General features: G+C 68.5%; 90 protein-coding genes, 1 tRNA gene and 2 pseudogenes (1 of these 93 running past the window's edge). 55 read left to right on the top strand and 38 right to left on the bottom strand.

Annotated elements, in window-relative coordinates:
* On the top strand, window positions 1–973 hold the 3' portion of the coding sequence (locus F6W97_RS13835; RefSeq protein ID WP_155370712.1) for an extracellular catalytic domain type 1 short-chain-length polyhydroxyalkanoate depolymerase. 377 nt of this gene lie to the left of the window's left edge; the window shows 973 of its 1,350 coding nt (coding positions 378–1,350); the start codon falls outside the window, past its left edge; the stop codon is at window positions 971–973.
* A gap of 75 nt (window positions 974–1,048) precedes the next feature.
* Here the strand turns inward: F6W97_RS13835 and F6W97_RS13830 are convergent, their stop codons facing one another.
* On the bottom strand, window positions 1,049–2,590 hold the full coding sequence (locus tag F6W97_RS13830) for a sigma-70 family RNA polymerase sigma factor (RefSeq protein ID WP_155370711.1): 1,542 nt from the start codon (window positions 2,588–2,590) through the stop codon (window positions 1,049–1,051).
* 155 nt (window positions 2,591–2,745) lie between these two features.
* On the opposite strand from F6W97_RS13830, the gene F6W97_RS13825 reads away from it, so the two are divergent.
* The 6 genes from F6W97_RS13825 to F6W97_RS13800 all read left to right on the top strand — a co-directional run bounded on the left by F6W97_RS13825 (window position 2,746) and on the right by F6W97_RS13800 (window position 9,472).
* The gene (locus tag F6W97_RS13825; protein ID WP_155370710.1) at window positions 2,746–4,011 is read left to right on the top strand and encodes an ABC transporter substrate-binding protein; all 1,266 of its coding nucleotides are present in this window, start codon (window positions 2,746–2,748) and stop codon (window positions 4,009–4,011) included.
* A gap of 105 nt (window positions 4,012–4,116) precedes the next feature.
* Complete coding sequence (locus F6W97_RS13820) at window positions 4,117–4,977, top strand: carbohydrate ABC transporter permease (protein ID WP_155370709.1); 861 nt, start codon at window positions 4,117–4,119, stop codon at window positions 4,975–4,977.
* Complete coding sequence (locus tag F6W97_RS13815) at window positions 4,977–5,804, top strand: carbohydrate ABC transporter permease (protein WP_155370708.1); 828 nt, start codon at window positions 4,977–4,979, stop codon at window positions 5,802–5,804. The genes F6W97_RS13820 and F6W97_RS13815 overlap by 1 nt, the downstream gene beginning before the upstream one ends.
* A 1-nt stretch (window position 5,805) precedes the next feature.
* Complete coding sequence (locus F6W97_RS13810) at window positions 5,806–6,954, top strand: mandelate racemase/muconate lactonizing enzyme family protein (RefSeq protein WP_155370707.1); 1,149 nt, start codon at window positions 5,806–5,808, stop codon at window positions 6,952–6,954.
* A gap of 229 nt (window positions 6,955–7,183) precedes the next feature.
* On the top strand, window positions 7,184–8,035 hold the full coding sequence (locus F6W97_RS13805; RefSeq protein WP_155370706.1) for a FadR/GntR family transcriptional regulator: 852 nt from the start codon (window positions 7,184–7,186) through the stop codon (window positions 8,033–8,035).
* 522 nt (window positions 8,036–8,557) lie between these two features.
* Window positions 8,558–9,472, top strand: coding sequence for an amidohydrolase family protein (locus F6W97_RS13800; RefSeq protein ID WP_155370705.1), 915 nt, complete (start codon window positions 8,558–8,560; stop codon window positions 9,470–9,472).
* Window positions 9,473–9,494: 22 nt separating this feature from the next.
* Here F6W97_RS13800 and F6W97_RS13795 read toward each other — a convergent pair whose 3' ends face one another.
* Window positions 9,495–10,385, bottom strand: coding sequence for an amidohydrolase family protein (locus tag F6W97_RS13795; RefSeq protein WP_155370704.1), 891 nt, complete (start codon window positions 10,383–10,385; stop codon window positions 9,495–9,497).
* A gap of 266 nt (window positions 10,386–10,651) precedes the next feature.
* Here F6W97_RS13795 and F6W97_RS13790 point away from each other — a divergent pair, with 266 nt between their 5' ends.
* The 4 genes from F6W97_RS13790 (at window position 10,652) to F6W97_RS13775 (ending at window position 13,856) form a co-directional block, all read left to right on the top strand.
* Entirely contained in the window at window positions 10,652–11,677 is a 1,026-nt protein-coding gene (locus tag F6W97_RS13790) for a zinc-dependent alcohol dehydrogenase (protein ID WP_155370703.1), read from the top strand.
* Complete coding sequence (locus tag F6W97_RS13785; RefSeq protein WP_155370702.1) at window positions 11,674–12,441, top strand: SDR family oxidoreductase; 768 nt, start codon at window positions 11,674–11,676, stop codon at window positions 12,439–12,441. Before F6W97_RS13790 ends, F6W97_RS13785 begins: the two co-directional genes overlap by 4 nt.
* Window positions 12,442–12,517: 76 nt before the next feature.
* On the top strand, window positions 12,518–12,820 hold the full coding sequence (locus tag F6W97_RS13780) for an L-rhamnose mutarotase (RefSeq protein ID WP_155370701.1): 303 nt from the start codon (window positions 12,518–12,520) through the stop codon (window positions 12,818–12,820).
* Between the two features lie 61 nt (window positions 12,821–12,881).
* Entirely contained in the window at window positions 12,882–13,856 is a 975-nt protein-coding gene (locus tag F6W97_RS13775) for an aldo/keto reductase (protein WP_230686662.1), read from the top strand.
* A 67-nt stretch (window positions 13,857–13,923) separates the two neighbouring features.
* Here F6W97_RS13775 and F6W97_RS13770 read toward each other — a convergent pair whose 3' ends face one another.
* The gene (locus tag F6W97_RS13770) at window positions 13,924–16,323 is read right to left on the bottom strand and encodes an RICIN domain-containing protein (RefSeq protein WP_230686661.1); all 2,400 of its coding nucleotides are present in this window, start codon (window positions 16,321–16,323) and stop codon (window positions 13,924–13,926) included.
* A gap of 729 nt (window positions 16,324–17,052) precedes the next feature.
* Between F6W97_RS13770 and F6W97_RS13765 the strand changes: the two genes are divergently transcribed.
* The 5 genes from F6W97_RS13765 to F6W97_RS13745 all read left to right on the top strand — a co-directional run bounded on the left by F6W97_RS13765 (window position 17,053) and on the right by F6W97_RS13745 (window position 25,472).
* The gene (locus F6W97_RS13765) at window positions 17,053–19,911 is read left to right on the top strand and encodes a PQQ-dependent sugar dehydrogenase (protein ID WP_155370699.1); all 2,859 of its coding nucleotides are present in this window, start codon (window positions 17,053–17,055) and stop codon (window positions 19,909–19,911) included.
* 73 nt (window positions 19,912–19,984) lie between these two features.
* Window positions 19,985–22,096, top strand: coding sequence for a ThuA domain-containing protein (locus F6W97_RS13760; protein WP_155370698.1), 2,112 nt, complete (start codon window positions 19,985–19,987; stop codon window positions 22,094–22,096).
* A 20-nt stretch (window positions 22,097–22,116) separates the two neighbouring features.
* A complete protein-coding gene (locus F6W97_RS13755; RefSeq protein WP_230686660.1) occupies window positions 22,117–23,637 on the top strand; it encodes an arabinofuranosidase catalytic domain-containing protein in 1,521 nt (506 codons plus the stop codon).
* 639 nt (window positions 23,638–24,276) lie between these two features.
* Window positions 24,277–24,678, top strand: a complete 402-nt coding sequence (locus F6W97_RS13750; RefSeq protein WP_155370697.1) for a hypothetical protein — start codon at window positions 24,277–24,279, stop codon at window positions 24,676–24,678.
* Between the two features lie 512 nt (window positions 24,679–25,190).
* Window positions 25,191–25,472, top strand: coding sequence for a DUF4235 domain-containing protein (locus tag F6W97_RS13745; protein WP_196279130.1), 282 nt, complete (start codon window positions 25,191–25,193; stop codon window positions 25,470–25,472).
* Between the two features lie 316 nt (window positions 25,473–25,788).
* On the opposite strand, the gene F6W97_RS13740 is transcribed toward F6W97_RS13745, so the two are convergent.
* Both F6W97_RS13740 and F6W97_RS13735 read right to left on the bottom strand, forming a co-directional pair.
* Entirely contained in the window at window positions 25,789–26,739 is a 951-nt protein-coding gene (locus F6W97_RS13740) for a sensor histidine kinase (RefSeq protein WP_155370696.1), read from the bottom strand.
* Window positions 26,736–27,572, bottom strand: coding sequence for an MEDS domain-containing protein (locus tag F6W97_RS13735; protein WP_196279129.1), 837 nt, complete (start codon window positions 27,570–27,572; stop codon window positions 26,736–26,738). The genes F6W97_RS13740 and F6W97_RS13735 overlap by 4 nt, the downstream gene beginning before the upstream one ends.
* Before the next feature lie 474 nt (window positions 27,573–28,046).
* Here F6W97_RS13735 and F6W97_RS13730 point away from each other — a divergent pair, with 474 nt between their 5' ends.
* A complete protein-coding gene (locus F6W97_RS13730) occupies window positions 28,047–28,448 on the top strand; it encodes an ATP-binding protein (RefSeq protein ID WP_196279128.1) in 402 nt (133 codons plus the stop codon).
* 208 nt (window positions 28,449–28,656) lie between these two features.
* Window positions 28,657–29,145, top strand: coding sequence for a hypothetical protein (locus F6W97_RS13725; RefSeq protein WP_155370693.1), 489 nt, complete (start codon window positions 28,657–28,659; stop codon window positions 29,143–29,145).
* 51 nt (window positions 29,146–29,196) lie between these two features.
* Here the strand turns inward: F6W97_RS13725 and F6W97_RS13720 are convergent, their stop codons facing one another.
* Window positions 29,197–30,069, bottom strand: coding sequence for an alpha/beta fold hydrolase (locus tag F6W97_RS13720; RefSeq protein WP_155370692.1), 873 nt, complete (start codon window positions 30,067–30,069; stop codon window positions 29,197–29,199).
* Between the two features lie 583 nt (window positions 30,070–30,652).
* Between F6W97_RS13720 and F6W97_RS40635 the strand changes: the two genes are divergently transcribed.
* Both F6W97_RS40635 and F6W97_RS13710 read left to right on the top strand, forming a co-directional pair.
* Complete coding sequence (locus F6W97_RS40635) at window positions 30,653–31,072, top strand: alpha/beta hydrolase (RefSeq protein ID WP_230686659.1); 420 nt, start codon at window positions 30,653–30,655, stop codon at window positions 31,070–31,072.
* Window positions 31,073–31,456: 384 nt separating this feature from the next.
* Window positions 31,457–33,874, top strand: coding sequence for a non-reducing end alpha-L-arabinofuranosidase family hydrolase (locus tag F6W97_RS13710; protein WP_155370691.1), 2,418 nt, complete (start codon window positions 31,457–31,459; stop codon window positions 33,872–33,874).
* 343 nt (window positions 33,875–34,217) lie between these two features.
* Here the strand turns inward: F6W97_RS13710 and F6W97_RS13705 are convergent, their stop codons facing one another.
* Window positions 34,218–37,340, bottom strand: coding sequence for a glycosyl hydrolase family 95 catalytic domain-containing protein (locus F6W97_RS13705; RefSeq protein ID WP_155370690.1), 3,123 nt, complete (start codon window positions 37,338–37,340; stop codon window positions 34,218–34,220).
* Between the two features lie 510 nt (window positions 37,341–37,850).
* Entirely contained in the window at window positions 37,851–38,684 is an 834-nt protein-coding gene (locus tag F6W97_RS13700) for a methyltransferase domain-containing protein (protein WP_155370689.1), read from the bottom strand.
* Window positions 38,685–38,760: 76 nt separating this feature from the next.
* On the opposite strand from F6W97_RS13700, the gene F6W97_RS41230 reads away from it, so the two are divergent.
* Together F6W97_RS41230 and F6W97_RS40625 are read left to right on the top strand one after the other, a co-directional pair.
* Complete coding sequence (locus F6W97_RS41230) at window positions 38,761–39,900, top strand: hypothetical protein (protein WP_155370688.1); 1,140 nt, start codon at window positions 38,761–38,763, stop codon at window positions 39,898–39,900.
* A gap of 159 nt (window positions 39,901–40,059) precedes the next feature.
* A complete protein-coding gene (locus tag F6W97_RS40625; RefSeq protein WP_230686658.1) occupies window positions 40,060–41,493 on the top strand; it encodes a serine/threonine-protein kinase in 1,434 nt (477 codons plus the stop codon).
* 113 nt (window positions 41,494–41,606) lie between these two features.
* Here the strand turns inward: F6W97_RS40625 and F6W97_RS13685 are convergent, their stop codons facing one another.
* Entirely contained in the window at window positions 41,607–41,858 is a 252-nt protein-coding gene (locus F6W97_RS13685) for a hypothetical protein (protein ID WP_155370687.1), read from the bottom strand.
* A gap of 134 nt (window positions 41,859–41,992) precedes the next feature.
* Here F6W97_RS13685 and F6W97_RS13680 point away from each other — a divergent pair, with 134 nt between their 5' ends.
* Window positions 41,993–43,339: a thrombospondin type 3 repeat-containing protein gene (locus tag F6W97_RS13680; RefSeq protein WP_155370686.1), complete on the top strand. Its 1,347-nt coding sequence runs from the start codon at window positions 41,993–41,995 to the stop codon at window positions 43,337–43,339.
* Between the two features lie 350 nt (window positions 43,340–43,689).
* Window positions 43,690–45,078 (top strand): dihydrolipoyl dehydrogenase family protein, encoded by a 1,389-nt coding sequence (locus F6W97_RS13675; RefSeq protein WP_155370685.1) that lies wholly within the window; start codon window positions 43,690–43,692, stop codon window positions 45,076–45,078.
* A 264-nt stretch (window positions 45,079–45,342) separates the two neighbouring features.
* On the opposite strand, the gene F6W97_RS13670 is transcribed toward F6W97_RS13675, so the two are convergent.
* Window positions 45,343–45,789, bottom strand: coding sequence for a hypothetical protein (locus F6W97_RS13670; RefSeq protein WP_155370684.1), 447 nt, complete (start codon window positions 45,787–45,789; stop codon window positions 45,343–45,345).
* A gap of 129 nt (window positions 45,790–45,918) precedes the next feature.
* Complete coding sequence (locus F6W97_RS13665; protein WP_155370683.1) at window positions 45,919–46,743, bottom strand: inositol monophosphatase family protein; 825 nt, start codon at window positions 46,741–46,743, stop codon at window positions 45,919–45,921.
* A gap of 69 nt (window positions 46,744–46,812) precedes the next feature.
* Here F6W97_RS13665 and F6W97_RS13660 point away from each other — a divergent pair, with 69 nt between their 5' ends.
* The 3 genes from F6W97_RS13660 to F6W97_RS13650 all read left to right on the top strand — a co-directional run bounded on the left by F6W97_RS13660 (window position 46,813) and on the right by F6W97_RS13650 (window position 50,594).
* Complete coding sequence (locus F6W97_RS13660; protein WP_155370682.1) at window positions 46,813–47,805, top strand: helix-turn-helix domain-containing protein; 993 nt, start codon at window positions 46,813–46,815, stop codon at window positions 47,803–47,805.
* A 409-nt stretch (window positions 47,806–48,214) separates the two neighbouring features.
* Entirely contained in the window at window positions 48,215–49,027 is an 813-nt protein-coding gene (locus F6W97_RS13655) for a hypothetical protein (protein ID WP_155370681.1), read from the top strand.
* Between the two features lie 124 nt (window positions 49,028–49,151).
* Window positions 49,152–50,594: a S1 family peptidase gene (locus tag F6W97_RS13650; protein ID WP_155370680.1), complete on the top strand. Its 1,443-nt coding sequence runs from the start codon at window positions 49,152–49,154 to the stop codon at window positions 50,592–50,594.
* Between the two features lie 116 nt (window positions 50,595–50,710).
* Here F6W97_RS13650 and F6W97_RS13645 read toward each other — a convergent pair whose 3' ends face one another.
* Window positions 50,711–51,310, bottom strand: coding sequence for a TetR/AcrR family transcriptional regulator (locus F6W97_RS13645; RefSeq protein ID WP_155370679.1), 600 nt, complete (start codon window positions 51,308–51,310; stop codon window positions 50,711–50,713).
* 69 nt (window positions 51,311–51,379) lie between these two features.
* On the opposite strand from F6W97_RS13645, the gene F6W97_RS13640 reads away from it, so the two are divergent.
* The gene (locus F6W97_RS13640; RefSeq protein ID WP_155370678.1) at window positions 51,380–51,739 is read left to right on the top strand and encodes a cupin domain-containing protein; all 360 of its coding nucleotides are present in this window, start codon (window positions 51,380–51,382) and stop codon (window positions 51,737–51,739) included.
* A gap of 152 nt (window positions 51,740–51,891) precedes the next feature.
* Window positions 51,892–52,116, top strand: a complete 225-nt coding sequence (locus F6W97_RS13635; RefSeq protein ID WP_155370677.1) for a hypothetical protein — start codon at window positions 51,892–51,894, stop codon at window positions 52,114–52,116.
* Window positions 52,117–52,172: 56 nt separating this feature from the next.
* On the opposite strand, the gene F6W97_RS13630 is transcribed toward F6W97_RS13635, so the two are convergent.
* Window positions 52,173–53,000, bottom strand: coding sequence for a spermidine synthase (locus tag F6W97_RS13630; RefSeq protein WP_155370676.1), 828 nt, complete (start codon window positions 52,998–53,000; stop codon window positions 52,173–52,175).
* Window positions 53,001–53,194: 194 nt separating this feature from the next.
* Between F6W97_RS13630 and F6W97_RS13625 the strand changes: the two genes are divergently transcribed.
* From F6W97_RS13625 to F6W97_RS13610, 3 genes are all read left to right on the top strand, one after another.
* Window positions 53,195–53,575: a hypothetical protein gene (locus F6W97_RS13625; protein WP_155370675.1), complete on the top strand. Its 381-nt coding sequence runs from the start codon at window positions 53,195–53,197 to the stop codon at window positions 53,573–53,575.
* A complete protein-coding gene (locus F6W97_RS13620; protein ID WP_155370674.1) occupies window positions 53,572–54,006 on the top strand; it encodes a MarR family winged helix-turn-helix transcriptional regulator in 435 nt (144 codons plus the stop codon). The genes F6W97_RS13625 and F6W97_RS13620 overlap by 4 nt, the downstream gene beginning before the upstream one ends.
* A 454-nt stretch (window positions 54,007–54,460) precedes the next feature.
* Window positions 54,461–55,177, top strand: coding sequence for a hypothetical protein (locus tag F6W97_RS13610; RefSeq protein WP_155370673.1), 717 nt, complete (start codon window positions 54,461–54,463; stop codon window positions 55,175–55,177).
* A gap of 54 nt (window positions 55,178–55,231) precedes the next feature.
* Here F6W97_RS13610 and F6W97_RS40090 read toward each other — a convergent pair whose 3' ends face one another.
* The 4 genes from F6W97_RS40090 to F6W97_RS40085 all read right to left on the bottom strand — a co-directional run bounded on the left by F6W97_RS40090 (window position 55,232) and on the right by F6W97_RS40085 (window position 63,339).
* Window positions 55,232–55,999 (bottom strand): GGDEF domain-containing protein, encoded by a 768-nt coding sequence (locus tag F6W97_RS40090; protein WP_196279126.1) that lies wholly within the window; start codon window positions 55,997–55,999, stop codon window positions 55,232–55,234.
* 434 nt (window positions 56,000–56,433) lie between these two features.
* The gene (locus F6W97_RS13600; protein ID WP_155370671.1) at window positions 56,434–58,278 is read right to left on the bottom strand and encodes a GTPase; all 1,845 of its coding nucleotides are present in this window, start codon (window positions 58,276–58,278) and stop codon (window positions 56,434–56,436) included.
* On the bottom strand, window positions 58,275–61,898 hold the full coding sequence (locus tag F6W97_RS13595; RefSeq protein WP_196279125.1) for a GTPase: 3,624 nt from the start codon (window positions 61,896–61,898) through the stop codon (window positions 58,275–58,277). The genes F6W97_RS13600 and F6W97_RS13595 overlap by 4 nt, the downstream gene beginning before the upstream one ends.
* Window positions 61,899–62,535: 637 nt before the next feature.
* Window positions 62,536–63,339, bottom strand: a complete 804-nt coding sequence (locus F6W97_RS40085; RefSeq protein ID WP_230686657.1) for a CHAP domain-containing protein — start codon at window positions 63,337–63,339, stop codon at window positions 62,536–62,538.
* 377 nt (window positions 63,340–63,716) lie between these two features.
* Between F6W97_RS40085 and F6W97_RS13585 the strand changes: the two genes are divergently transcribed.
* Together F6W97_RS13585 and F6W97_RS13580 are read left to right on the top strand one after the other, a co-directional pair.
* Window positions 63,717–64,394 carry a hypothetical protein gene (locus tag F6W97_RS13585; RefSeq protein ID WP_155370669.1) on the top strand — a complete coding sequence of 226 codons (678 nt, stop codon included), beginning with the start codon at window positions 63,717–63,719 and terminating at the stop codon, window positions 64,392–64,394.
* Window positions 64,395–64,438: 44 nt separating this feature from the next.
* Window positions 64,439–64,606 (top strand): hypothetical protein, encoded by a 168-nt coding sequence (locus F6W97_RS13580; RefSeq protein ID WP_155370668.1) that lies wholly within the window; start codon window positions 64,439–64,441, stop codon window positions 64,604–64,606.
* Window positions 64,607–64,618: 12 nt separating this feature from the next.
* Here the strand turns inward: F6W97_RS13580 and F6W97_RS13575 are convergent, their stop codons facing one another.
* From F6W97_RS13575 to F6W97_RS13560, 4 genes are read right to left on the bottom strand one after another with little or no spacing between them, the layout of a single operon-like run.
* The gene (locus F6W97_RS13575) at window positions 64,619–65,944 is read right to left on the bottom strand and encodes an ABC transporter substrate-binding protein (RefSeq protein ID WP_155370667.1); all 1,326 of its coding nucleotides are present in this window, start codon (window positions 65,942–65,944) and stop codon (window positions 64,619–64,621) included.
* A 43-nt stretch (window positions 65,945–65,987) separates the two neighbouring features.
* On the bottom strand, window positions 65,988–66,869 hold the full coding sequence (locus F6W97_RS13570) for a carbohydrate ABC transporter permease (RefSeq protein WP_330164971.1): 882 nt from the start codon (window positions 66,867–66,869) through the stop codon (window positions 65,988–65,990).
* Window positions 66,866–67,807 (bottom strand): carbohydrate ABC transporter permease, encoded by a 942-nt coding sequence (locus tag F6W97_RS13565; protein ID WP_155370666.1) that lies wholly within the window; start codon window positions 67,805–67,807, stop codon window positions 66,866–66,868. The genes F6W97_RS13570 and F6W97_RS13565 overlap by 4 nt, the downstream gene beginning before the upstream one ends.
* Window positions 67,804–69,828, bottom strand: a complete 2,025-nt coding sequence (locus F6W97_RS13560; protein ID WP_230686656.1) for a beta-galactosidase — start codon at window positions 69,826–69,828, stop codon at window positions 67,804–67,806. The genes F6W97_RS13565 and F6W97_RS13560 overlap by 4 nt, the downstream gene beginning before the upstream one ends.
* A 156-nt stretch (window positions 69,829–69,984) precedes the next feature.
* Between F6W97_RS13560 and F6W97_RS13555 the strand changes: the two genes are divergently transcribed.
* Window positions 69,985–71,004, top strand: coding sequence for a LacI family DNA-binding transcriptional regulator (locus F6W97_RS13555; RefSeq protein ID WP_230686655.1), 1,020 nt, complete (start codon window positions 69,985–69,987; stop codon window positions 71,002–71,004).
* 86 nt (window positions 71,005–71,090) lie between these two features.
* On the opposite strand, the gene F6W97_RS13550 is transcribed toward F6W97_RS13555, so the two are convergent.
* The 3 genes from F6W97_RS13550 to F6W97_RS13540 all read right to left on the bottom strand — a co-directional run bounded on the left by F6W97_RS13550 (window position 71,091) and on the right by F6W97_RS13540 (window position 72,900).
* On the bottom strand, window positions 71,091–71,456 hold the full coding sequence (locus F6W97_RS13550; protein WP_155370664.1) for an ATP-binding protein: 366 nt from the start codon (window positions 71,454–71,456) through the stop codon (window positions 71,091–71,093).
* Window positions 71,457–71,558: 102 nt separating this feature from the next.
* Entirely contained in the window at window positions 71,559–72,344 is a 786-nt protein-coding gene (locus F6W97_RS13545; RefSeq protein WP_155370663.1) for an anti-sigma factor, read from the bottom strand.
* The gene (locus F6W97_RS13540; RefSeq protein ID WP_155370662.1) at window positions 72,331–72,900 is read right to left on the bottom strand and encodes an RNA polymerase sigma factor; all 570 of its coding nucleotides are present in this window, start codon (window positions 72,898–72,900) and stop codon (window positions 72,331–72,333) included. Before F6W97_RS13540 ends, F6W97_RS13545 begins: the two co-directional genes overlap by 14 nt.
* A 226-nt stretch (window positions 72,901–73,126) precedes the next feature.
* Here F6W97_RS13540 and F6W97_RS13535 point away from each other — a divergent pair, with 226 nt between their 5' ends.
* Together F6W97_RS13535 and F6W97_RS13530 are read left to right on the top strand one after the other, a co-directional pair.
* Window positions 73,127–73,957: a DUF4397 domain-containing protein gene (locus tag F6W97_RS13535; RefSeq protein ID WP_155370661.1), complete on the top strand. Its 831-nt coding sequence runs from the start codon at window positions 73,127–73,129 to the stop codon at window positions 73,955–73,957.
* 53 nt (window positions 73,958–74,010) lie between these two features.
* Window positions 74,011–74,646: a class F sortase gene (locus F6W97_RS13530; RefSeq protein ID WP_155370660.1), complete on the top strand. Its 636-nt coding sequence runs from the start codon at window positions 74,011–74,013 to the stop codon at window positions 74,644–74,646.
* 144 nt (window positions 74,647–74,790) lie between these two features.
* Here F6W97_RS13530 and F6W97_RS13525 read toward each other — a convergent pair whose 3' ends face one another.
* On the bottom strand, window positions 74,791–75,993 hold the full coding sequence (locus F6W97_RS13525) for a cyanophycinase (RefSeq protein ID WP_155370659.1): 1,203 nt from the start codon (window positions 75,991–75,993) through the stop codon (window positions 74,791–74,793).
* Window positions 75,994–76,249: 256 nt separating this feature from the next.
* On the opposite strand from F6W97_RS13525, the gene F6W97_RS13520 reads away from it, so the two are divergent.
* The 6 genes from F6W97_RS13520 (at window position 76,250) to F6W97_RS13495 (ending at window position 82,489) form a co-directional block, all read left to right on the top strand.
* Window positions 76,250–77,674, top strand: a complete 1,425-nt coding sequence (locus F6W97_RS13520) for a hypothetical protein (RefSeq protein ID WP_230686654.1) — start codon at window positions 76,250–76,252, stop codon at window positions 77,672–77,674.
* A 76-nt stretch (window positions 77,675–77,750) separates the two neighbouring features.
* Window positions 77,751–78,611 carry a MurR/RpiR family transcriptional regulator gene (locus tag F6W97_RS13515; RefSeq protein ID WP_196279123.1) on the top strand — a complete coding sequence of 287 codons (861 nt, stop codon included), beginning with the start codon at window positions 77,751–77,753 and terminating at the stop codon, window positions 78,609–78,611.
* Between the two features lie 86 nt (window positions 78,612–78,697).
* A complete protein-coding gene (locus tag F6W97_RS13510) occupies window positions 78,698–79,645 on the top strand; it encodes an ABC transporter substrate-binding protein (RefSeq protein WP_155370658.1) in 948 nt (315 codons plus the stop codon).
* Between the two features lie 71 nt (window positions 79,646–79,716).
* Window positions 79,717–80,586 (top strand): amino acid ABC transporter permease, encoded by an 870-nt coding sequence (locus F6W97_RS13505; RefSeq protein WP_155370657.1) that lies wholly within the window; start codon window positions 79,717–79,719, stop codon window positions 80,584–80,586.
* Window positions 80,583–81,344, top strand: coding sequence for an amino acid ABC transporter ATP-binding protein (locus tag F6W97_RS13500; RefSeq protein WP_155370656.1), 762 nt, complete (start codon window positions 80,583–80,585; stop codon window positions 81,342–81,344). Before F6W97_RS13505 ends, F6W97_RS13500 begins: the two co-directional genes overlap by 4 nt.
* Window positions 81,341–82,489 carry a M20 family metallopeptidase gene (locus tag F6W97_RS13495; protein WP_230686653.1) on the top strand — a complete coding sequence of 383 codons (1,149 nt, stop codon included), beginning with the start codon at window positions 81,341–81,343 and terminating at the stop codon, window positions 82,487–82,489. Before F6W97_RS13500 ends, F6W97_RS13495 begins: the two co-directional genes overlap by 4 nt.
* Before the next feature lie 186 nt (window positions 82,490–82,675).
* Here the strand turns inward: F6W97_RS13495 and F6W97_RS13490 are convergent, their stop codons facing one another.
* The gene (locus F6W97_RS13490; protein WP_155370655.1) at window positions 82,676–83,815 is read right to left on the bottom strand and encodes a TolB family protein; all 1,140 of its coding nucleotides are present in this window, start codon (window positions 83,813–83,815) and stop codon (window positions 82,676–82,678) included.
* 309 nt (window positions 83,816–84,124) lie between these two features.
* On the opposite strand from F6W97_RS13490, the gene F6W97_RS41525 reads away from it, so the two are divergent.
* Complete coding sequence (locus F6W97_RS41525) at window positions 84,125–84,499, top strand: hypothetical protein (RefSeq protein WP_155370653.1); 375 nt, start codon at window positions 84,125–84,127, stop codon at window positions 84,497–84,499.
* Window positions 84,496–84,684, top strand: a complete 189-nt coding sequence (locus F6W97_RS41385) for a hypothetical protein (protein WP_330164970.1) — start codon at window positions 84,496–84,498, stop codon at window positions 84,682–84,684. Before F6W97_RS41525 ends, F6W97_RS41385 begins: the two co-directional genes overlap by 4 nt.
* A gap of 393 nt (window positions 84,685–85,077) precedes the next feature.
* Here the strand turns inward: F6W97_RS41385 and F6W97_RS13475 are convergent, their stop codons facing one another.
* Window positions 85,078–86,046, bottom strand: coding sequence for a hypothetical protein (locus F6W97_RS13475; protein ID WP_155370652.1), 969 nt, complete (start codon window positions 86,044–86,046; stop codon window positions 85,078–85,080).
* 664 nt (window positions 86,047–86,710) lie between these two features.
* Here F6W97_RS13475 and F6W97_RS13470 point away from each other — a divergent pair.
* On the top strand, window positions 86,711–87,064 hold the full coding sequence (locus F6W97_RS13470; protein WP_196279122.1) for an HAD family hydrolase: 354 nt from the start codon (window positions 86,711–86,713) through the stop codon (window positions 87,062–87,064).
* Here the strand turns inward: F6W97_RS13470 and F6W97_RS13465 are convergent.
* On the bottom strand, window positions 87,061–88,023 hold the full coding sequence (locus F6W97_RS13465) for a shikimate kinase (RefSeq protein ID WP_155370649.1): 963 nt from the start codon (window positions 88,021–88,023) through the stop codon (window positions 87,061–87,063). The genes F6W97_RS13470 and F6W97_RS13465 overlap by 4 nt on opposite strands.
* Before the next feature lie 522 nt (window positions 88,024–88,545).
* On the opposite strand from F6W97_RS13465, the gene F6W97_RS13460 reads away from it, so the two are divergent.
* The 3 genes and pseudogenes from F6W97_RS13460 (at window position 88,546) to F6W97_RS13450 (ending at window position 94,498) form a co-directional block, all read left to right on the top strand.
* A tRNA-Pro gene (locus tag F6W97_RS13460) sits at window positions 88,546–88,619 on the top strand.
* Between the two features lie 1,344 nt (window positions 88,620–89,963).
* Window positions 89,964–90,224 (top strand): annotated as a pseudogene (locus F6W97_RS13455) (transposase); the annotation flags it as partial.
* Window positions 90,225–90,919: 695 nt separating this feature from the next.
* The gene (locus F6W97_RS13450; RefSeq protein WP_155370645.1) at window positions 90,920–94,498 is read left to right on the top strand and encodes a hypothetical protein; all 3,579 of its coding nucleotides are present in this window, start codon (window positions 90,920–90,922) and stop codon (window positions 94,496–94,498) included.
* A gap of 213 nt (window positions 94,499–94,711) precedes the next feature.
* Here F6W97_RS13450 and F6W97_RS13445 read toward each other — a convergent pair.
* The 3 genes and pseudogenes from F6W97_RS13445 to F6W97_RS13435 all read right to left on the bottom strand — a co-directional run bounded on the left by F6W97_RS13445 (window position 94,712) and on the right by F6W97_RS13435 (window position 101,552).
* Window positions 94,712–96,113: pseudogene (locus tag F6W97_RS13445) on the bottom strand (IS1380 family transposase).
* A 210-nt stretch (window positions 96,114–96,323) separates the two neighbouring features.
* Window positions 96,324–99,980 (bottom strand): AAA family ATPase, encoded by a 3,657-nt coding sequence (locus tag F6W97_RS13440; protein WP_230686652.1) that lies wholly within the window; start codon window positions 99,978–99,980, stop codon window positions 96,324–96,326.
* A gap of 597 nt (window positions 99,981–100,577) precedes the next feature.
* Complete coding sequence (locus F6W97_RS13435) at window positions 100,578–101,552, bottom strand: hypothetical protein (protein ID WP_155370641.1); 975 nt, start codon at window positions 101,550–101,552, stop codon at window positions 100,578–100,580.
* Between the two features lie 323 nt (window positions 101,553–101,875).
* On the opposite strand from F6W97_RS13435, the gene F6W97_RS13430 reads away from it, so the two are divergent.
* Together F6W97_RS13430 and F6W97_RS13425 are read left to right on the top strand one after the other, a co-directional pair.
* Window positions 101,876–102,211 (top strand): arsenate reductase/protein-tyrosine-phosphatase family protein, encoded by a 336-nt coding sequence (locus F6W97_RS13430; RefSeq protein ID WP_155370638.1) that lies wholly within the window; start codon window positions 101,876–101,878, stop codon window positions 102,209–102,211.
* A gap of 138 nt (window positions 102,212–102,349) precedes the next feature.
* Window positions 102,350–102,805 carry a DUF488 domain-containing protein gene (locus tag F6W97_RS13425; RefSeq protein ID WP_155370637.1) on the top strand — a complete coding sequence of 152 codons (456 nt, stop codon included), beginning with the start codon at window positions 102,350–102,352 and terminating at the stop codon, window positions 102,803–102,805.
* On the opposite strand, the gene F6W97_RS13420 is transcribed toward F6W97_RS13425, so the two are convergent.
* The 7 genes from F6W97_RS13420 to F6W97_RS13390 all read right to left on the bottom strand — a co-directional run bounded on the left by F6W97_RS13420 (window position 102,790) and on the right by F6W97_RS13390 (window position 109,948).
* A complete protein-coding gene (locus F6W97_RS13420) occupies window positions 102,790–103,629 on the bottom strand; it encodes a hypothetical protein (RefSeq protein ID WP_155370635.1) in 840 nt (279 codons plus the stop codon). The genes F6W97_RS13425 and F6W97_RS13420 overlap by 16 nt on opposite strands.
* A 49-nt stretch (window positions 103,630–103,678) precedes the next feature.
* Complete coding sequence (locus tag F6W97_RS13415; RefSeq protein WP_155370632.1) at window positions 103,679–104,743, bottom strand: hypothetical protein; 1,065 nt, start codon at window positions 104,741–104,743, stop codon at window positions 103,679–103,681.
* Window positions 104,744–104,863: 120 nt separating this feature from the next.
* Window positions 104,864–105,667, bottom strand: coding sequence for an abortive infection family protein (locus F6W97_RS13410; protein ID WP_155370630.1), 804 nt, complete (start codon window positions 105,665–105,667; stop codon window positions 104,864–104,866).
* 135 nt (window positions 105,668–105,802) lie between these two features.
* Window positions 105,803–106,774 (bottom strand): DUF4238 domain-containing protein, encoded by a 972-nt coding sequence (locus F6W97_RS13405; RefSeq protein ID WP_196279120.1) that lies wholly within the window; start codon window positions 106,772–106,774, stop codon window positions 105,803–105,805.
* A gap of 147 nt (window positions 106,775–106,921) precedes the next feature.
* Window positions 106,922–107,422, bottom strand: a complete 501-nt coding sequence (locus F6W97_RS13400; RefSeq protein ID WP_155370626.1) for a HEPN domain-containing protein — start codon at window positions 107,420–107,422, stop codon at window positions 106,922–106,924.
* Window positions 107,403–108,092: an ApeA N-terminal domain 1-containing protein gene (locus F6W97_RS13395; RefSeq protein ID WP_155370624.1), complete on the bottom strand. Its 690-nt coding sequence runs from the start codon at window positions 108,090–108,092 to the stop codon at window positions 107,403–107,405. Before F6W97_RS13395 ends, F6W97_RS13400 begins: the two co-directional genes overlap by 20 nt.
* The gene (locus F6W97_RS13390; protein ID WP_155370622.1) at window positions 108,092–109,948 is read right to left on the bottom strand and encodes a hypothetical protein; all 1,857 of its coding nucleotides are present in this window, start codon (window positions 109,946–109,948) and stop codon (window positions 108,092–108,094) included. The genes F6W97_RS13395 and F6W97_RS13390 overlap by 1 nt, the downstream gene beginning before the upstream one ends.
* A gap of 452 nt (window positions 109,949–110,400) precedes the next feature.
* Here F6W97_RS13390 and F6W97_RS13385 point away from each other — a divergent pair, with 452 nt between their 5' ends.
* The 4 genes from F6W97_RS13385 to F6W97_RS13370 all read left to right on the top strand — a co-directional run bounded on the left by F6W97_RS13385 (window position 110,401) and on the right by F6W97_RS13370 (window position 115,210).
* Complete coding sequence (locus F6W97_RS13385) at window positions 110,401–111,588, top strand: tyrosine-type recombinase/integrase (protein ID WP_155370620.1); 1,188 nt, start codon at window positions 110,401–110,403, stop codon at window positions 111,586–111,588.
* Between the two features lie 364 nt (window positions 111,589–111,952).
* Window positions 111,953–112,390, top strand: a complete 438-nt coding sequence (locus tag F6W97_RS13380; RefSeq protein WP_230686651.1) for a tetratricopeptide repeat protein — start codon at window positions 111,953–111,955, stop codon at window positions 112,388–112,390.
* Window positions 112,391–112,913: 523 nt separating this feature from the next.
* Window positions 112,914–113,831, top strand: a complete 918-nt coding sequence (locus F6W97_RS13375; RefSeq protein ID WP_155370619.1) for a hypothetical protein — start codon at window positions 112,914–112,916, stop codon at window positions 113,829–113,831.
* A gap of 86 nt (window positions 113,832–113,917) precedes the next feature.
* The gene (locus F6W97_RS13370; protein ID WP_155370618.1) at window positions 113,918–115,210 is read left to right on the top strand and encodes an ApeA N-terminal domain 1-containing protein; all 1,293 of its coding nucleotides are present in this window, start codon (window positions 113,918–113,920) and stop codon (window positions 115,208–115,210) included.
* Window positions 115,211–115,343 lie beyond the last annotated feature (133 nt).

The raw sequence follows: 115,343 nt of genomic DNA, 5'->3' as shown, positions 1-115,343 counted from the left end.
GATCATGTCCATGGTCGCCTACGCCGGCCTCCAGTACGGCGGTGACCAGAACCGGGTCTATGCCACGGGAAGCTCCTCCGGAGGCATGATGACCCAGCACATGCTCGCCCTCTACCCCGACCGGTTCAAGGCCGGCGCGGCTTTCATGGGCGTGCCGTTCAACTGCTTCGCCAACGCGGCCGACTACCCGCCTGGAGCCAGCCAGTGCACCGGCGGAAACATGAACCGGACCCCGCAGCAGTGGGGTGACGCGGTGCGGCAGGTCATTCCCGGCTTCACCGGCACCCGGCCGCGGGTGCAGCTGTGGCACGGCACCAGCGACACCCTCGTGCCGTACTCGCTGCTGCAGGAGTCGGTGGAGCAGTGGACGAACGTACACGGCCTGAGCCAGACGCCCACCTCCTCCGACACCCCGCAGGCCAACTGGAACCGCCGCCGCTTCGCCGACGCGTCGGGCACCACGCAGGTCGAGGCCCTCAGCATCCAGGGGGCCGGGCACAGCCTGCCGTCGGGCGGCATGGCCGCCTCTGCCGTGGCGTTCTTCGGCCTGACCACCTCCGGTCCGTCGACGCCGCCCAGCCCGTCGACCTCGCCCAGCCCGTCGACGCCGCCCAGCCCGTCCACGTCGCCCAGCCCGTCGACGCCGCCTGGCACCGCTTCCTGCCGCGTCACCAGCGCCATCAACGCGTGGAACAACGGCCTGGTCGAGAACCTCACCGTCACGAACACCGGCAGCGCCGCGATCAACGGCTGGTCCCTGGTCTTCAGCCTGCCCAGCGGCCAGGCCATCACCTCGGGCTGGAACGCGGCCTACTCGCCCACCTCGGGCCAGGTGACGGCCCGAAACCTGCCCTACAACGCCGCCATCCCCGCCAATGGATCGATCGACCTCGGCTTCCAGGCCACCCACACCGGCAACACCGGCAAGCCGGCCTCATTCACCCTCAACGGCGCGGACTGCCTCACCTCCTGATCGACACGCGCCGGGGGTGGGTCCAGCCAGGACACACCCCCGGGGCAGCTCCCGACGGGCGGACGCCGTGCTGCACTAGGGCGCCAACGGGGGTCGGACGCGAAACGAACTCTCCGCGCCGAAGTCGGCGGTGCCGTCAGCGGCAAGGTCGACCCACAGCTCGGTTCCCCGGCGATGCACGAACCAGCCGGGGTAGTTCCTGGACTCGAGCAGGATCGCCCCGTCGGCCTCGGCGGGGCGGACGCAGAAGGTCGCGTCGCCCCGGAACAGCTCGGTGTCGTCGGCAGCGCTCAGCAGCAGCCGCCACGACAGGTGACGCAGGTAGCGACCGTCGCCGGCCCGCAGGGACACGCACTTGGCGTCGGCGAGTCCTGCCACGACCGTGAAGCTGGCCTGCTGTCGTGCCGCCGTGCCGGCGGTCTGCGACACCGACGAGAGGACGCCGCGACCGGCGGCGGTCGTGACGAACAGTCCAGGGTCGTTCAGCGCTTCCAACGAGGTCGGGCCGATCGCCAGCACCCCGGCGGGGTTGCGCGAGGGGGCAGGCTGCTGCCGCGGGCCGGGGGTACGGCTGGGGCTGGGCGGGCGAGCGGCAGGGCTGCGCGGGGGCGTGGCGACGGCAGCGGGGGGCGACTGGACGGCCGGCAGCGGAGGCGGCGTTGCCGCGGGCCAGGTGATCACGGCAACCGTCGCGCCCACCACCACGGTGCCCGTCACCACCGCTGCGGCTACCTTGGGTACGGCGAGGGCCTTGGCCAGCTGGCCGAGTACTCCCGCTTTGGCGGCTCCGGCCAGTGCCACCGAGGAGGTCACGGTGGCGGCCTTGCCGAGCACGGCGGCGGCGAGTGCGACCGGCACGGGCAGCAGGGCGAGGCCGATGAGCAGCTTGTCGGCGGACATCAGGTCACTGGCTGCCGGGTCGCAAGTCGGGCAGGCGCGGACATGCCGTACCAGGCGTTTGCGCAGTGCCGAGGACGGGACGCCGTCCCAGTCGGTCACGAGCAGGTCCAGATCGCCGCAGCGCGGCCGGGTGTCGAGCGCTGCCAGCAGCGCCCGGCACTGCTCCAACTGTTGCCGCATGCGCTGTACGCGTACCCCGGCGTGGGCGATGCTGACTCCGGCGGCGGCCGCCAGTTCGGTTCGGGTGAGCCGGCCGGCGAGCTCGAGCCACCACAGTGACAGCAGGACGCGGTCGTCGTCGTCGAGCCACCGTGCCGCCTGTGCTGCCTGGCGCCGTTGCTCGGCGATGCCCAGGCGTAGCAGGGTCAGCCCTTCGACCTCACCGTGGGCGTCGGGGAACTCGGACAGCCCGGCCAGGTCGCCGGCCCGTGGTTCGGAAGTGCGCCGCCGCTGCAGGTGGTTGCTGATCTGGCGGACCGTGATGGTGCCGACCCAGGCGCGGAAGGTGGCCGGGTCGCGCAGGTCGGGTAGGTCGCGGATGACCCGGACCATCGTGTCCTGCACGACGTCGTCGACGTCGGCGTCGGCGTCGAGGGCCCTGCGCACGATGGTGTAGACGAACGGCAGGTATGCCTCGATCAGGACGTCGAGCGCCCGCCGGTCGCCGGTCTGCGCCGCGACGATGAGTGCGGCTTCGTCTGTGCTGTGGGCTGCCATGTCCAGATCGCTGTCGTCGGTGTTTCGCGGTGGTTGACTTTGACCGACCGCTGGCCTTGCGTCAAGCGTTCGTTGACATCACACATCATATGACTTAGCTTTGCTGCATTCCATCGGACGGCCGGCTCTTCCGGCCATTCTCGAGATGAGAATCAATGAAGCAGCGAGTACTCTGGCCTGCCGCCGTCGTGGTGGCGCTGGCCTTGGCGGGCTGTGGAAGCGCCACCGGAAACGAACCCCCGTCCAACTCCGCGAGCGGCAAACTCGTGGTGTGGGACTGGAAGTCCAGTGACAAGACCGCAACGGCCTATGTGGAGAAGGCGAAGGCCGACTTCGCCGCGAAACACCCCGGCGTGACCTTGGAGTTCGTCGCCCAGCCGTTCGACCAGTACTACACGCTGCTCGGGGCGGCGATCCAGGCGGGCAAGGGCCCCGACGTCATGATGTTCAACGGCGGTGGCCAGATCCGCGACCGGGTCGACGCCCTGGTGCCGCTGGACCAGTACGTCGCTCCGGACAAGGAGCGCCTGGCCGGCTGGGACGCGTTCACCAAGGACGGCAAGGCCTACGCCTCACCGGTGACCCTGCAGGGCCACCCGATCTACTTCAACAAGGACCTCTACAAGAAGGCGGGCCTCGACCCGCAGAAGCCGGCGACGACCTGGGACGGCTTCACCGCCGACTGCGCCGCCATCACCAAGGCGACGAAAGCCAGCTGCTTCGCGCTGGGCAACAAGGAGGGCATCGGCATCCAGTTCTTCCTGTCGGCCTTCGGCTCGGGCATCCTGACCCCGCAGGAGTACGACGACTGGATCGCCGGCCGGCGCGACTGGAACTCTCCGAACGTCAAGAAGGTCTTCCAGCTGTGGAAGGACGTCAACGACCAGGGTCTGAACAGCAAGGGTGGCAACTCGACCACCATGTTCACCGACGCCTTCGGCATCTTCCAGTCCGCCAAGGCGACCAACATCATCGGGCTGATGTCCGACATCGGGCACTGGAAGGACTTCAACGAGTTCATCGGTCCCGACAACCTGGGCGTGATGAAGTCGCCGGTCATCACCGCCGGTACGACGCCGAGCCTGCCGTTCGACGGCGGCATCGGCTACGGGGTCGCCAAGTGGACCAAGGACCCGGCCCTCGCCGCCGACCTGGTGCGCTCGCTGACCTCCACCGACGCGCTGACCACCTTCTACACCAACGCCGGTGCGGTCGTCTCCGACACCACGGTGAAGACCACCGACGGCGGCGTGGCCGTCACCGCCATCGTCGCCGACCTCAAGACCGGCAAGCCCGCGCTGCACGTGGCGCTGTCGTCGAAGACCATCGAACTGATGGGGCGGCTGTCCCAGCAGATCCTCGAAGGGTCCGTCAGCGTCGACGCCGCGCTCAAGCAGCTCGGCGAGTCGGACCGGAGCTGACCTGTGCCACTCGGTGAATCTCCACCGCTGTTGGCCCGCCCCGCTCGGGCGGGGCGGGCCTATGGAACAGACCCCGCGCCGCGCAGGCGCTCCCGGACGGGATCGATGTCGGCCGAACGCCTGGCCCCGTTCGTGCTGATCGCTCCGGCCGTACTCGTCATCGTGCTGTTCCGGCTCTGGCCGCTGCTGCTCGGCGTCAACTTCTCCTTCACCGGAGACGGCGACCGCAACGGGGCGGCCGTGGGTTTGGACAACTACACGGAACTGTTCGCCGACCCGCTGTTCCTGGGCGCGCTGCGCAACGTCGGGTGGCTCGTGCTGCTGCTTCCCGTCGCGGTCGCGATCCCCGGCATGCTCGCCACGTTCATCTACCTGCGCGTGCCGGGCCACCGGCTCTACCGCAGCGTCTACTTCTTCCCCGCGGTGCTGTCCCCGGTGATCGTCGGTTCCATCTTCAACCTCCTGCTGTCCTTCGACGGCCCGCTCAACAGCGTGCTCGACGTGGTGGGGATCGAACCGGTCGACTGGCTGGGCGACTCGAAGGTCGCGCTGTTCACCGTGGTCGGCGTGCACGTCTGGGCGACGTTCGGGATGGCGCTGGTGGTCTTCCTGTCCGGGTTCGCGACCCTGGACCCCGCGCTGCTGGACGCCGCCCGCTCCGACGGGGCGGCCCTGCCGCAGGTGATCCGGCACGTGATCATCCCGGGCCTGTCCCGCACCATCCAGTTCGTGTTCGTGACGACCATGATCGGAATGCTGACCTCCATGTTCGGCCTGATCTACGTGATGACCAGCGGAGGTCCGGGCGGGTCGACCTACCTGCCGGAGTACTACATCTGGATCCAGCAGGGCCAGATGAACCGCCCGGCGTTCGCGTCGGCGGCCTCCACGGTGCTGTTCCTGGTCATGCTCGTCGTAGGGCTCGCGCAGGTCAGCTTCCTGCGACGCACCGGCAAGGAGGACTGATGCCCGGCGCTCGGACGAGCCGGTGGCTGATCGCCGTACCCATGGCGCTGCTGGCCCTGGCGACCGTCTACCCGCTGGTCTTCACCGCCAACGCGGCGATGAAGACCCGTCGCGACTACATCCTGGACAGGTTCGCCCTGGCGGACACCCTGCGCTGGGACAACATCAGCACCGCGTGGACCACTGCGGGCACCGCGCGGTACTTCTTCAACTCGGTGCTCGTGGTCGCCGGGGCGGTGGCACTGCTGCTGCTGTTCGGGTCGATGGCCGGCTTCGCGCTGAGCCACCTGCGGTTCCGCGGTTCGCGGGCGCTGCTGCTGGGATGCCTCGCCGCACTGTTCGTGCCCTTCCAGGTGATCATGGTGCCGCTCGTGCGGACCATGGCCGACACCGGGCTGGTCGACACCTACCCCGGGTTGATCCTCGCCTACACGGCGCAGTTCCTGCCCTTCACGATCTATCTGATGACCAGCTACTACAGCGCGATACCGGCCGAGATCGTCGACGCGGCTCGCATCGACGGCAACACCCCCTACGGCGTATACCGCAGGATCATGCTCCCGATCGGGCGGCCGGCCCTGCTGTCGGTGGGTGTGCTGAACGCGCTGTTCTGCTGGAACGACGTGCTCATCGCGCTGCTCATGATGCCGTCCGCGGAGCATCGCACCCTCATGGTCGGGGTGACGTCGCTGCGCGGTCAATACACGGCCGACATCCCCACGTTCGCCTCAGGGGTGCTGATCGCAGCCGTGCCCGTACTGGCGGTCTACCTGTTCTTCCAGCGCCGGATCGCCGACGCTGTCACCGCCGGTTCGACGAAAGGCTGACATGCGGATCACTGGGTATCGCGCCCTGAACACCGTGCAGGAGTGGGGCCGTGCCGTCGGCGACGCCAACGGCGTCTACGCCGACGGACTCACCGAGGTGCCGATGGTCCTGGTGACCACCGACGAAGGCATCACCGGCGTCGGGATGGGTCCGCACGTGGAACTGGACGCGGTCTTCGCCGCGATCGACGGCGAGGACCCGCGCGGTGTCACGGCCCTCTACGACCGCATGCTGCGGCAGATGTTCAAGGCCGGACACGCCGGAACCGTCTTCGGGACCATCGGCGCGTTCGACACCGCGCTGTGGGACATCAAGGCCAAGGCCGCGGGGGAGCCGCTGTGGCGCCTGCTGGGCGGACGCGACCGTGTCGTGCCCGCCTACGCCTCCGGGCTGGACATCGACCTCGACGACGAGGACCTGATCCGCACGTACCAGCAGTACGCCGAGCACGGTCTGCGTACGGCAAAGCTCAAAGGCGGCCTGGACGTCGAACGCGACCGGCACCGGCTGAGCCTGGTGCGCGACGTGCTGACCGAGGCCGGCGGCGGCGCCCGGCCCGGTCTCATGCTCGACGCGAACGAGTGCTGGAGCCGCAAGCAGGCTGTCCGCCACGTCGCGGAGCTGGAGCGCACACTGGATCTGATCTGGGTGGAGGAGCCGGTGCGGCGGTGGGACGCCGAGGGCCTGGCCGCGGTGGGACGTGGGGTCCGGGCGGCGGTCGCCAGCGGCGAGAACCTCAGCGGGCTGGAGCAGTTCCGGCCGCTGCTGGCGGCCGGAGCCCTGGACATCGTGCAGACCGCATCGGTGTGGGGGATCACCCACTTCCTGCGCGTCGCCGCGCTGGCACACGGCCACGACCTGCCGGTCAGCCCGATCGGCACCAACCCGGTCGGGCTCCTGCATGCGGCGGCGTCGGTGCCCAACCATCTGGCCAGTGAGCTGCAGGTCCTGCAGCCGCCCGTCGGTGTCGCGCTCGATCTGCGCATCGAGGACGGGGCCTTCGTCCTCGGCGACTCGCCCGGCCTCGGGGTGGTCCTGGACGAGGAGCTGATCGGCGCCTGCGAACTCCAACCCGCCACCTCGTCCTTCGACGGGCCCGGCGTCCGGCCGGAGCGGGCAGGTCACCGGCTGCTGGCGGCCGCCGGCTGACCATCGGCAGGAGGGCACGCGCCCTTCCACAGGCGGGTGCGGCGGCCGGGCGGGCTGCCGCACCCGCCCTGCCGTGCGCTTGCCGGCCGCCACGTCAGGCAGCCGACGACGTCGAATCTGGGATGCGGCAATGCCTGATGGTCACGCATAACACTTTCGTGCGAGAATTTTGGCGGAGAGACCGACAGGGTAGTGACATATGACATCGTACCTGTGAGATCGTGAGCGCTTGTCCTACACTCACGGCGACTATTTGCTCCTGGAGGGCACGTTGACGCGGCAGTTCTTGGCGGACCCATTCGGCGTACCCGTGGCACCGGTCGCAGAGGTCGCCCCGCCGCGTGTCCGCGGAACCAAGTTGGGCATCAACGTGGTGCAGCAGATCGTCAACGACATCGTCCGGGGAGTGCTGAACCCGGGCTCGACGCTGCCGCCCGAGGCCGACCTGTGCGACCAGTTCGGGGTCAGCCGCACCGTGATCCGTGAGTCGGTCAAGGTCGTGCAGGAGAAAGGCCTCGTCCGCATCGAGCACGGCCGGGGCACCCAGGTCACCGATCCGCGCCAGTGGAACCTTCTCGACGACGTCGTGCTCACCGCCATCATCGCCCACGATGCCAACCTCTCCTTCCTGGACGAGCTGGTCGCCACCCGTACCGCGCTCGAAGCCGACATGGCGGCCACCGCGGCCGTCTCGCGGGCGGGTGAAGAGAAGCTGCGCATCAGCGCTGCGCTCGAACTCATGCGCTCGAAGATCAATAACGTGGCGGAGTTCGCCGCGGCGGACGCGCACTTCCACGACATGGTCATGGCCGCTTCCGGCAACCGGCTCGGACGCGCCATCGTGAACAGCATCCACGACAAGGCGCGCGGGAGCATGCGCTACCACGGTGAGTACAACGAGGCGGTGATGCGCCGCACGCTGGACGAGCACCAGGCCGTGCACGACGCCATCATGGCCAAGAACGCCGAAGCCGCGGCCGTGGCCATGCGCGCCCACATCACCGGCTCGTGGAGCCGTCGCCGGCCGGTGCCCGACGCCGATGCCCCGGCGCCGGCCGCGCGCCGGCGAGCGACCCGCTGACACGACAGGTCTGCCTCCCAGCCGTCGTGCATCTCCCTGGGCTTCCGCGAGCCGGCCTTCCTGCGGCCGGCGCACTGAACCGGCTGCTGCGCAGCAGCCTCGGCCTACCTGCCTGACGGAAATTCTTGAGTGCCAGGTCAGAGCGATTTTTGCACGGGGGTCTTGCTAAGACGTCACACGTATGATGTTCTTTCGAGGCATTGAACGCGCGTCTGGCGCAGTTGATGCCAAGAGATCACGTGTCGGTCGCCGCTGTGTCCGGAACTGCAGGTATCCAGCAGGTCCGGGCGCCCCGACACCACAAGACGACGCCGGCCCGCACCCGCCGCGTGCGGGCCGGCGTCCCATCCACTGGCATGAGGACCGGCCAGCGCCGATCTTCACTTTGATTCGGAGCGCCAACACAGTGCGTGAGCTGGTTTCCGGTTGGTCGGCGACAGTCCTGCCGACCGTGCACTCGGCAGTTTCCATGAGCGTCACAGCGCAGCCTGTCGGCATCGGACAGCCGCTCGGTGCCGCCGGATGGGCGTGGTGGCCATCGCTTCGGACGGTTTCCGGCGACGACAGGCGGCCCAAATGATCATAGATGCGCACATGCAGCTGTGGGCGGCGGACAGCCCCCGGCTCGCCGCGGCGGAATACGCCCCCGTCCGGCGGGACCACGGCATCGATGAACTGCGAGCGACCATGTCCGAGTCGGACGTGGACGCGTGCGTGCTGGTCGAGGCCGACGGTACCAGCCCGGCGGACACGACGCGGTGCCTGGAGGTGGCAGCCTGGACCCCGCAGGTACTGGGCGTGGTGGGATGGGCGCCGTTGACCGATCCCGACCTCGGCGACGTCGTCGGCAAACATCGTGCCGGGCCCGGCGGTCAGCGGCTCGTGGGGCTGCACGAGCGCGTGTACGAGAAGGCCGATGACTTCCTGGAGGATCCGGCGGTGCGGGCCGGGCTGGCGGTGGTCGACGAACTCGGCCTGGTCATCGAGTTCGCGGCGCGCACCGAACAGCTGCCGTCCGTGGCGCGCCTGGCCGAGGCGATGCCGCAGGCGCGTTTCGTGCTGCAACAAGCCGGCTCGCCGTGGATAACCGGAGGCGCGGAAGGTCTGGCCGAATGGCAGCGCCTGATCCAGCCGGTGGCCGAGTGCGCGAACGTGCGGGCCAAGCTCGGCGGCCTGGTCACCCTCGCGCACTGGGAGCGGTGGTCCGTCGACGATCTGCGGCCCTTCGTGGACCACGCGATCGAGGTGTTCGGCCCGGGCCGGCTCATTTTCGGCTCGGACTGGCCCACCTGTCGCCTGGCGGCCACCCACGCCGAGTCGCTGCAGGCGATCAGCTGCCTGCTGGGCGGCATACACCCGGCTGTCTTCTCGCTCACCGCCATCAGTGCCTACCAGCTCGACGTCACCGAGCTGCCGCACGGCCCCCGTCAGGGCTGACCGGCGCGGCAGCCCGGGGCGATCAGACGGCCGCGGCTGCCAGCCGCGCCGGATCGATGCGGTAGACGCGAGCGGCGGTGGCGGCGAGGATGTCGTCCCAGCCGGCGGCGTCGAGGTCGGCCAGGGTTTGCCGGGCGAGGTCGAACGTGCGGCCGTAGGGCTCGTGGAGCAGGCAGATCGGCCAGTCGCCGCCGTACATCAGCCGCTGGGTGCCGAAGAGGCCGAGCGCGGTGCGGATGTGCGCGCCGGCCCGTGACGGCGCGCCGCCGTCCGCGACGCGCCCCGGGTACAGCCCCGAGAGTTTGGCGTAGACCCTGGGGTGTCCGGCGAGGACTTCCAGCGACTGCCGCCACCGCTCGGCCTGCTCGGGGTCGTCGGACAGGGGTGGTGCGCCGAGATGGTCGAGTACCAGGTGCAGCCCGGGGTGGCGCCGTGCCACCTCGGCTGCGACGGTCAGCGCCTGTGGCCCGGCTGCGACGAAGTCGAACGGCACGCCCTGCTGCTCCAGCAGGTCGAGGCCGGCGTCGGCGGGACGGCCGAGGATCCAATGCGGATCAGGCCGCTCGTGGATGAGGGAGCGCACGCCGGCGAAGAGCGGATCCGCACGTAGGTGCGCCAGCCTGCGCGCGGCGAGGGTGGGCTGGTCCAGGGGCACCCAGCCGACGATGCCCACGACCTGGCGGTGGGCGGCCGCGGCCTCGAACATCAGGTCGGTGTCGAAGTCGCTGTCGGCCGACTGGACCAGCACGACCGCGTTGATCCCCCGGTCGGCGAGCTCGGGTAGCACCTCGGGTAGCGCCATGGGCCGGTTCACGGGCGCAAGGCTGGGGCCCAGCCATGGATATTCGCCACGCGACGGATCCCATACGTGCAGGTGCGCGTCGACGATGGTGCCCAGGGTGGGACTGGTCATGGAGCGGCTCCGTCGGTGAGGGTGAAAGGGGTCGTGATGCCGGGTCGATGTGGAGTGGGACCGGCCTGGGTGGCTCGGGCGGTCGCTGGCGACCCGTTGTCATCCCGTTAAACATATGATGTCATATCTGAGCTGTCGAGGCCGCCAGCTTCGGCGCTGTGCGAGGGCCGCTGTCGACGGCGCGATGTCGGCCCTCGCCACACGTCCCACGGTCGAACCAACGCGGCACACGCACGGCAGCAGAGCCGCACCAGGGAAGGAAGAACATGCGCCAAGCCGTCTACCACGGCGACGGACGCCTGAGCGTCGTCGACGTGCCGGAGACGCCGCCTGCCGCGGGGCAGGTGCGGATCGACGTCGCCTTCACCGGGATCTGCGGCACCGACCTGCACATCCTGCACGGCGACATGGACCATCGGGTCGCCGTCCCGGCCGTGATCGGACACGAGATGTCGGGCACGGTGGCCGACCTCGGCGACGGGGTGGACGGCTGGACTCCCGGCGACCCCGTCACCGTCCTTCCTGTACTGCCCTGCGGCGAATGCACGACCTGCCGCGCCGGACACGGACACGTGTGCCCCCGGCTGACCTTCATCGGCATCGACAGCGCGGGCTCCATGCAGCAGCGCTGGAACGTGCCCGCGCGGGCACTGGTGCGCCTGCCGGCAGAACTCGACCTCGCGCACGGCGCGCTCGTCGAGCCGACCGCGGTGGCCGTGCACGACGTGCGACGCAGCGCCCTGACCAGCGGCGAGCACGCCGTCGTGGTCGGCGGCGGCCCGGTCGGACTGCTGATCGCCGTGGTCGCCCGGCACGCCGGAGCCCAGGTCCTGATCGTGGAACCGAACCCGCAGCGGCGGGCGGTGGCCGAGCGGCTCGGTTTCGCCACCGCGGATCCGGTCGGCGTCGACGTGACCGCGGTGGTGCACGACCGGACCGGTGGCGACGGCGCCGCGGTGGCCTTCGAGGTGTCCGGAGCGGCAGCGGCGGTCACCACGGCCGTGGACTGCCTGGCGCCGCGCGGGCGCCTCGTCATGGTGGCGATCCACGCCGCGCCGCGTGAGGTCGACCTGCACCGCTTCTTCTGGCGCGAACTCACGATGCTCGGCGCACGGCTCTACAGCGCCGACGACATGGTGACGGCGGTGGCGATGGTCGCCTCCGGCCAGATCCCCGCCGCCGATCTGATCACCACGGTGGAACCGCTGCACCGGGTCGGTGCCGCATTCGCCGCGCTGGAGTCGGGAGCTGGTGTGATGAAGGTTCTGCTCGACTGCGCGGGCCCGCGATGACCGCCGCGATGTTCGACCTGACCGGCAAGCTCGCCGTGGTCACCGGGGCGCGCCGCGGCATCGGCCTGGCCATCGCCGACGCGCTCGCCGCCGCCGGGGCCGACATCATCGCCGTGAGCGCCCACCTGGAGCCGGAAGGCAGCGAGGTCGCCCGGCGGGTGACGGCCCACGGCCGGCACTGCGAGGTCCGCGCCGTCGACCTCGCCGGCCGCGAGGCCGTCGCGGCGCTGGCCGCGGAGTTGACCTCCGGGCCCCGTCCGGTCGACGTACTGGTCAACAATGCCGGCACCATCGCGCGGGCGCCGGCTGCCGAGCACAGCGACGAGGACTGGGACCACGTCCTGGCAGTCGACCTCACCGCACCGTTCATCCTCGCCCGCGAAGTCGGCCGGGAGATGCTGGCCCGGCACTCCGGAAAGATCATTTTCACGGCGTCGCTGCTCAGCTTCCAGGGCGGGATCACCGTGCCGGGATACGCCGCGGCGAAGTCCGGCATCGCCGGGCTGACCAGGGCACTGGCCAACGAGTGGGCGGCCCGGGGGGTCAACGTGAACGCCATCGTGCCCGGCTACATCGCCACCGACAACAACCAGGCCCTGCGTGACGATCCCCAGCGCAACGCCGCCATCGTCGACCGTATCCCGGCAGGACGGTGGGGCGCCCCTGCCGATCTCGGCGGCGTGGCCGTCTTCCTCGCCTCGGCCGCCTCCGACTACGTGCACGGCACACTCGTGCCTGTCGACGGCGGCTGGCTGGGCCGTTGACCCGTCCTGCGGGAACGCCGGCTTCGGCCGGGCCGATGCCGCCCACCTCGAACCCTCACCCCCGAAGGAGCACCCGATGCAGGTGATCGGATTGCACACGAGGCTCAAGCCCGGCCGGGAGGCAGACTACGACCGTATCCATGCGGTGCTGTCGCCCGAGCACGAGCAGGCGCTGCGCGACAGTGGGGTCCACTCGTGGCACATCTGGCGCGACGGGCTCGACCTGTTCCACACCGTGGTGTGCGACGACTGGGCGGACATGGAGACGTCGATGGCGCGGCTGGAGCTCACCGCCCGCTGGCACGAGGTCATCCACCCGCTGCTGGACATGTCCGTCTCCCAGCGCGGTCCGCTGCCGCTGGTCTGGCAGCTGCCGTAGACGGCGCAGCGCCGCGTTTCGCCGGGATTCTGATCGCACCGACCGACCATGAGGAGCCGCCGTGACGCCGCCAGCCCACCGCATGACCACCCGGCCGCTGGGCCGCACCGGACTCGACGTGACCGTGCTGGGGTTCGGCGCCGGCGGCATCGGCAACCTCGGCTACGCCCGGCCCGACCGCGACGCCGCACAAGCCGTCGACGCGGCCTGGGCGGCGGGGATCCGGCTGTTCGACACCGCTCCCCACTACGGGCTTGGCCTGTCGGAGCGGCGGCTCGGCGAGGCCCTGCGCGGCCGCCCCCGGGACGAGTACGTGCTGTCCACCAAGGTGGGTCGCCTGCTGCGCCCCCATCCCGCACCGACCGGCTCCGACCTCGCGGCCGGTGGCTTCGACGTGCCCGACGATTTGGTGCGGGTCTGGGACTTCACCGCCGACGGGGTACGCCGCAGCCTGGAGGAGAGCCTGGTCCGGCTCGGCGTCGACCGGGTCGACATCGTCTACGTCCACGACCCCGACCACGCCGTCGACGACGCCATCCGCAGCGCCGTCCCGGCGCTGATCACCCTGCGCGAGCAGGGGGTGATCGGCGCGGTCGGGGTGGGCATGAACCAGTGGCAGGCGCCCCTGCGCATGGTCCGGGAGACCGACCTCGACGTGGTGATGCTGGCCGGCCGCTACACGCTGCTAGACCGGTCCGGCGAGCAGCTGCTGGACGAGTGCGCCGGGCGCGGTGTGGCCGTCGTCAGCGCGGCGCCGTTCAATTCGGGCATCCTGGCGCGGCCGTGGCCGCCGGACGGCGCGAACTACGACTACGGCGCCGCCCCCGACGAGGTGCTCCAGCACGCCCGCCACCTGGCGCGGACCTGCCAGGCGCACGGCGTGCCACTGCCCGCCGCCGCGCTGCAGTTCCCGCTGCGCCATCCGGCCGTGGCCACCGTGGTGGCCGGCATGCGGTCGGCGGAGCAGGTGGCAGCGGCCGTCGACGGCATCCGGGCGTACGCGCCCGACAGCCTTTGGCAGGCCGCCGGCATCTGAGACGGTCCGGGGGATGGCGGCCGGCGGGTTCGCCGGTCGCCATCCCCCCGAGGACAGCGGTCTACGCTCAGCTGCGCAGGGTCCACTGCTGGTTCGTGCCGCCGTGGCACGCCCACAGGTGCAGCAGGGTGCCGTTGGCGGTGCCGTAGCCGCTGGCGTCCACGCACAGGCCCGACTGCACCCCCGTGATGGTGCCGTTGGCGTTGACGTTGAACTGCTGGTTGGCCTGGCCGTTGCAGTCCCAGATGACCAGGCGGGTGCCGTTGGCGGTGCCCTGCCCGGTGGCGTCCAGGCACTTGTTGCCGTACACCGTCAGCTGCTTGCTCGCGGTGTAGGTCCAGCGCTGCTGGGCGGCGCCGGAGCAGTCCCACAGGTTCACCTGGGTGCCGTTGGCGGTGGTGCCGTTGGGCACATCGATACAGCGGCCCGACGGCGTGCCGACGATGCTGACCGTCTGCGACGTGCCGGACTGGACGCCCGCGGCGGCCATGACCGTCCTGGCCGCCGCGGGCCAGTTGCCGCCGCTGACCACGACCGTGCCCGTGTTGACGTTGCCGCGGGAACCGCTCGTGACGTTGGTGTTGCTGCTGGTCGTCCAGTTGTTGGTCAGCGTCAGGTTGCCGGTGTTGTTGTTGGCCCAGTGCTGCCCGTACGCCCACTGGCCGATGTTGTCGAAGACGTTGTTCGAGGCGGACAGGTACCGCGACCCCTCGTCGAAGTACAGGCCGAGCCAGCCGTTGGTGTTGCGGAACCAGTTCTGGTTCACGGTCGTGCCGGGCAGCGCGGACAGGCTGTAGAACGCCGCGCCGTCGGTCATCTGGCGCATCACGTCGTGCACGTGGTTGGCCTGCACGCGGTAGTTCTTCGCGATGGTCGCGGTGGTGTACTTCGGCTGGTAGTTGTACAGGCCGCGGTCGACGTAGTCCTGCGCGCCGCCCGCGTCGTTGGCGCCCCAGCCGTAGCCGATCGCGATGCCGGTGTAGGGCAGGTTGTACACCTCGTTGTTGGCGATCGCCGAGTCGGCCGTGTACGTCATCAGCAGCCCGACGTGGCTGCGGTAGTCGATGGCGACGTCGTGCACGACGTTGTTGCTGTACACGATGTCGCTGTTGATCATCCGGGTGTCGCTGGGGTGGTGGGCGTCGGCCTGCACCCCGCCGGCGATGACCGCACCGGCCGCGAGCTGCTCGAAGGTGTTGCCGATGACGTCGACGTCACGCGCGCCGAGCCCGACGCCGGTGGCGTGGGCGTTGGCGTCCATGCCGATGCCGAGGGCGACCTGGCCGAGATTGGTGAAGCGGTTGCCGGTGAACCTGACGGCGTTGGCGGCCGACACCTGCACGGCGGCGGGCATCTGCCGCCAGTGCGGCCGGGCGGCCTCGAAGGCCGGGCAGCCCGACTGGCACGAGTTGAGCCAGTCCGACGAGCGCGACCAGTCGCCGTAGATGTACGCGCCGGTCTGCTGATCGGCGTAGCCCTGGCTGCTGTTGGGCTGCAGCCAGCTGGTGTGGGAGAACTGCAGCCCGGAGAAGGCGAGGTGGTGGGCGGGGGTGGCGTAGCTGCCGCCGACCCGCAGCAGCGACTCCAGGCGCGGCAGCTGCACGTCGGCCGTGGCCATGTTCTCGCCGCTCAGCGGCTTGTAGTACAGCTGGCCGGCGGCGGTGTCCAGGAACCACTCACCGGCGGCGTCGAGGAACTCCCGCGCGTTGGCCAGGTACACCGGCCCCGAGTGGAAGGGGCGGCTGAGCGTGTCGTAGCCCCAGGTGTTGTTGTTCCAGGCGGGCTGTTCCATGGTGATGGCGTTGTTGTTGATCGACTGCACCGGCACGTAGCGGTCGGTGAAGGAGTTGACCGACTCCAGCTCGATGCGGCCCTCGCCGGAAACGTTGTTCAGGTAGGACAGCGCGCTGCTGGTGAACGTCATGCCGCTGGTCGTGAACGTGAAGTCGCTGCGGTTGAGCTGGGTGCGCGCCCTGGTGGCGAGGCGGCCGTTGACGTAGAGCTGGCGGGTGTCGAAGCCGGAGCTCGCGGCGGCGCGCCAGATGTTGGCCGTGGCGTCCACCTGCGTCCAGCCGGTGATCCGCTGCCCGCCGGAGATGACCGGCAGCGCCCCGGACGCGGCCTGCCAGTACACGGTGTAGCCGTTGGTCCCTGAGTCTGCAGCGGTGAACGTGAGCGGTGCGGTCAGGGCGTAGGTGCCGCCCGCGAGCTGCACGACGATGTCGCCGGTCATCGTGGGTGCGAGCGCGCGCACCGTCGTCTGGGCCTGGGTCAGTGCGCACGGCTGGGCCGACGAGCATGCCGTGCCGCTGCCGGTGGGGGAGACGTAGACGGTCGTCATGACCGCGGCCTGGGCGGGCGTCGCGAAGAGGGCGGACCCGGCCAGGAGCACTGCGACGGCGTAGCGGGACAGCAGTGCGCGGCGGCGGGTGGTTGGTGGATGTGCGCGGCTGTGGGGAGAAGCCACGATGGATTCCTTCCGGGAGGAGAGCTGCCGGCGGTGGCACAGCAGGTGTCGGTGCGACGTCATCAGGTGGAAACGTCGACGAAACCGATGGCCCGCATCACATCACATGTATGACGTCATAGCAATATCGCACCGTCCAGGTCAGACCTGGTCCTCGCTCGGGCGGTTGACAGACCTGCGGCGGGCCTGTTCGTCGCGGCGCTGGAAGCGACAATTGTCGATGTGTAATGTCGAGATTAGGAGATGTGACGTCAGACGTCAAGATTTTGTCCCGAGCCCGGCTCGCCGGTCGAGTGCGCGCGGATGTTACCGATAACAGGCTGCCCGTCAATACGTGACGAAAATGTTTCGTGCGTGCGCTGGTCAGCTGGACTCTTGCCGCCCAGCGCCGCGAACTGCGAGAAGTCGGCGAATGTGCGCGGGTTGACAACCGATGTGTTACCGATAACATCGACCGAGCCGACTCCCTGACACCGCGTCGAAACCGACGGCGGGCCGCCATCTTCGGCGTGCGACACAGGGAACCGGCGAGATCGGCAAAAGTTTCGTCGAGGTGAACCGGCGGCGCGGGACCACATCGACTGGCGATCTCTGATGGTCGTTTCGCGCCGTCAGAGGCCGCCGCCTGCCGGGCGCGGCAACCGGCAGGCAGCACCCCCGCTCCGGTGACGGGCGCGTCGGCGCGCGCCCAGGCCCGGTCCTCACCTGCCACGAAGGGACCACACGTCCATGACGGACAGACCGCACCCCCATCGCTTCAGACGCCTGGCATCCACCGGATCGGCACTGACGCTGGCCGTCGCGGCCGCGTTCGCCGCAGGCCCCGCTCCGCTCGGAGGTCCTACGCCCGTCGCGGCGCATCCCATCGTCAGTTCCGACTTCCAGCAGGTCACGCTGGCCAAGGGTGTCTCCGAGACGGGCGAGCCGATGACGCTGGCCGTGCTGCCGGACCGGTCGGTCCTGCACACCGCGCGCAACGGCACACTGCGCCGCACCGACGCAGCCGGCAACACGGCGGTGGTCGGCACCATCCCGGTCTACACGCACGACGAGGAAGGCCTGCACGGCGTCGGAGTCGACCCGAACTTCGCCACCAACCGGCACATCTTCCTCTACTACGCTCCGCCGCTGTCCACCCCCGGCGGTGACGCCCCGACCACCGGCACCAACTGGTCGGCGTGGCAGGGGGTCAACCGGCTCTCCCGGTTCACCTTGAACTCAGACTTCACCGTCAACCAGTCGAGCAAGGTCGACATCCTCGACGTCGCCGCCGACCGGGGCATCTGCTGCCACACCGGTGGCGACATCGACTTCGACGCCGCGGGCAACCTCTACCTGTCGACCGGCGACGACAGCAACCCGTTCGAGTCGGCGGGCTTCTCGCCCCTGGACGAGCGGACCAACCGCAACCCCGCCTTCGACGCCCAGCGTTCCGCGGCCAACACCAACGACCTGCGCGGCAAGATCCTGCGGATCAAGGTGAACGCCAACGGTTCGTACTCGATCCCCGACGGCAACATGTTCGTCGACTCCGACAACCGGACCCGCCCCGAGATCTACGCGATGGGTTTCCGCAACCCGTTCCGGATCGGTGTGGACAAGGCCACCGGCGTGGTGTACGTCGGCGAGTACGGCCCCGACTCCGGCTCCACCACCAGCCGGGGACCCAGCGGGCAGGTCGAGTTCGACCGGGTGACCGGGCCGGGCAACTACGGCTGGCCCTACTGCACCGGCACCAACACCTCCAGCGAGACCTACGCCGAGTGGGACTTCGCGAGCAACACGGCCGGCTCGAAGTACAACTGCTCGGGTGGACCGACCAACAACTCGTTCCGCAACACCGGCCTGCCCACCCTGCCGGCCGCGAAGACGGCCTGGATCCGCTACGCCGGCGACGCCGGCAGCCCGTCGGAGTTCGGCAGCGGCTCGGAGTCGCCGATGGGCGGACCCGTCTACCGCTACGACGCCGCGCTGAACTCCACCACGAAGTTCCCGCAGGGCTTCGACGGGCAGTTCTTCGCCGGCGAGTTCGGCCGCAGCTGGGTCAAGCCGATCCACGTCAACTCCGACGGCACCCGGGGCGCCATCGAGTCGTTCCCGTGGAACGGCAAGCAGGTCATGGACATGGCGTTCGGACCCGACGGCGCGCTGTACGTGCTGGACTACGGCACCGGCTACTACAACGGCGACGCCAACTCGGCCCTGTACCGCTATGACTACGTCGGCAGCGGCAACCGTGCGCCGACCGCCGTGGCCAGGGCCGACCGGACCTCCGGGGTGGCCCCGCTGACGGTGACGTTCTCCTCCGCCGGATCCTCCGATCCCGAGGGGGGCTCGATCACCTACTCGTGGACATTCGGCGACGGCACGACGTCGACGGCGGCCAACCCGGTCAAGACCTACACCGCCAACGGCGCGTACACCGCCACGCTGACGGTCCGCGACTCCCAGGGAGCCACCGGATCGGCCGGCGTGCAGATCGGCGTCGGCAACACCGCGCCGACGGTGACCATCAGCACCCCGGCCAACGGGCAGCTGTTCAGCTTCGGTGACACCGTGCCGTTCAGCATCACCGCGACCGACCCGGAGGACGGCACGATCGACTGCACCAAGGTCAAGATGACCTACGTGCTCGGCCACGACAGCCACGGCCACCAGATCACCTCGCAGAGCGGGTGCAGCGGCTCGATCGCGGTCCCCGTCGACGGCGAGCACGACGACGCGGCCAACATCTTCGGGGTCTTCGACGCCGAGTACACCGACGCCGGCGGCCTGACCACCCACACCCAGCACATCCTGCAGCCGCGCCGGCGGCAGGCCGAACACTTCAAGACCTCGTCGGGGATCGCCACCTTCGTCAAGACCGCCGCCGAGGGCGGCAAGACCGTCGGCGACATCCACAACGGTGACTGGATCGCGTTCGACCCGTACCGGATCGGCAACGTGACCTCGTTCACCGCCCGGGTCTCCTCGGCGGGCGCCGGCGGCACCCTGCAGATCCGTGCCGGCTCGGCCACCGGCACCGTGCTCGGCTCGGCGAGCGTTCCGGTCACCGGATCATGGGACACCTTCGCCACGGTCACCGGCTCCATCGCCAGTCCGCCGGCCGGCACCACCACCCTGTACCTCACCTTCGCAGGCTCCGGGACCGGCTTCCTGTACGACCTCGACTCGTTCACCCTGAGCACCACCACCGGCGGCACCGAACGGACCGGCCCGATCAAGGGGCTGGCCGGCAAGTGCCTGGACGTGCGCGGCGGCGCGAGCACCGACGGCACGCAGATCCAGCTCTACACCTGCAACGGCGGCAGCTCGCAGGCGTGGACGACGGGCTCCGGCCAGACGATCAAGGCGTTGGGCAAGTGCCTGGACGTCAACGGCAACGGCACGGCCGACGGCACGAAGATCCAGCTGTGGACCTGCAACGGCGGTGCGGCGCAGAACTGGGCGGCGCAGTCCGACGGGTCCCTGCGCAACCCGCAGTCCGGCAAGTGCCTGGACGTGTCCAACAACAGCTCGACCGACGGCCAGGCCGTGCACCTGTGGACCTGCCACGGCGGCGCCAACCAGAAGTGGACCCTGCCCTGACGTGACAGGGCCCCTCGCCGACGTACTCGGCGAGGGGCCCCGCGTCCATCCCGCAATCCCTTAGGAGCCCCACATGCGCAGACTCATACGGCCCGCCCTCGGCGCGGCCACGGCCGTGCTCGCCGCGCTGGCCGCCACCGTGCCGGCCAGCCCGGCCGGCGCCGCCGACTCCCCGTACGACGTGCTGGTCTTCTCCAAGACGGCCGCGTTCCGGCACGACTCCATCGCCGCCGGCATTCAGGCGATCCAGTCCCTGGGCGCGGCCAACAGCTTCACCGTCACCGCGACCGAGGACGCCGCCGCGTTCACCACCGGCAATCTCGCCCAGTACGAGGCGGTCGTATTCCTCAACACCACCGGTGACGTGCTCAACGCCAGCCAGCAGACCGCCTTCGAGTCCTACATCGGAGCCGGCGGCGGCTACGTCGGCGTGCACGCCGCCGCCGACACCGAGTACAGCTGGCCCTTCTACGGCAACCTGGTCGGGGCCTACTTCGCCTCCCACCCCGCCATCCAGCAGGCCAACATCAAGGTCGAGAACCGGGCCCACCCGGCCACCGCCCACCTGCCGCAGACCTGGACGCGCACCGAGGAGTGGTACAACTACCAGACCAACGCCCGCTCCACCGCGCGCGTGCTGGCCACCGTCGACGAGTCCTCGTACTCCGGCGGCGGGATGGGCGCCGACCACCCGCACGCCTGGTGCAAGACCTACAGCGGCGGCCGGGCCTTCTACACCGGCGGCGGGCACTCGCAGTCGGCGTACTCCGAAACGGCGTTCCGCAGCCACCTGCTCGGCGGCATCCGGTACGCCGCGGGCCGAGCCAAGGCCGACTGCCGCCCGGAGACCGGCTACACCGCCCTCTACAACGGCTCGACCTCGGGCTGGTCGCAGACCGGGCCGGGCAGCTTCAGCAACAGCGACGCCACGCTCACCTCGTCCGGCGGCATGGGCATGCTCGGCTACAGCGCCCGGGAGTACGTCAACTACTCGCTGAAGCTCGACTGGCGGATGGTCGACGACGACAACTCCGGCGTGGTCATCGGCTGGCCGGCGGGCAGCACCGCGCAGGGTGCGCTGGACAACGGCTACGAGGTCCAGATCGACGCCACCGACTCCGCCGACCGGACCACCGGGGCGGTCTACGCGCTCAAATCCGCCGACATCACCGCCCGCGACGCCGCGCTGAACCCGCCGGGGGAGTGGAACACCTTCGAACTGCTCGTCGAAGGTGAGCGGCTCCAGGTGTTCCTGAACGGCTCGAAGATCAACGACTACACCAACACGAACACGGCGCGGTCGATGGCCGGCTACATCGGCATCCAGAACCACGGCGCCGGCGACGACGTCTCCTTCCGCAACATCAGGATCAAGGACCTGGGCGGCACCCCGCCCACGGGCGACATCACCCGCCAGGCCGAGGCGTTCTCCTCAGCCGGCGGAGTCTCGGCGCTGGCCAAGTCGGGTGCGAACGGCGGCCAGGTGCTGGGCAACATCGAATCGGGCGACTGGGCGGCCTACAACGGCCTCGACCTGACCGGGACCACGTCGTTGCGGGCCAGGGTGGCGTCGGCCGGTGCCGGCGGTGCGATCCAGGTCCGGACCGGCTCGGTCACCGGGCCGGTGCTCGGCACCGTCACGGTGCCCAACACCGGCAGCTGGACGAACTTCCAGAACGTCACCACGAGCCTGTCGGGCGTGCCGTCGAGCACCCAGAACGTGTACCTGACGTTCACCGGCAACAGCGGCTTCCTCTTCGACGTCGACGAGTTCGTCCTGGTGAAGGGCAGCACCCCCACCACCCGCACCGGCCCGATCAAGGGGCTGGCCGGCAAGTGCCTGGACGTGCGCGGCGGCGCGAGCACCGACGGCACGCAGATCCAGCTCTACACCTGCAACGGCGGCGCCTCGCAGGCGTGGACGACGGGCTCCGGCCAGACGATCAAGGCGTTGGGCAAGTGCCTGGACGTCAGCGGCGGTGGTTCGGCGGACGGCACGAAGATCCAGCTGTGGACGTGTACCGGTGGTGCGGCGCAGAACTGGGCGGCGCAGTCCGACGGGTCGCTGCGCAACCCGCAGTCCGGCAAGTGCCTGGACGTGTCCGCCAACAGCTCGGCCGACGGCCAGGCCGTGCACCTGTGGACCTGCCACGGCGGCGCCAACCAGAAGTGGATCCTGCCGTGACCCGCGAAGGGAGCAATCCGATGGAACTCGCGAAACGTCGCCGCACCCGGCTGGCGGCCGTCGCCATGTCCGTGGTGACCCTGGCCTTCGCCGGGGTGGCCGTGGCAGTGCAGTCCGGGGTGGCGCTCGCCGCGACGGTCGGCACGCCTACCCGGATCGTGGGCGGGCAGTCCGGCCGCTGCCTGGAGGTGCCGAACTTCAGCACCGCCAACGGCGCGCAGACCCAGCTGTGGGACTGCACCGGCACCCCCAGCCAGACCTGGACCTACACCGCGGCCGGCCAGCTGATGGTCTACGGCAACAAGTGCCTCGACGCCTCAGGCCGGGGCACGGCCAACGGCACGGCGGCCATCATCTGGGACTGCAACGGGCAGAGCAACCAGCAGTGGAACGTCAACACCAACGGCACCATCACCGGGGTGCAGTCAGGGCTGTGCCTCGACGCCGTCGGGGCGGCGACCGCCAACGGCACCAAGGTGAACCTCTGGGCCTGCCACGGCGGCTCGAACCAGCAGTGGACGCAGGCCGGCGGACCTTCACCCACGCCGACGGCCAGCACCTCCCCACCTCCACCCGGCTCGGGCCCCTGCGACATCTACGGCGCGGGCGGCACGCCCTGCATCGCGGCGCACAGCACCACGCGCGCCCTCTACCGGGCCTACAACGGCAACCTGTACCAGGTCAGGCGCGCGTCGGACAACACCACGCGCAACATAGGCGTGCTGGCTGCCGGCGGTGTCGCCAACGCGTCGGCCCAGGACTCGTTCTGCGTGAACACCACCTGTGTGATCACGGTCCTGTTCGACCAGTCCGGGCGCGGCAACGACCTGTGGTACCAGGGTTCCAGCGTGGTCCCGGGCTCACCGCAGAGCAAGCCGGCCGTGGCGACCACCGAATCGCTGACGGTCGGTGGCAGCAAGGCCTACTCGCTCTACATCAACCCCGGCAACAGCTACTGGCGCGACGGCCACCTCACCGGTGTGCCGACGGGCAGCGCACCGGAGGGCATGTACATGGTCACCAGCGGCACGCACGTCAACAGCGGGTGCTGCTTCGACTACGGCAACAGCGAGACGACCCGCAAGGCCGACGCGGCCGGCGCCATGGACGCCATCTACTTCGGCAAGAGCTGCTGGTTCGGCGGCTGCTCCGGTTCCGGGCCCTGGGTTCAGGCCGACCTCGAATGGGGCCTGTTCCCCGGCGGCAGCAGCACGTGGAACCCGAACCAGCAGGCGTTCACCAGCAAGTTCGTCACGGCGACGCTGAAGAACAACGGGACGTCGCGATTCGCGATCAAGGGCAGCAACGCCCAGTCCGGCAACCTGTACACGCTGTGGGACGGTGCGCTTCCCAACGGATACAGCCCCATGCGAAAGCAGGGCGCCATCGTCTTGGGCAGTGGCGGGGACTGCTGCAAGCCCGACGGCGGCGCCAACGACAGCGCGGGCACCTTCTACGAGGGTGCCATCGTTGCGGGCTACCCGTCCGATGCGACCGAGAACCTGGTTCAGGCGAGCATCGTGGCTGCCGGCTACCGATGAACCAGATCGACCCGCCGGCCCTGACAGGCACCAGCGACGTGCCGCGTCAGTTCGAGGACGGCCACGACAGCAGCCATGCTCTTCGCTCCGACAGGCTGCCCTGCTGAGAGTGGCCTTCCCGGTGCACCCGGGCCGCCCGTCGTGTAGTGACGGGCGGCCCGGCCCGATCCGTGGTCGCAGCGGTCGGCCCCGGTGCGCACGCTCAAGGTGGCACGCGCTCCGGCCAGGGCCACAGGGTCAACGACACCGGCGGCTTGGCCGAGAGCCTCGTTGAGCAGGGCGTACGCGTCGGCGATGGCCGCTTGGACGTCGGTGGACTGAAGGACAGCTCAGCCGCGCCTTGCAGAACCGGCAAGATACTTCGACCATCGCCAGTTGTCGAGGTCCGCCAGGGGCCAGGGGCGTCGCGCTGCTGTCGGGCATCCGCGGCCGCAGCGCCGTCTGACACAGGCTTGGCGCGGGGCCCGGACTGCTGTTCGGGCCCCGCGCCATGTCTGCAGCCTGCTCTGCGGCGCATATGCCATGCCGGCAGCTCGACAACGGGGCGCCGGACGGGCCAGTCACCGCACCAGCCGGCGTGGTTACGACCGGCGACTGTGGGCATATGCCCGGCATACACGCTTTGGAAGGAAATGACTGATGGCAGAGAAGAACACCATCCAGGTCGTCGCGGATCAGGCCGTCGATGCCGCGGCCGCGGCCGGTCAGACACTCGTCGACCGGACCGACGACGTCAAGCAGCAACTCGCCACCACCGCGCAGAATATGGCCGACAGGACCTCAGCCTCCCGTGCGGAGGCCGGCGCGGTCGCCACGGCGAGCATGGACAAGGCGAGCGAGGTCACGGCGCTGATGGCGCAGCGAGCACGTGAGGTCACGCAGACGGTCGCCGACCGGATGCCCAACTCGGCCGAGCAATGGCAGGAAGCCGGCCGCGACCTCGCTGGGCGTGTACGGGCCAACCCCGGCCCGTGGGCACTGGGCGCGGCCGCGGTGGTGGTGGTCTGGTGGCTGGGACGCCGCTCAGCTCAGACCAGCTAGCCCTCCCGCGCGCCTGCCAGGCGCGCTCACCGGCACGGCGACGGCAGGCAGCCCGCAGGCTGCCTGCCGTCGCTGCGTCCGAGCCGATCCGGCGCGTCGTACCAGACGTCGATGGTGCGACGGCGTCTGAGAACATACCGCCCCATCGACATAGCCAATGAAGAAACACCGTACGGCCGTCGTCAGCACGCGTGCCCACACGGGCTACGGCAAGTGCCGCAGTGCCTGACGGCAGGGCCGCGATCTTTGCAGGCCCCCGCACGCGACCGCTGGGCGCTGGGCGGCCCGACATCTCCTCGGCGTCCGCCGACCCAACCGCCAGACCGCGCGATGCGAGCCGGCGACAGACCGGCACAGCCGCTACCCCGTGCGGGCGGCTGGCCGCAAACCGGCGTGCAAGCAGGGATTGACCGGACCCGGCTCGGGTATCCGCATGACGCTGAGCATGTCGGCTCTCGCCGAACCGCAGCAAGCTCGGCGCCCCGTGGCCACCGCCTGGGGCGGGTCCTGTCATGGAGGAAATCGTCGTGATCCGTCAGAAGCTGCTGTACAAGCCGATCGGCATGGTCGGGGGAGTTGCCGCCGGCGCTGTCGCGGCAGTGGTGTTCAAACGGGTGTGGCGGCTGATCGACGACCGCGACGAGGCTCCCCGCGCCACCGACAAGGACTTCGGCTGGCCGGAGATCCTGATCGCGGCGGCGCTGCAGGGCGCGATCTTCGGTGTGGTGAAGGCGGCTATCGACCGTGGTGGCGCCACCGCGGTTCAGCAGGTGACCGGTCGCTGGCCTGACTGACCCGCGCCTGGCAGGGTTCCTGGCCGCCTCGCGCACCGCCGGTGCCACCGCGGGCGCCGCGAGCGGAGCGCAACTGGTGGCGGTAGGAGCGACGCCGGTGGCCGAGGCGGTCATCGGCAGGCCGGCTGCCGCACGACACGAGCGGATCATCCGGCAGTTCGGGCCGGTGGCGCTCGATCCGGCGCGGTGCGGAATGCACGTTCCCGTCGGCGTGCCCGATCGCGAAGTCGCCGTCCAGGTCCGCACCACCTGCGGCCCCGGGTGCCCTCGATGTGGGGACGGTGCTGGTCGCGGCCGCCGAACACGTCCGCTGAATTCAGTCAGGCGAGCCGGCTACCAGACGAATGCTGAAGCCTTCTGCGCTGCGGCGCAGCGAAACGTACGCGCACATCTGGTGGGCCAGCCACAGCCCGAGCCCGCCGGGACCGGCTGCGGGCATCAGTCCGGCCGCGACGTCGGCCGGGCCGGGCCCGTGGTCGGAGACCGTGACCACGATCCGGCCGGGCGCGGCCCACGCCCGCAGCAGCACCGGAGCCCGACCGTGCACCAACGCGTTGGTGACCGCTTCGCTGGTGCTCAGCAGCAGACCGTTCAAGTCGTCGCTGGACAGCCGGGCCAGTGATTGCAGGGTGGTGACCGCCTGACGGGCCTGGTGAGGTGCTGGGTCGGCAACCTCGACCAAGGGCGGCTCGGCTTCCAGCGGCTCGACCCAGGCCGTCACCGCATCGGCCAGGAAATCTGCGGGGCGCTGGTAGGTGTCGCAACGCTCGCGGACGCCCTCGGCCGTGACGAAGTGGGTATGCGTGCGTCGGGCGTGGTCGATGACCTGCTCGGGGGTGATACGCAGGTCATAAGGGCACAGCCCATACATCGGATACTCGTTGTAGACGTCGTTTGCGGCGGCCTCGTAGCGTGCCCACCACTCCCACGGGACCCCGGTGCCCGGATGCGGCACCTCTCCGGCGATGCGGATCTGCGTGGCGCCGTCTGCCACATAGCCTGCCAGGATCTGTCGGTGCCGCTGGATCGCCACCGCCGGACTCAGGTGGTGCCCGCCGCCGTCGACGAACTCCACGCCGCTTTCCGGGCCCATCGCATCGCGTAGCAGCCGCTGGTTGTGCTCGGCGAACAGCGAGACCGTCGGTTCGCCTGCCGCGACACCTTGCCGCAGGAACGGCAGCACGACTGACAGGAACTGTTCGTCGGAGTCGTAGAACGTGGTCTCGTGGAAGATGCCCACATGCCCGTCGGGCACACCTGATCTCACGCCGTCACCACCCGCACGTCGGGCAGGCGCAGCAGATTCAGCAGCAGCCGGGTGGCGCTGTCGGCGGCAAGGTGCAGCACCGTCGCCGCGCCCCTGCCGCGGATGTGCTCGACGCACTCGAGCAGCCCTTGATGGTCGATGAAGCTGAGTTCCCGCGCATCGATGATCACTTCCCCGCCGACGGGTGGCAGGTCGATCCGGGCCAGCGCCGAGCGCAGCAGGTCGCGGCCGGCGAGGTCGACCTCACCGGCCAGCACCGCGGAGATGTCGGCCTGGTCGGATGAGAACAGCCGCAGGGGAGTCGATCCGCTACTGGCCAGCGGATGCAGGCAGGCCAGTTCGGCGATGGTCGTTGCGCTCAATCGGGCCCGGTGAAAGCCGCACATGCCGGTCAGCGGGTGCCGAGCCATGTGCGTGTCGACCAGATGCTCGTAGCGCGCGAAGGTCGCAGCCATCGTGGGGTCGCGCACCAGAGAGGTGACATCAGCGGCCACTCGCAGACCCGTGTAGCCGTCAGCGACTGCCTGTTCACACGCTCGTACGAAGGCCCGTGCCGGCGCGGCAGGATCAGCCATCAGCTCGGCTTCGTAAATTCCCAGGTCCTGCACGGCGGCAGCGCCGCGACGACGTGCGGACCCGAATCCGTCGACATGGTCGAGTTCAGTTTCCCGAGCCCTGTCCTCCAGATAGAGGACCTGCTGGCCGGCGGCCAGCCCTTCGCTCAGGAACCGCCCGGCCAGCTGTCGGAATTCCTCAGGTGTGTCGAACACCCAGCAGATGTGATCGTGGCAGCCCGAGCCGTCAATCCTGTCGACGAACCCTGATCGGCGCACGGCCCAAATTATCACGCCACGGCAGGGCGGTGCCTTCACCGCCGGGGTCGGACATCGACCACGGCTACGGCACCTGGCACCACGACCTGGGAGACGATCGACTCCAGGTTCGACGGGCGAACGGCGCACTGCGGAGCCGATGTCACGCCTGCTTATGTCGGCCTGGGGCCCCGAAGGTGGTGTTGCCGGCGGTGAGGGTCGCGTGTCGCAGGGTCACGTCCGCCGGCCGGAGGCCGCTGCCGGTGTAGGTGGTGTCCATGGCGATGGTGTCGGAGCCATGTCTGCTCGACAGGAGGCGACCGGCCGGCAGCGTATGGATCGGTGATAGTACGCGTGACACCGGCATCGGCTGGGTAGGCGATTGACAGAACATTCGAACGCGATCTCGCCGCTATGCAATTTCAGCGGCCGCCGATGCCGGCCCTGTTGCCGGCGCGGACGGCCGGCGGCTGGTATGGACGGCCGGAGGAGCCCATGCAGCAGGTAGCTGAGCCCTTCAAACCACCACCGGCACACACGGCGACCACCCGCTTCGACACCGCGGACGACCTCGCCGGCATCCGGCGCATCGCCTGCGAAACCGCGACGGCTGGAGGGCTGACACCACAGCGGGCAGCAGCTCTCGAGGTGGCCGTCAGCGAGATCGCGACCAATACCCTGCGGTACACCCCCGACGGGGGGACCCTTCGCGTGTGGGCTGACGACGGGTTCGTGACGTGCGAGATCACCGACCGTGGCACCTACCGTCCCCATCAGTCGGAACCCACGCCGGAGGTCGGCGGATGGGGCCTGAACCTCGCCGCGGAGATTTCCGACGGCCTTTACGTCCACAGCCGACCGGGCTGCTCGGTGTGGCGGCTGATGTTCCGGCTCTGAGCCGCCGTCCTTGGCGGTTCCGCTCCGCGCGCTGGCACGCGACGCAGTGCGTGGCCCAGGAAATGGCCTCCTCCGGACGCCGGCGATCTGTGGCTCACATAGCAGATGGTTTACGGCGATTAACTGTGGGTGATCGCGGGCCATGCGGTGGACACGACACTTCGTACAACGGCGGTCCTGCTGGCTCACGACCCTGCACGGCATCTATGTGGAAGAGAAGCTGCTGGACAACTGCGATCTCGATGGCCTATGCGAGGCGATCTCGGTCGCGGCGCGCAGCCTCGGGTTGAGCGGTGAAGGACTGTCACGGCTGTGCACCGCGTTCGGCGAGGTTGCCGCCAGCGCCATCCATCAGGCCGCCGGGATTCGTCAGGTCCTGCTCTGGCAGGACAAGGACGCGGTCTACTGCCAGGTGACCGGTTGCGGCGCGGCGGACCAGAGCGGGTGGCGGTCGGTAGCCGGCGGCTGGCGAACCGCCCCGGCTCTGGTGGACGTGTTCGAGCTGTCGGCGACGACGCCCGCGGTGGCGACCATCGGCGTGCTGCACACCCGCCACGCCGTGCCCGCGTTGGGGGAGCGAGGCGACCCGTGGGGGGAGCCGACGCCCGAAGCGCTCGCCAAGGCAGGAGCCGACGTGCAGACCAGGAACCGCATCGCCGACGCCGCGATCGACAGCATCGCGCTGCCGGTTTCTTGACCCCTGGGCCGGCTTCGGGATCATCGACGTTCGCGACGCGGCACCAGGTTCTCAGTTCTTGGCCGGTACGGTGCCGAGGAAGCCGCGGATGTAGCCGGTGATGGCGTCGAGGTGGGTCTCGAGCGCGAAGTGTCCCGCGTCGAGCAGGTGGATGTCGGCGTCGGGCAGGTCGCGCTGAAATGCGCGTGCGCCGTCAGGTCCGAAGATCGCGTCGTTGGCGCCCCAGACCGCCAACAGGGGCACCTGGCTGCTGCGGAAGTACTCCTGCAGCTTCGGGTACCCGTCGATGTTGGTCGGGTAGTCATGGAAGAGCTTCAACTGGATCAGGTCGTTGCCAGGCCGGTCGAGCAGCGTCTGGTCGTGGAGCCAGTTGTCGGGGCTGACGAGGCTGGGGTCGGCTGCGCCGTTGAGGTACTGCCAGCGGGTGGCGTCCAGGGTCAGCACCTTGCGCGCAGCCGGCTCCGTCTCGGCGCTGGGTGCTTGGGCGTAGGCGAACAGGCCTTTCCAGAAGGGCTCGACGAAGCCTTCCAGGTAGGCGTTGCCGCTCTGGGTGATGATCGCGGTCACCTTGTCGGGCGTGCGCATCGCCAGGCGCCAGCCGATGGGCGCGCCGTAGTCGTGGACGTATATCGCGAACGTGTCGACGCCGATGTGGTCGAGCAGCCCGGCGGTGAGGCTGCCCAGGGCGTCGAAGGTGTAGTCGAACTCCGTCACCGGCGGTTGTGCGGACTGGCCGTAGCCCAGGTGGTCGGGTGCGATGACGTGGTAGCGGTCCGCCAGCGCGGGGATCAGGTTGCGGAACATGTGCGAACTGGTCGGGAATCCGTGCAGGAGCACCAGCGTCGGTGCGTCGGCCGGACCGGCCTCACGGTAGAACAGCTGCTGTCCGTCGATGGTCGCGGTCAGATGCCGTACGGGAACCATACGTTCCTCCAAGGTGCATCGGTGCGGTGACGAACCCATGACCGCCGACGGCGCCCGGCCGCTGGCCAGCTCTGCGATACCAGTATCTATGTCCGATAAGTGTGGATTCGCCGAATCAATGGTATAACGGTGGCCAGAGGTTGCCGGACAGATGCCCGTGACCGGCGTCCCGCGACAGCGGCGCCCGCCGAGCCCCGGATAACCGACTCGCCGTGTCAGCGGGGATGCCGATGTAATCCTGCTGTGCGCATCACCTCAGAAACCGTCGCTGACGGGATCCGCGAGCAGCGGTTCAGTATCGGGGAAATCCCCGGGGTGCTCTGGACGCCCGCCGAGGGCTCCGGTCCGCGTCCGCTGGTCTTGGTCGGGCACTGCGGCGGCCAGCACAAGAAGGGGTGGGAGGTCGTCTCCCGGGCCTTTCCCTACGTCGCCTCGTGCGGTTTCGCGGTCGCCGCGATCGATGCGCCGGGCACCCGTGACAGGCCGGACCACTCCGAGATCCGGCGGCTCCGTCGAGCTCATCCAGGAACGAGAGACTGCGGGCGAGCCCCTCGGCCCGGCGTGGCCCGCCCTCAACGAAACCGTGGCGTCGCAGCTCATACCCGACTGGCAGACCACCCTGGACGCGCTCCAGAGACTGGACCCCGTCGGTGACAGCCGACCCGTCGGGTACTACGGCCTGTCCCAGGCCGGCGAGATGGGCATACGCCTCATCGCGGCCGAACCCCGGATCACGGCCGCGGTCCTCGGCCTCATCGGCAGCGACTGGCTCACCGACACCGCGGCGCGGATCACGATCCCGGTCGAGTTCGTGCTGCAGTGGGACGATGAAGGCAATCCACGGGACTCCGTCATGAAGCTGTTCGCCGCACTCGGCTCCGCTGAGAAGACCCTGCACGCCAACCCCGGCAGCCACTTCCGAGTCCCGTCCTTCGAGATCGACAGCTCGATCCGGTTCTTCGTCCGGCACCTCGGTGGCCCTGGCGCCGACAGCCTCGTCTGACACCAGCGGCGCCACGCCGACCCGCGTTCCGCCGCCGGTGCTGCATTGCCGGTTGTCCTGGCCGTTGCAGTCCCAGAAGCTGCCGGCGCCAGTCCGCAATGGAGCTACCGAAAACTGTTATGAAGCTCGGTGTCACACGGTCGCGGAATTTTCGCCAGCCGCATCCCGAGTAGCGGTGCCACGTTCAGTGCTTCCCTCGTGTCTAATCCCTATCCACCTGCACTTATCTGCCTTCCTGTGCAAGATCTGTTTCCGGAAGTTTTCCGAAAGTCATTGCCTGAAACATGAGTGTGGTGGCAGCATCGACGCTGCTAAATCTCGACACGAACGTCCGGGCAGTCCCGCCAAGACGGCCCGGGCGCTCGCCAGAAAAAGGAGGCCAAGGTGGCTACAAGCCCCTCCGTCCACGGTGGCGGAACCCGGCGGAAGAGACTGCTCATCGCCAGAGCGCTGGTCGCCGGCGCGGCCGCTGTCGCGGCCGTGGCCACGGCCACCGTGATGATGCCGTCGGCGGAAGCGGCGGAGAGCACGCTGGGTGCGGCGGCCGCGCAGTCGGGCCGGTACTTCGGCACGGCGATCGCGGCCGGCCGACTCGGCAACTCGGCGTACACCACGATCGCCGCCCGTGAGTTCAACATGGTGACGGCCGAGAACGAGATGAAGCCCGACGCCACCCAGCCGCAGCGCGGCCAGTTCAATTTCAACTCCGGTGACCAGATCTACAACTGGGCGACCCAGCGCGGCATGAAGGTGCGAGGCCACACGCTGGCCTGGCATGCGCAGCAGCCGGGGTGGATGCAGAGCCTCAATGGCAGCGCGCTGCGTCAGGCGATGATCGATCACATCAACGGTGTGATGGCCCACTACCGGGGCAAGCTCGCGGCGTGGGACGTCGTCAACGAGGCGTTCAACGAGGACGGCAGCCGCCGGTCGTCGAACCTGCAGGGCACGGGCAACGACTGGATCGAGGTGGCCTTCCGCACGGCTCGTGCGGCGGACCCGGGTGTCAAGCTCTGCTACAACGACTACAACATCGAGAACTGGAGCTACGGCAAGACCCAGGGCGTTTACCGCATGATCCAGGACTTCAAGTCCCGGGGCGTGCCGATCGACTGTGTCGGGCTGCAGACCCACTTCACCGGTGGCAGCTCGCTGCCGAGCAACTTCCAGACCACGTTGAGCAGCTTCGCCGCCCTCGGGGTCGACGTCGCGCTCACCGAGGTCGACGTCACCAACGCCTCCACCAGCCAGTACGCGGGGCTCACCCAGGCGTGCATGAACGTGGCGCGCTGCATCGGCATCACGGTGTGGGGCGTACGCGACAGCGACTCCTGGCGCTCCAGCGAGAGCCCGCTGCTGTTCGACGGCAGCGGGAACAAGAAAGCCGCCTACACGTCCGTGCTCAACGCCCTCAACGCCGTCAACCCGAGCCCTTCGCCGACCGGGAGTTCCACGCCGGGCGGCACTGGCAGGATCGTCGGGGTGCAGTCCGGCCGGTGCGTCGACGTGCCCAACGCGACGCAGACCAACGGCACCCGGGTGCAGCTCTACGACTGCAACACGGCGTCGAACCAGCAGTGGACGTACACCGCGGGCAAGCAGCTGAGGGTGTACGCCGGCAAGTGCCTCGACGCCAACGGCGCCGCAACCGCGAACGGCACCGCGGTCATCATCTGGGACTGCAACGGCCAGACGAACCAGCAGTGGAACGTCAACTCCAACGGCACCATCAGCGGCGTTCAGTCCGGCCGGTGCCTGGACGTGTGGGGCACCGGCAACGGACAGCAGATCCAGCTGTACGACTGCCACGCGCAGACCAACCAGCAGTGGCGGACGACGTTCAGCGCCTCGCCCTCCCCGTCCGCGCCGCCGCCGTCCTCGCCGCCCCCGGGTGGCTGCGCGCTGCCGTCGACGTACCGCTGGACGTCCACCGGCGCGCTGACGAACCCGCAGAACGGGTGGGTCTCGCTCAAGGACTTCACCAACGTCGTCTACAACGGCAAGCACCTGGTCTACGGATCCAACGTCAACAGTGGCGGCTCCTACGGCTCGATGAACTTCAGCCTGTTCACGAACTGGTCCGACATGGCCTCGGCCGGCCAGACCGGCATGAGCCAGGGCACGGTGGCGCCGACGCTGCTGTACTTCGCCCCCAAGAACATCTGGGTGCTGGCGTACCAGTGGGGGCCGACGTCGTTCAGCTACAAGACGTCGAACGACCCGAGCAATGCCAACGGCTGGTCCGGGCCACAGACGCTGTCCACCGCCAGCCTTCCCGACGCCCCGTACGGCGTGATCGACCAGACCCTCACCGGCGACGACCAGAACATGTACCTGTTCTTCGCCGGTGACAACGGCAAGATCTACCGGTCGAGCATGCCGATCGGGAACTTCCCGGGCAGCTTCGGCTCGACCTACACGACGATCATGACCGACTCGACCAACAACCTGTTCGAGGGGGTCGAGGTCTACAAGGTGCAGGGCCAGAACCAGTACCTGATGATCGTCGAGGCGATCGGGAGCCAGGGGCGCTACTTCCGCTCGTTCACGTCCACCAGCCTCGGCGGTTCGTGGACCCCGCAGGCCGCCACCGAGAGCAATCCCTTCGCCGGCAAGGCCAACAGCGGTGCCACCTGGACCAACGACATCAGCCACGGTGACCTGGTCCGCAGTAACCCCGACCAGACCAAGACCATCGATCCGTGCAACCTGCAGCTCCTCTACCAGGGCAAAGACCCCAACGCGGGAGGCGACTACAACCTGCTGCCGTGGCGGCCGGGCGTGCTGACGCTGCAGCGCTAGGGGATGGGCTACTGAGCCACCACCCCGTTCGCTGATCGCTCGGGCGTGTCCGGTGTCGGCAGGCACCGGACACGCCCTTCGGGGCCGTCCGCCAGGAGGATCAGGTCGAGGGAGGCGGCGGCGAGCACTGAACGACGTTCGTAGACGTCAGACGTCATACAAACTGTGCTGGCGGGGGTGGGTGGCGTCGAGTTCCAGACGGATCTCGTGCGGCCCGGTGCGCTGGCGAGGCTTGTGGGCACGACTGCTCGCGCAGCATCCGTGGCGTGCTGAGCGGCTGCCTGACGCGGTGCGCACCCACGCCAGGCAGCCATCCGGCCCGAGCATTACCGGTTCGTCGGGGTCAGACTGCCACGATGGTCCATTGGTTGTTGGTGTTGGAGTTGGGCGCCCACATTGCGCAGACGGACCCGGCCGTCGTGTTGCCCGCACCGTCCAGCGCGGTGTTCGTGCCGCGGTTGATGATCTGGTAGCGGCCGTTGCCCGTCGAGTTGAGCCGCCACTGCTGGTTGACTCCGCCGTTCCAGGCGTTCTGCCGGCACGGCGCCCCGTTGGCGGCGTTGCCCCAGCTGTCGGCGACCATCCCGTTGGTGCGGTTGACGATCCGGTACCAGCCACTGCCCAGATCGACGAACTGCCACTGCAGGTTCGTCGATCCGTCCCAGTTCCACTGCTTCACGTTCGCACCCGACGCGACATTGCCCCCACTGTCGAGCACCAGTCCGGTCGTGCCGTTGGCGATCCGCACGTATCCCGTCGGGATCGGGCTGGTCGCCGTCACGACTTTCAATGAGGCGATGGCGTCGTTGTTGCCGGTGTTGCGCAGGTCGGCGTTGTCGGCCGGAATGGTCCAGCTGGTGCCCGTGAAGCCGTCGCCGGCGTAGCCGATGACCTGGTATCCCGAGGAGACGCGCACCGAGGAGATGGCCCGCAGGCCGATGCCCCGCGACTGCAGCGCAGCGGCTGAATAGTCGCCCGGCGCGAGCGCCGCGCCGGCCCCGGCATAGTTAACCTCGGCGTACACGGTCGCCCCGTCGACGGCCTTCTGGGTCACGGTCACCTTGTAGGTGTGTCCGGCCTGGGTGGTGAAGGCGAGGACGTCGGTTTCCGGTCTGGTCGGCGTGACGGCGCTTCCGGTGGTGGTGTCGACGACTTGAACGGTTCCGGTCAGGGCGCGGCTGCGCAGCTTGACGGTGCCGGCGCGGTCGGCCTTGATGACGATCTCGTCGGCCTGGCTCACGCTCCACGTCGCATCCACGGTGTACCCGCCGCGGCCGCGCAGGCCCGTCACCTTGCCGCTGGGCCAGGCCGACGGAAGTGCGGGCAGCACGTGCAGCTCGTTGTTGTGGCTCTGCAGCAGCATTTCGGCGATGCCGGAGGTGGCGCCGAAGTTGCCGTCGATCTGGAACGGCGGGTGCAGGTCGAACATGTTCGGCGCCAGCCGGTCGGTCCGTACGAGCAGGCGGATGAGGTTGTAGGCGCGGGCGCCTTCTTCCAGCCGTGCCCAGTAGTTGATTTTCCAGGCGAGCGACCATCCGGTGCCGTCGTCGCCGCGAAGCTCGAGGGTCCGCCGTGCCGCGTTGTGGAGAGCCGGCGTGCCTCGCTTGGTGATCTGGTTGCTGGGGTGCAGGCCGTAGAGGTGGGAGACGTGCCGGTGGTACTGCTCGGTTTCCACCCAGTCCTGCAGCCACTCCATGATGTTGCCGCGGGAGCCGACGCGCGTGGTGGGCAGCCGGTCCCTGGTGGCCAGGACCCTGGTCCGGAAGTCGCTGTCCACGCCGAGCACCTGGCCGGCCTGGGCCACCCCGTTGAACAGGTCACGCAGAATCTGGTTGTCCATGGTGGGACCGGCGCACACGCTGACGCCGGAGTGATGGTTCAGCTCGGGGGAGTTCGACGGGTTGGTGACCAGGAATCCCAGGGTCGGCTCCTGAACCAGGGTGTCCAGGAAGAATTGTGCGGCGCCCTTCATCGCCGGGTAGTTCTGCTGCAGGAAGGTGGTGTCGCCGGTGAACAGGTAGTGATCCCAGATCATGGTGGCCAGCCAGGCGCCACCGGTCTGCCACATGCCGGCCGCCGCGAAGTCCACCACCGAGGCGCCCCGCCAGGCGTCGGTGTTGTGGTGGGTCACCCAGCCGCCGGCTCCGTACTCCACCTGTGCCACCCGGGCGCCGGTGACCGTGAGGTCGTTGATCATCCGGAATACGGGCTCGAAGCACTCCGCCAGGTTGGTGGTGTCGGCATGCCAGTAGTTCATCGGCAGGTTCGCGTTGAGCGTGTACTTCGACTCCCACGCCGGGGTCAGTGAGTCGTTCCAGATGCCCTGCAGGTTGGCCGGCTGGGTGCCTGGCCGCGAGGACGAGATCAGCAGATATCTGCCGTACTGGAAGAGCAGCGTGGAGAACTGCGGGTCGCTGACCGAGTTGTGCTGGGCGATCCGGACATCGGTGGTCTGGTCTGCCGCTGAAGTGCGGCCCAGGTCGAGGGTGACCCGCCCGAACAGCGCCTGGTAGTCGGCCACGTGCCGGCTGCGCAGCGTGTCATAGGCCGTTGCCTGTGCCGCGTTCAGCCGGGCGCGGGCGATACCCAGGTAGTCGCCGCTGACGTTGGCGTAGTTGACGTAACTGGACCCGATGGAGATCAGCAGTGTCACGCTGTCGGCGTTGGTCACCCGCAGGGTGCCGCCCGAACTGCTGGTGCTGCCTCCGGTGGCGATCGCCTTGGCCAGCGCGACGAAACGCACCGAACCGGCGACACCTCGTTGGTCTCCGGACCGGCCGTCCACCGCGATCGTCGTGCTGTCCGGGCTGGACATGGTGACGCGCTGCGGGCTGGAGTATGAGGCCGTGAACGAGATGGACCCCGGCCTGTCAGCCGTCAGGCGCACGGCGACGACCTGGTCCGGCGCGCTGGCGAAGGCCTCACGCTGATACCGGACACCGTTCTGCGTGTAGGAGACCGTGGTGGTGGCGGTGGTCAGGTCCAGGTGGCGGCTGTACTGCGACGACGTTCCTGCCGGAAAGACCAGGTTCAGGTTGCCGATCGTCTGGTAAGCCAGCTGACCGGCGGGCCGGCCGAGCATGTTCTGGTCGATCATGCTCTGGGCCTGGCTCCACTGGTTGGCGAAGACCAAGCGCCGGATCTCCGCCAGAGCGCCGGCGCCTTGCGGGTTGCTGTAGTCGTGCGGGCCGCCGGCCCACACCGTGTCCTCGTTGAGCTGCAGCCGTTCGGTGTCGGTGTTGCCGTGCACCATGGCGCCGAGGCGTCCGTTGCCGATGGGCAGCGCGCGCAGCCAGTCGGTCCCGGCGCTTTCGTCATACCAGAGGGCAAGGTCATTGGCCGCGAGTACCTGGGGTGGCGCTGCCGCGCCGGCCGAGGCGGTCGCGCTCCATGCCGCTGGCGCCAACACCGCCCCAGCTCCGGCAACCGCAGCCCCGAGTACCCGCCTTCGTGATAGCTCTGTCATGTGTCCTCCAAAGCAGGAGCGGTATGTCGTGCCATCCGGGCGGCGGCCTCGACACGTCTGATCAGTTACGGATGGTCCATTGCCGGTTGGCGCCGCCGCGGCGGCTCCATGGATGGACCCGGGTGTCATCGGCGGTGCATGCCGCGCCGAGGCGGAGCCTGGACCGGACTCCGGTGATAGCGGCGTCGTCGGTGGCAGGCCGACGTCGGCCCGCCCGACCGGCGGGCCCCGACAGCCGAGCTGACAGGGAACCCATCGTTGCTGCGGCGGGGAGTTCGGGTGTGCGGGCGACCGCGGGTGGCCCGGTTTTGCTTTCACCAGCGGGTTCGGCTGTGAAGAGCGGCCCTCTGCCCGGGGCCGCATGTCGCATTGCGACTGTGAAACGTTAGCGACATAAGACGTCACATGTCAACGACTGATGTCGATGCCGTGTCGGGCGCAGGCCGCCGCAGCGCCGATAGACCTCACCCTGGCTGCCGCCACCTACCTGCGGAACTTCGGGCAGGCTGCTCAGCCTGGGCGGCGTCCCCAGGTCGAGATCAGCGGCGCGAGGGTGAGGTCGAGCTCGCCGGCGTCGACAGCGGCCAGGTGCGCGTCGATCTCGGCGTCGTCGGCCAGCCCGGCCGCGAGCAGCTCGGCGCGGACCATGCGCACCGTCGCGGCCTCCAACCGGGCGCAGGCTGTCCCGCCGACCGGGAAGCAGCCGGCTGCCGCCACATCGACCAGGCCCGCCGCACGCAACGCCCGCGGCAGGGTACGGCCGTAGCGCAGCTCGGCGCCGCGGCGGGTCATCAACTCACGCACGGCGCGCCGCAGCCGGTTGGCGCGCCGCTGCGCCGGGCCGACCTCATCGAGGCAGGCCAGTGGCTGCAGCTCGGTGTCGGCATCCTCCACCAGCAGCCAGCCGCCGGGCCGCAGCGCGGCCACCATGTTCGCCAGCGCCCGGGCACGGTCGGGCACGTGAACGAGCACGAGCCGCGCGTGTACCAGGTCGAAGGTGCCCGGCTGCGGCGGCGGGTCCCCGACGACGTCGTGCTGCAGCACCTCGTACCCGCCGCGCGGGTCCAACCAGGCCGGATTGATGTCCGTGGCCAGCACGTGACCGGTCGGCCCGACCGCCGTGGCGAGTGCCTCGGGAATGCTGGGGCCTCCGGCGCCGACTTCCCAGCAGCGCCGGCCCGCCTGCACGCCGAGCCGGTCGAAGTGCCCGCACGTGACACCGTCGAACAGCTCGGCCAGCCAGGTGAACCGTTCGCCCGCCTCCACCCGGGCGTTGTCGAGCAGGTATCGGTGATCAGGGGACGACTCGGGTCCGGGGCCGACGACGGGATGCGTTGAACTCATGCCCACATCCTCACGCTCCACCGGGTGATGTGTCAGCGCGACGCCTGATCGACGACGCCGCCCGCCGAACGGTGTCTTGTCCGGCAGCCGCAAGCCCGAAAGACTGACTGTCTCAATAGTGCACACCCTGTGTCTGGAGGCGGGCGTGGTCAGTCGGGTATGGGTCGGGCTGGGGGTGGTCCTGCTCGCGGTGTTCGGCCTGTTGACCGGCTGGCGGATCGACCAGAGCGGCGGCGACGGCGGGGTGGTCGCGGCGCTCGCGTTGCTGGCGCTGGCCGCCGGTAGCCTGCTGGTGGCCTCCGCCGGCGGGGAGGTTGCGGTCCGGGTGACCGGCGGCGCCCTGTTCCTCGCCGGGCTTGCCGTGGTCGTCACGCACCATGAGGTGTGGTGGTGGCTACCGAGTTCCTGGGTGACCCCGGTGTCGCTGGTCGCGCTGGCCATCTCGGTGGCGGGGGTCGGCGTCCTGCTGCTGGCGTACGGCTTCCGCCTGGCGGGCCTCAGCGGCGCCCTCGGACTACTCGCCCTGGCCAGCTTCGGCGTCGCGCTTCTGCCGTATCTCGGCAGTGACGAGGAGTTGGTGCTCCGGGTGTTCGCGACGGCCTTCGGCGCGGTGGCTCTGGCTGCCGGCGCCGCCGCCACCAGCGCGGGGACGAGCGGCGTACGGCGCGCGATCACCGCCGTCGCGGGCGTCCTGGGCGCGGTTGTCACCGTGTACGCCGGCTTCGACTCGTACCCCGTGTACGCCACCAGCATTCATCACGTCGCGGTGATCGGCGCGATGCTCCTCGGAGCAGTGGCGGCGCTCGCCTTCGGGGTGGCCGGCTGGTGGCCGAGCATGGTGGGCGGCCTGCCGCGGAAGGAGTCGAGCACCGGCCGGACGGTCGGATCCGAGACCGTCGTCCCGCCGACGGCACCCGTGCCCAAGCAGGCTGACGAACCACCGTCGCACCTCGCGCCGCCGGAGCCATCACCGCAGCCACCCGCAGCACCGGCGCAGCCTCACCCGCCCGCGGACGCGGTGACCACGCCGGCGGTGCCGGCCGCCGTTGCGGTCATGCCCTCACTGACGACGACAGCGTCGCCTGCGCCTGCGGCCGCACCAGCCTCGCGGGCACCTGACCGGCTACAGACCGCCTCGGTGGCGGTCGGCCTCGTGATCGGGCTCATGACGATCGCCAAGGAACTGATCGCGGCTTTCCTGGCACTCCTGCACTAGCGCGACTGCTCGTGGTCGCAGCACCGGCGCTGGTGGCGACGGCACGCATGCGCGCCCAGGCGCCTGTCCGTTCTCACGATGCGGTGGTGGCGGCGGGGTGTCGGGGCGCGACGCTATCGTCGGCGGGCGACCCGATCACCGCGAGGAGCGAGGCAGGCCATGCACCGACCAGGAGCGCTGCTCGGCGGCCGTTACCGGCTGGACGAGCGGATCGGCGCCGGCGGCATGGGAGAGGTGTGGCGGGCGAGCGACACGGTGCTCGGCCGGGTCGTCGCGGTGAAGACGGTGCTGCCCGGCCTGCTCGACGATCCCGGCTTCGTCCGCCGGTTCCTCGCCGAGGCGCGTGCGATGGCCGGTGTCCGCCACCGCGGCGTGGTGACCATCCACGACTACCAGGGCGACGCCGGTGGCGCGTACCTGGTGATGGAGCACATCGAGGGCGAGCCGCTGTCGCGCACCCTCGCCCGGCACGGCCGGTTGACCGTCGAGTCCACCCTGGCCGTGGTCGCACAGACCGCCGAGGCGCTGCAGGCCGTGCATGACCGCGGCATGGTGCACCGCGACGTCAAACCCGGCAATCTGCTGGTACGCCTCGACGGAGCCATCGTGCTGACGGACTTCGGCATCGCCCGGACGCCGGACCGCACCTCGCTGACCACGCCGGGCGGCATCCTGGGCACACCGTCGTACCTGGCCCCGGAGCAGGTGCTCGGTCGGCCCGCCGAGCCGCGCAGCGACGTCTACGCGCTGGGCGTCGTGGCCTACGAGTGCCTGACGGGGCACCGCCCCTTCACCGGCGACAATCCGTTCGCGGTCGCCATACAGCGGGTGGGTCAGCCGCCGCCGCCGCTGGACGCCGACGTGCCGGCGCCCGTCGCCGCGCTGGTCGAACGGGCACTCGCGGTCGATCCCGAGCAGCGCTGGCCGTCGGCCGCGGCGCTGGCCGAGGCTGCCCTCGACGCGCTGGGCGACGCAGCCCCCGAAGCGGCGGCCCCTGCCCGGGGTTCACGCCCGTGTGCCGACACCGGCAGGAGCCACGAATCCAGCAGGATCTCCGCGCGTCGCCGGATCCCCGTGCTCGCCGCGGCGGCAGTGGCGCTCATCGTGCTCGCGAGCGGAGGATTGGCCGCCTGGGCGGTGTGGGGTTCGGACACGCTCGCCCAGTGGACGGCACCGGACGGGGCCACGACGACCGGGCCGCAGGTTCCCGCGGGATACGTCGCATGCGGCGCGGCCGCGTGCCCGCCTGCGCCGGAGTGCTGGGGCGGGCTGACTGCCACCGGTGGCACGGCGCACAAGCCGAAGCGGATCGCCTGCGACCAGCCGCACGACTGGGAGACCGTCGTCGTGGGCACCCTGCCGGCCGAGGCGCAGTTCTTGCGCCAGGACGAGCTGATGGGCCGCACGGACGTCGCCGCCCTCTGCTCGGCGCAGGCCGTGGCGCAGCGCAGCCGGGACGCCTCCGCGACCGGGAACTGGCGGCGTGAGGCCTGGCCGATCCAGGTCGGCCAGGACACGTGGCTGCTGTACTGCCTGGCCAGTGCGCCCGAGGGCGGGGAGACCGCCGGCTCGTCGTTCCAGGTGGCCGGCTGACCGGCTCGGACCCGGTCCTGTCCGCGTGCGACCGTCTCAGCGCCACCGGCTGGCACCCGCGTCGGGACAGCAGATCCATCGACGGCGGGGTTACCTCGCATCCTGCCGCGCGTTCAGCTGTCCCGGCGCGTGGCCTGGTCCGTGCGGCGGCGCCAGTTCTCGTGCTCCTCCAGCACCGTGGCCACCGCCTGCACTCCGGCGTGCAGCAGACCCAGGGCCAACAGGTAGCAGCCGAGGATGTACCCGGCCAGGGTGAGGTCGCCGTCCTGCGTGTAATACGTGATCGCGGCGACCAGCAGGAAGCCGACGGTGCTGTAGACCACGGTCCGGGTGGTGTGATGATCGGAAAGGGCGGAGTACTGCACGGCTCTCCTTAAGCTGGGCCCCGCAGCGTATGCGAGCCATGCCCACGCCCGCAGCACTAGGGATTCCACCAGCATGTCTGGCACCTTGCGGACAGAGAGCCGAGGTCCGCGGGGTCCGGTGGGATCCTGCGCGCATGATGCGAAAACTGTTCGGCGCCGGTCTCGCGACCGGTGTGTTCGTCACGCTGACAGCTAGCGTGGTCGCTCCGGCAGGCGCGGTGGAGGAGCCGACCAGGAAATACAGCACGCTCCGGCTGTGCGACCCGACAGCCTGCTACATCGCCTGGTCAGTGGTGGACTCCGACCACGACGGGGTCTGCGACGCCGACGAGCTGCAGGCCGGCACCGACCCGTACGACCCGGCCAGCCGACCGGGCCTGGAGCTGATCGCCGAGCTGCTCATCGACCGGAAGTTGCCGTCGTTCGAGTACGGCCTGGCCTCCCTGGTGGCGTTCCCCGCAGAGATCATCAAGGCGCGCGACGCGCTGGGCGTCGACCCGCTGGGGGCGTTCCCGCTCCACGAGCGCGCTGATGCGCTGACCCGGATGGGCATCTCCGGTGACCAGCTGAGCAAGTTCGGCATCTCGGCCGAGCGCAGCGGTTTCTCCATCGGCCTCGACGGGATCAAGCCGGACGGCACTCCGCCGGGCACCCGGGTCAACGGCATGGACGCCAGCCTGATCAGCGCAGGTGCCAAGGATCCCCGGAACCATGTGTTCGGGGGCGGGATCGTCAACAGCGAGAAGGACTGGTGGGGCAACACCGTCGACACCTACGGCGACGGTTCCACGCGGACCACCACGCCCATCGACAGGGGCGTCAGGATCAAGATCACCGACAAGGAGGGTGACAAGGCGGGCACCATCGTCAAGCACGGCGGGACCGTCCACGAGGGCAATACCGAGGTCACCTACAGCAACGAGGACGTCCTCGACAGCGACGGCAATCTGCTGCAGTCCAAGGACGTGGAGCACCGCAAGGAGAAGGACGGGTCGTCGACGACCACGACCACCACCACGGACTACGTCCGCGACGGGGACGGCAAGGTCATGGGCACGGTCACCGTCACCGTCACCGAGTCGACCTCCTCCAGCGGCGCGACCTCCAAGACCACGAACACCGCCGTCTGCGACGCAAGCGGCAAGCAGTGCACCAACTACCCCGACACCACCGAGTACGTCGATCCCGAGCAGGCGTACAACTCGATGGTGACGCAGGAGATGGTCGACGGCGTGCTGCGCCTGCGCGGTGCGGCGATCAACGTGGTCGAGGGCTGGAACGCCCCCGGCATGGAGGAAGATCCGGAAAACCCGCAGAATCCGCCCACGATCATGCTGATCGACGGGACGGTCGGCGAACTCTTCCTGCTGGCCGAGCCCAAGCGGATCACCCAGGCCCAGCCTGAGGGCCACCCCGGCCTGCCCAGCCCGAAGGACGCCGGTCCGCCTCCCGCCGGCAGCGGATGTGACGGCCTCTGCTGACGTCCCGACAGGAGGTGTCGACGCGACACCCAGCCGCACGCTGACGCGCCCGGTCGATGACCGGGCGCGTCAGCCGTGATCAGTGCAGGTGCCTGGCCTGCCAGGTGAGCGCGATACCGCTCGTGACGTCCCGAAACCCCCGGCCATGGCGTCTGCCTTTCCGCCACCAGGTCCTGCACCGCCGATGCGGCGGCGGTGCAGGACCCGCGTTCACGATGCGGGCACGGGTGCGACAGCGGCAGCGGCAGCGATGCCGTGCTGGAACACTTCGGACGGCCACGAAGCGGATACGGCTTACGGACCTTCGGTCGCGGCGGTTTGCCGTAGGCCGCTCGGGGCACATTCCGGGCATGGATGAGCAGGTGGACGCTGTGGTCGTCGGATCGGGCGTGGCCGGTATGGCGGTCGCCCATCGGCTGCGCGATGCGGGGCTGTCGGTGCTGGCCGTGGAGCAGGGCCTGATCGGTGGGGAGTGCGCCAACTGGGCGTGCGTGCCGACGAAGATGATGGTGCGCGCGGGTGACGCGCTGGCGGAGGCGCGTCGGGTGCCGGAGCTGGCTGGAAGCAGCGCGGTCGAGGCCGACTGGGCGGTGGTCGCGCGGCGGATCCGTGACCAGGCGACACATTGTTGGGACGACAGCAGGAAGGCCGCGGAGCTCACCGGTAAGGGGATCCGTCTGGTCCGGGGGACAGGCAGGCTTCAGGAAGGTGGCCGGGTCCTGGTCACCGGCGACCGCGGCCAGACCCGGTCGTTCGCGGCGCGTGCGACGGTCCTGGCGACCGGGACCAGCCCTGCCGTGCCCGACATCGACGGCCTCGCGGGCACGCCGTACTGGACCAACCGGGACGCGGCCGAGCTCACTGAGGTTCCGCGATCGGTCACGGTGCTCGGCGGCGGACCGGTCGGGCTGGAATTCGCCCAGATCCTTCGCCGGTTCGGCGCGGACGTGACGATCATCGAGGCGGCCGACAGGCTGGTGGACCGCGAGGATCCGGAGGTGTCGGCGTTCGCGGAGCGGACCCTGGTGGCTGAGTGCGTCCGCGTGTTGACCGGGGCACGCGTCGACCGGGTGGAGCATCGTGACGCGGGCTTCACGGTGACGCTGAACGACGGCGGCACCGTGGCGTCGCAGCGTCTGCTGATCGCTACGGGCCGGGCTGCCAATCTGACCGACCTCGGGCTGGATGCGATCGGCCTCGATCCACGAGCCGAGACCGTCGACGTGGACGGCCGTCTGCGTGCAGCGCCGGGAGTATGGGCGGTCGGCGACATCACCGGCCACGGGCAGTTCACGCATGTCGGGACCTACCAGGCACGTATCGCCGCCGCCGACATCCTGGGCCTTGCCGTGGAACCTGCCGACTACCGGGCCGTGCCGCGTTGCGTGTTCGTCGATCCGGAGATCGGGGCGGTGGGCTTGACCCAGGCTCAGGCAGCCGAGCAGGGCGTACGAGTGCGGATCGGTCGCGCAGACATCGCCGAATCCGCGCGCGGCTTCATCCACCACGTCGGCAACGAGGGCTTCATCACCCTGATCGCCGACGCCGACCGAGACGTCCTGGTCGGAGCCGTCTCTGCCGGTCCTGCAGGCGGTGAGGTACTCGGACTGCTGACGCTGGCCATCCACGCGGGCACGCCACTGTCGGTGCTGAACAGCATGATCTACGCCTATCCCACCTTCTGCCGGGCAGTCGAGGACGCCTTGCGCGACCTGGTCGCTGCCGACCCCGTGCGCTGACTGGCGATGGCCGGCACGGTGACATCGGGCGGTGCGGCGCTCCTTAAGTGGGCGTGGCTGCCCTTCACGGCCCGGAATTCCCGGCCGACAGCAGGTTGGCGGCCTGTCGCAGGCTGCCCGCACCGCTTCGGCCTCCACGAGCACGTCTGCGTGCCGCTGGAGTGATGAGTGGCCCAGCGTGCACGGCGGTGGTGCCGACCGGCGACTTGCCGGTCGGCACCGTGATTCAGGAGCGGGAGTGTGGCATCGGACCACCCCGGGTGGTCAGTGCCAGACCTTGAACGTGAGGTGCTGGATCAGGTAGTCGATCTGGTACAGCACGCGGTATTGCGACCCGTCGGGTACTGCGGTGGCCAGGACCACCGGGCGGGAGCGGGGTCCGTGGAAGCAGGCGTTCACCGGCTCGGTGGCGATGGGCTCACTGCCGTCCGTGGGGTAGAAGATGACCAGGAATACCTGACACCGGTCCGACGGGTCGGTCGGGTCCTTGAGGTGCGAGACACTGATGGTCTTGCAGGACGGGTTGTTCGGCACGGTCAGTAGCACGGTGGCGACTCGGCCGGCGGCGTAGAAGTCGGTGGCGGGCCGCACCGATCCGCAATGGTGCGCGGCGGTGGAGGAGTGCGGCGTGGCGGCTGTCGCCGCCGTGGGTAGCAGGACAGATGCGAGCACTGCCCCTGCGGTGAGCAGTGCGTTGACGGTACGCTTCATGATCTGGCCTTTCCGGGGGAAAGTGCCTGGACGGGTCAGAATGATGCAACCCGTGCGCATCACTATCCTCTTAATATCTCCGGACCCATTGACAGAAGTCATACAGAACGCACGAAGCGGCACCCGGTACTACGGATTCCGGTAATAAGGTGCGCCTCCATTCCTGATGGCTGTGGTGGTTTCGAGCAGGTGCCGGTGGAGGGTGGGGGAAGCGGCCAGGGCTGAGCCGTCGCCGGTCAGGACCGGGTCGCCGGACAGGTCGGTGACGGTCGCACCCGCCTCGGCGAGGATCACCGGCAGCGGAGCGAGGTCGTCGTACCCCTGGTGGGTCATGACGAACCCGTCGACCCGCCCGGTGACCAGGTGCACCGCGGCGTGGTGCACCGCGCCGACCACGGTGGCCCGCCGGTGCAGCGCCACCAGCAACTCCTCCGACCAGGTGTGCTGGTTGGCGGCGAGCAGCAGCGGTTTGCCGACGTCGGCGGGGTCCACCTCGACGCGGCGGCCCGCGCCGAATCGGCGTTGCCCGCCGGTGAGCACCCGGCAGCCGCGCCCCGCGGCGGCGACCACCATCTCCTGCTGCATCGGCAGGTTGATGACGCCCACGGCGGGGCCGTGCTCGTCCTCGTACGCGATGAGGTTGGCGAACAGCGGCATCCGCCGGGTGAAGTAGGCGGTGCCTGAGATCGGGTCGCAGACCCACCGCCGCCCGGAACGGCCCGCGCTTTCCCCGGTCTCCTCGCCGAGCAGGCCGTCGTCGGGCGCGTACCGTGCCACCGCCGCCCGCACCAGCTCCTCGACCCGCACGTCGGCGTCGGTCACCTCGCTGCCGTCCTCCTTGAACCGTCGTGGTGAGCCGGCGAGGAAGAGTCCGGCGGACAGCTCGCCCGCGTTCGCGGCCAGCTCGACGGCGAATTCGATCAGGTCGTCGTCGGTGACACGTGGTCGTCGCATACGACGATCCCAGCAGTACGGTGGGGGACTGACCCATCAATTCGGCGTACGACGAAAGGTCGGGCCACGGTGAGCCGCATCCGGTTCGGCGTCAGCGACGCCGCCGACATCCGCTTCTGCATCTCCCCGCTGTGGGAGACGGTGCGCAGCCACTTCGCGCTGGCGTCCGGCGGCCGGCACGCCATCCACCTCGGCTGGATCCGCGCCGCCCGGCAGCTGCGCCCGGATCCGGCGCTCGCCGACGCCATGGCCCTGCTGGCCGAGCTCACCCGACCCCGCGCCTGGCTTCCCGACTTCCTGACCCCGCCTCCGCCGGGGCCGTCCGCCGAACTCGAGGACGAGCTGGCGGTGGTCGCGGCGACCTCGCCGCAGGTGGTCGCCGCCGACCTGGCGGCGACCACGAGGCGGCTGCCGCTGGGCCCGCGCACCGCGGCCGCGCTGGCCCACGACCCGACCCGGCTGCTGGCCGACCTCGTCGCGGCGGCGCGCGAATGGCACCGGCTCGCCGTCGCACCACACTGGACCCGGATGCGCGGGGTGCTGGAGGCCGACATCGCCTACCGGTCCCGCCAGCTGGCCGAGGGTGGGGTACGGCGGCTGTTCGACACGCTGCACCCGACGGTCCGCTGGGACACCGACGGCATCGAGTCCGACGACCCGTGGGACGTCGACCTGGACCTGCGCGGACGCGGGCTGCCGCTGATGCCGAGCGTCTTCGTCGACCGCAAGGTGCTGTGGACGCTGCACGCCGACTCCCCGCCGTTCGCCGTCTACCCGGCGCGCGCCGCGGCCACGCTGTGGGAGCGCGGTGCTTCCGCGGACGGGCCGCTCGCGGCCCTGTTCGGGGCGTCCCGGGCCCGCCTGCTGGACATGCTGCGCGAGCCCGCCACCACCACTGAGCTGTCCCGGCGGCTGGACATGTCCAACGCCACCGTGTCGGAACACCTGCGGATCATGCACGCCGCGGGCCTGCTGGCCCGCAGCCGCCACGGCCGTACGGTCCTCTACGTGGTGACGGCCGCCGGCCTCACCCTGCTCGAGGCAGGTGAACAGGCCGGCTGAGGGCGGCCCGGCCGAAGCCACGGACATGCGGCGTCCTCCCCCGTCGTCCTTCGAGGACGCCGCCGCCCGTCGCGCCCGTGCACTGTCGTCGCCGTGTCCGGTCGCGACTGCGCACAGGACGATCTCAGCAGTGCCGTGACGGGCGGACACAGCGATTCGGCGTACGCCGAAAGATCGAGCCCCGGTGAACCGGATGCTGTTCGACGCGCGCGACCTCGCGAACGTCCGTCTCTGCGTCTCACCGCTGTGGGAGAGGCGGTGCGCAGCCGGTATGTACGGCCGCGGCTCGCGTGCGCGCGGGCCGAACGATCGCGAGCCGAGGTCGGGTGCCCGACGCTGCCGGTGTCCCGGCGGCGCAGCCGACCCACACTGGGTCGGCCAACACCCGACGCGGCATCCAGGAGCCACCATGGACAGACCCGCCCGCTTCCGACGGTTCGCGCTGACCGCCGCACTGTGCGGCGCGATGGCGGTCACGCTGCTGCCATCGCCGGCGTACGCGGCGCCGCTGCCCGACGGCGCCATCCAGCGGCCGAAGGCCAGCACCGTGTACGACCTCGCCACCGGCCGGCCCGCCTGGTCGGCGGTGGCCGTCTACTCGCCGGACAACTGGAACGTCAGCCTGTCGGAAGCCACCGGCCCGTGGCTGGCGTCGAGCACCTACCCGACGGGCCGGACCGAGTTCATCGCGGTCAACTCCCACCTGCGGGGCCTTGGCGCTTACCGGGCCGAGGCGACCCGGATCACCGGGTACAGCCCGTACGTGCAGTGGCGGCAGGCCACCGGGAAGATCGTGCTGCCCGCGGCCGCCAACGACGGGGTGAGCGGTCCCGGGGACCCGGATCTGGCCTTCGCCTGGCTCGACAGCCGGGACGTGGTCAACGTCTTCGACATGTACCTGACCCACGGGGAGATGTTCTGGGCCAATACGACCCCCGACACGGGCTTCTACTTCCTGCAGAGCAACCCCTACGACCCGAGCACGTTCCTGCGCACCCGCGCCCAGTCCGTGGCCGTGCCGGGGATGCGGATCGTCGGCAACTGCACGCTCTACCGCGCCGGATACACCGGCTGGCACGGCGTAGTGATGATCTCGGACACCGCTCCGGTGACCAGCGTGCCCGCCGGTGGCATCGCGGTCGCCCTGCACCGCTACGACCCGGCCCGGCCCGACACCTGCCCTCAGCGCAACTTCCCCGACCCCACCCCAGCCGGCCGGTAGCGGTGCGATCCGGCGGGTCCGCAAAGCGTTTACATCGATGAAACGAAGTACATCGATGTAGGTTGTTAGGATCCGGGCAGTCCCGCGCTCCGGTCCGGGCGCGTGCCCACTCCCAGGAGATCCGATGCCCCGACCGAGGCGACGCCTCGCCCTGACCCTGGCCGCTCTGCTCCCGCTCGTGCCCGCGGCGCCCGCGGCAGCCGCCCCGCCGCGCGACCCGGCGCCCCCGGCCGCCGCCACGATGATCGAGGCGGTGCAGCGCGACTTCGGCCTCACCCCTGCGCAGGCCCGTGCGCGGCTCGCCGCCGACTCACGTGCCAGGGAAATCGACCAGCTGCTGCGCGCGCGGCTCGGCGCAGCGTACGCGGGAAGCTGGCTGACCGGTGAGACGCTCACCGTGGCCGTCAGCGACGACCGGCTCGCCGGGACCGTGAACGCAGCAGGTGCGACCCCGGTGGTGGTGCCGCACAGCGCCGCGACCCTCGGCACGGCCAAGTCGCGGCTCGACCAGGCCCGCGTCCGCGTGTCCGGGGCGGTCACCAGCTGGTACGTCGATGTGGTGCGCAACCGCGTGGTGGTGACCGCCACCGAGCCCGCGGCCGCGGCCGCCTTCATCGCCGCGAGCGGCACCGACCCGGCGCTGGTCGAGGTACGGCACGCGGCGCAGCGCCCGAGCCCGGCCATCGACATCCGCGGCGGCGAACGTTACATCGCCGGCGGCGGCTGCTCCATCGGGTTCTCGGTGGCCGGCGGATACGTCACCGCGGGCCACTGCGGTTCCGCCGGCACGTGGACCATCCACGACAACGGCGTCGTGATGGGCGCCGTGCAGGCCTCGACGTTCGGCGCCGAGGGCGACTTCGGCTGGGTGGCGACCACCGCGGACTGGACACCGACGCCGACGGTCACCCGGTGGAACGGCACCGACGTCACCGTGGTCGGCGCCCAGCCTGCCCCGGTCAACGCGCTGGTGTGCCGCTCCGGCGCCACCACGGGCTGGCACTGCGGGGCCGTCGACGCCCTCAACGTCACCGTGAACTACACCTCCGGCGAGGTCGTCGGCGGCCTCACCCGCACCACGGCCTGCGCCGACTTCGGTGACTCCGGCGGGCCCTTCCTCGCCGTGGACCACGCCCAGGGCGTGCTGTCGGGAAAGGCCGGCGACTGCACCACCAGCGAGTCCGACACCTACTTCCAGCCGCTCGCCGAGATCCTCACGACGTACGGGCTCACTCTGACCACCAGCCCGCGGCAGGCCTGCAACACCTACCCGGCGGTGCAGACCGGGTTCATTCCCCGCATGAACGCCTCGGAGTTCGAACCCGACAGCGCGGGCGCCGGATTCCAGGCGTCGGCAGGCCTGCACCGGGCGTGCCTGACCGCCGGCAGTGCGCTGCGGCTGGAGCTGCAGTTGTTCAGCCTGCGCCAGTGGCGCACCGTGGCGACGTCCGACACCGCGTTCGGTGACGAGTACCTCGTGCACAACGGCGCCGCGGGCAAGTACCGCTACCGGGTGATCGGCGACCGCGGCGGCGCGTCGTACACCTTCGGCTACCAGCGGCCGTGACCGTCGTGCCGGGCGGCCGTACGCGGCCGCCCGGCACCGCCGCCACCGGTATCGCTTCTGGCTGACCCGGCAGCGACACCGCAGCACCGTGCCGGCCCGGCTGCCGCGCAGGGCCGTCAGCGCCGCGCGGTGTCGGCCAGGGCGGCAGCGAGCAGGGCCTGGGCGGTACGTCGCACGGTCTCGGCCGCGTCCTGCCGGGTCTGCCCGGCGACGTCGACCAGCCAGATCAGGGCTTCGATTCCGGTGGCCGAGCGGATCGCCACCGCGAGCGCGCGCACGTCGACGTCGGGCCGGGTCCGGCGCACCGGTTCGAGGGCGTGCTCCAGCCAGCCGACGGCACGGCCCTGGCGCAGCACCGGCCGGTCGCCCGGCTCGTCCAGGGCGAGTCGCAGCGCGGTGCGCAGCTGCGGTTCCCATTCGAGGTTGTAGCCGGTGAAGGCGGCCATGAACGCATCTAGCCGGGCGTGCGGCTCCTCGGGCGCGTCGGCGTCGAGCAGGGTCTCCGGCGAGATCTGCGGGTGGGCCGCCATGAGCAGTGCGCGCTGGTTGGGGAAGTAGCGGTAGGCGGTCGTGCGCGAGATCCCGGCGCGTTCCGCGGCGTGCTCGACCTGCGGGGTTGCACCCTGGGCAAGGAGTTCCCGGGCCGCATCGACCAGTGCCTGTCGGGTCCGCGACTTCTGCCGCGTCCGACCGCTCGCTTCATATGGTATCGCCATTACCATGATGGTACTTCAGTGCCATATCCCGGCGTCGCGCGACGCCGGCCGGACGGAATCAGGTGCGCCATGACCGGTCAGGATCCCCAGGACCCCGTCGTCACCGACCCGGACCTCTACCGTGTCCTGTTCGAGAACGAGCGGGTGCGGGTGTTGCAGTACCGCGACCGACCGGGCGACCGGACGCATCCGCACCGACACCCGGACAGCGTGATGGTCACTCTCAGCGGCTTCCAGCGCCGGGTCTCCAGCGGCGACCGGCACGCCGACATCGAGCTGCCGGCGGCGCACGCCCGGTGGATCGGCGCCCAGGAGCACAGCGGGGAGAACATCGGCGCCACCGAGACGCACGCGGTCTTCGTCGAGCTGAAGGAGCCGTCGCCTGCCCCGGCCCCGGGCGCGGCTCCGCTCGGGCCGAGCGCCCGCTGAGCTGCCGCGGCGGCCGGTGCGCCAGCGGGCGGCCGGCTTCGGGGCTTCGCCGAGGCTCAGGCAGATGTCGGTGAGGCGATACACCATGGCTCATGGCGCGAGCGGCCGTTATCTTGATCTCGATCTGGCGGTCCGGCGGCGCGGAGGGCGCGGTGGAACTCTTTCTCATCGGGCTCGCGTTCATCTGCCTGGGCGCCGCGATCAGGTACTTCGCTGACGCGCTGCTGGACTACCTCCTGCCCGTCGTGGCGCTGCTCGGGGTGAGCGTGCTCGGCGCGTTCGGCCTGTCGGAGCTGTCCGGATGGCCGCTGCCGCTGACGTTCGTGGTGGTGGGCCTGCCGGTGGTCCTGTTCGCGCTGATGCGTCCGTTCGAATGAGCCGGCTGACGCCGCACCGCGCCCGGTCGAGGCCGCGGACGTCCGCCCGGCCGCGGTCAGTGGCGTGTCGTGCGGGGAGCGCCTGTTCGCGGGCGGGCTGCGCTGATGGGGTGCGCGAGGTCGGCTCCGTGCAGGATGCGGCCCCGGGGTGGCCCGTTCAGGCGGCCCGCCAGACCTGCCATGGGCAGCGGCCCGGGGGCGGTGACGGCGGCCAGCACGACGTTGTGCTGTCCGGCACGCCGCTCGAAGCCGTCGTCGGCGATCAGGCAGACGTCGGCGAACTCGGCTCGCGCCGTTGCCGTCTGCGTGTCGGTGAAGGTGTAGGCGGGCGTGTCGAGCAGGTTCGCCGCGTAGAGACCGCCGGGCCGCAATGCTCGCGCCACGTCCCCGGCGAAGCCGGCGGTCGTCGCGCCGTGCGGCATCTGGTCGCCCTGGTACAGATCGGTGATGACCAGGTCGAAGGTGTCGGGCCTGACCGCGGCCACGGCGTGGCAGGCGTCGGCGATGCGCACCCGCAGGTCGCCCGGCGGCAGCGGGAGGACCCGCCGGACCAGCGTGTAGAGCTTGCGGTCGTACTCGATCACCCGCTGGGTCGAGCCGGGGCGGGTGGCCTCGACGTAACGCGGCAGCGTCAGCGCGCCGCCACCCAGGTGCAGGACACGTAGCGGCGCCCCGGCCGGTGCGGCCGCGTCGATGACCGTCGCGATCCGGCGTACGTACCCGAACTCCAGATGGGTCGGGTCGGTGAGGTGGACGTAGGACTGGGCGGTGTCGTCGACGAACAGGGTCCACCCGCCTCGGCGACCCACGTCGGGTACCAGCGCGGCGGTGCCCGCATCGACCTGTTCCACGATCGGTTCGGTCAGCCGGGCGGATCGCGCCATGATCCTTACGGTAGCGGTGGTCCGGCCCGCCGGCCTGGTCGTTGGCCGGACCCGGGACGGTGAGGTGCGCGTCCGAACACTGCGCCGCCACTTCGGTGACCGGCCCGGGTAGGCCCCAGCCCTCGTGATGGGTGGTGCGAGGACCTCAAGGCCGCTCCCGTAAACTATATGCGGATCGCATATAGTTTACGGGCATGGAGTCGAACCTGGAAGACGCGATCAACGAGTGGCACGCGAGTGTGAATGGCGGCGACCTGGCGCGATCCGCGCAAGCGGTCGGCGATCCGATGATCGTCCTCGGCCCGAAAGGAGCGGGACCGATCACCCCTGAACAGTTCGCCGACTGGGTGGAGCGCTCGCAGATCCGGCTGGTGCCGCGATCCTGGCACCCGGTCAGCGAGCGACTCATGGTGGTCGAGCAGGACGCCACCTGGCCCGGCAACCAGACGCCCGCTCGGGTGGCGACGGTGTTCCGCGTCGCGGGAGCCAAAGTGACGGCCGCGCTGCGCCTGCCCGATCTGAAATCCGCGCTCGAACTGGCCTACCTCTGCCGCGAGATGGCCGCGTCCGAATGAGCGTCCAGGGGCCGGGGCAGCTGCTGTTCGGGTTCGTCCGGCACTGGTCGCGCCGCGCCGCCGAGGACGCGACCGCGGAGCAGGGGCGGATCGTGCTGGTGACCGAGGCGGTGAACTCGCTGGTCGAACGCGACGAGCCGGCAACCGTGAACGCGGTCGCGCACGAGCTCGGCATCGACCAGAGCGGAGCGTCGCGGCTGATCAGAAGTGCTGCCGACGCGGGTTGTCTGACGATGGCGAAGGGCGCGTCGGACGGGCGTCGGCGCGAGGTCTCCATCACCGCCGCCGGTCACGAGGCACTGGCACACGCGCACGCGTGGCAGGAAAAGGTCTTCGGCGAGCTGACTGCGGGGTGGAGTCGACGTCAGCGCGACGACTTCCAGCGGGCGATGGCTGATCTCATCACCCGCTCGTACGGGATCGGCCCCTGACTCCGACGAGGCCGGGCCCTGAACGCGCCGGGCTGTTCATGGTTCCAGGCCGTCTCGCCGGTCCCGCCCGGTCGGGGGCGGGACCGGCGAGGACGGTTACGGCAGGGCGTACTTGGACCTGAGGTAGTTCTGGGTGGCCACGCGGTCGGCGTCGCGGCCAATCCCGGCTACTGCGCCACTGACCTCAACGGCAACAGCGGTCCGCGTACGCCGGAGCAGGGCGCGCTGGTCAGTGTGCACCTGGCGACGCTGCCGCCGGACGGGCCGACCGGGGTGCTGTGGGGCGATCTGAGCATGTCGCACGGCGACGCCGCCGACGGCGTGCTGCCCTGGTGAGCACCCGCATGCCGCGCCGGGAGAGCGCGGTGGGCGTGGCGGCGACCACGCGGCGGCGGGGCGGCGGCCGGTGGTTTCGCCGATGCGCGGTGCGTCCACCAGGTCGAATACTCGGCTGATGACGGTGCGGATCTACGACATCATGGCCTGCGACGTGTACTGGGACTTCGAGGACAGCGTGGGGCTGCCCAAGGAGCAGCACAAGTTCCTCGTCTCCTTCTTCCCGTCCGACACACCGGTGCCCGACCAGATCGCCGGCATCGTGGCTCGCGGCCCCGGCGGCTACGAGGCCGCGTTCACGAACCAGATGTTCACCAACGCCAACCGCGACGGGTGGATCTACGACCCGTCGCTGGACTACCACTGGTACATGCTCAACGTCCCGGCCGGGTTCCTGGCCGAGGGCACGTACACGATCGAGGTGACGACCAAGGACGGTGAGGTGCTGACCCGCACGCGCGAGCAGCGTTGCGCGCCGTCGCGCGCGATCGTCGACAGCTACCTCGCCAACCGCGACCGGCTCGCGTACACCCTGACCAGCTGGTCGACTCTGGCCGAGTTCGGCGGCCCGGACGCCTACTACGTGTACCGGCTGGCCAAGGCCGCGTCGCTGCGCGAGTTCGACACGCAGAAGCTGCTGTGGTGGGACAACATCTACATCCGGCGTGCCCGCGGCATCGAGCCCCTGGCCGGGCTGAACAAGGCGTCCGTCGACCTGCCCGTCGAGCTGACCCCGGGGGAGACCTACGGGGTGTTCGTCGAGATCACCGACGGCAACGCCCAGGGCGAGGCCAACATCTGCGTCTTCCAACCACACCGGTTCCTGGCCGCCTGACCGCGCCTCACCCGGCGGTGTGCCATGCACCGTGCCGAGGGCTGGACGCGATTCCTATCCACGCTGGTCCGTGGCTCCGGCCGCCGAACCGGCCCGCCCGGCCCGTCGAGAGTCCGTTTCGGTGTCGTCGGCAGGCGTCACGGGCGGGCCGGCGGGCGCCGGGGGTGCGGTGTGGCGGCGTTCGCGTACGCGTAGTGCCGGCCGGGGCGCCACCGCGGTGGCGTGATGGTGCGGGTTGTAGGGGGCGCAGCCGCTGTCGCTGGTCTTCGCGTCGTGCATGGCCAGGTCGGCGTGGTGCATCAGCAGCCGCAGGTCGCCGGTCAGGCTGCGCTCGGCGACGCCGACGGACATGCGCAGCTCGATCAGGTCGCCACCGGGCAGCCGCAGCGGGTGCGCGCTGACCAGGTGCCGTACGTGCCAGGCGTGGGCCAGGGCGTCGGTCAGCAGCGCATGCCAGGCGAACACGAACTCGTCGCCGTGGATGCGGGCGGCGAACATGTCCGGCAGGTGCGTGCGCAGCACGAGCGCGATGTGCTGCAGCGCCCGGTCGCCGACCTCGTGGCCGTGGGTGTCGTTGAGGGCCTTGAACTGGTCGAGGTCGGCGAAGCCGAGGCTCAGCGGCCGGTGGTCGGCATACCGGCGGCCCAGCTCGTCCAAAGCGCCCGCGCGGTTGGGCAGGCCGGTGAGCGCGTCGACGTGCACCGCGTGCCACAGCCGGGCGAGCAGCCGCCGCCGCAGGCGTGAGCCGGTCAGCCGGCAGATGATCAGCGCGGTTCCCGCGGCCAGCGTCGCGAGCGTCAGCGTCGTCAGGATGTTCGACATCGAGGAGTGCGCCTCCTTCTCGGCGGCGTCGGCAGCGGCAGGTCGGCGCGCCACGGCGTTCGGGCCGGTCGGTGGTGGCGGCGAGGGGCCGCCGGAGTGCCACGTACGTACAACGGTCGATGCCTGCGGTGCGTGGCGGCTGCGGGCGGCCGGATCTGGGCGCGCCGCGCATGCCGGCCGGCGGGACCGGCCTGCACCACGTCCGCGCCGCCCCGTCTTCGCCGTGCCTGGCGACTTCGTGCCTGCCACGACGCGGCCACGCGCCGGTCGGAAGGCTGAGACACCCAGACATACCCAGAAGATCAGAGACGTGGGAACCGGGTGCCGATCCGAACGCCGAGCAATGTGGACCGAGGCCCGGCTGTCCATTCCGGGCCCAGACCACCGACGTCGACGGGCTCGCCTGCAGGCCGGCGTTCGGCCGAGCGGTGACGTCATCCCTCGATCGTGGAGGTGGCCAGATCGCGGAGCACCGCATCCAGGCGGTCACGCGTGGCGGTCAGGTCCCGGCCCCGCTGGGCGGCCAGCGACACGGCGTCGTCGTCCGGAGCGCTGGAGCGCAGCGCGGCCCGCAGCTCGGCGACCTGACCCCGCCAGCCCGCACCGTCTGGACCACCGGCGAGGATCTGCTCAGCCTGCCGGTTCGCGGCGCCGTCGGCCTGCACCTGCAGGTGTGCCCGCCTGTCCCGCTGGAGCTGCGATGCCTTCTCCTGCTGCTGCGTCCGCAGCAACTCCAGCAGCACCGGCGCGACGTCGGCGGCGATCCGCAGCGTGTTGGTGGTGTTCTTCAGTTTCTCCGCGTGGCCAGGGCTGGTGATGCCGCCGGGCTTGCGCAGGTAGCTGATCAGGTCGCTGACGCCCTCATGCCGCTGCAGGTTCGCCAGCTCCTGTGCGTAGGCGGGGTCGGTCAGCACGCCTTCGACGTTGAGCAGGGTCAGCGTTCTGGCGTAGGCGTCCGGGTGGAGGCGGTCGATCAGCGCCTGATACTGGCTCAGGTGTGCCGGCACGTCGGCCGCCTTGACGCCAAGACGCAGCTCCTGCATCTTGTCGGCGAGCAGCAGACCCTTCGCCACGAAGTCGCCGAGCATGGCATCGGGGGAGCCGGAGTCCGCGGTCACGGCGTGCTTGACGAACTGCTCGACCTGCCCGGCCGTGTCACCGGGGCCGAGGGCCGGCGGGTTCAGCTCGATCTGGGCGCGTCTGGCCAGTGCCACCAGCTTGCCGGTGGACTCCGCGTGCCAGGTCGCGACGGAGGCGTTGAGCCGTTCGCTGATCTGCTCGGCCAGCTGCTCCGTCGATTCCACCTTGCCCTGCATGATCACGTTGTGCATCTCGTCGCGGATGTCATCGCGCAGCCGGCTGGCGGCTGAGGCGTCGATCGCGGCGAGCTCCTCCTCCAGCACCAGCACCCGCGACCGGTCCGCGTGAACCTGGCGCAGTTGCGCGTCGGCCTCCGACAACGCCGCGCTCACCTGCTCCAGCGCGGACGCGCCGGTCCTCGCCCAGTGCCGCACCTGCGCCAGGGCGCGCAACCGCAGCACTTGGCCGGCGGCGCTGTCGAGCAGGTCACGCAGCTGTGCCACGCCGTCCCAGTCGCGGCCCTCGGCGTAGGCAGCCGGGTTCGGCCGGGGGTTGCGCGAGTGCTGCCCGCCCGGATCGGCCACGACCGCGATGATCGGCGGGAGTTCGCCGTGGACGTGGCGTGCCAGCGCCGTCGCCACCGAGGCACGTTTGCGCTCGACGATGGCTCGGAAGCCGTCGAGGTCGTCGACCGGGTCGACGCCTGCCAGGTCGGCCTTGCTGATGACCACGACGAGCGCGCCCGGTGGGAAGAACCGGCCGCCGTGGGGGGAGACCGCCGTCCCGTCCACCAGTGCCGCCAGCCGGTCCACGTCGGTGCCGAGCAGCTGCGGGGTCACCGCCACCACCAGCAGGTCCGCCGCGGCTACGGAGGACAGCGCCACGAGGTCGTGCTTGCGCTCGTCACTGCCGAGGCCGGGCGTGTCCACGTAGGTGACACGTGTGGCGCGTGCCTCGCGGATCTGGTAGGTCTCCCGGGAGGCGCTGATGGTCAACCAGTCGGGGACCGCCGTGCCGTCCTCCACCAGCAACCGCTTGATCAGGCTCGACTTGCCGGCGCTCCACGGACCCACGACGACGACCCGCAGCGTGTCGGCATCGGCGACCTGACGCCAAGCGGTGTCGGCGGCGACGGCGGTCTGCGGCCCGGCGGCGGCTTCGATCGCCTCGCGCAGGCGGTGCACCCAGTGCGTACTCATGCGTGATCTCCCTCAAGTAGCCCGATCGCCGACTGCCGCGCTCTGTCGTAGCGGCCCAACCTTGCCTTGATCTGCTCGATCTGTTCGGTGTCCTGCCGCAGCTCCGCCGAGACCTCGTTGATCGCCTGGTCCAGCAGGCCACCCTGTGCCCACAGCCACGACAGGCCCGCGTGGGCCTCGACAAGTTGGGCTACCCACCGCCGGGCGTCTTCGAACAGCCTGGCCTCACCCTGCTCGCGTTCACCCTCGCGGCGCTTGCGGGAACGCGCGCTGAACAGGTCTTCCGCGGTGGTGGCAAGCAGCGGCACGAACGGTGCGATCCGCACGAACCGCGAAGCGACCTTGCTGCCCTGCGCTGCGAACCGCCCGACCGACTTGAGTCTGGCCAGCGCCGAGACCGCGCTGCCCGCCTTGGCCACCAGGGCCGTGTCGGTGGCGCGCTGAAGGAACCTGGCCTGCAGGCGCAGGCGTGGGTCCCGCTGGTGTGGCACGGTGCTGCCGGGATCGTAGGTCTGCATGTCCTGCGCCCAATGCTCGACCTGCCGCTGGGCGGTCGCGGCCCACTCGTTGATGTGGGCCTGCAGGTCCGGCTGATCCCCGATGGTGAGGATCTGCCGCGCGATGGCAGCCTGCACCTCCTTGTCCAGCGCCATGTCCCACTGGTCCAGGTGAGCGCGGATCGCCCCGGTGATGATCCAGTCGAGCCGGTCGACGGCCACGGCACGCAGCGCGATGGCATTCTCCAACCGCAGTTTCAGGTCGGCCTGCAGCATCGCCAGGCCCGCCATCTCCTCCTCCAGGCCGGCCTGCGCCGCCGCGGCCTGTGTGCGGAGCCTGGTCATCCGTGCGACGGCGCCTCGCAGCACACCCACGTCGACACCGGAGGGGATCAGCCACGCCCGGGCCGAGCGCCAACCGTCGGCGAAGTCGGCGGTGCCGTCCCAATCGGCCGGGGTGCCGGATCCGGTCACCGGGTCCGGCGCCAGGCACACCACCTGAACGGAGCTGACCGGACGGTCCTGCCGACCCTGCAGCCGATGCAGCTCGCCGAGCAGTTCGGCCTCCTTGCGCCGGCAGCGGAGCACGAACTCCTCCGGTGAGTCGACCGGGTCCGCGCCCATGACGTCGGCGTGTCCGAGCACGAACACCACCCGGTCCGCGAGGGGGAGGATGCCGTGCTGCGGGTCGCCGACCAGGACGGTGCTCAGATACGGGGTGGCGGTCAGGTTGGGGCTCAGCACATACCAGATGAAGGCGGCGTCGAGTGTGGCGTCCATGGCCTGCCCGTCGGCGCCCAGCGGGGGTGTGTCGACGAGCGTCACGCCCTCCCACGGGTATGTGTGCACCTGCCCGGTCGGGCCCGGCTCGATGTGCACCCGGGCCCCGGTGAGCTGCGTCATCCGCCTGATCAGCGAGGTCTTGCCGGTGCCGCGATCGCCGATGACCACCACCCGGGGGGCCTGTTCGGCATGGAGCAGCCGAAGCTGCGCGACCACCGCCTCCGCGGCCGGGTCGTCGGGGTCGCTCGACCACGCGCGAAGCCACCGCTCGGCGGACCCCGCAGCCGGCGGGCGGGAGCGTCGAAGGGTCTGCGCGACCCGGGCGGCGACGACCCGGTGCTCGGCCGGGAACGGCCGCACGCCGTCGTGACCGGTGGGCGTGCCCTGGGCGTCCACGGCCTCGTCAACCCAGTCGTCGCCGAGCCAGACCCGCCGCCCGGGACGCCCGGTCGCGGCGTACTCGGCTTCGATCGAGGCGACCGCGGTGGCGACCGCGTGCTGACCGAGGCCGCTCGGGCCGACCGCGGCGCAGAAGTCGGTCAGCAGCCTGGCCTGGCACACCGCCCGATGCTGCTGCTCGCGCAGCGCCAGCCCGGCCCTCACCAGCTCGCTGATCGAGACCACGACCTGGTCGAAGGCGAGCCTGAGCAGCCTGCCGCGCACCTGCTGCGACAGCTGCTGGAAGTTCGCGTGCACGGTCGTCCTTGCCTGGGCCAGCGCGACCGCCCTCGATTCACGCTGGCGGATCAGTCCCTTCTTGCGGAACCTGCGGCCGATGATGTCTCCGACGATGCCGACCAGAGCCATCGGTGGGAAGACGATGGTGCCGGCCGCGGCCATGGCCGAGCCATACCGGACGGCGTTGCCGCTGACCCGCAGTCCCTTGCCCGCGCTGCCGTCGAAGGACGCGCCGGTGGGCGCCAGGTTGACCTGGAGGTTCGCCTCGGCGGCGTCCAGGCGGTGCCGCAGGTGGGCGGTGAAGGCCGCGGCGACCGCCTCCACCGCGTGCTCCATCTCCGCCTGCCGGAACACCGTGCCGGCGAACTCCGCTGCGTCGATCATGCGATTGCGCGCGTAGGCGTCGTCCACCAGCACCTCCGCCCGGCGCAGGGCGTCGCGTTCCAACCGGCCGAACTGGGAGATCTGCAGGTTCGTCACGAATTCCACCACCACACCCGGGCGGCTGGAGAAGATCGTCTGGTCACTGCGCCGCTGGAGCTCATCGAGCTCGTTCAGCACCGTCACGGCCTGCGGTGACAGGGCCTCGGGCCCGGCTGCCCGGTACAGCTGCCGGGAATCGCCGAACAGCCACAGCACCTCCGCCACGGCCTGCTCGACGACGACCGCCCGGGACCTCAGGTCTTCGGCCAGCTCGGTCAGCGTGCGGGCGCCGGCCGACGCTTCGGACACCAGCTGCCGGCTCAGCGAACCCAGCCGCAGCCCCACCGCGTCGGTCGTGATCGCCCGGGTCATCAGCCGTTCCAGGGTGGACACGTGCGACCAGGCCATCAGGTTCTCGACGCCGTAGTCGCGCCGATGTTTGCGGAACGTCGCCGCGTCGTAGCCGTCGTAGGTCTCCGGCAGCCGGGCGAAGGCGGCACGCCTGCTGTTGACCGCGACGATCGGCACCTCCGGCAGGCCGATCTCGCTGAGCTGGCCCTGCAACCAGAGTGCCGACTGCGCCACGGCGTCGGACAGCTGGCGGCGAAACGCCGGATCGGGCACCCGGGGCGGCTGCCGCCAGAGCGCGTTCTTGATGTTGAGGACCGCGATGGCCTGCTTGCCGTACTCGGCAACCCATCGGGAGATCTCCGCGAACTCGGTGATCTGGGTGACCGTGTCGTCGAAGCACAGCAGCACGAGATCGGCCGTGCGGACCGCCGCGCGGGCACGCTCGTGCAGCTGTGCGGCGTCGACAGTGCGACCCCAGCCGCCGGTGCCCGGTGTGTCCACCAACCTGCTGCCCTGCCAGAGCAACGCGCCCACCTCGGTGGTGAAGTCGTTGTCCCCAGGCGAGATCAGGGTCCCGTCGCCCCGGCCCAGCGCGGTGATGAGAGTGCTCTTGCCGGCGCCGGTGCGCCCGAAGAAGACCACGTTGAACGTGTCGATCTCGGCGAGCTGATCGGTGACCATGCTGCGGAGCGTCGCGCTGGTCCGCCCGGTGAGCAGGTCGACTTCGTCGGTGACCGGCTCGCCGGATGCGTTGGCGCCCTGGCTCTCGTGCAGCGCGACCCACAGCCGCTCCACCATCTCCCGAAGACCGGCGGCGACCGGCCGGCTCTGGGCCACCGCCGCAGCGCAGGCTCGCTGGAACTCGGCGCCACTGTCCTGTCCGGTCATCCCGGGCACCGCCACACTCCCATGAGCAAGAACCGACCGAGCGATGACGCCCAGTCTGCTGGATCGGTGCGACATACCCGCTCGCGGAGCGGGGTAACCGAGATCATCACAGTGGTCGGCCTGACGCGTTCGGTGCCCTTGAGCTGTGGCGTGGTCAGTCGGTCGGTGGTGGGACGAGCTGGACGGCAAGGCACAGTCGCTGGCCGGGGTGCTCGGTCAGGCCCAACCTTGCAAGGCCGAACGCGACCCGATCAGCCGCGGAACCCTGCAGCGCCCGCCAGCGCGCCGACAAGCCGTACGCCGGCGGTGGGGCGAACGGTGGGGGACCCGCTTCGCGTCTTGTCAGCCGCGCTGACGACAAGGACGGCCCCGATCCGTGGCACGTGCGTGCCATGCTCACTGGGCCGCCCGAGCGTTGGCCAGCGGAATGGCACAGTGTCAAGGCCGCCAGGATCCGCCGGTGTACGCCGGCGGATCCTGGCGGCCCGTAGATCAGTCCTGAGGCGCTGGGCTTGTCAGGCTGTCGCGGTGGCACATGTCGCCGGCTGGCGAGCTGCCGCACGAATTCGACCGCGCCGGTCAGCGTGCGTGACAGGTGCCGGGAAGCCGGTGAGTGGCGACCGGCGAGCCGCGCGAATCACTTGAAGCGTACGAACTGGGAGAACTGGCTGTTGGCGGTGCCCACGGACACGGTGCGGTGACTGTAGGCCGATCCGCCGTTGTAGTTGTACTCGTCGACCTCGAACGTGCCGTTGGAGTTCACCCTGGTCACGAATGCGACGTGGCCCCAGGTGCCGCCGAGGCGGACGGCCACGTCACCGGCCTTCGGGCTGCCGTACACCGGGATGCCGGCGCTGCGGGCGGCGTTGGCCCAGTTGTTGGCATTGCCCCAGTGGACGCCGTCGTAGTAGTTGTGGAAGTCGACGCCCAGGCGGCTTCGCACCGCCCATGCCGCGAAGCTCGTGCACTGGCCCTTGTAGAAGTTCCACGGGTCGACCCCGGTCGTCTGCCCACGGTAGGGATAGTCGTCCTTGGCGGGGTAGCTGCCGCCGCCACCTGCGGAGACCGGCTGGTGCGAGGCGTTGTTGTTCTTCAGCGAGGCGTTCAGGTTGACCTTCGCGCCGGACGCGACGTCCTGTGACGTGCCACCGAAGTCGCTGTTGTAGTAGACGCGGATCGTGCTGCCGGTGCGGTTCCATACCGACGCCGCGTTGTTCTTGACGCACTGTCCCTGGCCGCTGCCGGCACTCTTGAACTCGTAGCACGTCGGCTGGGTGGCCCCGTAGTCGGCCTGCGACGAGACGTGGTCGGAGATCGACCCGGCGAAGTCGCTGTTGTAGTAGTAGCAGAACTCGCCGCTGTCGCAGACGCCGTCGCGTGACGCCGCCTGGGCCGGTGTCGCGGCGATGCCGACTCCGGACACCACGATGGCGATGGACACGCCAAAGGCGCGTAGCGCGCGTCCGACTCTCCCTGACATGGTTTGCCTCCCGGGGTGGAGCTGTTGTGCACGGTGAGGCGAATCTACGAAGACGACTTACAGGCCGTGTACATTCCGGCTACAGCTGCGGACGGCGCCGGTGCGACAGGGCGATCTTGGCGGCATCTGCCCGGGGCGGATCGGCGCCCCACGATTGACGAAGCATCTCGGCCACGTCGGCGCCGAGGTGGCCGGATCGGCTCACAGGGCTCTGACCAGCACAAATGCGGCGTGTCAGACGACCGACATCGCTACCACCCCGCCTACGATTCGCACTGGGCCAGGCGACTGGCGCTACAACGTGCGAGGACAGACGTACGAGCTACGGGGGTCTAACTATGACGACTGCTGTCTTGCGAGCCGCGAAAGCGGGGGCAATTCTGACGGCGCTGGGGATAGGCGTGGGCCTCATGGCCGGCGCCGCGGAGGCACGGCCGCCGCGCACCCACCAATGCATCAGCCCCATCTTCTTCGGAGGGAGCGAGCAGTGGAGGGATCTCAACCAGCGCTACGACGTCCGCGAACGGATCATCGGCCCGCCGGCGCCGGCGACCGACGACATTCCCGAGCCCCCGGACGTGCCCAACCCCGGCTGCCGCACGGCGCTGACCGGGGAGCGCTGGGTCCGCGCCGTCCCTCCCTGGCTCACGGCGACCGCGACTGAACAGGCGGCCTTCATCGACAACTTCGAGAGCGCCCGTTATGTGATCGACGCCGGGACCACCCGGGAGTGGTCCGTCACGGTGGGTCCCGAAATCCTGCGGTCCGGGACGGTGCCCGGCGACGTGCAGCCGCCGGAAACCCGAGGGCTGCCCTATGTCGCACCCGTGTCTCCCGTCTTTCATCCGCTTCGCCCGGGCACGCACACCAGCACCCTGTTCGTGACCATGAAGGAAAGGGTCTGCACCGGCCGCGCGCCCTCCCCGGGTCTGGCCGCGGCCTGTCTGGAAGCAGGCGAATCCGAGTACCCCATCCTTGACAACGGGCCTTTCACGGTTCTGAAGGGCCGCCTGTAACGGCCCACCTCCTGAAGCTGCAAGGTGAGGGCAACGAGCTCGACGTGACGATCGAGGACCCTGACGTCGTGGTGTGCACGAGCTCGATCACGGTGGGCCGGGTGGTGCAGGATCCACTGGGCCGGCGGCTCGGCCATGGCGGCGGGACACCAGGCATCGGCAGTCATGTGCTCGCGGGCCGGACTCCTTCCGGAGCCCGGCCCGCAGCATGACGTACGACGTGCTCAGGCGACCGGGATCGCCTGGTTCTTGAGGGTCTGCACGGTGTAGGCCTGAGCTCCGGTGAGGGCGTCGACGAGGGTGCCCTTGCCCGAGACCGCCGCCTTGAACCCGTCGGAGGCGTTGGCGTAGGTAGCCGTCATGCTGGGCCCCCACGTGAACCCGGCCGGGACCTGCGCCGACGCGGCGGCGAACACCTCGTAGATCTTCTGGTCGCCGTAGAACGCCACGCCGCCGGTCAGGGCGGGCAGGTTCGCCCCGGCCTTGGTCGCCGGGTACAGGTTGGCCTTCTGGTTGAGCAGGGTCAGCGCCTCATCGCTGGTGTTCAGCCACAGGGCGAACTTGGCGGCCTCGTACGGGTGCTTGGAAGACTTGAACACGGCCGTGGACGATCCGCCCCAGTTGCCCGCGCTGGCCTCGCCGCTGCTCCACTGCGGCATCGGCGCTACCCGCCACTTGCCCGCGGTCTTGGGCGCCCCGGTCGCGATCGAGTTGGCGCCCCACACCGCCGAGACCCAGGTCCATGCCTGGTCGGTGTTGTAGGCGTTGTCCCACTCGGTGGTCCACGGCGGCACCGAGGACACGAGCTTGCGGTCGATCAGGTCCTGCCAGTACTTCGCGACCTTCGTGGTCTTGTCATCGGTCAGGTTGACGGTCCACTTCTGCCCGTCGTTGCCGAACCAGTTGCCTCCGGCCTGCCAGGCCAGCCCTGCGAACTGGTTGATGTCGCTCTGGGAGAAGTTGGTGATGTAGCCGCCCGCAGCCTTGACCTTCTCCGCTGCCGCCGCGTACTCCTGCCAGGTGGCCGGCACGGCGATACCGGCCTTGTCGAACAGGTCGGCGCGGTAGAACAGCGCCATCGGGCCGGTGTCCTGGGGGACCCCGAAGGCGGCGGCCGGGTCGCCGAGGCTGACCTGGTTCCAGGTCCACGGCACGAACTGGTCCTTGGCCTTGGCGACGATGTCGCAGGCGCCCAGGTCGAACAGGCCGTCCTGGACCCGGAACCCGGGCAGGGCGTCGTACTCGATCTGGCCGAGGTCGGGAGCGTTGCCCGCCTTCAGCTGGTTGAAGAAGTTCTGGTACGTGCCGCCGTTGCCGTTCGGACCGGTCTGGACCTTGACCTGGATGTCGGGGTTCTTGGCGTTCCAGGCCTGCACGACCTGCTCGATGTTGGGGATCCAGGACGTGAACGTCAGCGTGACCGGCCCGCCGCCCGACGGGGCGCACGCCGAGGCGGTGCTGCCGCCCGGGGACGCGTCGGGCGACGAGCAGGCGGTGACGGCGACTGCTGAGGTCAGCAGGACGCTTATGGTGCGCAGGAGCGCGCTCATCAGGGTTGCCTTTCGGTGAGGGAGGTGTTGCGGGGGAAGGGTGTTACTTGACCGCTCCGGTGCTGATCCCGGTGCGCCAGAACCGCTGGAGCAGCAGGAACGCGACAGCGAGCGGTGCGATGGAGATCAGGGAGCCGACGATGACCAGGCCGCGCAGCTCGGGGACCTGGGTGATCTGCGTGTTCCAGGAGTAGAGGCCGAGGGTGACCGGGAACAGCCGCTCGTCGCTGAGCATGACCAGCGGCAGCAGGAAGTTGTTCCAGACGGCGACGAAGTGGAACAGGAAGATCGTCACCAGGGCCGGGGACATGAGCCGGGCGGAGATGGTGAAGAACGTGCGCAGCTCGCCGGCCCCGTCGATGCGGGCGGCCTCCAGCAGCCCGTCGGGCACGCCCGCGGTGGCGTAGACCCGGGCCAGGTAGACCCCGAACGGGTTGACGAGGCTGGGCAGGAACACCGCCCAGAACGTGTTGGTGGCCTGGAACTGACCGAAGATGAGAAACAGCGGCAGGGCCAGCGCGGTGGCGGGCACGAGCACGCCGCTGAGCACCACGTTGAAGATCAGTTCGCGGCCGGGGAAGCGGTACTTGGCCAGCGCGTAGCCGCACATGGCGGCGAGCAGGGTGCCCAGCAGCGCGGCGCCGCCGGTGTAGGCGACGCTGTTGAGCGTCCACCGCAGGAAGATCCCGTCGCGGTAGGCGAGCAGGTCGCCGATGTTGTCGAGCAGGTGGAAGTCGGCGAACCACAGCGGGTCGGTGCCGGTGAACTGCTCGCGGTTCTTGGTGGAGCCGACGAACAGCCACCACAGCGGCAGCAGGAAGTAGACGGTGCAGACGCCCATGATGAGCATGGCCGCGGAGCGGGGCAGGATGCTGTGGTCGCGGCGGCGGACGGTTTCGGCGGGTGTGGTCGGGTGGGTCGTCACGGCATGCCCCTGCGCTGGGTGGCCTTGAGGAAGGCGAAGGAGAGGACGAAAGTGGTCAGGGCCAGCACCACGGAGAAGGCCGCTGCCAGGTTGAAGTTGGGGATGGCGGACAGGGAGAACACGGTCATGTTCGGGGTGTAGGTGCTCGACACGGCGGAGCTGAAGCTGCGGAAGACCTGTGGTTCGGACAGCAGCTGCAGCGTGCCGATGATCGAGAAGACGGTGGTGAGCACGATTGCGGGCATCACCAGGGGGATCTTGATGGACCAGGCGATGCGCATGCGGCCGGCGCCGTCGAGGCGGGCGGCTTCGTACATCTCGGTGGGGATCGACATCAGCGCCGAGTAGATGATCAGCATGTTGTAGCCGACGTAGACCCAGGTGACGACGTTGGCGATGGACCACAGCACGGTGTCGGCGGACAGCAGGTCGACGGTGCTGGTGATCGGTTTGAGCGGCGACAGCTGGGGCGAGTAGAGGAAGCCCCACATGATCGCGGCGACGACGCCGGGCACGGCGTAGGGGACGAAGAACGCCAGGCGGAAGAACCGCCGGCCGGTGATCAGGCCCGAGTCGAGCAGCAGCGCGAGGGCCAGGGCGAGGCCGAGCATGATCGGGACTTGGACGGCGCCGAAGGCCACCATGCGGGCCACTGACGTCCAGAACGGTCCGTCGCTGAAGACGAGCCGGTACTGGGCCAGTCCGCCGAAGACTTCCTGGGCGGGGCCGTATGTTCCGGTGCGTTTGACGACGTACAGCGACTGCACGATCGAGTAGCCGATCGGGGCGAGGTAGAACAGCGCGAACAGAATGCCGAAGGGCGCCACGAACACGGCGACGGCTCGGGCATAGCGGTGCCTGCCGGGTCGGCGGATCGCAGGTCCGGTCGGGGGCGGCTGTTCGGTCCGGGTGGGGTCGGTGGTGGCGAGCTGCGTCATCGGGGCTGCTCCTGTCTGACCACGCGCACCGTGCCCGCGGGTACCCGCAGCACGGGCCCGGCGGGTTCGTCGGCAACCAGTTCGTGGCCGCTGATGTGGTGTTCGATGTCCTTGTCACCGTGGTTGATCACGAAGGTGTAGCGGTGGTCGTGGCCGCGCCTACGCACGACCTCGACGGTGCCGTCGCTTTCTGGCCCGCAGGCGGTGACGCCCGCGTCGCGGATGGCTCGGCGCAGCACGTCGCGCAGGTCCGCGGGGTCCAGCGCGGTCGCGACGTACCAGGCCTGGCCTGCTCCGTGGCGGTTGCGGGTCACGGCCGCCACGCCGGGCAGGGGGCCGTCGGTGTACCGGTCGACGGTTTCGGCGGTGGTGGTGTGCAGCAGTTCGGTCCAGGCGGTGGCGCGTGCGCCGCTGTCCAGGGTGGTCTCGGCGCCGGGTGGCAGCGGCACGAACTCCTCGACGGTCACGCCGAGCAGGTCGCGGAACGCGCCGGGGTAGCCGCCGAGCCGGATGCGGTCGTGCTCGTCGACGATGCCGCTGTAGAAGGTGACCAGGGCGTGGCCGCCGGCGTGCACGAAGTCCGACAGTGCCGTGGCGTCGCGGTCGCGGACCATGTGCAGGCAGGGCACGACCACGGCGCGGTACCGGCTCAGGTCGGCCGCGGGTGAGACGAGGTCGGTGGTGACGCCCAGTTCCCGTAGCGCGCGGTAGGCGGCGTGGACCTGGTCGAGGTAGCGCACGCCCTGCGAGGGTCGGGCCTCGGTGTCGGTGGCCCACCAGGATTCCCAGTCGAACAGGATCGCGGTGTCGGCCTCGACGGTGCTGCCGCCGACTTCGGCGAGCCGGTCGAGGGTCGCCGACAGTTCCAGGACCTCGCGCCATACGGCAGTCTGGGTGCCGGCGTGCGGGACGATGGCCGAGTGGAACTTCTCGGCGCCCTGTGCCGAGGCGCGCCACTGGAAGAAGCACAGGGCGTCGGCGCCGCGCGCGACGTGGGTCAGGGAGTTGCGCTGCAGCTGGCCGGGTGCCTTGGTCAGGTTGTAGGGCTGCCAGTTGACCGCCCCGGTGGCCTGTTCCATGAGCATCCAGGGACGGCCGCCGGCCAGGCCGCGGGTGAGGTCGGCGGCGAAGGACAGTTCCGCGACCGGGTCTTGCAGCCGGTGGTCGAGGTAGTGGTCGTTGGCGATGACGTCCATCGCCGGGGCCCACTTCCAGTAGTCGAGGTTGCGGATGTGGGCGGTGACCATGAAGTTCGTGGTGACCGGCGCGCTGGAGTGGCCGCGCAGGATGTCGGCCTCGCACAGGTAGTGCTCCAGCAGCGCCTCCGAGCTGAACCGGTGGAAGTCGACGAGCTGGGCGGGGTTGCGCACGGACAGCGCGAGCCGGGGCGGGGCGATCTCGGCCCAGTCGGCGTAGCGCTGGCTCCAGAAGGCGGTGCCCCAGGCCCGGTTGAGGGTGTCGAGGTCGCCGTAGCGGCGGGTGAGCCATTCGCGGAAGGCCTGGGCGCTGGCGTCGTCGTAGCACAGGGCGTTGTGGCAGCCGAGTTCGTTGGACACGTGCCACATGGCCAGCGCCGGGTGGTCGCCGTAGCGGTGGGCGACCTGCTCGACCAGGGCGAGGGCGTGCTCGCGGAAGATCGGCGAGCTGGGGCACCAGGCCTGGCGTCCGCCGGGGAAGCGGGTGGTGCCGTCTGCGGTGACGGGCAGGACCTCGGGGTGGCGGTGGGTCAGCCAGGGTGGCGGTGACGCGGTGCCGGTGCCGAGGTTGACGCGGATGCCGTTGGCGTGCAGCAGGTCCATGATCTGGTCGAGGGCGGCGAAGTCGTAGCGGCCGGGCTGCGGTTCGATGCTGGACCAGCCGAAGATGTTGACGGCGACTAGGTCGATGCCCGCGGCGCGCATGAGGGCCATGTCTTCGTGCCAGACGGCTTCGGGCCATTGTTCGTAGTTGTAGTCGCAGCCCAGCGTGATGCCGGGTGACGGCATCGCGGGGTGGCTGTGCCCGGGGGTCTGGTTCGGCATGGACCTTTCCTCTGTGCTCAGGCGTTTGCCCAGGTAGAGCGTGTGTGCACGAGCACACATTCGACCGGGATGACATCCGTATGGCGAATGTGTGAACGAGCACACACGCTAGCCATGGGGCTGGGCGGCGTCAATACCGTCGTTTACAGTGACCGCGTGACGACCTCCGGTGCACCCCGGCGAGCCACCGTGAAGGACATCGCCGCCGCGGCGGGAGTGTCCCGCGGGACGGTCAACCGCGTGCTCAACGGCGGCTACGTGTCACCGGAAGCCCGCACCGCCATCGAGGCGGCCATCGCCGAGGTCGGCTACGTCCCCAACACCGCGGCCCGCAACCTCAAACGCCGCCGCTCCGAAGCCGTCGGATTCCTCGCCCTCGAACCCCACACCGTGCTGCTGGAGGACCCCAACATCGGGGCCATCATGCTCGGCGCCAACGCGGTGCTGTCCCTGGCCGGCTACCAGATGGTCAGCCTCGTCGTCGACTCCGACCGCGACACCGAGCGCGTCGCGCGCTACCTCAGCGGCGGATTCGTCGACGGCGCGATCATCGTGTCCGCACGCGCCTACGACCCGATCACCAAACTCATCGGCCAGATCGGCTTGCCCGCGGTCTACGTGGGACATCCACCCGACCTCAACCACGCCATACCGTTCGTGGGCATCGACAACGCCGGCTCGGCCAAGGAGATCACCCGGCGGCTCATGGCGACCGGCCGCCGCCGCATCGCCATGATCGCACCGGCGCTCAACCGCGACTCCGGCGTCGACCGCCTCACCGGCTTCCGCGAAGCGCTCGGCGACCTGTTCGACCCCGACCTGGTGGCCGAGGTGCCGCACTACGACTACGCCGGCGGCGTCAACGGCATGCGGGAACTGCTGCACCGCGAACCCGCCGTCGACGGCGTCTTCGCCGCATCCGACGCCGTCGCGGCCGGGGCGATGCAGGTCCTGCGCGAAGCCGGCCGCGAGGTCCCGGCAGACGTCGGAGTGGTGGGGTTCGACGACAGCGCATGGGCGGCCCGCACCCAGCCGCCGCTGTCGACCGTCCATCAGCCGGCCCGCGAGATCGGCCAGAACGCGGCGGAGATCGTGCACCGCCAGATCCTCGGCCAGGGCGACGTGCCACAGAGCATGCTGCTGCCGTCGCCGGTCGTCTGGCGGCACTCGGCCTGAGCACGCACCCGCCCGGGCAGGACCCACGGCCGGAACAGCCACGCCGTATGGCGCAACGATCCTGGCCGGCCCGGCCGCAGGACTGGTCACGGCAGGCGGTAGTCGGCCCAGACCACCTTCCCGCCCAGCACGCTGCGCACACCCCACCGGGGCGAGAGCCGATGGACGATGCCCATCCCGAACCCGCCCTCGACATCGGGCTGGCGGGGCACCGGCGGTTGCGGGCTGCGGTCGGCGACTTCGATGCGCAGGAACTCACCGGTGCGCTCCAGGCTCATCGTCACCGCGCCGCCGCCGTGCAGCACGGCGTTGCTGACCAGCTCCGAAGCCAGCATCAGGATGTCGGCACGGCAGTGGCCGATCCGCCACGACCGCACCAGCAGCCCCGCGAACTCGCGCGCCACCGCCGTGCTGCTCAGGCCTCCGGGAAGGTCGATCGAGACCGCGGCCATCCGGTCACCGCCCCGCACCGCAGGCCGAACCGTCTCGCCGCGGCCACCGGCCGCATGTGCAGATCATCGTGTACGCCTCCTGTCGTGCGCCTGCCAGCGGGCTCAGGCCAGCAGCCCGCGCAGCAGGCTGTCACCGGAGTGGGCGGTGTTGTTGTCGAAGTGCTCGGCCGAGACGTCGACCAGGCGGTAGGTGCTCAGATCGGCATCGGGCGGCAACGTGAACTCGCTGTCGGCGCCGGCCCCGAGCGTGCCGATGGAGAACATCCGCAGGGTGTCGGGGTCGATGAGCCACACCTCGTAGTAGCCGTCGACCGCGGGCAGGCCGTTCACCTGCAATCGCAGCCGGTGACCTTGCACGACCTGGGCACGTCCGAGTGCCGAGGCGGGGGTGTCGCCGAAGGCCGCCAGGTCGGCGGCGGCCAGCACCGCCGGCTGTGCCGGCGCCTGGGGCCTGCTCCACCAGACGCCCCCGACCGCGCCCACGGCGACCGCGGTCACCACGACGGCCGCGGTCATCGCCAACCGCAGCCACCTGCGCCGGCCGCCGGGACGTGTCGGTCCGGTGGCGCCGCGCGGACGGCCGTCGGCGGGACGGGCTGCTGCGGTGGCGCCGCTGATCGGCGGTGGAGCCGCCGGACCGCTGCCTGCCGACTGCGGCGAACGGCGAACGGCTCCGGTCTGCGCCGCGATCGCCGCCCACACGCCAGGCGGGGGAGCGGGCAGTGCGCGCATCTCGCGGGCCTGTGACACGATGCCGGCGAGCTGCTGCATCGCGGCCACCTCCTGGCGGCATGCGCCGCAGACGGCCAGGTGCTTGACGGCCTCGGGCTTTTCGGAGAGATCGGCGAAAGCCAGCAGGATCAGCTCGTCTTGCTCAATATGCTTCACTGTCCACCTCCCAGCGCCGCTTGATGGCACCCATGCCACGCCGAATGTGGCTCTTGACGGTGCCGAGGGCCAAGCCCGTCCGCTCTGATATCTGCTGATGTGTCAGGTCATCGTAGAAGGCCAGCTCGAGCACGGTCCGCTGGTCGGCGGGCAGCCTGGCCAGCTCGTCGGCGACGACGAGCTGGTCGACGACCTGTTCGGCGGAGGCCTCGGGCGCAGGCTCGGGCTGGCGGCGGATCACCTCTTCGACCCGCTCGGCGCGTTGGCGCACCCGTACCAGATCTATGATCTTGCGGCGGGTGATGGCCAGCAGCCATCCCAGGAGGCTGCCGCGTGCTGGGTCGAACGTGGCTCGGCTCAGCCACGCCGACACGAACACCGCCTGGGTGATGTCCTCGGCGTCACCGCGGTTGCGCAGTGACCGTGATGCCAGGTGGTACACGGCTGCGCCGTGGCGGTCATACGTTTCACGCAGTGCCGCCTCGTCGCCGGCCGTGAACCTCTCGGCAAGAGCGTCGGCGTCGATCACGGCGGTTTCCTCGCGTTGCTCGGTCACCAGAGGGATCGCCTTCCGTGGAGTCGACAGGACTGTAGCCGCTGCACTCACACCGCCTCCCTTCGCGGCGCAGAAGCCCCTTCACGGATGCATACGACCGCGACCGCGCCCGTGGATGCGAAGGAGACGTACTTCTCTGTCCGCATCCACGGGCGGCGCGGGTGTCGTAGCCCCCCATGACGGCGCAGACGACCGTCTGGACCAGACGACAAGAGAAGAGAAGCTGATGCCTACCTCGATCGTGCGCCGCCTGCTGGCGCTGGGCGCAGTCACGGCGGCCGTGACCGCCGCCGGCGGCCTGGCCACGGCGATGCCCGCGCACGCTGCCACGTCGAAGGTCTCTGTGGTGCACGGCATTCCCGCCACGCCGGTCGACGTCTACGTCAACGGCAAGGCCACCCTGAAGAACTTCAAGCCAGGCGATGTCGCCGGACCGCTGGACCTGGCGGAGGGCTCCTACGACATCGACCTGACCAAGCCCGGTGAGCCGATCGACAAGGCGATCCTGTCGGTCGACGGCGCCGCGGTTCCCGGCGGCGCGAACATCAGCCTCGTCGCGCACCTCGACGAGGCCGGGAAGCCGAAGATCACCCCGTTCGTCAACGACGTCAGCAAGGTCGGCGCAGGCAAGGCGCGCCTGATCGTGCGGCACACCGCGGCCGCGCCCGCGGTCGACGTGCGCGCCGGTGGAACCCCGGTGTTCAAGAACCTGACCAACCCGAACGAGGCCAAGGCGGACCTCGCTGCCGGCACCGTGAGCGCCGATGTGGTGCTGGCCGGCACGACGACAGTGGCGATCCCCGCCACCGACGTCGACCTCAAGGAGGGCACCGCCACCATCGTCTACGCCACCGGCTCGGCGCAGGACAAGACCCTGGGGGTGGTGGCGCAGGTCATCAGCGGCCTGCACTCCGCTCCCGGTGGCGTGCCCAGCGGCGACGGCGGTCTGGCCGACGAGCCGGGCGTGAACGTGTGGTGGCTGGCCGCGGGCGTCGCGGTCCTGCTGCTGCTCACCGCCGGTAGTGTCCGGCTGGCGACCCGGCGCACCACCAGGTGATGAGGTCGTACTTCGCCGGCGCGCCCCGTCACCACGGGGCGCGCCGTCCCGTCATGTCCCGCCGGAACCTGCTCACCGGATCCCTGGGGGCGGCAGCGCTGCTGGCCACCGGCTGTACGGGCCCCCGGGCCGACGAACCCTCCGCCGACGTCGAGGCACTGGCGAGCCCGTCGCCGGCGCCAACAGCGCAGGCAACTGCGGTGCCGGTCCAGCCGGGCGCGCTGCCGCAGGCCGGCAAGGTCGTCGCGCCGGTGCGGCTGCGGATCTCCGCCATGGGACTCGACGCCCGGGTCCAGGCGGTCGGCATCGACCCGCGCACGGGCGACTTCGCCGTGCCGCCCAGCGTCGACAGCGTCGGCTGGTACCGGTTCGGACCAGGTCTCGAGGCCACCGGCGGGTCCATCGTCATCGCCGGGCACGTCGACAGCGCGGCGCAGGGCAAGGGCGCCTTCTTCGGCCTGCGTGAGCTGGACGCGGGCGACCAGGTCGAGGTTGGCGACCGGGCCGCCCGTGTGGTGCGGTTCCAGGTCGTCGCCGTCGAGCAGTTCCGCAAGACGAAGATCCCTTTGGCGCGCTACTTCGCCCGCGACGGGGCGCTGCGGCTGAGCCTGATCACGTGCGGCGGCCCGTTCGACGAGGCGAGCCGGCACTACCGGGACAACATCGTCGTCACCGCCAGGGCGGTGTGACCGCGGCCGGCGCCGGGTCCGCGTACCCGGCGCCGGCCTTGCCGCATGGTCGGGTGAGGCGCCGGCCGCGGGCGGTCCGGGTACGCCCGGCCGGTGAGCGGGCGGGTCCGGCGGGCGGTCGCGCGCCGGACCCGCCCGCTCCCGTCAGACCTGCCGGATGTGGACGGCGAGATCGCAGAACGCGGCCGCGGTGTGGCCGTCGGCGGTGTAGGCCGTGAACCCGGGACGTTTGGCCAGCGTCACCGCGAAGCGCGGGTCCTGCTGGCGCGTGTGGCCCACCACCGTGCCGTCGCGGGAGCCGGCCAGTTCCAGGGCCAGGGCGGTGGCCACGTCGTCGCCGAAGACGTCGCTGCTGTCGGCGATGGTGCGTGCGCCGCCGGGCCGCAGCTGCCGCAGGGTGTGCGGGACGCGGACACGGCGGGTGGCGGGGTGGTAGGCGAAGCCGGCGGTGAGGTGGCTCCAGCGGACGCCGTCGCGCAGGTCGAGCAGGTTGACGCCGCCGGCGCCCAGGACGCGGCTGCGCTCGTCGCTGCTGCCCGGGTCGGTGACCAGCAGCGCCGTGTTCGGGTCGAGGCCGTAGACCCGGTCGTGGCCGGTGTCTTCGGCGAGTCGGACGGCGCGGCCGAGGCGGCCGTAGGCGGAGAAGTGGGTGTCGATGAGCCCGGAGGTGAGCAGTCCGAACCCGCCGGCGGGCCAGTAGCCGCTGGTGTTCGGGTCGTCGAAGTAGCCGGGCTGGGCGCCGTCGCGCAGGGCTTCGTAGCTCTCGCCGCCGGTGACCATGTCGGCGGCCTGCTGGATCTGGGCTCCGGCGCTGCTGCCGGCGATGACCGCTCCGGCGCGGTGGCGGCGTCGGATGGCGGCGAGCACGAGGGTGTCGGTGTGGGCGTCGCCGTGCAGCAGGGTGGTGACGTAGCGGAACTGGTCGCCGCCGCCGAAGAAGAAGCCGGTGCAGCCGGCGGCGAGGGCGGCTACGGCGGGGTCGTCGGCGGCGGTGATGCGGTCGAGGTCGACGGGGATCCATACGGCGTCGCCGGCGCCGTGGGAGCGCAGCAGGTCGGCGTAGTACTGCCCGTTGGTCTGGCTGTTGATCGCGTCGGGAGTCCCGGCGTCGGGGTCCTGGCTGGGTGGGATGGATGCGGCGGTGAGCACGCCGATGCGGGCCGCGGGGCCGCCGGCGCGGCGGACGATCTCGCCGTAGATCTCGGTGTTGTCGTCGGCGAGGGAGCCGCCGACCAGGATGAGCGGGCCGCGGCGGGGGCCCGCGGCGGTGGCGGGTGCGGCGGGGCCGAAGGTGGTGAGCGCGGCTGCGCCGAGGGCGCCGGCGAGCAGGGTGCGTCGTCGGGTCATGGGGTGCCTCCCGGGGGTGGGAGGCTCCGCCCGCCGCCGCGCGGTGGGATTGGGGTTCCAAGCGGCGGACGGAGCCGGACTGGGTGTCGGCGCGGTGCGGGCGACGCGACAGCACGTTACAAGCTCGCGTACTGTACGTCTAGATGTAACGAACGTTACGGCCGTGTAAGTAATGGAAACTACAGATGTACAAGAATCAGCCTCGACTGTACGGTGCGATACATCCCAGCGTGGTGGGATCCGTCGAGGAGGATCTATGCCCCCCATCTCCCGCCTGGCCGCAGCGACCACCGTCGCCGTGCTGGCAGGCACCCTTATCGGCACCCCGGCGCACGCCTCCGTGACCCGGGTCCGCCAGGGCAGCGCCACCGATGTCAACCGCACCACCTGGTCCGGGCCCGCGTACACGATGAACGGCTCCGGTGCCGTCGTCGCCGCCACGATGAGCAAGGCCGTGGACGCCATCCGCGGCGGCAGCGGCAGCATCGACGTCACCGTCGTGGCCGGATCCGCGCCGAGCTCGGGCAGCAAGACCCCCGAGTGCGACACCATCGTCGGCCTGGCCAACGTCAACTCCTGCACCACGCTGACCCTGACCGCCACCAATGACGGCAACAACAGCCAGGTCAACACCGACATCCGCAACGCCGAGTTCGTCTACTTCGCCGGCGGCGACCAGTGCCGCTACGCCAACTGGAAGGGCACCGCGCTGCGTGCCTCGGTCCAGTCGGTGGTCGCCAAGGGCGGCGGCGTCGGCGGGGGCAGCGCCGGGCACCACATCAACAGCGACGTCGTGTACGACGCCTGCACCGGCAGCGTGCTGTCCAGCGAGGCGCTGGCCGACCCCTACGACAGCTACATCAGCTTCACCACCGCCATGTTCGAGTGGCCGAACTACGCCAACACGATCAACGACTCCCACTTCGTCGCCCGCGACCGCATGGGACGCCTCATGGCCTTCGTGGCCCGGTCCGTCAAGGACGGGCTGACCAGCGGCGGCGCGGCCTGGGGTGTCGGCGTGGAGGAGGGCGCTTCGCTGTTCATCGACGCCGCGGGCAAAGCCACCCTCACCGGGCCGAGCGCGTACGTGGTGCTCGGCGACCACCAGCCCGAGCGGGCCGTGGCCGGGCAGTCGCTCAGCTTCTCCGGGTTCAAGATCTGGAAACTGACCGCCGGCCAGACCTACGACTTCGCCAACCGGCCCACGTGCGGCTACTACCTGCGCAGCGTCACCAACGGCGTCGCCGACGCCAACCTGTACAGCGGCACCCCGCTGACCTCCTGCCCGCCGCCCGGCGGCGGGGGCGGGGGCGGCTCCACCCACGCCGAAACCGAGCCCAACGACTCCCGCACGGCCGCCGACAGCATCGCATCGCTGACCTACCCCGCCACCGTCACCGGGAACATGGGCAGCAGCTCCGACCGCGACTACTTCGCCACCACCCTGGCCTCGGGTCAGACCATCACCGTCAACTGCGCGATCCCGTCGGCCTACGACGCCGACCTGTACCTGCTCAGCTCCTCCGGCAGCACGCTGGTGCGCTCGGTCAACGACGGCGCGGGCGCCGACGAATCGCTCACCTACACCCGCACCGCCTCGGGCAGCGCCACCGTCTACATCGAGCTGGAGGCCTACTCCGGCGCCGGCTCGGCGGCATACTCCTGCACCGTGGCCAAGTGACCGGCGGCTCCCGCCCGGCGCGCGCCGGGCGGGAGCCCTCGCCCGCGCGTGGCTAGGCTGTCCGCGGAGGTGGCAGATGACCGCAGTCGAGCAAGGCGTCGCCGGGATGATCCACGCCCGGCTGGGCGAATGCAGCCCGGCCGAGCGCCGGGTGGCCCGGGTGCTGCTGGCGGCCTACCCCTCGGCGGCGCTGGAGACGGTGGCGGTGCTGGCCGAGCGGGCCGGGGTGAGCGGGCCGACGGTGCTGCGCTTCGTCAACCGGCTCGGCTTTCGGGGCCACCCCGAGTTCCAGAAGGCCGTACGGGACGAGCTCGCTGAGCGCGACACCTCGCCGCTGGCCGCATACACCGCGGAACCGCCCGCTGCCCCCGGCGGGGCGCTCCAGCGCGCCCGGCGGGTGCTGCCCCAGGCCGTGGAGGCCACCCTGGCCGAGCTGCCCGAGGCCGAGGTCGAGGCGGCGGTGCGGCTGCTGTCGGATCCGCAGTTGCGGGTCACCGGCCACGGCGGCCGCTTCTCGGCGCTGCTGGCCCACTACCTCGTGATGCACCTGGTGCAGATCCGCGGCAACAGCCGCCTGCTGCCTGCCGGCCAGGTCGAGCGGGCCGGGCTGCTGGCCGGCCTGGGCCGCAAGGACCTGCTGGTGCTGTTCGACTACCGCCGCTACGAGCAGCCCACGCTGCGGCTGGCGCAGGCGGCCAAGGAACACGAGGCGAAGATCATCCTGTTCACCGACCGGTGGCTGTCGCCGGTCGCGGGCGTCGCCGACGTCGTGCTGCCCAGCCGGGTCGACTCGCCGTCGGCCTACGACAGCTTCGTGCCCACCGTGGCGGTTCTGGAGACCCTGATCGACGGCGTGATCGCCCGGCTGGGCCCGGCCGCGGGCGAGCAGTTGAGCTCAATCGAGGCGGCGGCGCAGCGGTACGGCCTCCTCGAATGATCTTGTTACATCAAAACGTAACTTCACAATCTCTGTAACGCCTATTACAGTCCCGGGTACTGAGTTTCAGTAACCGGGAGGACTTCATGCGTTCGCGCCGTTTCGCCCTGTCCAGCGCCGCGCTCGCGGCCGTCGCGCTCACCGCGGCCGCCTGCGCCACCGACACCCCCGCCACCGGTGACTCCCCGGCGGCCGCGACCGTCACCGTCGCCATCACCGGCGTCGGCGACGTCACCACCGACGCCAAAGTCGCCGCCAAGCTGCCCGCCGACTTCCGCGGCAAGGCCGCCGTCACCATCGCCACCAACGCCCCGTACGAGCCGTTCATCGACTTCAAGACCGAAGGCAACACCACCGAGTTCAAGGGCCTGGACCACGACGTGCTCACCGCCGCCGCGGCCCGCCTGGGCCTGAAGGCGCAGTGGAGCCAGCAGCCCTTCGACGGCCTCGTGCCCGGCCTGCAGGCAGGCAAGTACGACGCCATCGCCGGTGGCATCACCGACAAGAAGGAGCGCCAGCAGGTCGCCACCTTCGTCGACTACTCCGCGTCCGGCACCGGGTTCCTCGTCCTCAAGGGCAACCCCCTGGCGATCAACGACGTGACCGGCCTGTGCGGGCGCACGGTCGGGGTGCAGAAGGCCAGCAACCAGGCCAAGCACCTGACCGCCTACAGCAAGGACAGCTGCGCCGGCAAGGCGATCACCATCAAGGAGTACCCGGAGAACCCGCAGGCCGTGCAGGCCCTGCTCGCCGGCGCCGTCGAAGCGGTCGCCGCGACCCGGGTCAACCTCGCCGACACCGAGGCGCAGCTCAAGGACAAGGTGCAGCTGGCCGCCGACCCGCAGAACCCCAACGGCTGGCTGGCCAGCCCCAACGGCTTCGGCTTCCTCAAGTCGCGCGCAGACCTGGCGCAGGCGTTCCAGGCCGCGGTGCAGTCCCTGATCGACGACGGCACCTACGCCAAGATCCTCGACCAGTACGGGCAGAAGGAGATCGGCCTGGCCACGGCGACCATCGACCAGGCCATCGACTGACCGCGCCCACCGGCACGTGACGGGCGCGCCCAGCGCCCGTCACGTGCCACTGACACGAGGGACCCCACCCCATGACGCAAGACACCCATCCCCCGATCAAAGCCGTTCCCGTCCGCCACTACGGACGCTGGCTGGCCGCACTGGCCGTGGCCCTGCTGGCCTACCAGATCTTCTCCGCGCTGGTGCGCAGCCCCAACCTCGAACCCGACATCATCGCCGACTACCTGTTCAAAGACTTCGTCCTCGAAGGCGTGCGCACCACACTGCTGCTGACCGCCATCGCCATGGTGCTCGGCACCGCCGGCGGCGTCCTGCTGGCCGTCATGCGCCTGTCGGCGAACCCGGTCCTGCGGTTCACCGCCGCCGCATTCGTATGGTTCTTCCGCGGCACACCACTGCTGGTGCAGATCGTGTTCTTCGGCTTCCTCGGCGCCCTGCTGCCGCGCCTGACGATCACCGTGCCGTTCACCGACATCGCGATCTTCGACCAGCCCACCAACGCCGTCATGGTCGGCATCGTGCCCGCGGTACTGGCGCTGTCGCTCAACGAGATGGCGTACGCCGCCGAGATCGTCCGCGGCGGCATCCTCGCCGTCGACAGCGGCCAGACCGAGGCCGCACACGCCCTGGGCATGAAACCCGCACTGACCATGCGACGCATCATCCTGCCGCAGGCGATGCGGGTGATCGCACCGCCCATGGGCAACGAGGTCATCACCATGCTCAAGTCCACCGCCCTGGTGTCGGTCATCGCCGGACGCGACCTGATGACCGCCGTGCAGACCGTCTACGCCCAGAACTACAAGGTGATCCCGCTCCTGGCCGTCGCCGCGATCTGGTACCTGGCCATGGTCAGCGTCCTGTCGCTGGCCCAGTACTTCGTCGAGCGCCGCTTCGGCCGCGGACACCAGGCAACACAGCGGGGAGGCATGTTCCGATGACCGCCATGATCAAAGCGGAGAACGTCCGCAAGAGCTTCGGCAACCTCGAAGTACTACGCGGCATCGACCTGCAGGTCGCCCCCGGCGAGGTCAGCTGCCTGCTCGGCCCGTCCGGCTCCGGCAAGTCCACCTTCCTGCGCTGCGTCAACCACCTCGAATCCGTCACCGCCGGGCAGCTGTGGGTCGACGGCGAACTCGTCGGCTACCGCCGGCGCGGCGACCGCCTGTTCGAACTACGCGAACGCGAGATCGCACACCGCCGCCGCGACATCGGCATGGTCTTCCAGCGCTTCAACCTCTTCCCGCACCTGACCGCCCTCGGCAACATCACCGAAGCACCGGTCAACGTGCTCAAAGAGCCCCGCGCCGCCGCCCGGGAACGAGCCATGCAACTGCTCGAACGGGTGGGCCTGGCCGACAAGGCCGACGCCTACCCGGCCATGCTCTCCGGCGGCCAGCAGCAACGCGTCGCCATCGCCCGCGCCCTGGCCATGCGGCCCAAACTCATGCTGTTCGACGAACCCACCTCCGCCCTGGACCCCGAACTCGTCGGCGAAGTCCTCGACGTGATGCGCGGCCTGGCCGAAGACGGCATGACCATGATGGTCGTCACCCACGAGATGGGCTTCGCCCGCGAAGTCGCCGACACCGTCGTGTTCATGGACGCCGGCGTCGTCGTCGAATCCGGCACACCCGACCAGGTGCTCGGCGACCCGCAGCACGACCGGACCCGCGCGTTCCTGGCCAAGGTCCTGTGAACGCCCGCAAGCTGCGCGAGACGGCCGCCGAGCGCTACCCGGCATTTCTCGCCAGGCTCGCCGAACTCGTCGAGATCGACTGTGGCTCCCGGCAGGTCGCGGGCCTGCGCAAGGTCGCTTCCCGGTTCGCCGGCTACGCAGCGGAAGCAGGACTCGACGTCACCCTCGTGCCGATCTGCGACGAGACCACGGTCCCGCTCGGCGACGCCGTGGTGGCCCGGCTGCCCGGCCGAGGCACCCGGCGCATCCTGCTCGCCGCACACCTGGACACGGTATTCCCACCGGGCACAGCCGCGGCCCGCCCGCTCACCGTCGACGGCGCCACCGGCCGGGCATACGGGCCCGGTGTCTGCGACGACAAGGCCGGCCTGCTGGCCGGCCTCGCCGCGATCGAGACCCTGATCCGGCTCGGCGACCGCAGCTTCGGCGAACTCGTCGTGGTCGCCACGCCGGACGAGGAGATCGGCTCCATCGGCAGCCGCACACTGCTGGCCGAGCTCGCCGCGCAAGCCGACGCGATCCTGTGCCTGGAATGCGCCCGAGACAACGGCGACCTCGTCTCGGCCCGCAAAGGCGTCGCCGACGTCGAGATCGACCTGCACGGCCGGGCCGCGCACGCGGGCATCGAACCCGAACGCGGCGCCAACGCGGCCCTCGCCGCGGCACACCTCACCGTCGCGCTGCAGAACCTCGACGGCGTCAACGTCGGCATCCTGCGGGCCGGCACCCGGCCCAACGTCGTGGCCGACCACGCCCGCCTCGTCGCCGACGTGCGCGCCACCGAGCCCGCCGCCTACCGGGCGGCCCTGTCCGACATCGCCCGGCTGGTCGGCGACACGGTCGTCGACGGGGTCACCGCCACCATGCGGGTGGTGGCGCCGACGCCGCCATGGGCCGGTGGCCCCGGCACGGCCCAGCTGCTGCGTGCTGCCGAGGACGTCGGCAGGCAGCTCGGTATCACGGTCACGCACGCGGCGACCGGTGGATGCGCCGACGCGAACCTGCTGGCCGAATCAGGCGTACCGGTTCTCGACGGTCTGGGCCCGGTGGGCGGCGGCGACCACGGTCCCGAGGAGTGGCTCGACCTCAACTCGGTCGCGCCCCGCGTCGCGCTGCTGGCGGGTCTGATCTCCCGCATCTGCTGACCCCCGGGTGGTGCCCCCCTGCCTGCGCACTCAGGCATGGGGGCGCACCCGGCCAGCCCACTGCTCGGCGTCAGCGGTGACGGCTCATGTCTGCGCCTTGCCGCCGCCGGACGCACACCGAGCGTGCACGGCCGTACTTCGCGCACGCGGCCAGGTCGATGTTCTGGTTCGGGGACGCCTCGGCGGTCAGGCGGCGTCGATCACTCTCAGTCGGGTGTGTTCGGTGTCGCCCGACTCGAATACCGCGGCGATCTTCTTGCCGTCCGGGGAGACGGTCACCCCCAGCCCTTTCCCGGCCGATACCGAAGTCACCTCGCCTGACTGCAGGTCCACCCGCCAGATGCCGTCCTGCGACTTCCACTGCGTGGCCACCAGCAGGCTCCGGTCGTCCGGTGTGATCACCGCGGCCAAGGGCGGGCCGAAGCCCTTCACCACCGACCTCGGCTGGTCGACGCCGGGCGTCCACCGGTAGAGGTTCCACGGATGACGGGTCCGGGAGCCGCCCGACTCGCCCTGCGAGGTGGGGGAGGCGAAAATCAGCAGACTTTTGCCGTCCTTACGCAGGACCGGGAGGTTGGCCTGGCCGTCTGCCGTGCAATCGGCCGCCGCCTCACTGAACCAGGCAGAGTCGATCACCCAGCGGTGACCGTCGAAGGTCACCGGATCCGGGATCCGCTCGGCGCCGTTGCGGGTGAACCGCGCGATGCCGACGCAGATCGCGTCGCTGTGCGAGACGTATCCCTCCTGCAGCCCCGGTGCCCAGGTGACCTGGTTCGCCATGTTACTGAGCCTCACGAGCGGCTCGACCTTCGCCGTCGACGGCTCGTACGCCACCAGATCGAAGTAGTCCTGCCGCGGATCCTCCATGAGGCACAGTCGCTCGATCCCCAGGCGGCCGTCCGGCAGCGCCTGCAGACGCTGGTAGCCGGTGACCCGGCAACCGGGCTGGTCAGGCAGGTTGAGCCGCTCGGCCTTGCCCGCCTGCCTGGTACGCCAGACCTCCTCGCGCGGACCCAACGTCGGATCGTCGCGCAGTACGTAGATCCAGCCGTCGGCGAGCCAGACCGGGCTGCTCAGCGCACCCTGCGGGGCGTCGATCGGGGATCCCGACGGGGTGGCGGGAGCCAGGAACTGCCAGATCCCGCCCGTACACGCCGTCATCGCATACATCGCCATGACGGCACACACCGTCATGAGCAGTCGCCTTCTCGCCACCAACGGTCCTTCAGCCGGTTCCAGCATCGTGTAGGCCACCCGGAGTCCACGAACAGACTCGGCGGTACCTCGAGCATGCTGAACGGGGGTCGCAGGTGACGCGCCCCGCATGGTCTGCCTGGCCCCGCCGACCGCTTGGCCGCCCAGATCGGGCAGGCTCGTGCGGGCTCGGGTCCGGCACACCATGGGTGGCTTGGGCACCGACGTTAACGCATCGGGTCGCCCGGCGACGGTCTGCCGATGAACGCGCACAGGACGTTCACGAATCGGCCACTACCGCTGGCCGACCAGCCGCGCTGTGCCCTCAGGCCGTGGCGCGATCCAAGGCGCCGTCGTCGTTTCGACCGTCCTCGGCAGAATGTTCGTCGTCCGTGGAACAGGTGATACCCGATGCTCGTTGTCGCGGTGCCATCCGAAGCGATGGTGGACGGTTCCGTATACGGGCGGGCGAGCAGGTGCGCGAACTGCTCCCAGAAGGTTTCGCTGTGCGGCCTGGGCCGCAGCAGCGACAGCCCGAGCAGGTCCAACCGCTTCTACGACTGGGCCTGGGCCACCGTCCTCGACGAGGGAGAAGGCTGCCACAGTCTGTTCGCGCGCTGCGGCAGCGTCGGACAGCTGGCCTGTCACCTGTGCTGTAGCCCGGCACCGGTGCCACTGCTGCGCCTGGTCACCGTCGCCGGCAGCAGATGGTCAGTGGAGGAGGCGTTCCAGACCGCGAAAAGGCAGGTCGGGCTCGACCAGTTAGCAGTGCCGCGGCTGGACCGCCTGGCACCGGTTTCACGCTCCTGGCGATGATCGCCCTCGCGGTCCTGACCGTCGCTGCCACCACCGAACGAGCCGCGCCGAGTCGCTGGTCAGCGCTGGAGGGCCTGGACGGCGCTCTTCTCGGTATCGCCGTGACCACCGGCTACGCCGCCTACCAGGACTGGCCTGCGGTCGTACCACTATGGGCGACCCTCGGGGCATGGCGACCACGCTGATCATCGGCGGCTGAGCCGGGGTGTACCCGGCCTGGCGAGCGGCCCGCCTCTCACCCACCGAAGCACTCACCGCACCGTGAAAGATCGGATGCTCCAATGCGAACGTCCGCGGTTCGAAGCGACGTTCGCCTCACCTCCCAGCAGACCTCGCTCTGCTCCGCGGATTCGCAAATCCTTGATTCCGTGAAGCGCCAGTCGTGATCGTCGATGGAATGTCGCTCTCGGCGTCCCCGGGACAGGTCGGCCATGGATATCAGACCGGGGACGCCAACAGCACACGTGGGCCCGCCGGGGCCTGGCCGACCTGCACCTCCCGGGTGGAGATGGCCGTGGCGGAGAACATGCTGCAGCCCCTGACCTGTGCGGCAAGGGCTGCAGCATGTGGTGACGCGGTCAGTCGCAGATGTTGAGCCACTCGCAGAGGGCAGTCAGCACCGAGGCGACCGAGAAGTCGGCCAGGGCGCCGAGGCCGACGATGAAGGCCAGCGCCTGAGGCGCGGTGACCACCCCGGTCGCCGCGATGGAGACCACGATCGGGGTGGTCGGGGTCAGCAGCGCCAGCCCGACAGCGCCGATACCGACCAGGATGGCCGCGGCGGAGTAGAGGCCGATCTGGCAGACGATGCACCGCCAGTCAGCTGTTACGGTCGCTTCGGCGCCGCCGGCCAGCGCCTGCATCAGCGGCTTGTGGGACCGGAAAAAGTTGTTGAAACCGGTGTAGTCCTCGATGTGCAGCGGGTACCCGGCATCGGTGAACGTACGTGCGGGATCGGCGATCAGCATGGCCCGGAACTGCGGATTCTTGGTCGCCTCGGAGAGCAGCAGGTTGGCGATGTCGTACTGCTGCGGGATGTGCGAGCCCGGCAGGTCGTTCAGCCACTTCAACTGCCAGGCCTGGTTGGCGGTGAACGGGTTGTTCAGCGGGTAGGCGCATACCGGTGAGCCGTCTTTGGTCTTGCTGTCCTGCAGGTCGATGCAGATCGGGGTGCTGTCGGCCGAGCCCAGGGTGAAGTTCGTGGACGATCGGTTCAGCACGTCATACCAGATCTGGGCCGCGCCGCCGGAGACATAAGGCTTGACCACGAGCGGCTGCTTGGCTGAAGGGCGCGTCAGCGCCATCACCTGCTTGCCGATCGTCATGGTGAACGTCCGGTAGGTGACCAGCCGCAAGCCGGTCGCTTCGTCGCCTCGGGTCTCGGTCGTCTCCTCCATCGTCCACACCTGGCGGTCGTGGTGGCTGGCCGCGGGCTTGCAGACCACAGTGGTGAGAGAGGTGCCCGAACCGGAGACGGTCAGCACCGGCTGCTCGGTCGAGTTCGGCACCACGCAGGTGGCGATTTGAACGCTGCTTCGCTTGGTCAAGGGATATTCCTCTCTGGACCGGCTCCGGGACGAGCCACACCCAGATATATGTACCATTTGCGCGAGGTGAGGCTATTCATCCCGAGGTGGCCGGTCATGAGTGAATGCTCACGGCTAGGGCCGTGACGTGTGAGGACGCCGAGCTCGGGCCAAGCGTGGCGTGCGCAGGCCGGCCATCGGGTCGTGACTTCGGTGAGCGAGCCGGTGGGTCGTCCGCCTTCCGTACCTGTACTGGTGAACGGACTGCCCGCGGTCGACGGCTGCAACGAGTATGGTCTTCACCCGCGCCGTCGCCCGTCTGATCGACAGCCGACGGCCGCCACATGAAGATCCGCCGGGTCGGTACCGCACCCTGCATGAGATGGTCGGTCTGCCAGATGCGCGGTGGCCACGGCCACCGCCGCAGTGACGGTTGGGCGCGGGTCGGTCAGTCGCAGCACCCTTCAAAACCTCAAGCCGCCCGACTCGCCGTGAGCTCGCGCAGGCGGGCGGTGTCGCGTCTCGCTCGGTCGGCGACCGCAGCGCGTTGCCCACCGCCGGGCCGCTCCAGGGTTCGCCCCGGGCGGCTGCTGCAGGGATGCTGCAGGGACCCCGATTTGTCATCCAGCCGGTGTCCGAGGCGGTAGGCGACTTCGCGGAGGTGACCTGGCACGGGTGCCGGGGCTTGGTCGAGCTGGCCCGGCAACGCGTGACGAAGGCCAGCGCGCCGGCTGAGACGGCCGCCGAGCTCAATGTTGGCGCGGGCGGACTGGGCCATGAGCTGCTGTGTTCGGTGACCTGCCCGACGATGGGTCGATGTTGCGGTGGGGGACGGTCGGTTGCGGTGGCCAACGCCCATACGGTGGTGCGCGCCGTGGCCAAGAAAGTCACTTTGCCCGACGTCGAGGATGGCACGGCGTTGTATCTCGAACGGCTGCTGTCAGCCGCCCTGACGCGGCCGACGTCGGCAAGCGGGTGCCTGCCCTCGGCTGCGAACGCCGCCGGCCGTGGCGCGAGCGGCTCTGCGGCGGCGGGTTAGCCATCGAGACCGAACGCCCTGGCGACCTGCTGGACGAAGTCGTCTTCACCGGTCCCGACATCTGCTGCCAGTGCGGTCAGGGCGAGCTGGGTGGTCTGCCGGGCAAGCCGGTCGGTGAACATGGCGTCGCGTTCGAGCAGGTTGTGCAGTGCGCGTTGCGGGTCACTGGTCTTGGCGATGAAGCCCCATGTCGTGCCGCCGCGGGAGTCGAAGACGTCCCGCCGGAACTGCGGGGACGGCAGCAGCCACACGGCGCGGCGCCGTTCGGCGAGCAGCGGCTGTACGAAGTCAGGCAGGAGCCTGAATCCTTCTGCGACCACCGGCTGGGCGGTCGAGAGGTTCAGCAGGTCGGAGATGATCTGATCGAAGCCTTCGCCGTGGTACCAGTGGAAGGTTTCGAGCATATCGGCCGGGGCGCGGTTGACCCACCGGTCGTTCATGTCCATGTCGGCGAACTTACGCAGGTACGGGGCGGTCTCGGCCGGCATGCGGCGGGCGTGTTCAGGCATGGCCGCGTCGGTGTCGTAGACGCTCAGGCCGTACTGGTCGGCCAGTCGCCGGGCAACAGTCGACTTGCCCGAGCCGCTGCCGCCACCTATCCAGTACACGTGCGCCAGCCGCTGCGGCAGCGTCTTGCTGCCGGCGGGTTGGTTGCGTGCAGAGTGCAGAGTGTCGCCTCGCAGCTTGGTTTGCCGGCCGAGGATGCTGCCGCTTCCCTGGCGGCGCGTGGACGGGTCGAGACCAGCGTACCGGCGGGCGGCGTTGCGCCAGGTGCAGTCGATGACGCGTATGTTGTCGGCTGACGTCGGGCAGCCACGCGACGCTGCAGCTATCTGGTCCCGATAGCTGCCGACGTCGTGCAGGCCAGCGATGTGACGCTGGGGGAGGCTTGCCGGATCTTCGGGGCTGATCGGTGACGACCAGAGGACAGACGCATCGTCGGCTTCCAGGGCCACCATGCAGGCGTTCCGGGTAGTTCGACAGAACGACGGTGTACCCCGCTGTGCGCGCCGTGGAGGCGAGCCCGCTTCACAGGTCTTTTGATGCAGGAGGTCGGCATGGTGCGGAAGTAGCGCGACATCACCGCCACGCACTGGGGTGGCCACCACGACCTTCACGTCCAGGCCATTCGGCCGATCTGCGCCCCCGCCCCGCGGCCGTCCGTGTCTACGGCGTGCCGGGGGAAGCGGGGATCGCGAGCGGAAGCAGAGGCGGTCTCTGGGCAGATGCCGAACGGCGCTGATCATCTCGTGTGTGGCCTGTCGGCCTTTACGACCCTAAACGGGCGCTTCCGCCCCCTGGCCGGAGTCGGTGGCCTCTTGATGGCACGTCGGTTAGGTAGGTTCCTAGGATGCTCTAGACAATGCAGGCTGAATCACCCAGCAAAAGCCGCATGAAACGGACACGGGGGCCGTGTGTGCTACCTCTGTCAGCGTGCGCTACGCTGTACGGGCTGCCGCGGTGAGAGATCAACACGGCAACGGGCTGTAGCGCAGCTTGGTAGCGCACTTGACTGGGGGTCAAGGGGTCGTCGGTTCGAATCCGGCCAGCCCGACAGAACGAAATAGCAGCTCGGGGGCGGTTTCTGCGAGAGCGGAAGCCGCCCCCGATGTTCTTCGAGACACGGTTTTTTACACGTACGAGCGTACGGTTTTGACGAACCCCGCCCACGGAACTTGGTGGTCCGAGCTGGCCAAGGCTTCTTTGATCTTGGTGTGGCCTGACGGATCTTGGGTACTACTCTCAGATACCCTGGTGGGCAGAGGAAATGGCCACGGAAGTCTTCATGATCATGCGCGCGGGACGTGCCGTCGGCCCGGTCCGGCGGCGATCAGAATCTCGGTCGTTTGTGGACTGTGGTGACACGCTCGAGGCACGTGCTCACGCCGTAACCGCAGGTCTTCGACGCCGCACAGGCTTGGAAGAGATGTGCCACTGGCCTTGACCGAGGTTTCTGGGATGTTAGGCGTTGTGGCCCAGGCATCTGGTGAGACAGCTCGTCCTCCCTGGGTGTCAACACCTCGGGAACCCGTGATGTGCGCTGGACCGCCGGCCGAGGTCGAGTCCACTGCTCGTGGACACCTTGACCCACCCGCGCCCAGGGCGGCGAAGACGCCGCGAGCGAGGCCAACGTCGGCATGGCCGACCACGGCGATGTCTGCGCGACCGGGCCGGAACGATCTGGCCGGGCGGGACTATGTACGGGAACCGGACGCCGGTCACCCGGCGGTAGTGGTCCACCGGTAGTGCGCAGGAGCGGGAGATAGCCGCGCCTGGGGGTGGGACAGCGCCCAGCTTGAACGCGGTCTGGGCAAGAGACCAGGTTCACGAACTACGTGCAGGGCACCGCGCGCCCCGCTGACTGAGCAGCTCGACACCCCGCTTCCGCACGTTCGTCGTGGATTGATCGCTGGCCGTGGTTGAGTACACCGCTCGTGGACACCTTGACCCACTGGGCCACGGGCGGCGAAGACGTCGCGAGCGAGTCCGACGGCGGCATAGCCGACCACGGCGACGGTCTGCACAGCCGGATCGGAACGATCTGGCCGGGTACGGCAGCGTACAGGAACCGGACGCTGGGCACCCAGCGGTAGTGGTACACCGGCAGCGCGGATGAGCGGGATGACAGCCGCGCCGTCTCGGCCAGGCTGGCGGTGAGCCGGACCAGGTCCAGCCCCGGGCCGAGTCGCACTCCGGCCCAGCCGCCTGCGGTGGCGTGGCCCGAAGATCGTCGGCTGGGTGGATGCCGGATTGGGCAGAAGAGTGTTCGCGACAATACCGCCGTCGCGCAGTCTCACGTCCGCTGTCTGGGCGCCTGCCGTCGAACTGCTCTGATCACACCGGGGGTAGGGACCTTCGGCCCTGACGGTCGATGACCTTGGCCGATTTCCTCCTTGGGGACCGCATCCGCTGCGCCAAGACCACCGGCCTCGGCCGCCTGCCGTCCCGTGTGTTCGCGATCAACGCCGTCTGGCTGGAACTCGCCCTCACCGGCCAAAACCTGCTCACCTGGGCCCAGCGCCTGCTCCTTAAAGGCGAACTCGCCCGAGCCAAACCACGACGGCCGTGCTTTCAGTTGCTACACGTCGCCGGCCGCATCACCCGCGGCGCGCGACGGGTCCACCGGCGCATCCACGCGACCTGGCCCTGGGCCGCCTAACTGGCCACCGCATTCGTCCGCCTCGCCGCGCTTCCCAGACCACTGACCGACCTGATCAAGCCCATTCATTCAGCGTCCCCGCGACCAGGCCACGGAGAAACCCGGCCGATGCCGGGCCATAAGCATGCCCGCCACCAGGCTCAATCGACAGACACCAGCAGGTTGGCCAACTCGGACCAAGATCCGAAACTTCATGAATGACCGAGGCTAACGGGATGCGCTTGGCGCGGCGTCCTCACGCTGCGACGTCATCATCAGGCGGTGGCTCGGGTGTTGCTCAACGTCCTTAGGCCTGTCAACTCCTGGCTTGGCGGAGCAACGGGTCGGTGCAGCGCGGACATTCGACGGCTTTGGCACGATCATGAGATGTAATCGGTCTTCGCAGTGCGGCGCATGACATTCTGTACAACGAGCGGCTGGTGCTGCTTGGGTGAGAGATGCTCTTGCGCGGTGCAAACACAGTGGTCAGAATGGCAGGATGTGCCCGCGTCCACGTTCTAGGTACCAGCGCATCGCTATCGCCACTCAGGAGTCGGGCAAGACCATCTCCGCATGCGTTGAGAGCTCACGAGATGCTGGCTGACGTTCGGCGACTCGAACAGAGATGGAGACAACTTAGACCACGTCATGCAGACGGCGGCAGGAACGCAGTAGCCGGGTTCCATTATCAATTCCAGGCTACCTTGCTGAGTACCGTGGTCCGGTTTCTCGAGAACAATGCGGCCGGTTCGTATTCCGTAGTAGCCGAATCCCTCTCGGATGTACGCGTAATCGGAAACCAGACCGTGATCGTCACGCAGATCAAGCGCCGACTCACGAGTCAATCCGTTGGTGCGGCCCTCGACGAGTTGTGGGACATCTACCGCCTTGCCGAGGACTTCGCGGAGCTTCGGCCACGCTTGCGGTTCCAACTTCAGGCGGCGGAGTCGGACACCAAGGTCGTCGAGGCGCAGGTGGGCAAGTGGCTCGCTCGACGTGTTATCGAGAATATTTCGACGCAGGAGGTCGAGGACTTCATAGCGGCCGTCTCAATCAACAAGATCGTAGATCCCGCTAGGGAACTACACGCGCTATTGCACGAGAGGTTAAGGGCGCCGGATCCCGTCGGACTTGCCCGCACGTGGCTGGCCCGTCTGATAGAGGCGAGTGAGAACGAGCACGGTTTCGCAAGTGTTGCGAGAGACATCTGGAATGACCTCGTAGGTCTCGACAACAACAAAAGGAGATCCGGCGACATTCAACTGTGGCGCGACGAGTTTTCTCCTCCACCGCAGACTGAGCCCGGAGCCTATCTTACTGGCCAACGGCCGATGATCTATCACCTTCGTGACGGTTATTTCGCGCCTCGCCCCGCAGTGCTTGACCGCGTCCGGCGGGAGTTCTGGGAGTGGCAGGAATCGCGACCGGCCTTCGTGGACAACACCGTAAAACTGCCGGTTTTCTGGCTGGCAGGCCGTTCGGGCGTGGGGAAGAGCGTACTTCTCTTGCAGCTTCTGGCGGACTTGCATGACCGTGGAATCGTGCGCGTGATTTGGCTTGGTAGCAATTCTGGGCTTCTGGGCCGAGCGATAGAGTGGGTTCAGCGCGCCGAGGAGTGTGACCCTGACTCGGATTTGTTGTCGGTGATCGCCATCGACGATCCCTACCAAGTCTCCTCTGTGGAAGCGTCAGCTCATTGGCACGATGCTCTCGCTCGCGTCGACGACCTGCGACAGCGGGGCGAAGGTGAGAGCCTTCCTCTCATTGTCTGCTGTGGGCCTACTGAGCAGGCTCTTAATTTGAGCAACGACTTCGTAGATGCACTAATCGTCAGGCAAAGTCTGGTGGCGAATGAGGCGGCGGAAGATTATGACCAGTTGAGAGAGTGGTTCGTCCGCCGAACCGGCCTTGAACTTAGTCGCGCACATTCTCCGAATATGCTTCTTGTTCAATTGTTCTTCGAGAAGCATCACGGATCGTCGCTCAAGGAGTTCGCTGCCCGGTTCCGAGCGCGGATTCGCTCGATGGACTCGGATGGCCAGGTGTTCGAGGTTGTCGCGAGAGTAATGGCGCTGAATAGGCTTTATGTCGGCTATCCAGCTCGCGCTTTCGAGGCGGTGCTGACGCCACGGCAGCGTGACGCGATGGCAGCCCTTCAAGCCGACGAGCACCTGGAGAATCGGGGTGCTGGCTCTCGGCAGGATACCTGGATATCTCACCCTCAGATCGCAAATTTGATGTACGACGTGTGGTTTCCGCCTGGAGTAGAAACCAACGTCCGGCGCGGCCACCTCTTAAGCGCCATCGCGGACTGTGATGCTTACGGAGAGGGTCCGGCCGGAGCCGCTGCGCCTTTGTGGGCGCTGTCCAGGGCTCTCGTTGACAGAACGGGCGACCTGAGCTCCAGGATTGCTGAGGATAACGTAGGTGATTTGCTCTATACCATATTCCAGAAGCGAGTCAGAGATAGAGGACTGCCGCTCGGCGACTTGCCGGTATGGCTTGAGATCGCTGCAAATCTGCCGTCGATCGAGTGGACGCCGCATCCGGCTACTCAAGCCGTTAACTGCCTCCGCGATGCTGACGTGACCTTGCCTGGGATCCGGCTGACCTGTCATAAGCTGCTTCAGCATTGGGCTAGCCTGACGGGCGTTGCCGATGGCATTGTCGATCTGCTCGGCAGAAGTCTTGCCTGGCACGAATTCCGGCCACTTGTGATCGATGCCTCGAAAAAGCTAAGGGATCCGCGGCTGGGTGCCGTAATTGAACACTGGCTCAGCGTTACCAGGTCTGGGAAGCTGATGATCGGCGACGTGCTAGCCGGCGCGGTGGGAAAGGTCGGCGGGAGTTCGCGCCTTCTCGACCGGTCCGCTGCTCTCTTGCAGAATGCGCCGCTGACGACCTCGTGGTGCGAGGTGGCGATCCTTCTACTTGAACGCGATACTGCTCGCTACCTGCGTTCGGTACTCGCTTGGCTGGAGGGCAATCGGGCACACCGCGAAATCGTGGTCCTGCTCGAGCGGCTATTGAAATATGCACCACATGACCCGGAGCTCGCGAAGTGGGCGTCGGAATGGTTGGCGTCTGACTCGTCGGACCGGAGTCACGTGGTAAGGCTATTGGCATCACGCTACGGGCGGGCCGATGTGGGAGTCTCATGGCTTCTTCGAAATTCTGAAGAACATCAGCAGTGGCCGAATATTTGGCAGGCGACCTGGGAGGCACAGGGCCGGGCGGACGACCTGACGGAGATAGGTCTTGCTTGGCTCGAAAGCTGTCCGGAGCATGCCATGTGGACGAAGGCGTGGAGAGTATTGTGGGATGCCCGATGCGACGCGCGCCGGCTTGCTGCGGTGGGTCAAAACTGGCTCCTGCGTGGATTCGGCTCTCATGCACTGCCCTCTGTTTGGGAACCACTCTGGGAAGCTGGTTCAGACAGAGGGGCACTCGCACCAATCGGTTTGTGCTGGCTCCAAGATAGTCCGACAGAATATCGGTGGCCGCATGTCTGGGAAGCGCTGCGGGAGGGTGACGTCGAGCTCTCGCGTATTAGAGAAATGGCTTTGGTGTGGCTTGAGGGCAACACGCTGGGGCGGCATGGCTGGCATTTTGTCTGGTCGCAGTGCCTCGGCCAGCCGCAAATGGTCGAACGGCTGCTCGTGGTAGCCCAGGATCAGTTGCACGCCTATGTGCGATCTCAAGACAATTCGATCATGGCGCGTTGGTCCCGTGTGTGGAGAGATTCGTGGGAGCGCAGTTTCACGGGAAGGGAGCGCCTGTCGGCTCTGGCGGGGGAGTGGCTCTCGTGTGCCAAAGTCAACAAAAACTGGTGTGCGGTAGCCGAAACTGTTTTGCGACACGGTGCTTCGAGCAAACTCGGGCATATCATCGCGGCCCGACTCGCCGAACTGTCACCGGACACCGTGCTGTGGGCGCAAGTCTGGCTGTTGGCTAAGCAATCTGGAGCGGAGGGAATCGACCTCAGCCGCAGCGGTTATGGATGGCTGTCGAGGAACCAGTTTAAGAGTCAATGGCTTAGAATGTGGAAGACGTTGTGGGACGAAGGGTACGAACTCGATGGCCTGTGGGGCATGGCCATCAATTTGCTTCGGAATCGTCCTGATCATAAGCGTTGGCACCATGTGTGGGCATGGCTTTGGGGTTCCACGGCGGACCATACCGAATTGAAGGAAATTGCTGACCATTGGCTGATGTATCCAAATGCTCGAGACTACTCGGGCCGAGACGTCATCGAGCAATTGCTGTCCTGCACGGACACAGCAGTATCGCATTGATGTTGATGGCTGGGGCGAACGGCTGTCATCGTCCTAATTCTATGGACGGATAACCGTCTTAGCCTCGGTCTTTCGCGAGCGATGGATCTTGCCTTGAGCCCCGTTGCATGACGATGGTGATCGATTCGTGCTGGTGGCGGGCACGTCGATGGCCCGGCTTGGTACCGGGGTTTCCCGTGTCCTGGTCGCGGAATCACTGGATGAATGGCTGGGTCAGGTCGCTGGTCTGGGGAGTACGGCCAGGCGGGCGAACGCGGTGGCCAGCTCGGATGCCCAGGGCCAGATCGCGGGATGCGCAGGCGGGCCCGTCGCGCGTCGCGGGTGATGCGGGCTGCGACGTGCAGCAACTGGTAGCGCAGTTGTCGTGGTTCGGCGCGGGCGAGTTCGCCTTCCAGCAGCAGTTGCTGGGCCCAGGTGGGCAGATCCTGGCTGGTCAGGGCGAGTTCGAGCCAGGCGGCGTTGATCGAGAACACGCGGGATGGGAACCGGCCCAGCCCGGTGGTCTTGCCGCAGCGGATCCGGTCCTCGACGCGGGCGTGGCCGCGGTGGCGGACCTCCAGGTACTGGATCGAGCCCGCGCTGACGGGGGTGTCGGTGGCGATGACCTGGTGGCGCCATCCTTCGACGGTGCCGAACAGGTCGAGCTGCGCGCCGGGGTGCGGGCGTTCGCGCCGGGCGATCAGCCGGGTCCCGGCTGGGTAGACGGCCAGGACCTCGGCGGCGACGAGGTGGGTGAGCTCGACGACCTGCGCGCCGTCGCGCAGCTCGCCGTCGGTGTCCAGGGCGTCGATCCAGGCGCTGGCGTGGACGAGGGCGTCGCGGATCGGCGCGGTGACGGGCACGCCCACCGAGAAGTAGGTCGACAGATCGTGTTGGCGCAGGTCGTGGATGTGGTGCAGGAATCCGGTGGTGTGGCCTGCGGCGTCGGTGCGCACGAGGATGTCGGTGCCGTGGCGGTGCGGGTCGGGGATCTGCGCCAAGGCCATGTTCGGGACAGCGATGTGGTCGGCGGCAGTGTTGGACCCGGCCCCGGCCGGGACGCAGCAGCCCGGCCAGGGCCTCGCGGGTGTTGTCCAGGAGGCACAGCAGCGGGTAGTAGCCGAAGGTCTTCTTCCACTTCGCGGTGGCTTGTTCCTTCTCCGAGTGGGCGATCACGATCGTGGCGTCGATGTCCAGGACCAGACCGGGCACGTCGCCGCCAGCGGCGGTGGAAGCCGGGAGGGCTCCGTGGGTCTCGCGCAGCTGCGCCCAGGCGACCTCGCGGGCGGCGGCGCGCCGCCCGCAGCCTGCTCAGCGCCGCGATGTCGATCATCTCCAGGACCCGCTATGCCGTCGGGTCCGAGGCGACCGGCCCGAACAGTTCGGGCTGGGCGCAGCACGCCCAGGTCGATGATCGCTCTGCCTCCGTCGGCGACCGACAGCGCCAGGTTGAGGGCGACCCGGCCCGCGTCGTGACCTCCCGAACGCTGTCCCGCGACCGCGAGGGGGACGCCGAAGCCGCTGGTCAGGCCGTGGCGTCGGCGAGGTCGGCCAGCAGCCGGGTCCCGGCCCGCCCGACCACACCGCGGCCGTCGCCCGTGACGACGAGCTTCGGAACCGACAAGGTAGTCTGCACACGGAGAGTGTCTCTCCTGCAGTGGTTCTGGACCCTAGACAAGTCCTATCGTTCCAGATGAGAGACGTTGTCGCTTTCAAGATCTACTATGTAGCCCGACGCTCGTGAAAGAGCGAGGCTAGCGTCTGATCCGCTGGCCCAACGCCAGGGAGCCTGGCGTGCGACGATGCGACCTGGTAGCGCTGCGTGCCTGGACGTGAGGGCTGTGCGTTACCGGCGCGGCAGTGCGGCCTTTTTCACGGGCCGACGACCCGCGCCGAGGGTTGACTCGGTGTCGGCGACCCCGAGGACCTCGGCAGCGAGTCTCGACCAATGCTGTGCGTCGGCGCCTCTCAGGTCCTCGGTCCACATGAGCACACCGTTGCGACCGCCGCCCGCTGTATGCGGGAGGAAACCGTTGTTGGCGTACCACGCCTGTTTCAGCTCCCATTTCCGGGCATAGTCCGGCAGGCCGAGCATTCCGGCGTGCTCCCAGATCACGGTACGGCCATCGGCGGTCGAGACGGTGAAATCGGGCAGCACCTCGCGGCCGTCATCGCCGGTGTAGGGCCTCTCGTACTCCCACCGTCCCGGAGCGAGCTTGTCCAGGATCCCGGCGATGATGACCTCGTTCTTGGAGGCCATAGGGATGCCGCTAGCGGACATGTGCATCAGCTTGTGGTCGTAGCGGCGGGTCTGGCCACGCTGTGTCAGGGATACGGGTTGCGGTGCGGTGAACAGGTCGGTAAGGCGGCGTGAAGTCTCCGAGCGCCACGGCTGTGCCAGTTCTCGCAAGTCTGCGAGGGTGCCTTCGTGGAGGATGACAACCCGGTCGCGCTGCCGGGTCAGCGCTGTGTACATGAGTTCCCGGGAGACAGCGGCGCGGGCGGGCAGTACCAGGAACGTCGTACCGAATTCTGACCCCTGGGACTTGTGGACTGTCACCGCCCAGGCTAGTTCGAGAGCAACGTCCTCACGGGACGTGGGCCGGTATCCGTACTGGAAACCGGGCTGTGAGGAGAATTCGACATCGAGGTTGAGCGCGGACTTAGGGAGCTTCTGTGTGGGGATCACGCGCCCGATGCCGACGCCGATCTCACCGTTGGCGACGTAGTCGAGCCCACCGACCTGTGGGTACGCCTTTTGGCGGCGGTTAACGGTCTGCATGACTTTGTCGCCGCGCACGATCAGTTCTGGCCCGATCGGCTTCGGGATGTTGGCGCCTAGCGACCGCTGCGCGAAACGGGTGTCCGAGGCCCGGTAGGTGCGTTTGACGTGCCGGTTGAGCTCGACCGTCCCGAACGCCCGCGACCGGGTCGGTGCAAGGATCTGCCACTTCTCGGCCCTCGGTCCTGCCCCCAGCTCCCAGTTGAGGTACTCGCCGTTGACGGTCGCGCCGTAAGTGAGGGCGAACGCCCATTCGGCATTAGGATGGCGAGCATCGAGGCCCAGTTCCTCCTGCATGACGTCAGTCAGCGCTTGGACCGCGGTCCGGCCGCCCCAAGGCACGTACCGGACCGTCGGGCGGTTCGGCTCAGCAGCGAGCTCGTCCCAAATGGCGTCGTCACCCGCCCCTCGCCCACCGTCGCCGAACCACGACGCAAGCTCCAGGTCGTGGCGGGTGTCGCGGCTGCCGTCGGGCAGCTGGCGTCGTGGGACCTGCAGCTCGACGTAGCCAGCGCCGACCCGGTGCCAGCTGATGAAGGTTTCAGGCCGCAGCTTGTTGACCAGATCGACGAAAGGGCGTCCGGCACCGATGGGCGGTAGTTGGCGCGGATCGCCGACGAGGATCATGCGCTTGACCCCGGTGAACGCGTCGAAGGTCGCGGCGAGCATCTCCTCGGTGAGCATTGATGCCTCGTCGATCACCACGAGGCCGAAGCCTCGGCGGGGCTTGCTCTCGCCTTGGACGAGGTAGCGGCCGGTCTCGCCGTCGTATCGGCTCGAGCTTGCCAGGAAGCTCGCCAGCGTCTTGGCCGGCCGACCCACCTTGGTCTCCAACTGCACCCTGGCCTTGCCCGTCGGCGCGAGCAGCAGCACCCCTCCGTCGGCGACGTCCGGGTAGTCCACCAAGGCTCTGAGCAGGGTCGTCTTGCCTGTGCCGGCGGGGCCGATAAGTACCGACAGCGCGGCGTCATGCAGGGCCGACAGCCCAGCGGCTTTCTCCGTGCGGGCGCGCTCCTCCAGCTCGTCTGCGGTCTCTGTGACGGCGTCCTGATCGCGGTCCAGCGCCGCGTCGAGCGCGGATCGGGCGTCGGTTAGCGCACCCAGTCCAGCTCGCTTCTCCTGGGCGCCGATCCAGTCACGGATGACTCGCGATGTCTCCTCGAATCGGGTGAGTTTGTACGCTGGAGACTCGTCGGCAAGCAGGACGCTGGTCAGCGGTGACCAGTCCGGCCAGTCGATGACGGAGTCGTGATCCAGATCCAGACCGGTAAGGAGGATCTCGGTGAGCGCTGGCGGCTGGCTGAGGTTCCGTGCGTTGGCAAGGTCGATCGCCTCGGCCTGCGGGACGACGGTGTCGCCCTGCGCGCCCTGACGCTCCAGCACATCAGTGAGGAGCGCTTCGATCCGGCGCCGGTCCAGGTGTTCCTCCAGCGCGACGCCGTCCACTGCCGGAGCCTTCCAGACGACGTGCGTGGGCGGAAAGAACGCGCGGTCGACGGTGGCGAACGGCACATGCTGGAGCATGCCGTAGGTGCAGGTTGCAGCGAAGTATGGATTCTCCAGCAGCTCCGTCACCGACAGCTCGACGTCGGTTTGGCCCGCCGTGAGCATCTTGACCTGTTCGGTCGTCACGTCGAACCCGGACAGCAGCCGCAACGCCCGCTGCCACTCGGCGGGCAGCTTGCTCCACACGCGGCCAACCAGCCGTGATAAGTGCTGCCGTAGCGGTACCGGAGCAGCGTTCGGGTCCGCGAGCCACCTTTCTAACGACGGCCAGGGGTCTTCCTGCCCGACCTGCTCCGTGACAGCGCGTGCCGCGACGTGTGGCTGGGTCACGCCGACGGTGGCCAGCACCGCCGCCAGGCCCGGCGCGGAACCGCGCACCTGCCAGAGGCGCTCGGTCTGCATGGCCAGCCAGTGCAGAGCGGCGTCAGGGATCTCAACACCTATCCGGCGCATGCCGAGGGCGGCGCGTTCCAGTGCGGCGAGCGCCTCGATCGCCGCGTCGTCCGACAGATGCTCGGTGACGTAGGAGAACTCCACACGGCGGCCTTCGGGCGCCCAGGCGAGCGCGGCGTCGATGTCCACGCCTTTGTCCAGCAGCGGGACAAGTTGCTGATAAGGCAGCAGGATGCCGTTGTTCATGTCGGGGCGTAGGCTGTGCTCGACCACCGTCTCCCACATGGACGACGAGAACGGCGGACTGCCGGTCTCGTTCCACACCGCCGGCAGCGTCACCTTCGTGATCATCGCCGCGCCAACAAGGAGCCGGTCATTACGCTGTTCCTGTAGCGGAGAGTGCTTGAGGTAGACGAACACCAGCGATTCGTCGGCGACGACTGGCTCGAAGAACGCGTCGATGACCGCGCGCTGGTTGCGCCCGTCCATCACCCAGGCCAGGTTGTCGAATCCGAGGATGGCGTCAACGCGGTCCTCAGCGGAAGCGTCGTACTTGGGGACGCGGTTTAGCGTGACGTCTTCGGCGAGGGTGGCCCGGTTCAGCCAGCGGAAGGGCACAGCTTCAAAGGCGAATCCGGGCAGTGAAACGGCGGTGGGATGGATACGGTCCTTGAGGGCATGGTGCCAGGAATAGGGATGAGTCTTGTTGATCGTGTAACCGACCGGTGACATGAATGTCGCCCGCTCGCTAAGGCACGGTAGGCGGTCTTGGTCGACGGTGTCGATGGCCGCCGAGGCGTTTGCAGCCTCGAATGCATCCACGCGCCGGGGCCCGATGTTGGTGAGCAGAGTGCACGATGAATTGCCTAGCGGGTCGTCGCAGATGAACTGGTCCCACGCGCGGTCCCGCCACGGGACTCTCATTGACAGGTGCTGGATACTGCTCACGGCTACTGATCTATCACGTTCGGCGTGAGTTCGCATCGGCTGACAGTGCCGGCCGTTGGTAGATGCCCGATCGGATGAAGCCGGACGGCGCCGTCGGCGCCAGGCGGGTCGGCCTACCAGCCGCTACGCCGTTCGACCAGGCGGTTGGCATCTTCAACGCCGGAGCTGGCCGATGTTGCCGCGGAGGTCGTTGACGTTCGGTCGTGCCTTTCCGGCGGCCATCGGTGGCGTGCGCAGGTCTCGGCGCGGACCGGCTGTCCGGCGGCTAACGTCCCATCCAACGGCACCATCCACGCTAGCGACATCTGGTACTCCGCCTTCGCCGGTGGCACCCGGCTGACGGCGACAGCCCGACAGCCTTCGGCTTCCCGGCGGGTCCCCTACTGCTGAAGGATCTTGAGGTGGTGGGCTACGGAAGACGGCTAGGTCCGCGCATAGGTGAAGTTTGGTCAATGTCGCAGGTGGTATGGCTTACGAAGTTCTTGGCGACCTCGACGCTGGGCCGCCGCGGCCGTCTGGCACTGTCAGCGCGTTGTCCACGAGGCGTTTCATGGCCTTCTCGACCTGCTGACGGCGGTCTCGCGTCGCCTGCGTGGCCGGTATTTCCGCGTGGCCGTGGTACCAGGCGTATCCGGCCAGCACGGCCTCCCATGCTGTGAGCGCGGTGGTGGCTGCCGAGCCAAGGGACATGGCGTCTGGCCGCCACGCCATTCTGCTGCCGTCAGCAGACATCAAGGCGTCGTCGCGCAACGACCAGGCGACACTGTGAGTCGGCGCGGACGTGAACCGATAGACCGCCGGGTGGTTGGTGAAGCGCTCGTTGATCAGTTGCATGACGTTCGGGCCGGTTGTGGTGACTTTCCCGTTCTCACCCCACTTCAGGCCACTCACCCGCCCATTGTTCGGGTTGACCACGGGGCGGATCCCCGACTGTTTGAGAAGGTTCGCCAGGTCCTGCTGGAACTGGAGTGCAGCCTTTCGCCCAGCCTGCACCGGAAGTTGTTGTATGACGTCGTCCATCAGAACCAGCTTCTCATCCGCGCTGTGGGTCAGCATGGCCGCGCCGCGAAGGAGCCTGGTCGCGCTATCCGCTCGCTCGTCGAGCAGGTGACGAAGCCGTGCCGCTCCCTCCAACGCTCCCCGGACCAGTGGCCAGTGCGCGGTCACGGGAAGCTCGTCGGCGTTCAGCAGGTTTGTCAACGCCCGCAGATGATCGGCGATGTTCATCGTGATCGAGTGGCCGGCGAGGGAGACATGGCGAAACAGATTGGTCAAAGGCTCCCGACGATGGGCAGGCTGCTGGCTGATGAACGCAAGGTCGTCGGCGTAGGGACAGCTGGGAATGTGCTTCTCCAGCAGTTCGTTGAGCGCTGAGTTGAACTCCCGCGTCTCGTCGAGCAGCGCAGCACGAGCGGCTGCGACAACGCCTCCACGCGTATGGGTCATGGTCTCCTCGATCGATGATGTAGATCGATGATGCACGGTTTTCTGACATAGCGCATCCGGGTTCCGAAGGTGCGCCTGTCCGGCGCCCTGCGGCGTATGCGCCTTCAGCCAGGCGAGTTCGACGCGGGCTGCGGTTGGCGTGTGGCTGAGGGGATATCAGCACGTCCCTGCCGGTCAAGGGCTTGCTTCCGTGCTGTCGGTGGGCGTCCGTGCCCGGGTCGGTACGGCGTCTGCTCGGGGTGCGGGGTGGTGGACCTGCTTGTCGCCCAGGAACGTGATCATCGGAGAGGTCGTTGCGCCTCTAAGCAGTTCCGGCCGGCTAGCTGCGCCATCTCGCCGACGACGCCGTCGAGGTCCGCTCCGCCGGCTCCGCCCCCGCCGACGAGATCAACCCCGTCGCGGTCGCCGCGATGGCCGAGGTCGGCGTCGACATCACCGGCCAGACCCTGAAGATGCTCACCCCCCAGGACTCCGAAGCGTCCAGCGTGGTCATCACCATGGGCTGCGGCGACGTCTGCCCGTACTTCCCCGGGCAGCGCCACGAGGACTGGAAGCTCGACGACCCGGCAGGCCAAGGCATCGACGCCGTACGCCCGATCCGCGACGAGATCCGCGACCGCGTCCAAGCCCTCGTCGAGGACCTGCTGCCCAACCGCTGACCGTGGTCGGGCACCCGACCGCCACGACACGGGCGAGGGGAGGGTGAAAACCCATAAACTATCCGAAACAGATGTCGTCTGGGGAACCAAGCTGCAGGCCTATGGCCGGGCCGCCGGTAGGCATGAAAGGGTGTATCGATGACCTTGGCCAGTGTCGCGACCAACGGACTGATCGGCGTCGGCTACGAAGGCCAGGCCATCACCACATTCGTCGACGCCCTGGTCGCCGACGGCGTGACCCGTCTGGTCGACGTACGCCTCAACCCGATCTCCCGCAAACCCGGCTTCAGCAAGACCGCCCTGACCGCGGCGCTGACCGCGGCCGGCATCGTCTACGAACACCGCCCCGAACTCGGCAACCCCAAGCCCAACCGCGCCGGGTTCTCCGGCGAGGCCGACGCGCTGGCAGACGCCCGCCGCGTGTTCAGCGACTGGATCAGCCGACCTTCGGCCCAGCAGGCCCTGGACGCGCTCGCCGACGCGGCCACGTCGCAGCGGGTGGCGGTGCTGTGCTTCGAAGCAGACCAGGCACGCTGCCACCGCGACATCGTCCTGGCCCAGGTCCGCGAGCGTGAAGGTCAGCGGCGAGGGTAGTAGACGCCCAGCACGCTGAACACCCGCACCCGCTTGGCCTGGTTGCCGACGAAGAACGCCGTGTTACGGTCAGGGGCGCACATCATGCCCACGAACTTGTGTCGCAGCTGCGCGTACGTGTGCTCGTCGGAGTGGCCGGCCAGCTGGCGCTGCAGCATCACGAACTCCCAGTCCAGCACGCCCTGCTCGTGTCCGCGGCAGGTCGCCTCGAAGCAGCGGTAGCGGTAGCGGCCCTTGAACCGCGGCGGCTGCAGCGGGGTCTTCTCCCGTGGGTTGTACAGCTCAGGTTGCGCGACATACTTGTCGATCTTGCGTTGCTCGTCCGGTGTCCAGCCCGGATGCTTCTCGAACACCAGATCCGTGATCTCCTTGGGCCGGATCAGGGCCAGGGACTTGGCATCATGACGCTCGCGGGCGTCAGCGTTGACCCGGCACATCGAGGTCTCGACATAGTCGTCGAGCCACACCTGGCGCGGCTTCCACGGCCTGAGCAACTCGCCCGGTTCGATCGACGACAGCACAGGTCGCCAGCTCTCGCGGCGCTGGTCCTGGCGGGCGGGTGTCGCCTCTAGGGTGATGATCTGGTACTTGCCGAACTTGTCGTCGGAGTCCAGGTCCCGGAAATTAATCGGGTAGAGGCGGACGAAGCCCGGATGGGTCATGTCGGCCCGTACGCCCGCCACGCAGACCGTCTCGCCGTAGGTCTCTGAGGGGTTGGGCGCGGCCTTCACGGTGACGAGCACCTGCATCTTGACGGGCCGGTCGCCAGGCGGCTTCGGATCGGGCGCGGGACTGTGGAAGGCGCTGAACAGGCTCTGGGACATGAAGCCTCCAGGGGACGCCGTGGGCAGTCCATCGATGGTCTCATGTGCGTCACCAAGGCGCTACTGATCGTGAGCGGCGCCTGTCGTCGGTGCCAACTTGTCTCTGGGCCGCGTTGCGATATAGCGGACCGTCTGAGGTAACGAGCCCAACCGGCGAGGTCAGCGACGATCCGTGCGTCGCACTTACGGAATACTTGTGGCGAGGACGACGACGCCCCATCGCCGATGCCCGAGGTGGACAGCTTGGTCGACCGGAATCGGCACCGTCGGCCGCCTTACTGTCTGAGGCGGTCAGGCGTGAGGCCTCAGGTGGCGTCCACCGAAGTAACGGTCCCGTGACTGCCGGGCCTACGACCAGCGGTGTGGCAAGGCGGTCATCTGCAGCAGCGGAAGCCGTAGCCCCGAGGTCGGACGTCCAAGACACGAAGATGCGCCCAGCCAGCACAACTCCGGGGATTGGCCCGGCCGGATCGTCGGCTCGAGCGACCGCGACGGCGGGCGCATTGACGGGCGGTGGTCCGCATAGCCGAAAGAAGGTCAGTCCACGGGCCAACCTGCTCCGTGGAATCTCCTGTCGGCTTCCGGCATCGCGAGCGGCCTTCAGGTCGGCGCGGATCTCGTCGGCGTACTCGCCCTCCCAGATTCCGAACGTCAGGCAGGCGGCAAGGTAGGCGTTTTTCAGCAGGGCCAACCGGACGTGGTCATCGTTGGGGAGCGCTCCCTTGAGGTCGACTTCACCACTGCGCAGGATCTCGGCGATTGCAGGATCGTATGGGCCGTCCTGCAGCAGCACGTACTCGCCGTCGGGGAGGTAGCGCAGCAGTAGCCTGCCTGCATGGCGTTGGCCGGGCACGCTGCCGCCGCTGAGTTTCGAGAGGCTGATGGCGTTGTCGTACCAGTCGAGCAGCGCCGGTTCGACGCGGCTGCCGAGCCCGTTATTGCACGGTTCGCAGGTCCGGGTCATTACGTGCCCGTGCAGGCTCTGCGCGGGCACGTGCTCATCTGATGTCGCCGGGTCACCGCAGATGGGACACCGATCGAACATCCGTGGTTCCAGCACATCAAGCACCGTCACGGTTGCCTGTGTGCTGGAGGTGGGCTTGTCCACACTCATGTCCAGGACCCTGCCGTCGGGCAGGGAGATCGACATCGAAGCCGGTGGCCGTGGACGCATTCAGCAAGGCTACAAGCCGCCTCTCCGGCACCGCGCTGAATATCGAACGGGCCTACACGTTTATACCGCGGTCAAGTCGAGGGCGAAGGCGGACCACGTCAGCGCGGCACGCGCCGCGAGGCGCCCGTGGGCGGGCGTGATGTCCGTCGGCACCTGCGACGCGCCGTGTCCGTCGCCGACGTCGTTGCGCAACTCGGCCAGGCTTTGGGTGATCGCCTTGACTTGTCCCAGTAGCCGCACGATCTCCTCACGGTGCGGGCCTGCTGGCACCTGGTTGGGCACGACGCCCAGCGCCATGCTGGCCCGATGCACGAGGGCCGGCATGTTCTCGCTATCGGTCACCGGTTGTCCATATCTGCGCAGCACTGCCTTAGCGGTCGCCTCGACCAGGTTCTTGGCCCGCCCGATCGCCACTGCTGGATCAGTCGGTAGTGCCCGCTCCAGCCGTAACAGCTCAGCGCGGACTGCGGCGGTGTCGGTCAGTGCCGAGGCTTTCGCCCACAAACCGGTGATCATCGCGACTGGGTCGCCGGTTGGCTCTACGCTGTACCCGTCGTCGGACAAGGCGTTGCGCAGCCGAACCAATCGACTCCGATCGGCCTCGGGCGTCGCGGCGTAAATCTCGGCGATGCGTGCGGTGAACCTCAGAACTTGCGACACCACGTCCGGGTCGGTGAGGTCCAACTGAGAAAGGCTGGCGTGGATGTGTGACTGCGTTCCCGGAATGTAGCCGGCTGACGACTGACGCCTGGCAGCGGGCAGGCCTGCAGCTCGCAGCGCCGGAACAACGTCATCTTGGTACTTCACCTTCGTTCCGAGAATTGCGATGGCATCAATCGTTGACTCGCTCAGTAGACGACTCATGCCGAGTAGCGTGCCAGCCAGGTATGACCTTGCGGACCGAGGGCCGCCTGACGGCAAGCCCTCGTCCCGCCGAGCTCGGCAAACGTGCCGGTCTTGCGTTCGGCCCGTGCCAGTTCCAGGTGGGGCGGGAGTAGTTCAAGATCTACGTGTCACGGTGGGTGTGAAGCGAGTCAGGCGTACGAAATCCTCGAGGCCACTGCCGGGCGTCACGTACACGAACTCGTTAGCGGCGCGTACCTGATACCTGTTGAGTTCTTCGACCGTCTCTAGCGGGACCTGTCCGACGGCCTGAGGCCCGAACGCGATCACGATTTTCGGTGAGAGCGGCATGATGACCTGAGACGCCCCGTCCAGCGCGACACCCTCCGAGGGACCCATTCGGCCATCTTTCGAAATTGTGATCACCGGAGCGTCGCCGACAAGAAAAGATCCGGACGCAGGGTGCAGGATCTGCACCTGGTGTCGGGCGAGCCATTCCTTGCTGCGCAGGAACTGCCTTTCCACGCTGTGGCGGAAAAGCAGGCCGCTTTGGAAGTCTTCATCGAACTGCCGTCCAAGCACCATTTCGAAAAAGAAAGCGTGGTCCTCGGCACTTACTGGAGGCCGTCCAAACCTGCGTTCGAAGTCCTGCGCGTATCCGGGAAGCTGGTGGGCGTTGGCGCGTCGTGCCTGCCTCGCAAGGGCGTAGCTGTCGCGGTGGATCTTGAGCAGTGCCCTGTTCCTGATGTAGTGCAGGGCGACCGTGTCTCGTACAACACCGATGTCGCCGGAGTAGGCGTGCAGCATGTCGCTTTCGCAGAGCTTGATCGCTTGCGGAATCCTGGTTTCGACCTCGCTCCATAGTCTCTCGGCGGAGCCCGACGCCTGCGAGACGAAGTTCGTGATCTTTCCCATGCCGGCGGGTCCCCGGGCCACGACAGCTGCGTCTCGGTGGCGAACGCTCACCGCGTGAAGCAGTCGGTTGGGGCCAGCGAATTGCTTCAGAATGACCTTGGAGACGATGTGCTGCTGCTCTATGTGGGGTCGCGTGTCGTCAGCGGCCTCGGCCCGCAAAGATCGTAGGCGACGAGCGGCAAGATTGGCACTCAGTGGTAGCGGTGCGCTCACGCTACAAGCATGGCATCGGAGGCAAGGCAATTCGGTTCTGGGCAAGTCGGGTCACGACGTTCAGGTCCCACCTCATTTGGTGAGGTCCTTGTAGCAGATCATCGTGCTGGCGATGCCCGCAAGGCGAGAAGGGTTCAGTACGGTGTTCTACACCGGCCGAACAGAAGGGTCCTCATCTTCGGTCGTCGCACGTGGCTGCGGAACCCCCGTCGCAGGCAAATGCTCATGGACGTACACGATGACATCGTGGTGCCGCTGCCGGACCACCCGTCGTCGGCCAGTGCTGTCGATGCCAAGCTCAGCGAGCAGCACCGCACACAGCACTGCATGCGCGCCGCGAGCCACGGCACCCAACGCAGGCGAGTCGTACCGGCTGTGGCTCTGGTGAGCGAGCTCGTTGCGACTGCGCCTGGCCGCGGCCACCCACCGTTCTACGGCTTCGTCGCTGCCGAAGATGTCCTGCACCGTCGAACCGAGATGACTCAGCACCGCCCGTATCCGCTTGTCGAGCGCGACACTGCGCCCGACCTGTTCTGCGGCCCGCTCGGCGTGCCCAGAAAACTCAGGAACGGCGTTCACCGCGTCCCGGATGATTCGCCGCAGCCGCCGGTGGGCGCCATCGGACATCTCATGCTCGGGAAAGTTCAATGCTCGGTACGTCTGCTCGATTGCCGTGACCAGGTGCAACGCTCGGATATCGACATACTGTCCTGGCATGAACAGCTGCCCGAGTAGGTTTGTCTGTTCGGATCCGAAGGTTGACGAACTCCTCGAAGTACACCCGTTTCGAACCGGTGCCGTGTTCGACCCCTGCGCCACGCCGCCACTGCAGCGACACCCGAAAGTCGCCCACCACGGCCTCGACCGGCTCGTAGAACAACACGGGCCGACGCGGCCCGACCGGATCGGGATAATCTCCAAGCGTCAGCTGCGTACGACTGTCGGTGAAGTGCCCGAGGTTGTCGATGTCGAGCAGCAGCTCATCGAACACCTTGTCATCGATGCCGGCCACCCAAGTCCGCTCCACCACTCCGTGGCCGCTGATGGACACCTTCGACAGGCCTGGGACGTAGGCGAACGTAACGCAGTCAAGTATCGTGATGCGCTCGTCGTCGACCATCCCATGGATCGCGGCGATCCTGGCCAGACCATTTTCATCGACTGTCAGACCGCTGCCGAACCAGCCCTCGGCAACCACCGAGTCAGACTCCAAGGTGCACTCGCCGTCGTCTCCGGCTGCCAACGTCCCGATGAAGTCGTAGCCGCGGTTACCGGGCAGCCACCAGACACCTCGCGACACCTGTGATGCAGAGGCCATCACGACTCCCAACGGCCGTCGCATAGGAGAAGCCTTGTGAGTTCCTCAAGCGGAGCGGCGGCTGAGCACACGGCCGCCAGGATGGTTGCGGCTCGGTCGGCACGCGTGCGTAGCCGAGCGGTCAAATCTTGGTCTGACTCGTGAGCTTGGAGGAACTCCCGGTACGAACGTTCTGCCATCGACAGGCAGAACCGCCTGAGGTGCAGTGTGTGGAGATCGGGCAGGGGCCCGCCGTGTGCGATCGCATTACGGTAGCGGATGAAGACGTTGACGTGCGCGGTGTAGTCGTTGCGCAGGTTCTTGACCGACGCTGTGAATGCCGCGGCGGAGGCGAGTTGTCTTATCCATTCTCCGAGGAGAAAGGCGAGTACAGAGCCGCGGCCGGTCGACATGATGCTGGCGGCCAAGTTCAGTTCGTGTAGCGCAGTGCCGGGACGACGGTTGTCGAGACGGAGGAACGCTGCACGACCAGGGTCGGTTTCGCCCAAATGCCCGAGATCAGACAGCGCCTGTCTTACCCACCCAAAGGTGGTTAATACAACTTGTTCCAGGATCCATCGGTCTGCGAAATGTGCCACGAGGTGCTTGTCCCACGTCATACTCGCCCTGCTGGCTACGAACTCCACCACTCGACCCGCCATGAGTAGGCTGGGCGTTCCCTGGACGTCGTGACATGCGCGGAGCCACTGGACAGCGTCCAGCCCTCCAGGCGGCAGCCCCTTGCGCAGAATGCTGCCGCCATGTTGCGCGATCTGGTCGATGATGGCATCGCCGTTCTCCTCATGCCGCCAAGAGATCTCAGCCACGTCGATTGCTTGGAGGAACTCGCCCCTGGAGACCAGGTGGCCGTCGAAGAAGTGTAAGTATCCCTTCAGCTGCCGCCATCCGAAGAAGCCCTCGGGCCTGGCCAGACCGATGATTCCGTCCATTGCCTGTTCGGCTCGCTGGACGGCGGTGGCCGCTGGCCCACGGCCGAGGTCAAGCCGCACGTAGATGACGCCTTGGCCGGTGGGCAACTCCTCGCTGAGGAAGCTGCGGCTGTCACTCAGACGCATTTCGGCCGGGACTGCCGCATGGTGAACCGCAGCCGTGTCGAGGTTGGGAACCAGCCAGTCGGCCGGGAACAGCTGTACCTCAGGAATCGGAGCCCAGCCGCCTCGAACTACGGCGTGGTCGTAGGCGAGCCAGACCAGGTTAATCCCTGTTGGTTGCTCACTTCTCAGAAAGTCCGCGACAAGCTGAAGAGATTCGGGCGGCGTGAGACCCGCTGTGCGCGACCCCGGCTCGTCAACGGTCCTGAGTGGCTCGCGCTGCGAGAGTTCTAAGGCCAGGTTCACATGCCAGGAGTGGTCACCGAGAATTCCTGCCAGCCGGGCGGCGGTTTCCCGCCGCGACCAGTGGGCCAGATCCAACAGGTCAAGGAACGTGTCGCGGGTATGGAACATCGCGCGGGCCGAGCTGGCCCTGTTTGCTGCGGCGGCCAGGTCCTGGAACGCCGCAGCGCGGGCATCGCCGGTCTGAAGCAGCTCACGCAGTGTCTTAAGGGCGGATGCGAAAGCCGTGCGCTTGCGTAAGTCACTCCTGCTGGCCTCGTCGGGAGGAAAGCTCTTATGCATCGCCTGGTACGCCTGTGAACAGCACGTCGCCAACCGCTGCCCCGAATTGCTGTAGGCCGACTGGAGGGCTGCGAAACAGCCGTCCCACGCTGAGGCATGGTTGTGATGCTCGTAGCCGCGGCCGTCGTTTACCCAGCCGCTCATCTCGGTCAGCGCTGTTGCCAAGGTCAGCGGCTGCATGGACTTGTTCCGTTCGGGCTGCTCAAGCAACTGCAGCAGCCTCAGAAACGAATCCGGCATGCTTGATCGTGCAGGAAGGTACACGGCTCTCCGACCTCTGACGGACCCGCCGATACTACGACCTCGGTACAGCATCGACTGGTAACGACATGAGGATGAGTTCGTTCGGGGAGCGAGCCGTCGACGATGCCGCAGCGTTTAGGGTCGCGAGGTCGCTATCCGCCGATATCCTGCTCCATCACATCGCGCGACGTCATCTTGGCCGAAGGTGTGCTGCCCGCAGCATCGAGCGTGAGGACCGTCGTCTGTGTGTCACGCCCGCTGTTCGCAGACTGGTCCAGTTCATCGTCGGCCGACCGACCTTGGGTCATCCGTAAGTGTCGGATGGTACCGCCGTCGAGTGGTGTCGGGCGGCCGTCCATAGCCGTGCAGCCAGGTCTGCGTTGGAGAGGCTGCTGGCGTTTGAGCTGTGATCGGACCGGGAGATTCTGTGGATGAGGAAGTGCCGGCCGATGGTGGGGGCGCGGCCGGATGGTGGAGAGCCGCGGATTGAGGCGATCAAGGAGGACCCGGACACGGGTCTGTTCAGCTTCCGGCTGGAGATGGGCCGCAGCCGGGACGACAAGCGGGTCCAGGCGAATCGAGCCGGTTTCCCGGACTACGAGTCGGCGGCGGAGGTGTACAAGCGGCTGCGTGCTCAGCGGGATGCTGGCCGGATACAGGCTCGGCTGACGGGTACGGTGCGGGCGTTGTGCGACAGCTGGTTGCGGGCGCGTGTCCAGCAATTGGAGCCGAACACCTTCTACAACTACAGCTACGCGCTGGGGCTGGCGTGCCGGCACGTAGGCGACACGCGGGTGACCCGGCTGTCGCGCCAGATGGTGGAGCGCATGTACCGCGACCTGGAGCGCGAGGGCTACTCGCGCACGACGGTGCGGACCATGGGCCGGGTGTTCGCCAAGGCGCTGCTCGAGGAGGGCGGCATCAAGCTCGGCGCCCGCAAACCGCGGCTGACCGACCGGCTGCGCCCGGTATGGACCCTCGAGGAAGCGAACACCTTCCTGGCCTACGTCCGTGAGGACCGGCTGTACGCGTTGTGGCGGCTGCTGGTCGTGACGGGCCTGCGTCGCGGTGAGCTCGCCGGCCTCAAGTGGGACGACTTCGATCCGATGACCGGGACGATCCGGGTTGTCCGTCAGCGGGTGGTCGAAGGCGACGATAGTGCGGTGCGGGAGAAGCGGCCCAAGTCGCCGAACAGTATCCGTTCGGTCATGCTCGACAGGGAGACTGCGGCGATGCTCGGCCGGCTGCGGCGGGTGGGCGGCAGCGCCTACATGTTCACGGGTCGGACGAACATGCCGTTGCGGCCGGACAACATCACCGACCGGTTCAACAAGCTGTCGGCGGCCGCGGGTGTGCGGCAGATCGGGCCGCACCAGATCCGGCACATGCTGGTGTCTAGCCTGCTCGACTCCGGCTATGGCGTGCACGAGGTCGCCGAACGTCTGGGCCACGACCCGGCGACGCTCATGCGCTACTACACCCGCGTCAACGCGGTCCGCCGACGCCAGGCCGCCGACCACGCCGCGGCACTTGTCACGGGTCAGCTGCCGTTCACGGGCGCGGTCGGCCCGTCGGTGCCGACCATCCCGCAGCAGGCGCGGCGGGCCCGTGGCCGGTCCGGTAGTCCTGTCGGATGAATTCCGATTTGGGCGGGCTTCGGCTTGGAGTCGCGGTCGGGCATGCGGTTATGATGGGCAAACGCAGTGCAGAAGTGGTGCAATCACAGACCTCTTGACTGGGGCACTTTATACTTCTGGCGACCTCGGCAAACGTTGCCTAGTACACCGCTGACCCTCACAACAACTGGGGGTCAAGGGGTCGTCGGTTCGAATCCGGCCAGCCCGACCAGCTCAGAGGGCATATCCCATCGAAGGATATGCCCTCTTTTTGCTGCATTGCCGCGGCTGAGTCGGGGAGGCTGCCGCAGCAGGTCAAAGTGTGGCTGTCCAGTTTGCAGCACAACGTGCGAAGGCTTGGGCTCGAATCGGCGACCGGCGGCAAGTGGAGCTGGCCCTGGAGCAAGGGCGGGTACTGCTGGAAGGCCTGCCGTACCCGGATGACCTGGATAACCACTTCGTCGTGGACCCGGCGAAGTTCGACTTCTATGCGATGGATGGCTACCGCATCGTGGGCGAAGATCAGCGAGCGGGAATCTACGCCCGCGAGGTGATCCGTTCATCCACGGACCCTGACGGCACGGAGCGGAAGCCGATGAGAATCGCAGAGGCGAGGATCACTCTCGGCGTGCTGGCAGGCCGGGCCGGTGACCTCGACGGGGCGATCACCTACAGGCGACGTGCTCTGAACGGTGATCGGAAGTCGTTGCCATCGCTGCTCATGGTGTCGTCGGAGCTGACGGACCTCCTTCGGACGCAGTACGGCGGCGCGCCGGAGACGACGTCATTCCTCGACGAGATCAACTCCCTTCGGCAGGGGTAGGGCCGGAGTCACCTGCTGCCATTGGCCGGCCACCGACACCCGGTCGGGGTCGCTTGCTGTGCCACTCGATGATCTGCTGAGGCCGGCAGACGTGAGTACGCCCGATGTCCGTTCTGGCGGTGGCATCTGCTCCCGCTTCCGGTAGTTAATGACCGTGGCCACCTGAACGCCAAGGACGCAGCCACCTCGGAGGTCGTCCACCACTCAGCGTCCAAGGTCAGGCGTACTCGTCGGACATCATTCTGCACTACAAGCAGGGCGGGCACGACAGGTGTTTGCCTAGCTCACTTTGTGCTTGACTGATCGGCGCGCCTAGTTGCTGAACAGATGATCTACAGGTGGAGGATTGCGCGTGCAATGGTGATCTAGCACTCTGGATGTCCCGATGGTTACACAAGATGCTGCCCCGGCCGTCGTCATTGCGACACGCCGACTATCGGCTGACTAGCATCGTAAGCGGGTCGAGTACCTGCCACTTCTACAATGACGCCATTAAAGAAGAACTTAGCGAGGACACAGTTATATGGGTCGAAGCTACGCCGAAAAGACGGTCAAATTGCTCTTCGGCAGAGCGAACCGGTGTGGATATCCCGATTGCTCAAACGCGCTGATCTTTGAGGATCGAGGCGCGCTAACCGTAAGCGCTCAGATAGCGCACATTCGATCGGGATCTCCTGCTGGCCCTCGCTATGATCCTAAATATCCGGAAGAACTCGTTGACCAGGAGGAGAATCTCATTCTTCTCTGTGGAGTGCATCACAAGCCAGTCGACGATCATACCTCAATATACGCAGTCGACGAGCTTTTGGAGTGGAAGCATCACCAGATTTCTGTTTCCACCTCTCAGTTGACTGATCGCCAAATAACTAAGATCGTTCAGCACTACGACTTGAATAGTCTTGAGCCTTCCACCTTCGAGATGCTTTGCCAGGCACTGACTGCCGAAGTTCTTGGTCCTGGCACGGAAATCCGTGGTGGTTGCAATCCGCGCCATCGAGAGGATGCCGCTTTTAGGGGTCGACTCACCTCGTTCCCGAGCACCAATAACCCTTGGAGCGGTTATGTGGCAATGCAGGCATGGTTTAACCACAGCGCCAACGCGCCTGTAGGACGCGATATGCTACGGCAAAAGATATGGCATGAAGTAAAAAGGTGGTCAAGCGAGACCGGCGGTGATGGGGGACTGGAGGTCCCAGAATACCTCATCCTAGCTACCAATACTTCGATCCCGGCTGCGTTTGGTCTCGGCGGAAGAGATGAGATTGAAGAATTCGTGCGACGTATTTCCAACGGCCTGTTCAAGGGGTGGCTAATCTGGGACGAGGCCGATCTATTGCGAATGCTCGATCGCTATTCGAAAGTCAGAGACGTGTTTGTGCCCATAATGTCCTCGACTCGTTTGGCTGCCGAACTGATTGACTCCTACCGCCAATCGGCTTGACCAGGATGCGGTCATCGAACGATGGATATCCGCGATCATATCTACGTGCTTGACTCTGCAGATCTGGGTTTGTGAAGGGTGTCCGCGTGAAAGACCTAAGTACAAAAGGCTATTTTTGGCACCCCGGTTTACCGGAACGGCGGGTGCCGGGATGGATTGATTTCACCTCGGGATCGGGCGGGACTCTTCACCTCATAGGCCATCTCGACGCACCTGGTGGAATTAGCTTCGGGGCAGGTGAGGTGGTCCCCAGGATTGTAGGGGAGGGCGATAACGGACTGACTCTAGAAAACTGCTATCGAACCAGCCGGAGGGTGGGTTCCGGGCTCAACGAGGAAACTTATCGCTTCGGCATGATGTTCGAAGGTGCCTTCCGCTTTGAAGAAGAAGAGGAGATCCTACTAGACCAGTTGTTAGTTGAGATGCGTCATTTGCTGGCTTGGTCCGGGCGACATAACCTAAATGAGGTAGAGATTCGGTCCCCTGATAATAAGACTGCAGGATGGACTACGTCGGTTGAAGTTCTGCCGGACGTTTCAGTCGAGATCGAGTCCGGAGTGCGCATGAGTCTTCGGCATTCCCCTCGAATTGAGGGGGGCAAGTACGCGCGCACCCTGTCTCAAAGGGGGTTCATGCATCTTGAGCTGGACTCTCCGCAAGAGCTTGCAACTATTACTGCCTATGCTGCCTCAATTCAGGATCTGGTAAGTATGGCGACTAATCGGATAGCAGAGTTCGATTCGTTCCGCGTCTCCAACCCGGAGTTTGTAAGGAACAAGAGTGCTCAAAACGCATCGGGGATTCGTGAGTACTTGCACCTGCATGTCGAGTGGATTGCCCGAGAGGAATCGGACAAACCACTGAGGGTACTCGTTCCATTTGAGGATATCGGGGGACTGGACGGTGTCGCAGTCTGGCTCCGCAAGATCGCCCCGTTCAGGGATTTGGTATCGCGGGTGATGGCAACGCGTTACAACAAAACTATGTACGCAGACGACCGATTCTTCAACCGAGCTGCCGCACTAGAAGGTCTGCATCGTCACTTGTACCCGCGTCGACGCGGCGCTAATGGAGGAAAACCTACATTCGCCGAACGACTGCAGGACCTTGCTACGACTGCCGGTGATCCATTTGCGCACCTCGTTGAGGATGTGGACGAGTGGGTTCGAAAAGTTACAAGGGGCCGCAACGATCATGCGCACCACTTGCGCAATGCCGTACAGACCACTGGGGCCACGCACCACTTCTTGGCCGATAGTGCTTACTGGCTCTTCATCATGTGCGTGTTTCGTGAATGTAACTACGGTGGCAACGTCTTCGACGCAATCGAGGCGAGTGCGGAGTTCAAGCACTTGCACCTGAGCTTGAAGGCGATCTGAGCTTTTTGTCTAGTCCCAGTTCCTGCTTGACCGATCCGTCCCAGTAGCTACTTGACCGGTGACCTTGGTTAGTTGTTGACCGAGGCCCCAGCCGGGCTCGTGTCAGTGCCCGGCGGGGGTGTCCCCGTCGGGC

The sequence above is a fragment of the Catellatospora vulcania genome (genome assembly GCF_009720385.1).
GTDB classification, from domain to species: domain Bacteria; phylum Actinomycetota; class Actinomycetes; order Mycobacteriales; family Micromonosporaceae; genus Catellatospora; species Catellatospora vulcania.
This window is presented reverse-complemented; position numbering and strand designations above follow the sequence as displayed.

What these genes read in the sequence shown, in the direction of transcription:
- F6W97_RS13830 (WP_155370711.1), bottom strand. Translation starts at nt 2,590, where the DNA reads ATGGCAGCCCACAGCACAGACGAAGCCGCACTCATCGTCGCGGCGCAG.
- F6W97_RS13825 (WP_155370710.1), top strand. Translation starts at nt 2,746, where the DNA reads ATGAAGCAGCGAGTACTCTGGCCTGCCGCCGTCGTGGTGGCGCTGGCC.
- F6W97_RS13820 (WP_155370709.1), top strand. Translation starts at nt 4,117, where the DNA reads ATGTCGGCCGAACGCCTGGCCCCGTTCGTGCTGATCGCTCCGGCCGTA.
- F6W97_RS13815 (WP_155370708.1), top strand. Translation starts at nt 4,977, where the DNA reads ATGCCCGGCGCTCGGACGAGCCGGTGGCTGATCGCCGTACCCATGGCG.
- F6W97_RS13810 (WP_155370707.1), top strand. Translation starts at nt 5,806, where the DNA reads ATGCGGATCACTGGGTATCGCGCCCTGAACACCGTGCAGGAGTGGGGC.
- F6W97_RS13800 (WP_155370705.1), top strand. Translation starts at nt 8,558, where the DNA reads ATGGGCGTGGTGGCCATCGCTTCGGACGGTTTCCGGCGACGACAGGCG.
- F6W97_RS13795 (WP_155370704.1), bottom strand. Translation starts at nt 10,385, where the DNA reads ATGACCAGTCCCACCCTGGGCACCATCGTCGACGCGCACCTGCACGTA.
- F6W97_RS13790 (WP_155370703.1), top strand. Translation starts at nt 10,652, where the DNA reads ATGCGCCAAGCCGTCTACCACGGCGACGGACGCCTGAGCGTCGTCGAC.
- F6W97_RS13785 (WP_155370702.1), top strand. Translation starts at nt 11,674, where the DNA reads ATGACCGCCGCGATGTTCGACCTGACCGGCAAGCTCGCCGTGGTCACC.
- F6W97_RS13780 (WP_155370701.1), top strand. Translation starts at nt 12,518, where the DNA reads ATGCAGGTGATCGGATTGCACACGAGGCTCAAGCCCGGCCGGGAGGCA.
- F6W97_RS13765 (WP_155370699.1), top strand. Translation starts at nt 17,053, where the DNA reads ATGACGGACAGACCGCACCCCCATCGCTTCAGACGCCTGGCATCCACC.
- F6W97_RS13760 (WP_155370698.1), top strand. Translation starts at nt 19,985, where the DNA reads ATGCGCAGACTCATACGGCCCGCCCTCGGCGCGGCCACGGCCGTGCTC.
- F6W97_RS13755 (WP_230686660.1), top strand. Translation starts at nt 22,117, where the DNA reads ATGGAACTCGCGAAACGTCGCCGCACCCGGCTGGCGGCCGTCGCCATG.
- F6W97_RS13750 (WP_155370697.1), top strand. Translation starts at nt 24,277, where the DNA reads ATGGCAGAGAAGAACACCATCCAGGTCGTCGCGGATCAGGCCGTCGAT.
- F6W97_RS13745 (WP_196279130.1), top strand. Translation starts at nt 25,191, where the DNA reads ATGGAGGAAATCGTCGTGATCCGTCAGAAGCTGCTGTACAAGCCGATC.
- F6W97_RS13730 (WP_196279128.1), top strand. Translation starts at nt 28,047, where the DNA reads ATGCAGCAGGTAGCTGAGCCCTTCAAACCACCACCGGCACACACGGCG.
- F6W97_RS13720 (WP_155370692.1), bottom strand. Translation starts at nt 30,069, where the DNA reads ATGGTTCCCGTACGGCATCTGACCGCGACCATCGACGGACAGCAGCTG.
- F6W97_RS13705 (WP_155370690.1), bottom strand. Translation starts at nt 37,340, where the DNA reads ATGACAGAGCTATCACGAAGGCGGGTACTCGGGGCTGCGGTTGCCGGA.
- F6W97_RS13700 (WP_155370689.1), bottom strand. Translation starts at nt 38,684, where the DNA reads ATGAGTTCAACGCATCCCGTCGTCGGCCCCGGACCCGAGTCGTCCCCT.
- F6W97_RS40625 (WP_230686658.1), top strand. Translation starts at nt 40,060, where the DNA reads ATGCACCGACCAGGAGCGCTGCTCGGCGGCCGTTACCGGCTGGACGAG.
- F6W97_RS13680 (WP_155370686.1), top strand. Translation starts at nt 41,993, where the DNA reads ATGATGCGAAAACTGTTCGGCGCCGGTCTCGCGACCGGTGTGTTCGTC.
- F6W97_RS13675 (WP_155370685.1), top strand. Translation starts at nt 43,690, where the DNA reads ATGGATGAGCAGGTGGACGCTGTGGTCGTCGGATCGGGCGTGGCCGGT.
- F6W97_RS13670 (WP_155370684.1), bottom strand. Translation starts at nt 45,789, where the DNA reads ATGAAGCGTACCGTCAACGCACTGCTCACCGCAGGGGCAGTGCTCGCA.
- F6W97_RS13665 (WP_155370683.1), bottom strand. Translation starts at nt 46,743, where the DNA reads ATGCGACGACCACGTGTCACCGACGACGACCTGATCGAATTCGCCGTC.
- F6W97_RS13655 (WP_155370681.1), top strand. Translation starts at nt 48,215, where the DNA reads ATGGACAGACCCGCCCGCTTCCGACGGTTCGCGCTGACCGCCGCACTG.
- F6W97_RS13650 (WP_155370680.1), top strand. Translation starts at nt 49,152, where the DNA reads ATGCCCCGACCGAGGCGACGCCTCGCCCTGACCCTGGCCGCTCTGCTC.
- F6W97_RS13645 (WP_155370679.1), bottom strand. Translation starts at nt 51,310, where the DNA reads ATGGCGATACCATATGAAGCGAGCGGTCGGACGCGGCAGAAGTCGCGG.
- F6W97_RS13640 (WP_155370678.1), top strand. Translation starts at nt 51,380, where the DNA reads ATGACCGGTCAGGATCCCCAGGACCCCGTCGTCACCGACCCGGACCTC.
- F6W97_RS13630 (WP_155370676.1), bottom strand. Translation starts at nt 53,000, where the DNA reads ATGGCGCGATCCGCCCGGCTGACCGAACCGATCGTGGAACAGGTCGAT.
- F6W97_RS13625 (WP_155370675.1), top strand. Translation starts at nt 53,195, where the DNA reads ATGGAGTCGAACCTGGAAGACGCGATCAACGAGTGGCACGCGAGTGTG.
- F6W97_RS13620 (WP_155370674.1), top strand. Translation starts at nt 53,572, where the DNA reads ATGAGCGTCCAGGGGCCGGGGCAGCTGCTGTTCGGGTTCGTCCGGCAC.
- F6W97_RS13610 (WP_155370673.1), top strand. Translation starts at nt 54,461, where the DNA reads ATGACGGTGCGGATCTACGACATCATGGCCTGCGACGTGTACTGGGAC.
- F6W97_RS40090 (WP_196279126.1), bottom strand. Translation starts at nt 55,999, where the DNA reads ATGTCGAACATCCTGACGACGCTGACGCTCGCGACGCTGGCCGCGGGA.
- F6W97_RS13600 (WP_155370671.1), bottom strand. Translation starts at nt 58,278, where the DNA reads ATGAGTACGCACTGGGTGCACCGCCTGCGCGAGGCGATCGAAGCCGCC.
- F6W97_RS13595 (WP_196279125.1), bottom strand. Translation starts at nt 61,898, where the DNA reads ATGACCGGACAGGACAGTGGCGCCGAGTTCCAGCGAGCCTGCGCTGCG.
- F6W97_RS13585 (WP_155370669.1), top strand. Translation starts at nt 63,717, where the DNA reads ATGACGACTGCTGTCTTGCGAGCCGCGAAAGCGGGGGCAATTCTGACG.
- F6W97_RS13575 (WP_155370667.1), bottom strand. Translation starts at nt 65,944, where the DNA reads ATGAGCGCGCTCCTGCGCACCATAAGCGTCCTGCTGACCTCAGCAGTC.
- F6W97_RS13565 (WP_155370666.1), bottom strand. Translation starts at nt 67,807, where the DNA reads ATGACGCAGCTCGCCACCACCGACCCCACCCGGACCGAACAGCCGCCC.
- F6W97_RS13560 (WP_230686656.1), bottom strand. Translation starts at nt 69,828, where the DNA reads ATGCCGAACCAGACCCCCGGGCACAGCCACCCCGCGATGCCGTCACCC.
- F6W97_RS13550 (WP_155370664.1), bottom strand. Translation starts at nt 71,456, where the DNA reads ATGGCCGCGGTCTCGATCGACCTTCCCGGAGGCCTGAGCAGCACGGCG.
- F6W97_RS13535 (WP_155370661.1), top strand. Translation starts at nt 73,127, where the DNA reads ATGCCTACCTCGATCGTGCGCCGCCTGCTGGCGCTGGGCGCAGTCACG.
- F6W97_RS13530 (WP_155370660.1), top strand. Translation starts at nt 74,011, where the DNA reads ATGTCCCGCCGGAACCTGCTCACCGGATCCCTGGGGGCGGCAGCGCTG.
- F6W97_RS13525 (WP_155370659.1), bottom strand. Translation starts at nt 75,993, where the DNA reads ATGACCCGACGACGCACCCTGCTCGCCGGCGCCCTCGGCGCAGCCGCG.
- F6W97_RS13520 (WP_230686654.1), top strand. Translation starts at nt 76,250, where the DNA reads ATGCCCCCCATCTCCCGCCTGGCCGCAGCGACCACCGTCGCCGTGCTG.
- F6W97_RS13515 (WP_196279123.1), top strand. Translation starts at nt 77,751, where the DNA reads ATGACCGCAGTCGAGCAAGGCGTCGCCGGGATGATCCACGCCCGGCTG.
- F6W97_RS13510 (WP_155370658.1), top strand. Translation starts at nt 78,698, where the DNA reads ATGCGTTCGCGCCGTTTCGCCCTGTCCAGCGCCGCGCTCGCGGCCGTC.
- F6W97_RS13505 (WP_155370657.1), top strand. Translation starts at nt 79,717, where the DNA reads ATGACGCAAGACACCCATCCCCCGATCAAAGCCGTTCCCGTCCGCCAC.
- F6W97_RS13500 (WP_155370656.1), top strand. Translation starts at nt 80,583, where the DNA reads ATGACCGCCATGATCAAAGCGGAGAACGTCCGCAAGAGCTTCGGCAAC.
- F6W97_RS13490 (WP_155370655.1), bottom strand. Translation starts at nt 83,815, where the DNA reads ATGCGGGGCGCGTCACCTGCGACCCCCGTTCAGCATGCTCGAGGTACC.
- F6W97_RS41525 (WP_155370653.1), top strand. Translation starts at nt 84,125, where the DNA reads ATGGTGGACGGTTCCGTATACGGGCGGGCGAGCAGGTGCGCGAACTGC.
- F6W97_RS41385 (WP_330164970.1), top strand. Translation starts at nt 84,496, where the DNA reads ATGATCGCCCTCGCGGTCCTGACCGTCGCTGCCACCACCGAACGAGCC.
- F6W97_RS13465 (WP_155370649.1), bottom strand. Translation starts at nt 88,023, where the DNA reads ATGGTGGCCCTGGAAGCCGACGATGCGTCTGTCCTCTGGTCGTCACCG.
- F6W97_RS13435 (WP_155370641.1), bottom strand. Translation starts at nt 101,552, where the DNA reads ATGACCCATACGCGTGGAGGCGTTGTCGCAGCCGCTCGTGCTGCGCTG.
- F6W97_RS13425 (WP_155370637.1), top strand. Translation starts at nt 102,350, where the DNA reads ATGACCTTGGCCAGTGTCGCGACCAACGGACTGATCGGCGTCGGCTAC.
- F6W97_RS13420 (WP_155370635.1), bottom strand. Translation starts at nt 103,629, where the DNA reads ATGTCCCAGAGCCTGTTCAGCGCCTTCCACAGTCCCGCGCCCGATCCG.
- F6W97_RS13415 (WP_155370632.1), bottom strand. Translation starts at nt 104,743, where the DNA reads ATGAGTGTGGACAAGCCCACCTCCAGCACACAGGCAACCGTGACGGTG.
- F6W97_RS13410 (WP_155370630.1), bottom strand. Translation starts at nt 105,667, where the DNA reads ATGAGTCGTCTACTGAGCGAGTCAACGATTGATGCCATCGCAATTCTC.
- F6W97_RS13395 (WP_155370624.1), bottom strand. Translation starts at nt 108,092, where the DNA reads ATGGCCTCTGCATCACAGGTGTCGCGAGGTGTCTGGTGGCTGCCCGGT.
- F6W97_RS13390 (WP_155370622.1), bottom strand. Translation starts at nt 109,948, where the DNA reads ATGCCGGATTCGTTTCTGAGGCTGCTGCAGTTGCTTGAGCAGCCCGAA.
- F6W97_RS13385 (WP_155370620.1), top strand. Translation starts at nt 110,401, where the DNA reads ATGGTGGGGGCGCGGCCGGATGGTGGAGAGCCGCGGATTGAGGCGATC.
- F6W97_RS13375 (WP_155370619.1), top strand. Translation starts at nt 112,914, where the DNA reads ATGGGTCGAAGCTACGCCGAAAAGACGGTCAAATTGCTCTTCGGCAGA.